We start from the raw sequence: 110,000 nt of genomic DNA, 5'->3' as shown, positions 1-110,000 counted from the left end.
TTTCTATCAATAACTTGCAGAAAGGCGCAAAACGCCCCGATGGAGTCCTATATAGAGGAGCGAAAGCGCCCCTCTATATAGAAGAGAGGTCAAAGCACACCAGACGCCTTGAACGCTGACACCGTCCCCGCATCCAGACCCAGCACCCGCTGGAGAACCTCCAGCGTATGCTCACCCAGCAAAGGAGGCGCATACCGATACTCCACCGGAGTCTCGGACAACCGAATAGGACTGGCCACTTGCGGCACCATGCCAGCCAGCGCATGCGGCAACTCGATGGCCAACCCGCGCGCCTTGACCTGAGGATCGGCAAACATCTGCGCCAGGTCATTGATAGGCCCGCATGGCACGCCAGCCTGTTCCAGCTGCACCACCCATTCAGCGGTAGTCTTGAACACCGTTGCCTGGCGGATCAGCGGAATCAGTACAGCCCTGTTCGCTACCCGCAGCTTGTTGGTCGCAAAACGCGGATCGTCCGCCCACTGTGGCTGCCCGGCCACTTCCGCGAACTTGCGGAACTGTCCATCGTTACCAACGGTAAGAATGAAGTCACCATCCGCCGTAGGAAAATCCTGATAGGGCACGATGTTCGGATGAGCATTACCCAAGCGTTTAGGCGCATTGCCTGTTGTCAGGTAGTTCATTGCCTGGTTAGCCAGACAAGCCACCTGCACGTCCAGCAGTGCCATATCGATATGCTGACCACCGCCGTCGTGATCCCGATGCGCAAGCGCAGCCAGGATCGCGACAGTCGAATACAGCCCGGTCAGGATGTCCGTCAGCGCTACGCCGACCTTCACCGGCCCCGCACCTTCTTCGCCTTCAGGTCGACCCGTCAGGCTCATGAGGCCGCCCAGCCCCTGGATCATGAAGTCATAACCCGCACGCTTGGCGTAAGGACCGGTCTGGCCGAACCCAGTGATCGAGCAATAGATCAGATCCGGGTTGATCGCCTTCAACGACTCATAGTCCAAGCCATAAGCCGCCAGGCCGCCGACCTTGAAGTTCTCGATCAGGATGTCCGACTTGGCCGCCAGCTCACGCACCAGCTTCTGCCCTTCAGGGCGTGTGAAGTCGATGGTGACCGATTGCTTGTTGCGATTGGCCGACAGGTAATAGGCGGCCTCGCTGGTGTTCTCGCCATAAGCGTCTTTCAGGAACGGTGGCCCCCAGGCGCGCGTGTCATCGCCGTTACCCGGGCGCTCGACCTTGATCACTTCGGCACCAAGGTCGGCCAGGATCTGCCCGGACCAAGGCCCGGCCAGCACCCGCGATAAATCCAGTACCCGTAGATGCGATAGCGCGCCCATGGACGTCCTCCTGTTAATAGAACGCCTGGATGCCGGTTTGCGCACGACCAAGGATCAGTGCATGGACGTCGTGCGTACCTTCATAGGTGTTCACAACTTCCAGGTTGACCAAGTGACGCGCTACACCGAACTCATCGGAGATGCCATTGCCGCCCAACATGTCGCGAGCCATGCGCGCGATGTCCAGGGACTTGCCGCAAGAGTTGCGCTTCATCATCGAAGTGATTTCGACCGCCGCAGTCCCCTCATCCTTCATACGACCCAGACGCAGGCAGCCTTGCAGCGCCATGGTGATTTCGGTCTGCATGTCGGCCAGCTTCTTCTGGATCAACTGAGTGGCGGCCAATGGACGACCGAACTGTTGACGATCCAGGGTGTACTGGCGAGCGGTGTGCCAGCAGAACTCGGCCGCACCCAGCGCACCCCAGGAGATGCCGTAACGCGCCGAGTTGAGGCAGGTGAAAGGACCTTTCAGGCCACGGACATCCGGGAAGATGTTCTCTTCCGGAACGAATACGTTGTCCATGACGATTTCACCTGTGATCGATGCCCGCAGGCCAACCTTGCCGTGAATCGCCGGAGCGCTCAGGCCTTTCCAGCCTTTCTCGAGAACGAAGCCGCGGATATCGCCGGCATCGTCCTTGGCCCAGACCACGAACACATCGGCAATCGGGCTGTTGGTGATCCACATCTTGCTGCCAGTGAGGCTGTAGCCACCTTCCACTTTGCGCGCACGACTGATCATCGCGCCCGGGTCGGAACCGTGGTTAGGCTCGGTCAGACCGAAGCAGCCGATCCACTCGCCGGAGGCCAGTTTTGGCAGGTACTTCTGCTTCTGGGCTTCGGTACCGAACTCATTGATTGGCACCATCACCAGCGAGGACTGCACGCTCATCATCGAGCGATAGCCGGAGTCGATACGCTCGACTTCACGGGCAATCAGCCCGTAGCTGACGTAGTTCAGGCCACTGCCGCCGTACTGCTCGGGGATGGTTGCGCCCAACAGACCAACCTCGCCCATTTCGCGGAAGATCGCCGGATCGGTCTTCTCATGGCGGAAAGCTTCAAGAATGCGCGGCGCAAGGCTCTGCTGAGCGAACTGCGCAGCCGTGTCGCGAATCATGCGTTCTTCTTCAGTGAGCTGTTGATCCAGCAGCAGGGGATCGATCCAGTTGAAGCTAGCTTTACCGCCCATGAGTGTGTCCTCTCGAATCGGGTCAAATAACGTGGACTGATCCTAGGCCCGGATCGGCGCTACGGCAAACGAGGATTTCGCATACTGTTGTGCTAATTTCTCACTCCGAAACGTCGCAAAATAGCCTTTATGCGATGTATTAGTGAGGTTGACGTACATGCGCAGGAAGATACCCAGCACCACCGCCCTGATCAGCTTCGAGGCCGCAGCGCGCCACGAGAGCTTCACCAAGGCCGCCCAGGAGCTTTCACTGACCCAAGGAGCGATTTGCCGACAGATCGCCAGCCTTGAAGAGTTCCTCAATGTGGAACTGTTCCGACGCTCGCGGCGCGGGGTCAAGCTGACGGAAGCCGGTCTCTCCTACAGCCGTCGAGTGGCCACTCAACTCGATGCGGTTGAGCGCGACACCTTGTCGGTGATGGGCCAGCAGGGCACCAACGTGATCGAGTTGGCCGTAGTTCCGACCTTCGGCACCCAATGGCTGCTGCCGCGACTCAAGGACTTTCAGCAAAAACACCCGGAAGTGACGGTCAACCTGACCAACCGCACGCGGCCGTTCCTGTTCGCCGATACTGATTTTGATGCCGCAATCTACTTCGGTGATGCGGATTGGTCAGGTACAGAGTCTCACAGGCTGATGGGTGAAAATCCGATGCCCGTTTGCAGCCCCGACCTACTCGGAAGCAAGACCAGTCTGACACCCGGCGAAATCGCCGATTTGCCTCTTCTGCAACAAACCACGCGCCCCTATGCCTGGCGCCAATGGTTCGATTCCCAACACCTGAATGTCCCGCGAGACATGACAGGCCCTCGCTACGAGCTATTCTCCATGCTCGCCCAAGCGGCCATGCACGACATGGGCATTGCCCTGATTCCGCCGTTCCTGATTCAACGGGAGTTGAAAGAAAAACGCCTGGTGATCGCCAACCCGCAAGCACTGTCCAGCATCAAGGCTTATTACCTGATGATTCCCGAGCGAAAGGTCGAATCCGCGTCTTTGAAGGCATTTCGGGACTGGCTGGTAAATCAGGCGCACAGCTACAGCCTAGAGGGATAAAGGCCTTCAATCGATACTTGACCTCGTAGTCAAATAAAAATAAGCCCTACAGATATACGTATTTGTCGCATACCAGCAAACTGTATCGAGAAGTCGTACAAACGTCCCACAAGCGCCTGAGGACGCGGCTTTGCGCCACTATTTCGAAGCGATGCCGCATCATTCATACGGCCGATGTGTAAATTCTTAAATTTCGGCCAGAATCCTTGAAAAGCACGACCTGCAAGGGATTGAGCCAGTTGGTTGCGACATTCGGTCACGGGGTGACTTGTAGTTAATTTTCCGTCACCCGTCATAATCCCTTGAAGGGCACAAAGTTCGCCTGCAAAATGCCGCGCCCCGCCCTGATTTGGCGGGATCGTGCTGATCGGCCGCCCCAGCCGCACCATCCGTAGTGCATGGGTTTACTCAATAAGATCACGCAGGAGATTTGACGTGCACATTGGTGTTCCTCTCGAAACCCAGACCGGTGAAACACGGGTTGCTGCAACCCCGGAAACCATCAAGAAGCTGATCAGCCAGGGTCATAAGGTCACTGTACAAAGCGGCGCCGGCGTAAACGCCAGCGTTGTCGACAGTGCCTATGCAGCGGCAGGCGCAACCATTGGCAGCGCCAATGACGCGTTTGGCGCAGAGCTGATCTTGAAGGTGGTCGCGCCCAGCGACAGCGAGCTGGCGCTGATTAAAAGCGGCACCGTTGTGGTGGGGATGCTCAACCCGTTCAGCAACGAAACCATCGCCAAGCTGGCCGAGTGCGGGATTACCGCCTTTGCCCTGGAGGCGGCGCCTCGCACCTCCCGCGCCCAAAGCCTGGATGTGCTGTCCTCGCAAGCCAACATCGCCGGCTATAAAGCCGTGTTGCTGGCCGCGCACTACTATCCGCGCTTCATGCCCATGCTGATGACCGCTGCGGGCACCGTGAAAGCGGCGCGCGTGCTGATTCTCGGTGCCGGTGTGGCCGGTTTGCAGGCTATCGCTACCGCGAAGCGCCTGGGTGCGGTGATCGAAGCGTCTGACGTGCGTCCGGCGGTAAAAGAGCAGATCGAATCCCTCGGCGCCAAGTTCGTCGACGTGCCTTACGAGACCGACGAAGAGCGTGAATGCGCCGTGGGTGTCGGCGGTTACGCCCGCCCCATGCCGGCCAGCTGGATGCAGCGCCAGGCCGCGGCCGTGCACGAACGCGCCAAGCAGGCTGACATCGTCATCACCACCGCACTGATTCCGGGCCGCAAGGCACCGACGCTACTTAGCGCGGAAACCGTGGCCCAGATGAAACCGGGTTCGGTGGTCATCGACCTCGCGGCAGCCCAGGGCGGTAACTGCCCGCTGACCGTGGCCGATCAGGTGGTCATCGAAAATGGCGTGACCATCGTTGGCCCGACCAACCTGGCTGGCGCCGTGGCGGCCGATGCTTCGGCGCTGTATGCCCGCAACCTGCTGGACTTCATGAAACTGTTGTTCGATAAAGAAGGACAACTGGTGATCAACCTTGAAGACGATATCGTCGCCGCGTGCCTGATGTGCCGCGACGGCCAGATCGTGCGCAAGAACGGCTGAGGATAAAAACAATGGAAGACATGCTGATCTCTCACGGTATCTACAACCTGATCATCTTCGTGCTGGCCATCTACGTCGGCTACCACGTGGTCTGGAACGTTACACCTGCACTGCACACGCCACTGATGGCGGTCACCAACGCCATCTCCGCCATCGTGATCGTCGGCGCGATGCTCGCCGCCGCTCTCACCGTGACGCCGTTGGGCAAGACCATGGGCACCCTGGCTGTGGCCCTGGCCGCGGTCAACGTGTTTGGTGGCTTCCTGGTGACCCGCCGCATGCTGGAAATGTTCAAGAAAAAAGCGGCTCCAGCAAAAGCTCCGGCAGCCAAGGCCGAAGCAATCAAGGCTGAGGTGCAGCAAGCATGAGCATGAACCTGGTAACTTCCCTGTATTTGATCGCCTCGGTCTGCTTCATCCAGGCGCTCAAGGGCCTGTCGCACCCGACCACGTCGCGGCGCGGCAACCTGTTCGGCATGCTCGGCATGGGCCTGGCGATCCTCACCACGGTCGGCCTGATCTATAAATTAGGTGCCGAACTGGCTCACGACGGCATCGTCTACGTGATCGTCGGCCTGCTGATCGGCGGCACTGTCGGCTCGATCATGGCCAAACGCGTCGAAATGACCAAGATGCCCGAGCTGGTCGCCTTCATGCACAGCATGATCGGCCTGGCCGCGGTGTTCATCGCCGTGGCTGCCGTGGTCGAGCCACAGTCGCTGGGCATCGTCCAGCAACTCGGTGACGCGATCCCGGCCGGTAACCGCCTGGAGCTGTTCCTCGGTGCCGCCATCGGTGCAATCACCTTCTCCGGTTCGGTGATCGCGTTCGGCAAGCTTTCCGGCAAGTACAAGTTCCGCCTGTTCCAGGGCGCACCGGTACAGTTCGGCGGACAGCACAAGCTGAACCTGCTGATGGGCCTCGCCACACTGGGCCTGGGCGTGACGTTCATGCTCACCGGCGACCTCACCGCTTTCGGCGTGATGCTGGCGCTGGCCTTCGTGCTCGGCGTGCTGATCATCATCCCGATCGGCGGTGCCGACATGCCGGTGGTGGTGTCGATGCTCAACAGCTACTCCGGCTGGGCAGCGGCGGGCATCGGCTTCTCGCTGAACAACTCGATGCTGATCATCGCCGGCTCGCTGGTCGGTTCGTCCGGTGCGATCCTCTCGTACATCATGTGCAAGGCGATGAACCGCTCCTTCTTTAACGTACTGCTCGGCGGTTTCGGCAATACGGCGGACGCAGGTCCGGCAGGCGCCAAGGAGGCCCGCCCGGTGAAATCCGGTTCGGCCGACGACGCCACCTTCCTGCTGACCAACGCCGATACCGTGATCATCGTTCCAGGCTACGGCCTGGCGGTAGCCCGGGCCCAGCATGCGCTGAAGGAGCTGACCGAGAAGCTGACCCATCGCGGCGTGACCGTGAAGTATGCGATCCACCCGGTGGCCGGGCGTATGCCAGGGCACATGAACGTGTTGCTGGCCGAGGCGGAAGTGCCTTACGACCAGGTGTTCGAGATGGAAGACATCAACTCCGAGTTCGGTCAGGCCGACGTGGTGCTGGTGTTGGGCGCCAACGACGTGGTCAACCCGGCGGCGAAGAACGATCCGAAATCGCCGATTGCCGGCATGCCGATCCTCGAAGCCTTCAAGGCCAAGACCATCATCGTCAACAAGCGCTCGATGGCCAGCGGCTATGCCGGCCTGGACAACGAACTGTTCTACCTGGACAAAACCATGATGGTGTTCGGCGACGCTAAAAAGGTCATCGAAGACATGGTCAAAGCCGTCGACTAACCCCGCGCGGCACCCGGAACGCCCCGACTTGTCGGGGCGTTTTTGTTTGCGCAAATCGTCGGACAAACTATGCTTTTGTTACCGATCCGGTAACGGTGTTTTGCTTCAAAGGCCCGGAATAGACGCCTCGATTGCGACCTTGGTAGCGGGACAGAAGTCGGCGCAATTCACTAGACTGCACGTCCTGCTACCTGTTGCCCGAGATAACAATCCATGTACCGTGACCGTATTCGCCTGTCTTCGTTGTTGGACAAAGTGATGAGCGCTGCCGACGCTGCCGCTCTGATTGAGGACGGCATGACCGTCGGCATGAGTGGCTTTACTCGCGCCGGCGAAGCCAAGGCCGTCCCCCAGGCGCTGGCCGAGCGCGCCAAGGTCACGCCGCTGAAGATCAGCCTGATGACTGGCGCAAGCCTGGGCAACGACCTCGACAAGCAGTTGACGGAAGCCGGCGTGCTGTCGCGACGCATGCCGTTCCAGGTCGACAGCACGCTGCGCAAGGCGATCAATGCCGGTGAAGTCATGTTCATCGACCAGCACTTGTCGGAAACCGTGGAGCAATTGCGCAACCAGCAATTGAAACTGCCGGACATTGCCGTGATTGAAGCCGTAGCGATCACCGAGCAAGGACATATCGTGCCAACCACCTCGGTGGGCAACTCGGCCAGCTTCGCGATCTTCGCCAAGCATGTGATTGTCGAGATCAACATGGCGCACAACCCGAACCTCGAAGGTCTGCACGACATCTATATTCCAACCTATCGCCCGACCCGCACCCCGATTCCATTGGTCAAAGTCGACGACCGCATCGGCAGCACCGCCATCCCGATCCCGGCAGAAAAAATCGTCGCCATCGTGGTCACCAACCAAGCTGATTCACCCTCCACTGTGCTGGCACCGGACGCCGAGACCCAGGCCATTGCCGACCACCTGATCGACTTCTTCAAACAGGAAGTGGCAGCCGGACGCATGACCAACAAGCTCGGCCCATTGCAAGCCGGCATCGGTACCATCGCCAACTCGGTGATGTGTGGCCTGATCGATTCGCCGTTCGAAGACCTGACGATGTATTCCGAGGTACTGCAGGACTCGACCTTCGACCTGATCGACGCAGGGAAGCTGAGCTTTGCTTCGGGCAGCTCGATCACCCTGTCGAGCCGGCGCAACGCCGACGTGTTCGGCAATCTGGAGCGCTACAAGGACAAACTGGTTCTGCGCCCGCAGGAGATCTCCAATCACCCTGAAGTCGTGCGCCGCCTCGGCATCATCGGCATCAACACGGCACTGGAGTTCGACATCTATGGCAACGTCAACTCCACTCACGTCTGCGGCACCCGGATGATGAACGGTATCGGCGGCTCGGGTGACTTCGCGCGCAACGCGCACCTGTCCGTGTTCGTGACCAAGTCGATCGCCAAGGGCGGTGCGATCTCCAGCGTGGTACCGATGGTCAGCCACGTTGACCACACCGAACATGACGTCGACATCCTCGTGACCGAAGTAGGCCTGGCAGACTTGCGAGGCCTCGCGCCTCGGGAGCGTGCCCGGGTGATCATCGACAAATGCGTGCACCCGGATTACCGCCAGGCGCTGAATGATTACTTTACCGCCGCGTGCGCCATCGGCGGGCACACCCCGCATATCCTGCGTGACGCCCTGAGCTGGCACATAAACCTGGAAGAATCCGGGCAAATGCTGAAGAAGTAATTGGTACAGAAAGCAGCTGACGCAAACACAGTTTCGTCAGCTTGCTCTTGCTCTCCTCGCAACATGAAAAAAACTGTACTGCTGTACTGGTAATTTCCTACAGTAAATCCCCACACCACGAAGCAAAAACTGCAATTTTGCACTTAAACAGTGCAGACAGGTACAGTTGCCTCAATTTCGACCAGTACACCCCCTATAAACAGTTAACTGAGCTCTCACAATACAGATGAACTGTATCTACAGAGACTAGGCAAACAAGAGGATCATGGGCACCAGTTAAACCACTACCTAATCCCGCCACAAGCGGAAGGATGACCACCATGGAACGTACACTCAGTTCCGATCTGTTCTTCGAAGACACCGCTGCAAAAACCCAGGCTTCCCTGCCTCTGCGCGTTATCGCCAACCTGATGTTGTGGCAGCGCCGCATCACCAGCCGCCATCAACTGGCTCGCCTGGATTCGCGTTTGCTGGCTGACGCCGGGATTAGCGAAGCACAACGCTACGAAGAGCTGAGCAAGCCGTTCTGGCGCTAAGTTAGCGTCGCTGGCTCTGACCTTAAGGTCCACCGCCAGCAACCCGAATTGAAAAAACAAAACCCGTCGTGGGAAACCACGACGGGTTTTGTCGTTTTGGCCTGTCAAATCCGGTCTTACAGTAGGGAAACCTGAAAACCAGTACAGTTTGCAAAAACCAACAACTGAATGAGTACAATATCGTCGCTGCGTGTCTGTAGTGGATGTTCGGCCGGTGTCAGCATGGAACCTCTACTGATCAGGACAGGGACCGCATCATGAATTCTTTACAGGATGTTTCCAGCACCTCAGTTCGATCGAGACCTTGCCTGAACCGGGTTAGAGATCTGTTAACAGCACTCTAAGCCAGTCTCGAAAGAGCGAGAACACGACGTTTACTGGCTCAACTCGATGATCGTCAGCTAGCAGATCTTGGCATCAGCCACGCCGAGCGCATCAATGAACTGGATAAACCGTTCTGGCGCTGACTTCCCGCTTGCATGCCGGGCTGTTCGAACCGACACACTCAGGCCTAATATCAGACCAGAACGTGGCGAGCGCCAAGCGCCTGGCGTCTGACTTTGCAGACACTGCGCCACTTTTCAATTGGTTTACCCAAAGGAGTTACCCCATGTCCCGTCTTCGCCTGCTCAGTGCTGCGGCCCTGTTTGCCGTGGCTGCCAACGCCAGCGCAACCAGCTTCATCGTGACCACCGACGCTGTTGTCAACGCACTCAAAGCCACGTCCGATGCGACCACCGACGTCGTCTCGTCGTCGTTCAAGGATGACAAGATCGTGCTCGCGGCCCGTGACGACGCTGCCAGCTTCGTCGCCAGCGAAGGTTCCATCCGCGGCGTGAAACTCGAAAGCGCCCTCGACCACATTCGCCATCAGGCGCCACAGCTGAGCGCAAGCGACGCACAACTGGCGCAAGCGATCCTGACAATCTAAACGACTGCACAGGCATGGGGCACGCCCGGCTTGCCCCAATGTTTCGGCGCTGGCTCTAGAACGGGCCTTGCGCTAGCCTTTGGACTCACTTTCAACTGTCGAGTCTCATGCGTCTTCCTTCGAATTTCTTGATCGTTCCAGTCTTTCTTGCCCTTGGTTACTGTGGATCAGCCCACGCCTATGACGCCTTCAACCTGTCCACCCAAGGCATCGTCGCCAGCGGTTACGCCACAAGTTTGGTGACCAGCGCCCCCTTCGACCATAAACTGCTGCTCGCCGCCCAGGATGACGCTGCGGCATTCATTGCCAGTGACGGCCAACTCAGAGGCGCACGACTGGAGTCGGCCCTGCGGTATCTGCACCGAACCCAGGCAAAACTTCATGCCAGCGACCTTGAACTGGCACAAGCAATTCTCGTCCAATAGTTATCCCTGTTTTTCTGGAGTCGTTCCATGCGTAACCCGCTGATTGCTGCCACCTTAGGCCTGCTGCTGTTGGCCGATGTAACCCAGGCACATACTCTGGTTGCCACCAGTAACATGCTGATCCGCGCTACCCAGCGCACCCTCGATTTCACTTCCGACACCACCACGTCCATTCGCGATTCGAAAATCGTGCGCGAAGCCCAGGACGACGCTGCCAGCTTCGTTGCCAGCAATGGCGACATTCGTGGCGCTCACCTGGAGTCCGCTTTCGACTTGCTGCGCACCCGCGTGCCGGAAGCCCGTGACGCCAGTGACCGGGATCTCGCCGAAGCCATCCTCGCACTGTGAGACGTCCAGGCACCTGGCTGCTGGCCGGGGTCCTGTTGCTGCTTGGCAACACGGCCCACGCAGGCCTTCAGTTACATCTAAAGACTGAAGGTCTGACTCCCGCGCAACAGCAAGCCAGCCAGGCGTTGCTTGATGAAGCCATGCAGGCACTGCCGCCACGCTTTATCGAGCAACTCGATCGACGCATCGACGTCGATTGGACCGATGACATGCCGCGCAACGCCTACGGTCAGGCATCACTGGTGTCCGAGCTCGATCTGAATCGCAACCTGCTGGCCGGCCTCACCGATGGCAGCGCCGCGACCAGGAAAACCCATCGTCCTCATGGCACCGTGCGCAAGGAACTGCTGGCCACGGTGTTGCACGAACTGACGCACATCTACGATCGCTCGCGTCTGTGGCCGGATACCGAACGCAAACTGATTCAGCGCTGCACCCGGCACAACAACAGCTCAGGGCTGGTTGGCATTCCCGACCAATGTCGAGGCCAGTCCGATCGGCGCTTTACCCTCAGTGACGATCCGCGCCTGCTCGACCTCGCTGGCTGGCAGCAATACGTAGGCCGTCGCGGAGAACGCGAACAGCACAATCGCCAGATTGCCCGCAGTCCGGATATCTACGAGACCAGCAGTCCAAAGGAGTTCGTCGCGGTCAACATGGAGTATTTCCTCCTCGACCCGAGCTACGCCTGCCGCCGCCCGGCGCTGTACCGCTACTACAAGGATCATTTCGGCTGGGCGCCCGCCGCCAAAGACACCTGCAGCAAAACCCTCGCTTTCCTCAATGCCGGCAACGACTTCGCCAAGACACCTTTGGGCCAGGTCGATCCGGAGCGGGTCTATGCCGTTGACTATCTGCTGGCCGAGGCCAACCAGAACCTGTTCAGCCGCTGGGGCCACAGCATGTTGCGCCTGGTGATCTGTGCGCCGGGGCGACCACGCGGACCGGATTGTCGATTGGACCTGGACCAGCATCTGGTGCTGTCGTACCGCGCCTTCGTCGGCGACGTACAGCTGTCGAGCTGGGATGGCCTGGTCGGCAAATACCCGTCACGGCTGTTTATCCTGCCGCTGTCCCAGGTCATCGACGAATACACCAAGACCGAACTGCGCAGCCTGGCCTCCGTGCCCCTGAACCTGTCGCGCAGAGAGATTGAAGATGTGGTGGAACGTGCCGCCGAGATGCACTGGAGCTACGACGGCAACTACTTCTTCCTGTCAAACAACTGCGCGGTGGAGGAACTGAAATTACTGCGCGGCGGTACCAACAACCCGCAACTGGTGGGACTCGACAACATCATGCCCAACGGCTTGCTGGAGGTACTGAAGGGCCGTGGACTGGCGGACACCAGCGTGCTGGACGATCCGCGAGAGGCCTTGCGCCTCGGTTATCGTTTCGACTCCTTCCGCGATCGCTATCAGGCCATGTTCGAGATACTGAAAAAGCAATTGCCGATCAAACAGGAAACCGTCGAAGACTGGCTGGACTTGAAAGCCCAGGAGCGTCGGCAATGGTTCGAGCAAGCCGATTTGCGCACCAGTGCGGCGTTGCTTCTGCTGGAGCAAGCGAGTTTCCGTCGACAGTTGCTATTGGCCCAGGATGAAGTGAAGCAGCGTTATCTGGGTGCCCGAGAGCTGAAGAATGGCGGCATGGACAAGGCCAACGAGACGCTCAAGGACATTCTCGCCAACAGTGGCTTCCTCAGCCGGCCGGCGGAGCTGCTGGGCACCAACGGTTATGGCTTGCCGCAGCAGAGCGAGTGGCAGCATCTGGAAGCGGAAACCAGCCAGCGCCAGAAGCAGCTCCTGGCGCTGTCCGGGGATCTGGACAGGGAAGTGAGAGCGTTGCTTGAACCGAGCCGTGCCGCCGAAATGGCCGCCAACGAGGCCAATGTGAAGCAGATTGGCGAGCACTTGCGCAAACTGCACAAGGCGTCGGGCGGGATAGAGTTGCCCTGACCCCGCAACCTGTTTGTAGGAGCGAGCTTGCTCGCGAAGGTATATCAGTCAACAAGGATGTTGAAACTGATGGTCTTTTCGCGAGCAAGCTCGCTCCTACAGGGGGTCAGGGTTCAGCCCGATGACCGATCCGTCAGTACAGAACCCCCTGCAGAACCTCATAAACAATCCCGGTACCCGCCGCGATCAGTACAACGTCCGCGCCTGCGCGACGCCATTCGTAGCCCGGGTAATACGGCAACCGGCTCAACGCGCGGTTATCCAGGCGTTCGCCGTAATAGCCCCGAGGCAGCGGCCTGCCACGCACCACGATGACACCCGGTGGTGGCGGAGCACCGCGGACGAAATACACATGATTGTCGTGGATCGCCTGGCGAACAGGAGCGAAATCCCGGGGTGGAGGCCCACCGTGATGGTAGTCCTGCGGGACTCGGCGCTCGTCACCATGATAATCACCATGGTTATCGTAACGGCCGTGATCGTCGTGCTGATCAGCGTTGGCATGCAGGGTCGTGCCGAGCAGCAGCACACCGAGGCCGGCCATCAGGCGTTTCGACATTTTCATCAGGTCTTTCCTCACATCACACACAGCAAAAAGGGCTTCAGAACGCAGTCCTGAAGCCCTCGGTCTTGCTGTTTAGTCTGTGTCGCGAGGCTCTAATTCCTCTGTATCAGGAACTTTACCCTCAGTTGACGCGGGCTTTACGCACGCCGTCGGCCAACGCCGAGCACAGGCTCAGCACGCCATCGATCGCCTGATCCGGCGTCGAGGCATTGGCGATGTGATCGATCAGTGCCGAACCCACGACCACACCGTCCGCCAGACGCGCGATAGACGCGGCTTGCTCCGGCGTGCGAATGCCGAAACCGATGCTGATCGGCAGATCAGTATGGCGACGCAAACGAGCGACCGCCTCTTCAACGTGCTCCAGCGTCGCCGCGCCAGCACCGGTCACACCGGCAACGGACACGTAGTAAACAAACCCGGAGCTGCCGTTAAGCACGGTCGGCAGACGCACATCGTCGGTGGTCGGGGTGGTCAGACGGATGAAGTCCAGGCCGGCAGCCTGTGCCGGATCGCACAACTCGCCGTTATGCTCGGGAGGCATGTCGACCACGATCAGACCATCGACACCGGCCTCTTTCGCTTCGGCGATAAAGCGCGGCACACCATATTTGTGGATCGGGTTGAAGTACCCCATCAGCACCAGTGGCGTTTCATTGTTGTCCTTGCGGAACTCGCGAACCATTTCCAGGGTTTTCGCCAGGTTCTGCTTGGCAGCCAGAGCACGGATGTTGGCGAGCTGGATCGCCGGACCGTCGGCCATCGGATCGGTAAAGGGCATGCCCAGTTCGATCACATCGGCGCCAGCCGCCGGCAAGCCTTTGAGGATCGCCAGGGACGTGTCATAACCCGGGTCGCCAGCGGTCACGAAGGTCACCAGGGCGGCGCGGTTCTGTTCCTTGAGTTCGGCAAAACGCGTTTGCAGGCGGCTCATCAGTGTTTCTCCTGCTTGGATTGCTCTTGTTGAGAGTGTTCCATGTGGTGCATCACGGTCTGCATGTCTTTGTCGCCACGGCCGGACAGGTTGACCACCATCAGGTGATCCTTTGGCAGCTTCGGTGCGCGCTTGAACACTTCAGCCAAGGCATGGGCGCTTTCCAGGGCAGGGATGATCCCTTCCAGGCGGCAGCATTGGTGGAACGCGGCGAGAGCCTCGTCGTCGGTGACCGAGGTGTACTGGACGCGACCGATGTCGTGCAACCAGGCGTGTTCAGGGCCGATGCCTGGATAATCCAGACCCGCGGAGATCGAATGAGCATCAATGATCTGGCCATCGTCATCCTGCAGCAGGAAGGTGCGGTTGCCGTGCAACACACCCGGTACGCCGCCGTTCAGGCTGGCCGCATGCTTGCCGGTCTCGATGCCGTAACCGGCGGCTTCAACGCCGATGATCTCGACGCTCTTGTCGTCGAGGAACGGGTGGAACAGCCCCATGGCGTTGGAGCCGCCACCGATGCACGCCACCAGGCTGTCCGGCAGGCGGCCTTCCTGGGCTTGCAGCTGCTCACGGGTTTCCTTGCCGATCACGGCCTGGAAGTCGCGAACCATTGCCGGGTAAGGGTGCGGACCGGCCACGGTGCCGATCAGGTAGAAGGTGCTGTCGACGTTCGTCACCCAGTCACGCAGGGCTTCGTTCATCGCATCCTTCAGGGTGCCGGTGCCGGCCACCACCGGGATAACCTCGGCGCCCAGCAGTTTCATGCGAAACACGTTGGCCTGCTGACGCTCGATATCAGTGGTGCCCATGTAGATCACGCAATCCAGACCGAAACGCGCAGCGACGGTGGCCGTGGCCACACCGTGCATGCCGGCGCCGGTCTCGGCAATGATGCGCTTCTTGCCCATACGCCGCGCCAGCAGGATCTGGCCGATGCAGTTGTTGATCTTGTGCGCGCCGGTGTGGTTCAGCTCTTCACGCTTGAGGTAGATCTTCGCGCCGCCACAGAACTCGGTCAGACGCTCGGCGAAGTACAGTGGGCTCGGACGGCCGACGTAGTCGCGCTGGAAGTAGGCCAGTTCTTCCTTGAATGCAGGATCTTCCTTGGCCAACTCATATTCACGGGCCAGGTCGAGGATCAACGGCATCAGGGTTTCGGCAACGTAGCGGCCACCGAACGCGCCAAACAGGCCGTTGGCATCAGGGCCGTTGCGCAGATTAGTCTGGGTCATTTGGCGCTCCAGTTGAATGCGTGAAGTGATGCATAAAGAGATAGTGGGCTTAACTCTACCCCTGACGCCCCGGACTGAAAACCGATAAGATCGCCACAACCTGTCAGGAAAACTCACAGATCCCATGAGCCATGACCTTCCTCCGCTGAACGCGCTTCGCGCCTTCGAAGCCACCGCCCGCTTGAACAGCGTCAGTCAGGCGGCGGAGCAGTTGCACGTCACCCATGGGGCCGTCAGCCGGCAATTGAAAGTACTGGAAGAACACTTGGGTGTGAGCCTGTTCATCAAGGACGGGCGCGGCCTGAAACTCACAGATGCCGGGTTACGCCTGCGTGACGCCAGCAGCGAAGCCTTCGAGCGCCTGCGCAGTGTTTGCGCCGAACTCACACAAAGCACAGCCGATGCCCCGTTCGTGCTTGGCTGCTCGGGAAGCCTGCTGGCGCGCTGGTTTATCCCGCGACTGGGCAGACTCAATGCCGACCTGCCGGACTTGCGCCTGCACCTGTCGGCCGGAGAAGGCGATCTCGATCCGCGAAAACCGGGGCTGGATGCCTTGCTGGTCTTTGCCGAGCCACCCTGGCCGGCGGACATGCAGGTTTTTGAGCTTGCCGGCGAACGCATCGGTCCGGTCATGAGCCCTCGATTCAGCGGCTATGAACGGCTCAGGCACGCGCCGGAAACTGCACTGGTGAGCGAACCCTTGTTGCACACCACCTCACGCCCGCAAGCCTGGCCGAGCTGGGCGCAACCACGCGGCCTCGACGCCAGGGCGTTGAAGTACGGTCAGGGATTTGAACATTTGTATTATTTGCTCGAAGCCGCCGTCGCGGGCCTGGGTGTGGCGATTGCCCCCGAACCCCTGGTGGCCGAGGACTTGAAGGCCGGCCGCCTGGTTGCACCATGGGGTTTCAGTGAAACCCCGGCACAACTGGCGTTGTGGCTACCCAAGCGCGCCGCGGACGGGCGCGCCCGGCAACTGGCTCAGTGGCTCAGGAACGAGCTGCATCGAGCGGATTAATCACGTTTGCACAACAGATAAGCGGCCAGCAGGCCCAATGCGCCCACGGCGACGCCGGCTGTTGTCCAGGGGTGTTCCTGGGCATAGTCGCGGGTGGCAATCCCGGTTTCGCGGGTTTTGACCTTGACCTCTTCATAGGCATCGGCAAGCAGATGGCGCGAGTGCCTCAAGGCATTCTCGGCGTTGCTTTTCAGGGTCTTGAGGGTTTTACGCGACTCGTCCGAGGCGTCATCCTTCAGGCTTTCCAAAGACTTGAGCAGACTCTCGATCTCGGCTTCCATGCTCTGCAATGAGGCTTTGCGTAACGAGGTGTTGGCCATGGTGGCTCTCCTGCATTGGTGATGAGTGGCGTGTGTTGGTTGGGACTTCAGGGGTACAAGAAAGTGCAGAAAATCTGAACTTGATCCAGAGAACGACCAACACAAGAAATAGGAAAAATCACTGCTAGGCTGTAATTCACACGCCGAGGAGAACGCCATGTCTGACCATCACACCTACAAGAAAGTCGAGCTGGTCGGCTCGTCCACCAGCAGTATCGAAGATGCGATCAACAACGCGCTGGCCGAGGCCAGCAAAAGCATCAAGTACATGGAATGGTTTGAAGTGACCGAGACCCGTGGGCACATCAGAGACGGCAAGGCTGCGCACTTTCAGGTGACCTTGAAAGTCGGGTTTCGGATTGCCAGCAGCTGACTTTGGGCTAGTCTTCTGAACTTGCACGCCGGCCGAATGCCACAGGGAATGGCAATGCGCGACATGAGTGCGTCCGGCTGACGGCTGGTTACCCCCTATGATCCGACCAGGGAATGCAACCGATGAAGAAGTTTATGTTGGCGGTAGGTTTGTTGAGCCTTGCGGGGACCGCATTGGCGGGCGGCAAGCCATGCGAAGAGCTGAAAGCCGAAATCGCAGCGAAACTTGATGCCAAGGGCGTTTCCGGTTATTCGCTGGAGATTGTCGATAAAGGTGCCGCTGCCGGCGGAAAAGTTGTTGGCAAATGCGAAGCGGGCGCCAAAGTGATCGTCTATAAAAAGTAGGCAGAATTGCGCCTGAAAAAAAGCCGACACCACGGTGTCGGCTTTTTTACGCCTGGCGTTTGAGTATCAGCCTCGCATGACCTGCGCCAGCAGCTCGTAGGAATGCACGCGATCCGAATGTTCGTACAGGTCACAGGTAAAAATCAGCTCGTCAGCCTGGGTCTGTTCAATCAGGACCTCGAGTTTGGCGCGTATTTTCTGCGGGCTGCCGATCATGGCCAGGCCAAGGAAATCGTGCACGGCCTCTCTCTCATGGGGCAGCCACAGGCCGTCCATGGTCTTCACCGGCGGGCGCTGTACCAGACTTTGGCCACGCATCAGGGCAAGAATCCGCTGGAACACCGAAGTCGCCAGGTAATCGGCCTGCTCATCGGTATCGGCCGCCACCAATGGCACACCGAGCATCACGTAGGGTTTATCCAGAACGGCTGACGGCTTGAAGTGATTGCGGTAGACCCGAATCGCTTCATGCATGTAGCGCGGTGCGAAATGCGAAGCGAAGGCGTAGGGCAACCCGCGCTCACCCGCCAGTTGTGCGCTGAACAGGCTCGACCCCAACAACCAGACCGGTACATTGGTCCCGGTTCCCGGCATGGCGATGATGCGTTGATCCGGGGTACGTGGCCCAAGGTAGCGCACCAGTTCCGCCACATCTTCCGGGAAATCGTCGGCGCTGCCGGAGCGTTCGCGGCGTAAAGCGCGTGCGGTCATCTGGTCGGAACCGGGGGCACGCCCCAGGCCCAGGTCAATCCGGCCCGGATAAAGGCTTTCCAGGGTGCCGAACTGCTCGGCAATCACCAGCGGTGCATGGTTGGGCAACATCACTCCGCCCGAACCAACACGAATGGTCGACGTACCACCGGCCAGATAACCGAGCAGCACCGATGTCGCGGAACTGGCGATGCCGTCCATGTTGTGATGCTCAGCCACCCAGAAGCGGTTGTAGCCAAACTTCTCGACGTGCTGCGCCAGGTCCAGCGAATTGCGCAGCGACTGGGCCGCGCTGCCGTTCTCGCGCACCGGCACCAGATCGAGAGTCGAGAACTTGATATCGGACAGTCGTTTCATGAACCTGCTTCTCCAATTGAGGGCGCAGGTTTGTTCTTGCGAACGCAAACCTGCCGAATCCAAAAGCGTGTTCATGCAATGTGGGCATATACCCGAGTTTCAATAGCCAGGTAACAAATCCCGCAAAAAAAGCAGATTGACCGGACGAAATGAATATTCCCAGGGTGACTCAGGTGCAGTTCGAAGAACCCGGCAACAAGGCCAAATAGGGCTGCCCGGTGTCCAGGCTGCTGAATGCGAAGATCAGCCTGGAGGCAACATTGGTTGGCGGGATTTTCATTGAAACGAAAAAGATCGCAGCCTTGCGCAACCTGCCGGGATCATTCGGCAAAAGCTGCTCAAGGCTACGATCTTTTTTGCGTCGTGACAGATTTGCCCGCTAAAACTATGGTCGAATAAATGACAGCAGCGAAACCCCATGAATATGCGTGCTGCCTCAAAGGAGCTTCAACCATGAAACGTTTTGCCCTGGCGGTTATCTGTTGCGCACTGGCCACTTCGGCCCTCGCAGCACCGAAGCCCTGCGAAGAACTCAAGGCCGAGATCGAAGCCAAGATTCAGGCCAGTGGCGTCACTGCCTACACGCTTGAAATCGTCACCAACGACGAAGTACACGACCAGAACATGGTCGTGGGCTCGTGCGAAAACGGCACCAAAAAAATCATCTACCAGAAGAACGACCGCTGACAGCTCACATCAGGCAGTAGGACTCCCGATCTTCAGCGACGATCTCGCGCTTGGCGTTGTACAGCCGGGCCTCGGGTATGAAGGCGATTGAGCGGCCTTGGAGCACATAACGCTGACCGGCTTCGAAATGATCGTAATTGATGGTCAGGTAGCAGATCCGTTCAGAGGGGCCGTTCATCATGCTCAATCCGCCACCACCGGGTACTTCAAAGTCGAAACGGACGATCAGTTCGTGGCTGCCCGGTGTGACCTCAAAGAAGCGCCCGTCGCGCAGGCGCTGCTTATCCAGTCGTTCGGCCATCAGCAACTTGTCGTTAGGGAAGGGCGTAGAGAATTCCACCCAGGCCATCTTCGGATTAGCCGCCGGCATCGGGCTCTGACAACCGGCAACAACACTGGCGGCGAGTAACAGCATCAACCTGCGCATGATGAATGTCCCAAGGGATTATGCATTCAGCATAACGCCGATCAGGTGCCTTGGCAGCCCGCTGGCTTGCCTTGACCAATCACTTTTCGCTGTTGATCGTAAAGTTTCGCCCAAGGCCGAAAACCAATGTTCCCCGCCTGTAGCTCATAACGCTCACCGGCGTTGAAGTCGTTGAATTTCACGTTCAACTGACAATCGCGCCACAACGGCTCGGCGTCGGGACCGATGTTGGTGGGCTGGACCGAAAACTGATAGCGGACCGTCAACTCATGACTACCGGGCTGGACCTCGAAATAGCGTTTATCGTCAGTGGCCTTGTTATCGACCTCCAGCGCCTGCAGCGCCGTATCTTCCTGCTTTGAGTCCAGGTCGATCCAGGCTTGCGCAGGATCAGGGCGGGGTATTCCGAAACCAGCACAGCCGGCCAGAAACAGCAGGCCACCCGTCAGTACCAACATGCGCATAGCGGAGCTCCATTCAAGCGGGATAGTCTTGTGCAAAGACTCTCCAAGGAAGAATTATTGTGTTCAGGCCGCTTCCTAGCCTTGGTTTACTTGATCGCGTTTTTCGCGTTTTGTTTCCGTGCGTGTTGTTTTTGTTGCTCAACGGTTGCGCCAGCGTCAGCTACTACAGCCAATTGGCCAGCGGCCAACTGCAGTTGCTGCGGGCCAGGGAGCCTGTTTCCAGTGTGATCGCCGACCCGGCGAGCGATGAAAAACTGCGTACGCACCTGGAGCAATCGCAGAAAGCCCGAACGTTCGCCAGCCGGCAATTGCACCTGCCGGATAACCAGAGTTACCGCTTGTACGCCGACATTGGGCGTCCTTTCGTCGTCTGGAATGTCTTCGCCACGCCGGAATTTTCCCTCAAGCCCGTAGACCACTGTTTTCCCGTTGCCGGTTGCGTGGCCTACCGCGGTTACTACAGCCAGAGCGCCGCCCGCGGCGAAGCGGCTGTGCAACGCTTACAGGGCATGGACGTATCGATCGGTGGCGTCGAAGCGTATTCGACGCTTGGCTGGTTCAATGACCCGATCATCAGTTCGATGATGGGCTGGGGCGATGAGCGACTGGCCACGCTGATTTTTCACGAGCTGGCCCATCAGCGCTTCTATGTGAAGGACGACACGGAGTTCAACGAATCCTTTGCCACTTTCGTCGAGCAGGAAGGTACTCGCCAATGGCGCGCCTACCGCCACCTGCCACCGGCTGACAATGCGCAGGCGCGCCAGCGCGACCAGTTCACCGAGTTGGTGCTCAATACCCGCACCCGACTGGAACAGCTCTACACCGCGCCGTTGCCAACCGAACAAATGCGCCAGCACAAGGCAGCCGAGTTCGAGCGCTTGCGTAGCGAGTACCGGCAAATGCGCGACCGTCAGTGGGCTGGAGACAAACGCTATGACGCCTGGATCTATGCGCCCATGAACAATGCCCGGCTATTGCCGTTTGGCTTGTACGATCAATGGGTACCAGCCTTTACCGCGCTGTTCCATCAGGTGGATGGCAACTGGCTGCAGTTTTATGCGGCCGTGGAGAAGCTCGGTGCCTTGCCCACGGACCAGCGCAAAGCAGCGTTGAAAACTTTGGCTGACGGCACCCGTCAACCAAAGAACCAGTAGCAAACCCCGATTGAACCCAGCACCCCGGCAAGCTCCGCCAGCAATGCGCAGCCAACCGCATGGCGTGCGCGCTGGATGCCCACGGCGCCGAAGTACACCGCCAGGACATAGAACGTCGTTTCGGTACTGCCCTGGACCGTTGCCGCCACCAGCGCCGGGAAGCTGTCTACGCCCGAGGTCTTCATGGTTTCAATCAACATCGCCCGGGCGGCGCTACCGGAGAAGGGTTTGACCATCGCCGTCGGCAGCGCATCGACGAAGCGCGTGTCCCAACCGGCCCACGCCACCAGATGACGAATCCCGTCCAGACCGAAGTCCAGCGCCCCTGAGGCCCGCAGAACACCTACGGCGCAGAGCATCGCCACCAGGTAGGGCAGCAAGTTCTTGGCGACGTCGAAACCCTCTTTGGCACCTTCAACGAAGGCCTCGTAGACCTTCACTTTGCGCAGCGCACCGATCAGCAGAAACAGCATGATCAGGCCAAACAGCGTCAGGTTGCCGAGGATTGACGACAAGCCGGCCAGCGCGGTCGCCGAAAGGGTCGCCAGCAATGCCATGAAAGCGCCAAGGGCGAGGGCACCGGGGATCAGGTAGGCCAGCACCACGGGGTCCCAGATGCGCAAACGCTGCATGAACGCCACCGCCAGGAAGCCGACAATGGTCGAGCAACTGGTCGCCAGCAGGATCGGCAGGAACACCAGCGTCGGGTCGGGCGCGCCTTGCTGGGCGCGATACATGAAGATGGTCACCGGCAGCAGGGTCAGCGAGGAAGCGTTGAGCACCAGGAACAGAATCTGTGCGTTGCTGGCAACGGTTGCGCTGGGATTGAGCTCTTGCAGCGCCTTCATGGCCTTGAGGCCGATCGGCGTAGCGGCGTTGTCCAGACCCAAGCCATTGGCGGCGAAGTTGAGGGTGATCAGGCCGATGGCCGGATGACCAGGCGGAACTTCGGGCATCAGGCGCAAAAACAGCGGCCCCAAGGCCTTGGCCAACCATTCGACGATCCCGGCTTTCTCGGCAATGCGCAGAAAACCGAGCCAGAGGGTGAGGGTGCCGAACAGCAGCACCATGACTTCGACCGAAAGCTTGGCCATGGCAAAAATGCTTTCCACCATCGCCGCGAATATCCCGGCGTTACCGCCAATCAGCCACTGGGCCAGCGCCGATACGGCGGCCACGATGAAGAAGCCAAGCCACAGGCCATTGAGCATCAGTCAAATCCCCCAAAAGATCCGCGAATGATAGCGGGGTGGCCAGAAACGACAAACCCCGAATTTCTCCGGGGTTTGTCTGTTATTGCCTGTACCGCTCCCACAAGGGGTGTTGCATCAGTTCTTGGAAACTTCACCCATCGGCAGTTGTTCCTTGCTGCGCCAGTGCGGCAGGGAGTTCCAGTAGCGCTGACCCTTGGCGTCGTCGTACATGCCTTCCCAACGAGCGATAACCAGAACGGCCAGGGCGTTGCCGATCACGTTCAGTGCGGTACGGGCCATGTCCATGACGCGGTCGACACCGGCGATGAACGCCAGGCCTTCCAGTGGAATACCGACGCTGCCCAGGGTGGCCAGCAGTACCACGAAGGACACGCCCGGTACGCCGGCGATGCCTTTGGAGGTGACCATCAATGTCAGTACCAGCAGCAATTGCTGGCTGATCGACAGGTCGATGCCGTACAGCTGGGCAATGAAGATCGCCGCAATGCTTTGGTACAGGGTCGAACCGTCGAGGTTGAACGAGTAACCGGTCGGCACCACGAAGCTGCAAATGGCTTTCGGCGCGCCGTAGGCTTCCATCTTCTCGATCACGCGCGGCAGCACGGTTTCGGAGCTGGCGGTGGAATAGGCCAGTACCAGCTCATCCTTGAAGATGCGCATCAGCTTGATCACCGAGAAACCGAACAGGCGAGCGATCAGGCCCAGGATCACGAAAGCGAAGAAGGCGATGGCGACGTAAACCAGGATCACCAGTTTGGCCAGCGGTATCAGCGACGCGAAGCCGAAATTGGCCACAGTCACTGCGATCAGTGCGAACACGCCGATCGGGGCGTAGTTCATGATCATGTGAGTGACCTTGAACATGCTTTCCGATACGCCCTGGAACATCTTCACCAGCGGCTCGCGCAGGTCCGCCTGCAGGCTCGACAAACCGAGACCGAACAATACAGAGAAGAAGATGATTGGCAGCATTTCACCGCGAACCATGGCCGCAAAGATGTTCGACGGGATCAGGTTGAGGATGGTTTCGATGAACGCGTGTTCATGCTGAACCTCGGCCGCCGTGGCCTGGTACTTGGAAATGTCCACAGTGCCCAGGGTGCTCATGTCGATGCCGGCACCCGGATGGAACAGGTTTGCCAGCAGCAGACCGACCACGATGGCGATGGTGGTGACGATCTCGAAGTAGATGATGGTCTTGAAGCCGATACGCCCCAGCTTCTTGGCGTCACCGACGCCTGCGATGCCGACGATCAGGGAGGAGATGACGATCGGAATCACGATCATCTTGATCAGACGGATAAAGATATCGCCTGCCGGTTGCAGGACGTTGCTGATCCACCAGGCTTTTTCGGCACTGAAATGGTTGAGCAGCGCACCGATTGCAATCCCCAATACCAGACCGATGAGGATCTGCCAGGCGAGGCTAAGCTTTGCCTTCTTCATATCTTTACCCTTACTTGTTGTTTGACTCAGGGAGATGCGCGAACTGGAACGCTTATGGCGAAAAAGTCTGGTGCATCTACCCCCGTATAAGGTGCCCCGGAACGCGTATTGACGGCTCTCCGGCAGGCGAAAAAGGCGCAACTATTCCGATGCAAGGGAGCGCCGTCTAATGCCGTAAACGCCTACCCCATGCCAAATCGGCATGGAGTTTTTTTACCGAAAGCGACGTCGCAATCGGTTCGAATGCGACATTTCAGCAGGCATAAGTGCCGTGAACCGGTCATCACAGAGCAGATTGAATGTTTTTTGAGCAGTGGCTGAACGTTGATTTTTCAGCAGAATCCCGCTGGACGAAGCGAAAAATCATTGCCAAAGAAAATGCTTTTTTCTCGATATACGGTCGCTGGCGAAACACCTGGAAAAGTATTTTGCGACGTAACAAGGACAAGGAAGCGATAACACTGGTGAAACCGAGACGAGCGCTCTATTTCAATGTGTTGCGTATTCAAGCCCTTCGCAAGTCCGTCGAGCCATGGCGGTCCGGCGAACTTGCGCAGCAGCTTTTCCTGACCCGGCCCTTGCGCAGGCACTCCCTGTACCCGTAGGTCACTCCGCCCCTGAAACAGGCAGAACATCCCGACCCCTTGGTCATGCGCCAGCCTTCCTCAGGTGACGCAGGTGGAAGGAGGCGCTGTGGCCTCCTCTCATATCAGCCTCGACCGCGACGACCAAAGAAGAAAGAGGCAATGAACATCACCAGGAACACGACAAACAGAATCTTGGCGATACCCGTGGCGGTGCCCGCGATACCACCGAAGCCCAGTACGGCGGCGACGATGGCGATGATCAGGAATGTGATTGCCCAGCTCAACATGGTGATTCTCCTTACGCTTCTGTTTAGAGGTGCTGCGTTTCCCGGCGCATCGGGTGCGGCGGAGGTTTTGCCTAGAACACCCAACGCTCTTGATGACGCATCTCACCCACAGGCCCGGCCTGGTCGACATCCATCATGCGCATCGGGGGGCTATCGGCCTGACCGCTGCCGACAGCACTGAAATGGGTTTGGGTCGGATGCGGAGTCGACAGGAATGGCGCTTCCAGCTGCCGACTCTGCTCCCAGCGCAGAAACTGCTGGCCACCGATCAGGGTGATCAACAGCGCCAGAACAGCAAACAGCCCTTGCTGGATATGCACAGGCGACAGGTGCAGGCGGGCGGCACGTTGACGGTTCATCCTGGAGCTCCTACCACTCGGGTCGGTATTCGATAGCGGGCGTTTGTCTTTGAATGCCCTGGTTAACCAGACAATTGCAGCCCGCATGCCACCTTTTCCTCGAAATATTCTCCTTTTATTTCAATATCTTATGCACACCAAGGAAATCACTTCGCACGCATCCTGCACGATGCCACGGGTGCAGTCGTGCGTATTGCACGATTCACTTGAAGGGAAGGTGTAAATTTTTTGAATTGAGAGAAGGGCGCGGATGTCAGAAATACAGGCTGTCCACTGTCAGGACCTGGGCATCTACTAAAAGACCCGCATAACCGGGTGGCTAACCGATACATCGGATGAAAGCTACTCTGCCATGACAGCATTGGCTCAGAATCAATCATGCAACTTGCCCGATTTTTCCGGGCCTAAATAAAGATCATTCATTAAGGAGCGCAGGAAAATGGAATCAGCCACTGAGCATCAAGGCCGCATTCTGCTGGTGGATGATGAGTCCGCTATCCTGCGTACCTTCCGTTATTGCCTTGAAGACGAAGGCTACAGCGTGGCCACCGCCACCAGCGCCGCGCAGGCAGATACCCTGTTGCAGCGACAGGTCTTCGACCTGTGCTTTCTCGATTTGCGCCTGGGTGAAGACAACGGCCTCGATGTGCTGGCCCAGATGCGTATCCAGGCGCCCTGGATGCGGGTAGTGATCGTCACTGCGCACTCGGCTGTCGACACGGCGGTGGATGCGATTCAGGCCGGTGCCGCCGACTATCTGGTCAAACCGTGCAGCCCCGATCAATTGCGCCTGGCAACCGCCAAGCAACTGGAAGTGCGGCAACTGTCGGCGCGACTGGAAGCCCTGGAAGGTGAAGTACGCAAGCCCATGGATGGCCTGGACTCCCACAGCCCGGCCATGAAAGTGGTACTCGAAACCGCCCGCCAGGTTGCCACGACCGATGCCAATATCCTGATTCTTGGTGAATCCGGTACCGGCAAGGGCGAACTGTCCCAAGCCATTCATGGCTGGAGTAAACGCGCGAAGAAATCCTGCGTCACGATCAACTGCCCGTCGCTGACCGCCGAACTCATGGAAAGCGAACTCTTCGGCCACAGTCGCGGCGCCTTCACCGGCGCCAGCGAAAGCACCCTGGGCCGAGTCAACCAGGCTGACGGCGGGACGCTGTTTCTCGACGAGATCGGTGACTTTCCCCTGACATTGCAGCCCAAGTTGCTGCGTTTTATTCAGGACAAAGAATATGAGCGCGTTGGTGATCCGGTGACCCGACGTGCCGATGTGCGCATCCTTGCGGCCACCAACCTCAACCTTGAGGACATGGTCCGCGACGGTCGCTTCCGTGAAGACCTGCTCTATCGCCTGAATGTCATTACCTTGCACCTGCCACCGCTACGCGAACGCCGCGAAGATATTCTCAACCTGGCCGATCGTTTCCTGGCGCGTTTCGTCAAGGAGTACGCCCGTCCCGCACGCGCCTTCAGCGACGAGGCCCGGGAAGCGCTGCTGAGCTATCGCTGGCCGGGCAACATCCGTGAGCTGCGCAACGTGATCGAGCGGGCGAGCATCATCTGTCCGCAGGAACGGGTCGAGATCAGTCATCTGGGCATGGCCGAAACCCCAGCCAACAATACACCTCGCATCGGCGCGGCATTGAGCCTGGACGAGCTGGAAAAGGCCCACATCGGCGCGGTCCTCGCCACCGCCGACACGCTGGACCAGGCCGCCAAAATCCTGGGCATCGACGCCTCGACGCTGTACCGCAAACGCAAGCAGTACAACTTGTGAGCAATAGCCGATGAAACTGGCGATGAAATTGCGGACCCGGCTTTTCCTGAGCATCTCCGCCCTGATCACCGTCGCCTTGCTCGGGCTCTCGCTCGGGCTGGTCAGCGTGATGCAGATGGCCGGCAGCCAGGAAGCGCTGATACGCAGCAATTTCATCACCCTGGACCTGGGGCTCAAGCTGCGTCAGACCCTGGGCGACCAGTTAATCATCATGCTGAGCGAGAAACCCGACTCTGCGGCCTTCGCGGCCTCGAAGCAGCATTACTTCGAACTGCTCGAACAAGGCATTGCCCAGGAACCGGCAGAAACAGGAAGCGAATACGGTTTCAGAAAAGCCAAGGCCGATTACGAGCGCTTTATCCGGGCTTATGAAGCGTCCCCGGACACCTCGAATGTGCTCAGCAGCCAGGACGACCTCACAGATAAATTCAACGCACTGCGCAATGGCCTGATCGCCGAGCACAAGCGCGCGCTGGATAACATCAACGATACCGAGCGCCAGGCCCGGGAGCAGGCACTGCTGATTGCCGGGTTACTTGGCCTGGTGGGGCTGGCGGTGCTGATCATCGGCTTCGTGACCGCGCAGGCCATGGCCCGGCGTTTCGGCGAGCCCATCGAGGCCTTGGCCAAGGCGGCGGACAATATCGGCCAGGGTAATTTCGATGTCACCCTGCCGATCTCTTCGGCGATGGAACTGAACCAGCTGACCCGGCGTTTCGGGATCATGGCCCAGGCGCTGCGTGAACATCAGGCCACCAATGTCGATGAGTTGCTGGCCGGTCAGCAGCGTTTGCAGGCCGTGCTCGACAGCATCGACGACGGACTGCTGATGATCGACCGTCAGGGCCACCTGGAACACCTTAACCCTGTAGCCCAGCGTCAGTTGGGCTGGGAGTCAGATCGCCTGGGTCAGGGGTTGGGCACGGCGCTGGAGCGCCCCGAACTCGATGATCAGCTGCAACTGGTGCTGCGTGGCGGCACGCTGGAGCGGGCGCCGGAAGACTTGAGTGTCGAAGTCGACGGCGAGTCGCGACTGCTGACCTATAGCCTGACCCCGGTCAGCCATACCCAGGGCCATATTCTCGGTGCCGTGATGGTGCTGCATGACGTTACGGAACAGCGTGCCTTCGAACGGGTTCGCAGCGAATTTGTATTGCGTGCCTCCCATGAATTGCGCACACCGGTCACCGGCATGCACATGGCCTTCGGATTGTTCCGTGAGCGCGCACACTTTGCTGCGGACTCCCGGGAAGCCGACCTGCTTGATACCGTGAATGAAGAAATGCAGCGGCTGATGCAGCTGATCAATGACCTGCTCAATTTCTCCCGTTACCAGAACGGCTTGCAGAAACTCACCCTGGCACCGTGCTCCATCGAAGCGTTGCTGGAACAGGCTCAGTCACGCTTTGCCACATCGGCAGAAGAGAAGGAAATCAGTCTGCTGGTGGAAGTGCAGGGGCCTTTGCCGCGGTTGCAGGCCGACCAGCCACAGCTGGACCGGGTACTCGACAACTTGCTCGACAACGCCTTGCGTCATACCGCTTCCGGCGGGCGGATACGCCTGCAGGCCCGGCGCCACGGCGATCGGGTCATCATCAGTGTCGAGGACAACGGCGAAGGCATTGCCTACGGTCAGCAGGGACGGATCTTCGAGCCGTTCGTGCAAGTCGGGCGCAAGAAGGGCGGGGCCGGGCTCGGCCTGGCCTTGTGCAAGGAAATCGTGCAATTGCATGGCGGGCGGATGGGCGTCTATTCAAGGCCGGGGCAGGGTACCCAGTTCTACATGGCGCTGACCGTTTAGGTCGCGGTCACGCTTCGTCATCCAGGCGCCGGCCAGCCAGGCGTCGCCCCCGGGTTATCAATTCAATGAACTGAACCGCGCTCAACGCGTGGGCGAACAGCCAGCCCTGGCCGAACTTCACGCCCTCACTGCTCAGGAACTCGGCCTGGGCCTCATGTTCGATGCCCTCGGCAATCACCTTCAGGTGCAGCGACTGGGCCATATGAATGATGTGCGGGGCCACACCGCTGCTGGCGGCGTCATGGCCCAACGCATCAATGAATGCTTTGTCGATTTTCAGGCAATCGACCGGCAAGGTTTGCAAATAGGCGAGGCTGCAATAGCCGGTGCCAAAGTCATCGATCAACACCTGGTGCCCGACATCCCGCAAGGACTGCAGGTTTTCCCGGGCCACCACCACATCGACCAGCCCGCGCTCGGTAACCTCAAAGGCAATTTGCCGCGCAGCGACGCGATGCAGGGTCAGCAGCCTCGCCATCACCTGGCCGATCCGCGGCACCATCACATCACACGCCGCGAGATTGACCGAGATGTACAGATGCGGGTTGGCACGCAGCAACTGGCCGAGTTGCTCGAGCAGGCGTTGCAGGACGAAGTCCGTCATCTGGCGAATCTGACCGGTGTTCTCCGCCATCGGAATGAACAGATCGGGACTGGTCAGGGTACCGTCCGGCCTGCGCCAGCGCAGCAACGCTTCAGCCCCGACACAGTTGCGGCTATCGAGGTCGAAGATCGGTTGATACAGCACCTGCAACTCGCCACGGCGAATCGCGCCGGTGAGTTCGGCGTCCAGCGACTGCCGCTGGCGCACCAGCAGAAACACCAGGAACCCAACGCATATGCCCAGCGCCAGGCTGGCCGGCAGCAGCCACCACCAGACCGCGGGGATGTGCATACCGCTACGCGGGCTGATCAACACCAATTGATACTCCGGGTTGTCGGTGGGCATGCGGTATATCAGGCGTGTCTGGGTGATCTGCAACGCATCACGGTTTTTTGGTGGCCAGGACTCGACCGGCGGCCAGGTCTGAGTAGCGCCCAACACCGGAATCGCGCGCGCACCATGGTCCAGGACAACCAGCAGGCTGCTGCCCGGAGAGAGGTCGACCATATCGGTCAAATGCCCGCGAGAGGTCGCGACCCGGAAATTCCCGCGCCCGAGCATCAGCGCGGCGCGGTTTTCATCGGGTTCAGTGGTGGTGTTGAGCCAATAGCTGTAAGTCGGGCCCTTGATGTCTGGCGATCGAATCAGCGACAGCCCTTCCTGGCGAGGTCGATTGGAGCAGATTCGCGAGGAGTCCATGTAGGCAGCTTCGTAGACGAAGCGATAATTGAACGTAACCTGTTGCAAGGTCGCGATCATTTCAGCATCGCAGCCGCGCAACGGTTGCGCTTCAAGGTCGTCAAGGCTTTCACGCAGTTGCCCGAAGAGCTGTTCCAGGCGGGCGAGGAAGCGCTCACCCTGAGCATTCATTTCTTCGCTTTCGTTTTGCTCGACCTGGTGTATGGCGACGAACAGGCTGCCAGCCATCAATAACGTTGCGCTCAAGACAGCAGACATCAGCCCCAGGAACCAGGGGTGACGGAACCAACCAGGGAAGGTCTCTCGAGCAGCTGGCATTGTGCAATATCCGAAGTATTACCAATGAGTTATAGCTGCTGATTGGGAAAAAGCCCTGACCGTCGGGCGGGCGTCATTATTTTGTCTGATTCAACACCAGGAGTAGCGCCGCAGTTTGCGCATCCGGAGTGCCATCGAAGCGCGCCGGGCGGAAATGCATCTGGAATGCCGCTATCACATGCCGCGTTGCGACATCGAGCTCGCCAGTTTGTGGCGAGGCGTAACCCAGGCGGGTCAATTGCGCCTGAAACCAGCTGATGCTCGGCAACTGTTCGGCGAACTGCATTTGCTGGCGCGCCACCAATTGTTCGTTCGGCCAGATACCCAGGCCTTCGGCGGCCAGACGCTTCCAGGGGAACAGCGGCCCCGGGTCCAGCTTGCGCAATGGTGCAATATCACTATGGCCGATAATGTCGCGAGGCCTTATGCCGTGGCGTTTGCTGATGTCCTTGAGCAACACGATCAACGACTGGACCTGATCTTCGGTGAAGGGATACCACACGCGCCCGGTCGGGGTGTCCTTGAAGCCCGGGTTGACGATTTCGATACCGATGGAACTGGAATTCAGCCAGGTCCGGCCATTCCACTCGCTCTCCCCGGCGTGCCAGGCCCGCAGGTTTTCATCCATCAGCTTGTAGATGGTGGCGCCCTTGTCGTCACCGATCAGGTAATGGCTGCTGACTTCACCATGGGTCAGCAGTTGCAACGACCGCTCCAGCGAGGCATTGGTGTAATGCACCACCACAAATTGCACGCGGCTGTCGTGATTGGCCGAAGGGTGGCTAGTGTCGTAACGAGGGCCGCTGGCACAGCCGGCCAGCAGAACCAGTGACACGATCAGAGCAAAATATTTCATGGCGAAAGGCAGTACACACAAGACAATAATGCAACAGTGTAACGTAATGCCTTGCGAGCTGACGGCAATCGCATCGAATTAAACAAAATGGAACAAATGATCGTCAGCCCGGTTCCACCCGGTTGCGACCGGCATTTTTTGCGCGATACAGCGCCTGATCGGCTCTTTTAAGCACTTGATCGCTGTGCTCACCCGACCTGAACGCGGTCATTCCGATAGACACGGTGATGGTCACCGGCTCTCCCTTGAAGTGGAACGGACAGGCCTCAATGGAGGCACGCAAGCTTTCCAGCAGCTTCAGCCCCGCCGCCGGCAGCGTGGATGGCATCAACAGCACAAACTCTTCACCGCCAAACCGGGCAATGAAATCCGTTCCGCGCAGACGTTTGCGCAACACGCTGGCAATGATTTTCAGCACTTTGTCACCGGCCAGGTGCCCGTAGTTATCGTTGATGCGCTTGAAATGATCGAGGTCGAGCATGGCCAGCATCAGCGTGTTGCCATGCTGCTGCCATTGTTTAACTTCATGATCCAGGCGCTCGCTCCAGGCCGCGCGGTTGGGCAGGCCGGTCAATGGGTCGACCAATGCCTTCTGACGTTGCTCTTCAAGGTGCTCGCGATAACCCTGGGCCTCCTGCTCCATATGGGCGACCCGCTCGGCCAGGCTGTGCAGGCGTGCAGCGACCTCTTGCTCACGTTCATCGCGCTGCTTCTGGTGCTGGTCCATGGTGCCCAGCAAGCCTTCGAGATGGTTTTCCAGGACGTGCTTGAGATCTTCCAGGTCCGCGGCTTCCTGCATGCTGCTTTGCAGGCCATCGACCTGCTCGCGGATCTGCGTGTCCATCTGCCGCGCCGCCGAACGGTTGTCGGCGTGTCCTGCGGTGGCGGCCTGCAAGTTGCTCTGGAACGATTCGAGGCGCTCGTTAAGTCGTTGCAGATAGGCTTCGAATTCGTGCTGGCCGCTGTCGGTAATGGCCAGCATCAACGTGGCGAAGTCGTCGAGAATAGGCAGCAATTCGTACCAGTTCAGACCGTTTTTCAGACGATCGCGCATGGATTCGGCTTGCGGGCGATGACGTTCGGGCAATGTCAGGTCTTCAAGCAGACCCAGCAGCGTGTCTTCGATGTGGCTGGCCACCGAGCTGTAGGAGGGCTCGGGGGAATCCGGGAGTGCGTAGAGAATGTCGTGCCCGGATTGCGCCTGATCAGCGGCGACCACGTCCTCCGTTGGAATCGCAGGCAAGGGCACGCTATCCGGCGATGCTTGCGCAGTCAGTTCATCAGGGTTGGCTTCCGGCTCAGGCGGTGTCGTGATGGTTTCCGGAGTCGGTTTCTCGGCCGATTCGATTTCTGCCGCATCTGCGCTGACTGGTTGAGGCTCCACAGCCGGAGGTGCAAAAGCCACGGCTGCCGGCTCGGTGGGCACGGACTCGCCTTCAACTCGCTCAGCAGCAGGTACTTCGAAGATAGCCGGCTCAATGACGAGCGGGGTCGACTCGATATTCGCCGCAGGGCTCTCGGTTACAAGGGCGGCCGGCGCAGGAGAAGTCGCCGTCTCCTCCGCTTCACGACCGCCGAACAACCGCTGCAGCAAGCCCGGCCGACCGGGTTCCGTCGGGGCCTCCAGCTGGCTCAGGGCCTTGCCTTGCAAGCCACTCAGCTCGCTGAGCAACAAGGGTATCTCACGTGCCTGACTGACCCGCGCATCCAGTTGCTTGGCGAAACTCTTGAGTGGTCGGCTCACATCCCGCGGCAGCGGCAATGTTTGCAGCTGAGTGACCAGCGCGGTCAGGGCGGCACTGGTCTGGTTGACCCGGGTTTCCCGACGCTGCTCCGAGTCGAGCACAGCCTTTTCCAGGCGTGGAATCAGTGCGGCCAGGCCGGCGTCCATGTCGTCGGTACGCACGACCTCGCGCATTTCCTTCATGCATAGGTCAACGGCGCGGTCAGTACCTTCGGCCGCCAGGGTGCTGCGCACCAGTCCACGACGCAGCAAGTCGAGCCGCGCATCCCAGCGACGTTCGAGCTTTTCCTGCTGTTCGATGCTTTGGAGGTATTTTTCTTTCCAGCGCTGTGCTTCGTCGCTCATTCATGGGATCCGCGAGGGGCAGGACTCAACGCGGGCAATGCATCGGCCGTGAGCGAACCCGGCAGACGAATCTCTACCGCGACCGGCAGGTGATCGGAAATGGGCTGTGCCAGCACCTCGACCTTTTCCAGGGTCAGGCTCGGGCTCAGCAGGATATGGTCCAGGCAGCGCTGTGGGCGCCAGCTGGGGAACGTCGCTTCCAGTTGCGGCGCGAGCAGACCGAGATCGCGCAACGCGGAGTTGTGCAGCAGGTCACTGGCATGGGTGTTCATGTCGCCCATCAGTACCTGGTGCTTGTAGTCGCCAATCAGGTCGCGGATGTAGGCCAGTTGCAGGCTGCGCGCCCGGGCGCCCAATGCCAGGTGCATCATGACCACCACCAGCGCTTCCGGGCCTTCGCCGAACCGTACCAGAATGGCTCCGCGACCCTTTGGCCCCGGCAACGGATGATCTTCAATGGCCCACGGGCGCAATCGGCTGAGCACGCCATTGCTGTGCTGGGCCAGGCGACCGAGATTGCGATTGAGTTGTTGATACCAGTAGGGAAAGGCGCCGAGTTGGGCCAGGTGTTCAACCTGATTGACGTAGCCTGATCGCAGGCTGCCGCCATCGGCCTCCTGCAAGGCGACCAGATCGAAGTCGCCCAGCAGATTGCCGATTTTCTGCAGATTGTCGGCACGCCCGGTGTGCGGCAGCAGATGCTGCCAGCCCCGGGTCAGGTAATGCCGATAGCGCTCGGTACTGATACCGACCTGGATATTGAAACTGAGCAAGCGCAGACGACTGTCTGCCGGCAAGCCCGCGGACTCCAGATGATGCTCGTTGACCCGTGGATCATGCAGGCCAACGATGCGTTCAGTACCCCATCGGCGCATGGCAGTGACTGCCCTTAGTTGGCGGCAGCCTTGTTAGCCGCTCGCTCTTTGTCGATCAGTTTGTCGGCCAGTTGCAGCGCTTCTTCAGCGCCACCGGCAGAGCCTACGTCAAAGCGGTACTTGCCGTTGACGATCATGGTTGGAACGCCGGTGATTTCATACTTCTTGGCCAGTTCACGCGCCTTGACGATCTGCCCCTTGATGGCGAAAGAGTCGAACGTCGCGAGGAACTTGTCCTTGTCCACGCCTTGGGTGGCGAGGAAGTCGGCCATGTCATCCTTGTCGACCAGTTTCTTGTGTTCTTTCTGAATTGCGTTGAACACCGCGGCGTGAACGTTGTGCTCGACACCCATGGCTTCAAGGGTCAGGAACATCTGACCGTGAGCATCCCACGCGCCACCGAACATGGCTGGAATGCGTACGAAATTCACGTCCGTCGGCAATTTCTCGACCCACGGATTGATCACGGGTTCGAAGGCGTAGCAATGCGGGCAGCCGTACCAGAACAGCTCGACCACTTCGATCTTGCCAGGCACGGCGACCGGAACCGGATTACTCAGTTCGACATAAGGTGCGGCGGGGGCTTCAGCGGCCTGGGCAGTCATGCCGAACAGGCTGGCAGCGGCAAAAACGGCGCTGATGATCAGATTACGCATGCTTCACTCCTGGACAAATTTTTTCGCCTCGCGCGACTTGTCATCAGACAGATCCTGGCGGGCTTGAGTTCTGTAGTGTAACGGCAGCGGCCACAAAAAAGGGCGGCCAAAGCCACCCTTTTTATACTTGCCGGGACGGATTAATCGAGCGTTAACGTTGCAGGTAATAAGCACCCCGTTCAACGCCCGATCCGCCGGCCTTAATGCAGGCCTTGAATGTAGCTGGACACCGCGGCGATGTCTTCGTCGCTCAGCTTTTTGGCAATGGTCTGCATCGGTTTGGTGTCGCCGTCGTTGTTGCGGCCGCCTTCTTCCTTGCGGAAATCGGTCAGTTGCTTGGCGATATACTGAGCGTGCTGGCCGCCCAGGTGCGGGAAACCGGCGGGTGCGTTGCCCGCGCCATTTGGCGAGTGGCAACCGGTGCAGGCTGGCATGCCCTTGGTCAGATCACCGCCGCGGAACAGTGCTTCACCGCGAGCCACGACTTTCGGATCGGCGGCACCGACGCTGCCTTTCTGGCTGGCGAAGTAGGCGGCGATGTCCGCCAGGTCCTGATCGCTCAGGTTGGTCAGCAGGCCGGTCATTTCCAGAACGGTGCGCTTGCCCGACTTGATATCGTGCAATTGCTTGGTCAGGTAGCGTTCACCTTGACCGGCCAGTTTTGGAAAGTTTGGCGCCATGCTGTTGCCATCCGGGCCGTGGCAGGCGCCACATACGGCGGCTTTGGCCTGGCCGACTTTTGCATCACCCGGTTGTACTGCCTCACCTGCAGCATGGGCGAAGCCTGAGATGCCCACGGTCAACAGCAGACTCACGATCAATTTCTTCATCAGCTAATCCAACTACGGCTAAGGGTTAAGAGTTATGGGCCGGGTTTACTCGCTCATCCAGAGGATGATGGCTTGGTAATCCTCGGCACTGCAGTCCATGCACAAACCACGCGGCGGCATCGCCTTGAAACCCTGGGTCACGTGTTGCACCAGCGTCTCCATACCTTTCGCCAACCTCGGCGTCCAAGCTTCCTGATCGCCTTTTTTCGGCGCCATGGGGAGTTGGCCGGAATGACAGGCACCACAAACACGGTTGTACACAGCTTCCGGATCCTGTGTAGCCTGAGCGCTGTAAAGCGGCATCATGACACCGGCAGCTAGCAGCCATTTCGTCATAAAACGACCTTTTCAGGGTTGAGAGCGTGCTGCGTTCTAGTGCGCAATCAAGGTCTGTCGCTCTCGTGAACTTCATCCTACGCTGGGACAAAGCGCACACAAAATCTGCGGCATTATATACTGGCGTCACTGAAACGGAAGCGACACTGCTTGCCGCGCCCATTCCTGGCGCCGCCCACATCGGAAATCCCATGCAACTCAAGAATCCCATCCTCGGTCTGTGCCAACAGTCCACCTTCATGCTCAGCGCCGCCAAAGTCGACCAATGTCCGGATGACGAGGGCTTCGAAGTCGCCTTCGCCGGGCGTTCCAACGCCGGCAAGTCGAGTGCCTTGAACACCCTGACCCACGCCAGCCTGGCGCGCACCTCGAAAACCCCGGGGCGCACGCAACTGTTGAATTTCTTCAAGCTAGACGATGAACGCCGTCTGGTCGACCTGCCGGGCTACGGTTATGCAAAAGTACCGATCCCGCTCAAGCAACACTGGCAGCGTCACCTCGAGGCTTATCTGGGTGGGCGCGAGAGTTTGAAAGGTCTGATCCTGATGATGGACATCCGCCATCCGATGACCGATTTCGACCTGCTGATGCTCGACTGGGCCGTGGCTGCCGGCATGCCGATGCACATTCTGCTGACCAAGGCGGACAAGCTGACCTATGGCGCGGCCAAGAACACGCTGCTCAAGGTTCAGGCGGAAATCCGCAAGGGCTGGGGCGATCTCGTGACGATCCAGCTGTTCTCGGCCCCCAAGCGCATGGGCCTGGAAGAAGCCTACACAGTGCTTGCAGGCTGGATGGAACTGGCGGACAAGGTTGCCGAGGTAGAGATTCAATAAATATCAAAAACTGTTTGTGGTGCGCTCAGGCAAGGCAAAAGCGCGGCTCGAAAGCGGAGTTTAGGGGCCTAAATGAGCATTTCGAGCCGCGCTTTTAACGCAGCATGAGCGCATCACGGACAGTTTTCGCCAGGCAAAAAAAACCCCGGACTTCATATGGGGAGGGAGAAGTTCCGGGGTTCAAGCTCTAGACCGCTAGGGCGGGGTCCAGATATCTGCCAACACTTAACACAACATAGGAGCATCGAAGGGCTTCACCAGCCATTCAGTATCTCTGAGTGGTGGTTCGCAAGATTAGTTCAGATTTTTTTCAAATAGCTTTGGAATAACTCTGATTATCTTCCGGTCTAAACGACCTGCGCCTTCTGCCGCGGCTCTATGCCGCAGCAGAACACGACAGTTTTCTGTAGGAGCGAGCTTGCTTGCGATGGAATTTCAGTCGAAATCGATGTATCTGACGCTCCATCGCGAGCAAGCTCGCTCCTACAAGCCTCAGTGAGCCTCATCCCAGTTATTTCCAATACCCACTTCGACCAGCAACGGGACATCCAGTTTCGCGGCCTCGCTCATGTGCACGCGAATTTCATCGCGGACCTGGTCGACCAGGTCTTCACGCACCTCAAGCACCAGTTCATCGTGCACCTGCAGAATGACTTTGGCGTCGAGACCAGACGCGGTCAGCCAGTTATCCACCGCGACCATGGCTTTCTTGATGATGTCCGCAGCGGTGCCTTGCATTGGCGCGTTGATCGCCGTGCGTTCGGCGGCGGCGCGCTCTTGCGGCTTGTTGGAGTTGATGTCCGGCAGATACAGGCGACGGCCGAAGAACGTCTCGACATAACCTTGCTCGGCGGCCTGGGCACGCGTGCGGTCCATGTACTGGCGAACGCCAGGGTAGCGGGCGAAGTAGGTATCGATGTAGGCCTTGGCGGTCTTGGTGTCGACGCCGATGTCCTTGCCGAGCTTCTGCGCGCCCATGCCGTAGATCAGACCGAAGTTGATCGCCTTGGCACTGCGGCGCTGGTCGGAGGTCACCTCGGCCAACTCGACCTTGAACACTTCGGCGGCGGTCGCGGTGTGCACATCCAGGTTGTGGCGGAAGGCGTTCATCAGCCCTTCATCCCGGGACAGGTGCGCCATGATCCGCAGTTCGATCTGCGAATAGTCCGCCGCCAGCAGCTTGTAACCGGCCGGGGCCACAAAGGCCTGGCGGATGCGACGCCCTTCGGCGGTGCGCACCGGGATGTTCTGCAGGTTCGGATCGCTGGAGGACAATCGCCCGGTGGACGCCACCGCCTGGTGGTACGAGGTATGGATTCGCCCGGTACGCGGGTTGATCTGCTCCGGCAGACGGTCGGTGTAGGTGCTTTTGAGCTTGCTCATGGAGCGGTATTCCATAAGCACTTTCGGCAATCGATAGTCGTCTTCGGCCAGTTTGGCCAGCACTTCTTCGGCGGTGGATGGCTGGCCCTTGGCGGTTTTCTTCAATACCGGCAGGCCGAGCTTCTCGTAAAGGATCACGCCAAGTTGCTTGGGCGAACCGAGGTTGAACTCCTCGCCGGCGATCTCGAAGGCTTCGCGCTCCAGCGCCACCATCTTGTCGCCCAGCTCGATGCTTTGCACACCCAGCAGGGCGGCGTCGACGAATGCGCCCTGGCGCTCGATACGCGCCAGTACCGGCACCAACGGGATTTCGATGTCAGTCAGCACACTGGCCAGGCTCGGAATGGCCGAGAGTTTTTCGAACAGGGTCTGGTGCAGACGCAAGGTGATATCCGCATCTTCGGCGGCGTAAGGTCCGGCCTGCTCCAGGGCGATCTGATCGAACGTCAGCTGTTTCACACCTTTGCCGGCGATGTCCTGGAAACTTACCGTGGTGTGGTCCAGATACTTCTGCGCGAGGCTGTCCATGTCATGGCGCGTGGCCGTGGAATTGAGTACATAGGACTCAAGCATGGTGTCGAAGGCAATGCCGCGTACGGTGATGCCGTTGTCCTGATCGCCGCCGATGGCGCAGTTGGCCAGGATGTTCATGTCGAACTTGGCGTGCTGGCCGACCTTGAGCTTGTTCGGGTCTTCCAGAATCGGCTTGAGCGCGCGCAGAACAGTGTCGCGATCCAGCTGCTGCGGCACGCCGATGTAAGAATGGGTCAACGGGATGTAAGCCGCTTCGTTGGCCTGAACCGCGAACGACAGGCCAACCAGTTTTGCCTGCTGCGCATCGATGCCGGTGGTCTCAGTGTCGAAGGCAAACAGCCTGGCCTTGTTCAGCTTTTCCAGCCAGGCATCGAATCGCGCCTGATCGAGGATGGTTTCATATTGGGCTTCAGCGGCCACAACGGGTGCTTCGGCCTCGACAGCGCTAAACAGATCAACCGCCGGCTCAGGCTCGGCAGCGCTGCTCAGTTCGATACGCTTGGCGTCCCGCTGCAGATCGCTCAGCCAGCTCTTGAACTCCAGCAGGGTGTAGAGCTCGAACAGCTTGTCCGGATCTTCCGCACCCATCTGCAAGTCATCGAGACCGATGTCCAGTGGCACGTCGACCTTGATCGTTGCCAGTTGATAGGAGAGGAATGCCATCTCCTTGTGCTCTTCGAGCTTGGCCGGCAGAGTCTTGGCGCCGCGAATCGGCAGGGTCGGCACGATATCGAGCTGTGCATAGAGCTCGGTCAGGCCGCCATTCACACCGACCAGCAGGCCTGAAGCCGTCTTCGGGCCGATACCCGGAACACCGGGAATGTTGTCGGAAGAATCGCCCATGAGAGCCAGATAATCGATGATCTGCTCCGGAGCGACGCCGAATTTCTCCTTCACGCCCTCCACGTCCATGCTGCTACCGGTCATGGTGTTGACCAAGGTAATGTGGCCGTCGACCAGTTGCGCCATGTCCTTGTCGCCAGTGGAGATAATCACCGGACGATCCGCCGCCGCGCTGCTGCGGGCCAAGGTGCCGATCACGTCATCGGCCTCGACGCCTTCGACGCACAGCAGCGGGAAGCCCAGGGCGATCACGCTCTGGTGCAGCGGCTCGATCTGCACGCGCATATCGTCAGGCATGCTCGGACGGTTGGCCTTGTATTCGGCGTACATGTCATCGCGAAAAGTCCCACCCTTGGCGTCGAACACCACGGCGAACGGACTGTCCGGATACTGCTTGCGCAGGCTCTTGAGCATGTTCAACACGCCCTTGACCGCGCCGGTCGGCAGGCCTTTGGACGTGGTCAGCGGCGGCAGCGCGTGAAAGGCGCGGTAGAGGTAAGAAGAACCGTCCACCAGGACGAGGGGGGCTTGGCTCATGAGCAGGATCAACCTTTTCGGCGGGTCCGGCGCTAGAATAGCGGGACCGTTGACGACAAAGGGACAAGGTTATCATGCGCACACCAAATCGCCTGTTGCTGGCTGGCTTGTTTGCAATCGCCCCATTGGCCGTCATGGCGGCGGACGGTGCGCCGACACCAGAGCCGGATGTCACGATCCGCACGGAAGGGGACAAGCTCATCCAGGAATACCGCCAAAACGGCTTCCTGTATGCAATCAAAGTCACGCCCAAAGGCGGCAAGCCATATTTCCTGGTACGCGCCGACGGATCAGAAGGTAACTTCATCCGCTCGGATTACCCGGATATGCTGATTCCGGCGTGGGAAATATTTAAGTGGTAAGTCGTCCTTAACTTTAATCGGCGCTGGCTCAACAGCGGCGCCCGTACTGGCAGTTTAAACATGTCTGTGTTCACCCCCCTGGCTCGGCCCGAGCTGGAAGCTTTTCTCGCCCCTTATGGCCTCGGCCGCCTGCTTGATTTCCAGGGGATTGCCGCCGGTAGCGAAAATACCAATTTCTTTATCAGCCTGGAGCAGGGCGAATTCGTCCTGACCCTGGTCGAGCGCGGTCCGGTTCAGGAAATGCCGTTCTTTATCGAACTGCTCGACGTGCTGCACGGCGCCGACCTGCCGGTGCCTTACGCCCTGCGCACCACCGACGGCGTGGCCCTGCGCGAACTGGCGGGCAAACCTGCCTTGCTGCAACCGCGCCTGGCCGGCAAGCACATCAAGCAAGCCAACGCGCAACATTGCGCGCAGGTCGGTGAGTTGCTCGGCCATCTGCATCTGGCGACCCAGGGCAACATGATCAAGCGCAAAACCGATCGCGGCCTGGACTGGATGCTGGAAGAGGGCACGCAGTTTCTGTCACACCTCGGTGCCGAACAGAAAGACCTGCTGCAACGGGCGCTGGATGAAATCACCCGGCAGAAGGAAAAAATCCTGGCTCTGCCGCGGGCGAACATTCACGCCGACCTGTTCCGCGACAACGCGATGTTCGAAGGCACGCACCTGACCGGGCTGATCGATTTCTACAACGCCTGCTCCGGGCCGATGCTCTACGACGTGGCGATTGCCCTGAACGACTGGTGCTCGGACGACGACGGCGTGATCGATGGACCGCGAGCGCGGGCCTTGCTGGGCGCTTACGCGGCCTTGCGACCGTTCACCGCTGCCGAAGCCGAGTTGTGGCCGACCATGTTGCGGGTGGCTTGCGTACGGTTCTGGTTGTCGCGGTTGATCGCGGCGGAGTCATTTGCCGGGCAGGATGTGTTGATTCACGATCCGATGGAATTTCAATTGCGATTGGCACAGAGGCAGACAGTCAACACGCCTTTGCCGTTCGCCCTCTAAAAGCTTCGCGAGCAAGCCCGCTCCCACATTTGACCGCATTCCATCTGGAAGAACCCGGTCTAATGTGGGAGCGGGCTTGCTCGCGAATGGGGCACCGCAAATGTTGAGTTACAGTGACTCCAGGCACCCCGCCAGATCATTGCCCAGCTTCTCCAGCACCTGCTCATACCCTTGAGCGGTGGCCGGCGTATACCCGCCCAGCGCATCCAGCTCAGCCAGTTTCACCGGCAACCCGGCTACCAGGGTTTCCGCCAGACGCGGACGCAGCGGTGGCTCGCTGAACACGCAGGTCTTGCCGACTTCCTGCAAGCGCGCACGCATTGTCGCGACGTGCTGGGCACCGGGTTGCACTTCGGCCGCGACACTGAACACACCCGCGTGCTTGAGGCCGTAAGCGTCCTCGAAGTAATCGAAGGCTTCGTGGAACACGAAGTAGGGTTTGCCCTGAATATCGGCCAGGCGCTTCTTCAGGCGCGCATCCAGTGCATCGAGACGCTCGTCGAAGGCTTTCAGGTTGCTCTGATAACGCGCAGCATTGTCAGGATCGGCGGCACTCAGGTCAGCTGCCATTTTCGCGGCAATGACCCGAGCGTTAACCGGCGACAGCCACAAATGCGCATCCAGGCTACCCGGACGGTGATCGTGATCATGTTCGTCGGCTTCTTCGGCGTGGGAGTGGCTATCTTCGGCAAAGCGGCGCAGTTTCATACCCGGCAGGTCCTGCACGGCGACGCTGGGCAATGTACGACCATTGAGCACGCGCGGCAGGAAACCTTCCATGTCCGGGCCGATCCAGTACAGCAAGTCCACCGATTGCACCTTGCGCACGTCGGATGGGCGCAACGCATAGTTATGCGGCGAGGCACCCGGCGGCAGCAAAACCTCAGGAATCGCCACGCCGTCCTGCACGGCCGCGGCGATCAATTGCAGAGGCTTGATGCTGGTAAGAACCTTGACCTCGGCTTGCGCCGAACCGATCAACAGAAAACTTGCGACAAATGCGACAAAGATAGAAAAAAGTCGGGACACGATGACTACTCGAAGAGGCGAGAACGAGTAACATAATAACGTCTCTCACAAAACTCGTCGCCGCTCATGCTAAAAACACCGATTGCCAGCCGCCCCCACGACCACTCACATTGCGTTCACAGCGCTTTGTCCGAGGCCGATGCCCTGTGCGCACGTCAAGGCCTGCGCCTGACCGCCTTGCGCCGGCGAGTGCTGGAACTGGTGTGGCAAAGCCACAAGCCCCTGGGTGCCTACGACATTCTCGCGGTTCTCAGCGAGCAGGACGGCCGCCGCGCCGCGCCGCCGACGGTGTACCGCGCGCTGGACTTCCTGCTGGAAAACGGCCTGGTCCATCGCATTTCCTCGCTCAACGCCTTCATCGGCTGCAATCACCCGGAACATGCTCACCAGGGTCAGTTCCTGATCTGCCGTGAATGCCACGCTGCGATCGAACTTGAGCAAAAGTCCATCAGTGACGCGATCATCGCCAGCGCCAGGGATGTCGGGTTTGTCGTCGAAGGCCAGACCGTCGAAGTGGTCGGTCTCTGCTCGGGCTGCCAGGGGGCTTGATGAGCAACGCACTGATCCGTCTTGAGCAGGTTGCCGTAACGTTCGCCGGGCAACCGGTGCTGGACAACATTGAGCTGAGCGTCGAGCCGGGGCAGATCGTTACCCTGATCGGCCCCAACGGCGCCGGCAAGACCACACTGGTGCGTGCCGTGCTCGGCCTGTTGAAACCGGACAGCGGCAGTGTCTGGCGCAAGCCGAAGCTGCGGGTCGGTTACATGCCGCAAAAACTTCATGTCGATCCGACCCTCCCGCTGTCGGTCCTGCGCTTCTTGCGCCTGGTGCCAGGCGTGGACCGCGCGATGGCCCTGGCGGCACTCAAGGAAGTCGGCGCCGAACAGGTGATCGACAGCCCGGTGCAAAGCGTTTCCGGTGGCGAAATGCAACGCGTGTTGCTGGCCCGGGCCTTGTTGCGCGAACCTGAACTGCTGGTACTCGACGAACCGGTACAGGGTGTCGACGTGGCCGGCCAGGCGGAGCTGTACAGCCTGATTACCCGCCTGCGCGACCGCCACGGTTGCGGCGTGCTGATGGTCTCCCATGATTTGCATCTGGTGATGAGTACCACGGATCAGGTGGTTTGCCTTAATCGTCACGTCTGCTGCTCCGGCCATCCCGAGCAGGTCAGCGGCGATCCGGCTTTCGTCGAGCTGTTCGGAAAAAACGCACAAAGCCTGGCGATTTATCACCACCATCACGACCACGCCCACGACTTGCATGGCTCGGTGGTCAAGGCGCCCGCGTCGGGCCATAACCATGTTCACGGAGATAGCTGCAAGCATGGCTGATTTTCTGCTCTACGCCCTGCTTGCAGGCCTGGCCCTGGCCGTCGTTGCAGGCCCGCTGGGGTCTTTCGTGGTCTGGCGGCGCATGGCCTATTTTGGCGACACCCTGTCCCACGCGGCATTGCTCGGCGTGGCTCTGGGCTTCCTGCTGGATGTCAGCCCGACCGTTGCCGTCACCGTTGGCTGCTTGCTGTTGGCGGTGTTGCTGGTGACATTGCAACAACGCCAGCCTTTGGCATCCGATACGCTTTTGGGGATTCTCGCACCCAGCACGCTCTCTCTGGGCCTGGTGGTACTAAGCTTCATGCACGAAGTGCGGATCGACCTGATGGCCTATCTGTTCGGCGACCTGCTGGCAATCAGTCCAACCGATCTGGCCTGGATTCTCGGCGGGAGCGCTGCGGTACTGGGGTTGCTGGTTGCGTTGTGGCGCCCATTACTGGCGATCACCGTGCATGAAGAACTGGCCAGGGTCGAAGGCTTGCCGGTGGCTGGATTGCGCCTGGCCCTGATGCTGTTGATCGCCGTAGTGATTGCCGTGGCGATGAAAATCGTTGGCGTGTTGCTGATAACTTCGTTGCTGATCATCCCGGCTGCCGCGGCACAACGTCATGCCCGCTCACCGGAGCAGATGGCACTGGGCGCGAGCCTGCTGGGCATACTCGCCGTGTGTGGCGGGCTGGCACTGTCCTGGTTCAAGGACACCCCCGCCGGCCCGTCGATTGTGGTGGCAGCCGCCGTGCTGTTTCTGCTGAGTTTTGTTCTGCCCCGTCGAGGGGTGTAGACTTGCTCGTTTTTTGCGCAAATAGAGAGTCGCAGGAATGAAGTCGTTCGCCTCCCGTTATCTGCTCCTTGTCGCATTTTCTTTGCTGCTGGGCGCCTGCCAAAGCACGCCACCGGCGGCCACCGCGGCCGCGGATGCGCGGGCCACGGCCATCGTACAGCTGGAACAAAACATCGCCAGCGATGAACTGGCGACCGCCGAAGACCAATTGGCAGCCTTGCAGGCCGAATCGCCTACCGATGCTTCCCTTGAGCAGTACCAGCGGCAACTGGCCGAAGCCTATCTGCGCCGCAGCCAGATCGTGTTGCAAAAGGGTGACGTGGATGCCGCCGCGACCGCCCTGAGCCGTGCCCGCGCATTGATGCCCAAGGCTCCGGCGCTGACCGGTGGAGTCAACGGCTCGATTGCCCAGGCGCGCAAGGCCGAGCTGGAAAAAGCCGAAGCCGACCTCAAGGCTGCCGAAGCCAGGCCAAAAGCCAAGGTCATCGATCTAACGGCTGAAAGCACCACGGTCGCGCTGAATATCAACGATATGGGCAAATTGCGTCGCCAACTGGACGCCATCGCCGCCGATGTGGTGAATTTTCAGTGCGACGTGAGCATTCAGGCTCCGCGCACCAATGATTACCCTTGGCTGGCTAATTTGCTGACCAAACGGGTGAAGAAGCTCGATCCTGAGTTTGATCTGAAGCTGGAGCGGCAGATTTTGCGCAGTGTTCCGGCGCAGATAGTGCTGAGTCCGCGCAAACCCTGAAAGCATCGCGAGCAGACTCGCTCCCACACTGGATCTGTGACCGACGCAGAACCATTGTGGGAGAGGGTTTGCTTGTGAAGACGCCCTTCCTCGCAAGAGGATTTCAAGCCGGCATTCCTTTGGCCTTCGCCTCCGCGTTATTGCCAAATGACAGGACAAATGCGAAATAAATGCTAAGAACCTCTATACGGACAGGCTAAAATGCGCGCCCGGCTAACCGCTGACCCTTTTCTAACGCGCCCCACAAGGTTCGCTACGTGATCGAGTTTCAAAACGTCCATAAAACCTACCGCGTCGCCGGTAAGGAAATCCCCGCCCTGCATCCGACCAGTCTGACGATTGAGAACGGGCAGGTTTTCGGCTTGATCGGTCATTCCGGCGCAGGAAAAAGTACCCTGCTGCGTCTGATCAATCGCCTGGAAAACGCCAGTGGCGGCAAGATCATCGTCGACGGCGAAGAAGTCACGGCCCTGGACGCCAACGGCCTGCGCCGCTTCCGTCAGCAGGTCGGGATGATTTTCCAGCACTTCAACCTGTTGGCCTCCAAGACCGTTGCCGACAACGTCGCGCTGCCGCTGACGCTGGCTGGTGAACTGTCCCGCAGCGACATCGACCGTCGCGTCGCCGAATTGCTGGCCCGGGTCGGCTTGTCCGATCACGCCAACAAATACCCGGCGCAATTATCCGGTGGGCAAAAGCAGCGCGTCGGCATTGCACGCGCCCTGGCGACCAAGCCAAAAATTTTGCTGTGCGATGAAGCCACCAGCGCCCTTGATCCGCAAACCACGGCGTCGGTCCTGCAGTTGCTGGCCGAGATCAATCGCGAGTTGAAGCTGACCATCGTGCTGATCACCCATGAAATGGACGTGATCCGCCGGGTCTGCGACCAGGTCGGAGTAATGGATGCAGGCGTGATCGTCGAGCAAGGTTCGGTGGCCGAGGTGTTCCTGCATCCGAAGCACCCGACCACCAAGCGCTTCGTGCAAGAAGACGAGCACATCGACGAAAGCGAACAGCGTGACGACTTTGCCCATGTCCCGGGCCGCATCGTACGTCTGACCTTCCAGGGCGAAGCGACCTACGCACCTTTGCTGGGTACAGTCGCCCGCGAAACGGGCGTGGACTACAGCATCCTTGCCGGTCGAATCGATCGCATCAAAGACGTCCCTTACGGGCAACTGACCCTGGCCGTGACCGGCGGTGACATGGAAGCGGCCTTCGCCAGCTTCACCGCAGCCGACGTCCACATGGAGGTGCTGCGCTAATGGAAGCCCTGACAAGTTTCTTCGCCAATATCGACTGGCTCGAAATCTGGCTGGCCACTGGCGACACCCTGCTGATGCTCGGCGGTTCGCTGTTGTTCACCGTGCTGCTCGGCTTGCCGCTGGGCGTGCTGCTGTTCCTGTGCAGTCCGCGCCAGTTGCTGGAAGCCAAAGGCGTCTATGCGATGTTGTCGCTGGTGGTGAACATTCTGCGTTCGCTGCCGTTCATCATCCTGCTGATCGTGATGATTCCGTTCACCGTGTTGATCACCGGCACGTCCCTCGGTGTTGCCGGTGCGATCCCGCCGCTGGTGGTGGGTGCCACGCCATTCTTTGCCCGCCTGGTGGAAACCGCCCTGCGCGAAGTCGATCGCGGCATCATCGAGGCGACCCAGGCCATGGGCGCGACCACGCGGCAGATCATCACCAATGCCTTGCTACCGGAAGCTCGCCCGGGCATCTTCGCGGCGATTACGGTGACTGCCATTACACTGGTGTCCTACACGGCGATGGCCGGTGTGGTGGGCGCCGGTGGTCTGGGTGACCTGGCGATCCGCTTCGGCTACCAGCGTTTTCAGACCGATGTGATGGTGGTGACAGTGGTGTTGCTGCTGGTACTGGTTCAGGTACTGCAAACCGTTGGCGACAAATTGGTCGTCCACTTTTCCCGTAAGTAAGACATGAGCCGGCCATTCGCTGGCAGGCGCCAAGCGGGCGCCCCACATGGAGTTAGCTGAATGAAAAAACTGATCGTGGCCTTCGCGGCCGTTGCCGCGTTCTCTGCCCACGCTGAAACCCTGACCGTCGCGGCCACCCCGGTACCACACGCCGAGATCCTCGAATTCGTGAAGCCGGCCCTGGCCAAAGAAGGCGTGGACCTGAAGGTCAAGGTCTTCACCGACTACATCCAGCCGAACGTGCAGGTCGCGGAAAAGCGCCTGGACGCCAACTTCTTCCAGCACCAGCCGTACCTCGATGAGTTCAACAAGGCCAAGGGCACCAACCTGGTGTCGGTTGCCGGCGTGCACCTGGAGCCCCTGGGCGCTTACTCCAGCAAGTACAAAACCCTCGCTGAACTACCTGGCGGCGCCAACGTGGTGATCCCGAACGACGCCACCAATGGCGGCCGTGCTCTGTTGCTGCTGGCCAAGGCCGGCGTGATCAAGTTGAAGGATTCGAACAACATCCTGTCGACCGTCAAGGACATCACCGAGAACACCAAGGACCTGAAAATCCGCGAACTGGAAGCCGCGACCATCCCGCGTGTGCTGACTCAGGTCGACCTGGCGCTGATCAACACCAACTACGCGCTGGAAGCCAAGCTCGATCCGGCCAAGGATGCACTGGTCATCGAAGGCAGCGACTCGCCGTACGTGAATATCCTGGTGGCTCGTCCGGACGACAAGGACAGCGAAGCGATGAAGAAACTGGTGGCGGCCCTGCACAGCCCGGAAGTGAAGGCCTTCATTCTCGAGAAGTACAAAGGCGCGGTAGTGCCGGCGTTCTGATAGAACTGCTGCAACGAAAAAGGGGACGCCAAGTGCGTCCCCTTTTTTATGCCTTTGAAATATAGACCCCTGTGGGAGCGGGCTTGCTCGCGAAAGCGGTGTATCAGCCGCTATCAATGTCGGTCGAACCACCGCTTTCGCGAGCAAGCCCGCTCCCACATGGTTTTGTGTTGCTCAATTGCGTTTGAGCATCACCGGCAACTGCGCCACCAGCTTCGCATTGTTCAACGGCGCGCGGATGAAGCCGCGCTGGGTGCCGTCCGGCCCGATCACCGCGAGGTTGCCACTGTGGTCGACGGTGTAGTTCGGCTTGCTGGTGTCCGCCGGAATGTACGGAATGCTCACCGCGTTGGCGACCTTTTGCAGCTCTTCGGTCGACGCCGCGGTCAGGCCGACGAACTGCGGGTCGAAATAACCCAGGTACTGCTTGAGCTGCTTGGGCGTATCGCGATTAGGGTCGACGCTGACCAGCACGACTTGCAGTTTATCCACCGCCTCGGGCGGCAATTCGCTCTTGATCTGTCGCAGTTGGGCGAGAGTGGTCGGGCAGATGTCCGGGCAGAAGGTGTAGCCAAAAAACAGCAGGCTCCACTTGCCCTTCAATTCATTGATCGTGACCGGCTGGCCGTCCTGATTGGTCATCGTCACTTCCGGCAGATTACGGCTCTGCGGCAGCAAAATGATGCCGGCGTCGATCAGCGCGGTCGGATCGCCCTGGTTTTTCCCGGACAGTACCTTGTTGACGGTCAGGCCCAGGATCAGTGCGACCAGGGCGACGAGAATGAAGACGGTTTTCTGGGTTCGAGTCATAGGTTCAACAATAAGTAGTGGTCTACGAGCAGGGCGATAAACAGCAGGAACAGGTAGTAAATAGAGTACTTGAACGTGTTGATCGCCGCGTGCGGCCGAGTGCCACGGTACAGCACCACGGCCCATTGCAGAAACCGCGCACCCAGCCCGAGCGCGCAGACCAGGTAGAGCGTGCCGCTCATGTGGATCACGTAGGGCATCAGGCTGACAGCAAGCAGCGCGAAGGTATAAAGCAGGATATGAATCTTGGTGTAGTGCTCGCCATGGGTGACCGGCAGCATCGGAATATCGGCCTTGGCGTATTCCTCCTTGCGATGGATCGCCAGCGCCCAGAAGTGCGGCGGGGTCCAGGCGAAGATGATCAGCACCAGCAGCAGCGGCTCAGCGCTGACGTGACCGGTGGCAGCGGTCCAGCCGAGCAACGGTGGCGCAGCGCCCGCCAGGCCACCGATGACGATGTTCTGCGGGGTCGCACGCTTGAGGAATCCGGTGTAGATCACCGCATAGCCGAGCAACGAAGCCAGGGTCAGCCACGCGGTCAGCGGGTTGGTAAACGCCAGCAGCATGGCTTGCCCGAGGGCCGCCAATACCAGCGCGAACGTTAGTGCGGCGGTCGGCGAAACCCGGCCTTCGGCCAGCGGCCGTTTATGGGTGCGCGCCATGATCGCGTCGATGCGCCGGTCCACCACATGATTGACCGCTGCCGCGCCACCGGCACACAGGGCAATGCCCAGGTTGCCGAAAATCAGCACCGTCCACGGCACGCCGGCACGGGTCGCGAGGAACATTCCCACCAGTGAAGTGATGAGCATCAGCACCACCACTTTGGGTTTGGTCAGTTCCAGGTAGTCACGCCAGATCGCCTGACTGGGACGTTCGCCGATCAGAATCGCCATGGCGTCTCTCCTTTTGTTGTTATGGGCCCGGCTGAGTGTTTACGCGGGCTGAAGTGCCAGCGCGCTGGTTGCTTGACCCGAACCAGACTGGTTCGGGCGTGGTAATTGACCAGCACCATGGTCAGCAACAGCGCCGCGCCGCCCGCGTTATGCGCGACGGCCACCGGCAGCGGCAGATGGAACAGCACGTTGCTGATGCCCAGGGTGATTTGTGCACCAAGCGCGATCAGCACCAGGCCTGCCAGGCGTGTCATGCCGACCACCTTCAATTGCCAGGCCAGGCCGAGCAATACCAGGGTGACCAGCAATGCACCGATGCGATGGGTCAGGTGGATGGCCGTACGGGCGTCGCTGTCCAGTTGCCCGCCAAGATAATTCGGACCGATGTGTTGAGTAAGGTGAAAGCCGTTGGCGAAGTCGGCCGGTGGCAACCATTGGCCGTGACACGTCGGAAAGTCGATGCAGGCCACGGCGGCGTAATTGGAACTGACCCAACCGCCGAGAGCGATTTGCCCGATCACCAGCAACAGCCCCGCCGTCGCCCAGTACTGCAAGCGTCGAGGCACGGTCAGCGCCGGCAGTACGCCGGACAGGCGCAAGGTCAGCAGAAACAGCAAGCTCAAGGTCGCAAAGCCGCCAAGCAAATGCCCGGTGACCACCTGCGGCCAGAGCTTGAGCGTTACCGTCCACATGCCGAAAGCGGCCTGGCCAACAACCACCGCCAACAGAAACAACGGCAACTTCACCGGTTGCCCGGGATGACGGCGATGCACCCACGCGCGACCGGCCAACACCGCGATCAACATCCCCAGTGTGCCGGCGAAGTAGCGGTGGATCATCTCGTTCCAGCCCTTGTGGGCCTCGACCGGAGCGTCCGGGAAATGCAATTCGGCATGGGCCAGTTGGGCTTCGCTTTTCGGCACGCTGATGAAGCCGTAGCAGCCAGGCCAGTCCGGGCAGCCGAGACCGGCGTGGGTCAGGCGGGTGTAGGCGCCGAGCAACACCACAATCAGTGCCAGCAAGGTGGCAAACAGCGCGAGGCGAAATCCAGGCTTGGCCATGACGATGCCCTTATCCGATGTTCGACAGTTTCAGCAGGTGACGCAGATCGTTCAGCAGGTCCTTGCCCTTCACCGACGGGTCGTAGCGCAGCACCAGATTGCCGTGGGGGTCGATGATCCACAGGTGCGGCGCGTCATCGCTCCGAGCACCTTTGATGTAGGTCGGCAAGTCCAGTGAATAGCGTTGCAACTGCGGGTACTCGCGTTGAAGTTTAGTCTCGTAATCGCTGTTCAACGTCTGCGCGGCGGCCAATGCATGGCTGGCGCGGGACGCGTCGCGACCGAGGCCGATCTGGATCTGTCGCGCCAGGTACACCAGCTGCTGGCAGTCCACCGCGCAATCCTTGGGCGCCGTCACCAGCATCTGCCAGCGATCCTCCTGGGCCGGCACGCCAATATCGGCACGGGTCTGGCCATTGCCGATCAGTTCGCCGTGATAACTGCGGCCCTCGGGCACCCAGAAATTCAGCTTGTACATGCCGGTGGCGAGGATCATCGGACCGATTACCCCGAGCAGGATCAGCAGCAGTTGCAAGCGGCCCTTGCGCCGGTTCACTGACGGTTTCGCCTCAGACATGCTGGGTGGATTCATGGCCGCTCCCATGGTGTTTCTCCTTTGCGTTGTGCCAACCGAGATAGAGATAAAGACCGAACAGGGCAATCGCCATGGCGAACCACTGCACGGCATAAGCGATGTGCTTTTCCGGCCCCGTGGCGACCACCGGCCAGTCGGCCTGATAGGTGGCGGGGCCGGTTTCGGCGCGTAGTTCGTAGGCAAAACCTTCGCGGTTCAGTGCGGTCCAGAGCCTGGTTGGCTCAACGGCCGTAATCAGCTTCGGCCATGTCAACGTTGTGGGGTCTGCGTGCAATTGGAACGTCGCACCGGGGGGGACGTAGACCCACGCGTCGAGGCTTACCGCTTCGGTGGGTGTCTTGAATTGAGGTGGAGCGCGGCGCTCCGGCCATGGCAACCAGCCGCGATTGACCAGCAGCCAAAGCCCGGTGGCCTGATCGTGAAACGGTTGCAACAGTTCGACGCCGACCTTGCCGTTGCGTTGACTGTTGTCCAGCAGCAGGCTGTGTTCGGCATCGAACTGGCCGTGCAGGCGAACCCGGCGAAAGGCAGGGTCAGTGGTGTACTGCAATTCGTTGCTGGCCATCGGCTCGGCGACCCGGCGCTCGGCGTATGTTTGCAGCAGCGCGCTTTTCTCCGCGCCCCGGCTCAATTGCCAGAACCCCAGGGACACCAGTAGCGGCAGCAACAGCGCGACCACCAGCGTCGGCACGATACCCGGCCGAAAGCGCTTCATGGCATCGCCAGAAAGTCGGTCATCGCGATAGCTATACTTAAGTGCATCGCTTCTCCCCCCGGAGTCTTAACCATGCTCAAAGCAGCCATCGTCCTGATGCTGATTGCCACGATTGTCAGCCTGTTCAGCGGCCTGTTTTTTCTGGTCAAGGACGACAGCCGCTCAAACCGGCTCGTCATTGCCTTGAGTGTTCGCGTGACCCTGGCCGCCCTTACCCTTGGCTTGATTGCCTGGGGCTTTTTCAGCGGCCAGCTGGTTTCCCATGTCCCGTGGTAGCTCGCTCCTACAATCTGCTCTAAAGCACATAAACGAAAACGAACAGCCCGATCCACACCACATCCACGAAGTGCCAGTACCAGCTCGCCGCTTCGAAGCCGAACTGGTGCTCGCTGTCAAAGTGCCCGCGCATGATCCGCATCAGCATCACGAACAGGATGATGGTGCCGATGGTCACGTGGGCGCCGTGGAACCCGGTGAGCATGAAGAAAGTCGCGCCGTAGATGCCCGAGCCCAGGGTCAGGCCCAGCTCGTGGTAGGCGTGCATGTACTCTTCGGCCTGGAACGTAAGGAACGCGCAGCCCAACAATACGGTGAGCGCCAACCATAGTTTCAGTGCACCGCGATGGCCCTTTTTCAAGGCATGGTGGGCGATGGTCACGGTCACGCTGGAGCTCACCAGCAACACGGTGTTGAGCAGCGGCAGGCCCCAGGGACTGATGACTTCCTTGGGCGGCGGAAACAGTTTCGAGTCGGGGTTGTCCAGCAGCGGCCAGGTGAACTGGAAGTTCGGCCACAGCATGTGCGCGATGCCTTTGGCGCCTTCACCGCCGAGCGCCGGCCCGGAGATATGACGCACATAAAACAGCGCGCCAAAAAAGGCGATGAAGAACATCACCTCCGAGAAAATGAACCAGCTCATGCCCCAGCGGAACGAGCGATCCATTTGCGGGCTGTACAAGCCGCCGCGACTTTCCTTGATCACCGTGCCGAACCAGCCGAACAGCATGTAGGCCACCAGCAATCCGCCGACGAAAAAGATCAGTGGCCCGTGGGATTCCGGGCGCGCCGCTTTCAGGTCGTTGAACCAGGTGGCCAGGCCGTACACGGTGGTGACCATGCCGAGCGTGGCGATGATCGGCCATTTGCTCTGGGCGGGAACGTAATAATGTTCATGAGTTGCCATTTATTGTTCTCCTTATCGGGCACGCTCAGCCGCCAGTATTTACAGCTACCGGTGGATGTCGGGCGGTGATATCGAACAGCGTGTAAGACAGCGTCAGGTGCTTCACGTCCTTGGGCATGTCACGGTCAACGATGAAACGTACGGGCATCTCGATCCGTTGACCGGGCTGCAGCACTTGCTGGGTAAAGCAGAAACATTCGGTCTTGTGGAAATACGCGGCGGCTGTGCTGGGCGCGATGCTCGGCACGGCCTGGGCACTCATCGGCTTGTCAGTGGGGTTGTGGGCGATGAAGATCATCTCGTTCACCGCCCCCGGATGGGCCACCAGTTCCTCGCCCTTGGGATAGAAGTCCCAGGGCATATCGGCTGTATTGGTCGACAGAAACTGCACACGCACCTGCCGCGAGGTGTCGACCGTTTGCTCACCCTCGTATTGCCCGGCGGTCTTGCCGTTGATGCCAAAGGCCTTGCACATCACGTCGTATATCGGCACCAGGGCAAAGCCGAAGACAAACATCGCCGCCACCACAAGCAATAGCCGGGTGACCAGTTTCTTCATCGAAATCGAGTCAGCCATGATTACCAGCCTCTACGCCAAACCATGTAGGAGCGAGCTCGCTCGCGAAAAACCTGAGAGCACCGCGGGGTGTCAGGCTTCCAGCGTTATCGTTGACACTCATCGCGAGCGAGCTCGCTCCTACAGGGGGCCGTACGTTCATTTCACTTCCGGCGGCGTAGTAAAGGTGTGATACGGCGCCGGCGACGGGATGCTCCACTCCAGGCCTTCAGCCCCATCCCACGGTTTGGCCGGTGCCTGGGGGCCGCCGCGAATGGTCTTGATCACGATGAACAGGAAGAAGATCTGCGTGGCGCCGAACATGAATGCGCCGATCGACGACACCATGTTGAAGTCGGCGAATTGCAGGTTGTAGTCCGGGATTCGCCTCGGCATGCCCGCCAGCCCCACGAAATGCATCGGGAAGAAAGCCATGTTCATGCCGATGAAAGACAGCCAGAAATGCAGCTTGCCCAGGGTTTCGTCATACATGTGGCCGGTCCATTTCGGCATCCAGTAATAGGCCGAGGCGAAGATCCCGAAGATCGCCCCCGGCACCAGCACATAGTGGAAGTGCGCGACCACAAAGTAGGTGTCCTGGTACTGGAAGTCCGCCGGGGCGATGGCCAGCATCAACCCGGAGAAGCCGCCGATGGAGAACAGGATCACGAATGCCACGGCGAACAGCATCGGCGTCTCGAAGGTCAGCGAGCCTTGCCACATGGTGCTGGCCCAGTTGAACACCTTCACGCCAGTTGGCACCGCAATCAGCAGCGTGGCGTACATGAAGAACAGCTCGCCCACCAGCGGAATGCCGACCACGAACATGTGGTGCGCCCACACGATGAACGACAGGAACGCGATACTCGCCGTGGCGTAGACCATCGACGTGTAGCCGAACAACGGCTTGCGCGAAAAGGCCGGAATGATCGAGCTGACGGCACCGAACGCCGGCAGGATCATGATGTACACCTCGGGGTGACCGAAGAACCAGAACACATGCTGGAACAACACCGGGTCCCCGCCACCGGCGGCACTGAAGAAGCTGGTGCCGAAGTGGATGTCCATCAGCATCATGGTCACGCAGCCCGCCAGTACCGGCATCACTGCGATCAACAGGAACGCCGTGATCAGCCAGGTCCAGACAAACAGCGGCATTTTCATCAACGTCATGCCGGGGGCGCGCAGGTTGAGGATGGTCGCGATCACGTTGATCGCCCCCATGATCGAACTGATCCCCATCAAGTGGATGGCGAAGATGAAGAAGGTCACGCTTTCCGGCGCGTAGGTCGTCGACAGCGGCGCATAGAAGGTCCAGCCGAAGTTCGGCCCGCCACCGGCGGTGAACAAGGTCGATACCAGCAGCAGGAACGCTGCCGGCAACAGCCAGAAGCTGAAGTTGTTCATCCGCGGCAGGGCCATGTCCGGCGCGCCGATCATCAGCGGGATCATCCAGTTGGCTAGGCCGACGAAAGCCGGCATTACTGCACCGAAGACCATCACCAGGCCGTGCATGGTGGTCATCTGGTTGAAGAATTCCGGCTGGACGATTTGCAGTCCCGGCTGGAACAGTTCGGCGCGAATCACCATCGCGAACGAACCGCCTAGCAAGAACATGGAGAACGCAAACCACAGGTACAGCGTGCCAATGTCCTTGTGGTTGGTGGTCAGCACCCAGCGCATCAGGCCTTTGACGGGGCCGTGGGCGTGGTCGGTGGCGGTATGAACATGTTCATCGATTACAGCAGTCATGTCCTGTCTCCTGCAAACAGATGGGCTGGGCAAGCCGGGGTACGTAGCCCCGACCGGTTCCGTACGTGCGCAATAGACCGGGTCATTTGCTTTCCGCCTGTTTCAGCTCCAGCACTTCTTTAGGCGTGACCATGTCGCCTTTGTTGTTGCCCCAGGCATTACGTTCATAGGTCACGACCGCCGCGATATCGACTTCCGAGAGTTGCTTGCCGAACGCCGCCATCGCGGTGCCGGGCTTGCCATGGAAGACCAGGCTCAGGTGAGCCTCTTTCGGCCCGGTGGCGATTTTCGAGCCCTTGAGTGCCGGGAACATCGGCGGCAGGCCCTGGCCTTCGGCCTGGTGACAGGCTACGCAGGTGGTGTGATAGACCTTGTCGCCGCGATCCTTGAGTTCGTCGAGCGTCCATTCCTTGCTGGTCAGCTCTTTGAGCTGCGCGACCTCGACCTTGCGATCGGCCAGCCATTTTTCGTAATCGGCCTTTTCCTTGACCTCGACCACGGTCGGCATGAAGCCGTGATCCTTGCCGCACAACTCGGCGCACTGGCCACGGTAGATGCCGGGCTTGTCAATGCGGGTCCAGGCTTCGTTGACGAACCCCGGAATCGCATCGCGCTTGACCGCGAAGGCCGGCACCCACCAGGAGTGGATAACGTCGGCAGATGTCACCAGAAAGCGCACCTTGGTGCCGACCGGCAGCACCAATGGCTTGTCGACTTCGAGCAAATAGTGCTCGCCCTTGGTTTCCTTGTTGTGGATTTGATCTTGGGGGGTGGTCAGGTTGCTGAAGAACTCGACGTCCTGGCCCAGGTACTTGTAGTGCCACTTCCACTGGTAACCGGTGATCTGGATATCGATTTCCGGCTCGCTGGCGTCGTACATCCTGATCAGGGTCGCAGTAGCGGGAATCGCCATGGCCACCAGGATCAGGAAGGGCACAATGGTCCAGAGGATTTCAACAGTGGTGCTTTCATGAAATTTGGCGGCCACCTGCCCGGTCGAGCGGCGGTGGAGAATCATCGACCAGAACATGGCACCAAAAACGATGATGCCGATCACCACACAGATCCAGAAAATGGTCATGTGCAGGTCGAATACTGCGTGACTGATTTCAGTCGCTCCAGGCGCCATATTCACAGTCCAGGCCGCTTGCGCCTGACTGAAAATCGACCACAACAGGAGGCCCATCCAGACATGTGGATGTCGCATCATTGCGGGTTCCCCTTATCGTTCTTGTTATCCCGCCGGCTTTCACCTGCGGCAAGGGAGCGGCTGCATCAGACTACGAACTTGAATCGCCGGGCCTTGCTGCACATGCAGTCGGGCGTCATCAGCTAACTCCATTCCACCCCGAGTATAGACAGCACCTCTGACCTCGCAACGCAAAGGCGTAAATCATCTGAAACAGCATTAACTTGCTTTGCAGGGCACGAATGGAGAAGGATGCAGACGAGTGGTGGCCAATCGATATAACGGCGCCGTCTGAAGGATGAAATAATTATGACAAATGCGTCTTAGCATTTTTCATAAGCCAGCTAAGTTATGTCTTCCCTATTTCATTGCCTTGTTTCCTGGAGTTTTCATGAACACCGCCGCATTGCGCGAGCAGATCCAAAAAGCCCAACAACACGAAGCCGAGACCGGCCTGCTGACGCGTCAGCTGGAAAGCAAACTGCCTCATCTACACCCGGCGATCCAGTTACCGGAAGCGGACGCCAATGGCGTGCTGACGCGTTTTGTCGCCGCTTACATCAATGAAGTTCCTGATCTGCTGGACGCAGCCAATGAAGTCGCCAGGGAAGCGGGCATCGAGTCACAGATCAAACCGGTGCTGACAATCGCCGAGCAGTACTTCCTCCAGCCGCCAGCCATCATGGCCGGTCATGTCGGGCTCGACAGCCTGCTGGATGAAGCCTACCTGGCGCACCGGTTTGTCGAAGAGGTCAACGACCTGTACATCAAGCATTTCGGCCAGCCACTGATCCCTCTGGACATGACTGTCGCCAACCTGATTGCTCACCAATTGATCGGTGAGGAGTTTGCCAACCAACTGGACGAAGTCGTACATCACGCTTTCGAACAAATGTTGACCGAAGAGAGCTTTGCGCTAGAGTTGGTGGAAGCCTACCGCGAGAAGCTCAGCAGCCCGGACACCGGCGCCGCGTGGAAGCGCTGGCCGTGCATGTCCCGCCGTTTGGGCGTAGGTCTGGAACTGGATCAGCCGGCGGCTTGATCCATCGGTAACTCCCCCTGTGGGAGCGGGCTTGCTCGCGAAGGCGGTTAACCATTCAGCAAATAAATTGGCTGATCCACCGCCTTCGCGAGCAAGTCGGATCGCCGCACCGCCGCTCCCACACTGTTATCTACCCGGCCGCGCCTATGCCGGTATTCGTCCGTACCCGCCCCTCCAGTCTTCGCTTCAATCCCCGCGATTCAATCAACAGCTTCGAGCCCTTGGCCGCATTCGCCCGACCCCAATCCTCCAGCAGCTCCAGGCACGAGTGATCGATGTAGCTCAAATTGTTGAGCGGCACATGCACCGTAGTGCCCGGCGCAATGCTGCCCAGCACCTGGGTCAGCGCCGGTACTTTGAGGAAGGTCGCCGCGCCCACCAGGCGCAATTCCATTTCCCCCTCCCGGGGCAGATCGATCAGGCTGATTTTCAAGCGAGAGGCTTTCAGCGCCAGCTTCACCAGCGTCAGGCCGAAACCAATCAACACACCAGTCAGCAGGTCCGTGAAAACGATGGCGAGAGCAGTTGCCGCGTAAGTGAACATCGGCGCCCGACCATACCGGGCCAAACCACGAAAAACCTTGAGATCCACCAGTTTGAAGCCGGTGTACACCAGCACGCCCGCCAGGCTCGCCACCGGAATGCTTTGCAGCACGCTGGACAACAACAACACGAACGCCAGCAGCCACAGGCCGTGGAAAATGGTCGAAAACCGCGTGGATGCTCCGGCCTGAACATTCGCCGAGCTGCGCACGATAACGCCGGTCATTGGCAACGCACCGAGCAGGCCACACAACATGTTGCCGACACCTTGTGCCGACAATTCCCGGTCGAAATCCGAACGCTGGCCGCTGTGCATGCGATCAACCGCCGCGGCCGAGAGCAAGGTTTCGGCGCTGGCGATGAAGGCCACGGCAAACGCGGCGATCAGCAAGGTCGGATCAGCCAGGTTGAGCAGATCCGCCGGCTTCAGCCAGTCGATGGCCTCCGCCAGGTTGGCCGGCACCTCAACCCGTTTGACCGGCAATGCCAACACCAGGCTGGCAAGCGTGGCCAGACCGACACCGAGTAGCGCGCCTGGAATGAAGCGCAGGGATTGCGGACGGCATTTTTCCCACAGCCACATGACGGCAATCGTCGACAAACCGAGCAAACCGGCTTGCCAGCCAAACGTGGGCAACGCCTGAGCCAGCGCCGCCGGGAAGGCTGCCAGGTTATCCAGGCCCGAGGGTTTGGGCACGGCATCCAGCATCACATGCACCTGAGACAGGACGATCAACACGCCAATCCCGGCCAGCATGCCGTACACCACCGCAGGCGCCGTCACCCGAAACCAGCATCCCAGTTTCAAGCGACCGGCCACCAGTTGCAGCAAGCCCGCCAGCAAAAAAATGGGGCCGAGCATGGCGATGCCGTGCTGGCGGACCAGTTCAAATACCAGAACGGCCAGGCCCGCCGCCGGGCCGCTTACCTGTAGCGGCGAGCCGGCCAGCCAGCCAACGACCAGACCACCGATGATGCCGGTGATCAGCCCCTTGGCCGGCGGCAGCCCCGAGGCAATTGCGATACCCATGCATAGGGGCAGGGCAACCAGGAACACAACCACCGAAGCCAACAGCTCCCGTGGCAGAACAGCTTTGAGTCGAGCAGCACGCATGGTGAGTCTCCCGAAGTTTTCTTCAGGCATGGCAAAGCCAGGCTGCCTGAACGGCAGCCTCGGCTGAACCACACAACGATTTAGGAGGATTTAGAAGCGCGCTTTGGGCGTCGCCACGGGAATTGGCAGGCTGCCATTGAGCGGCAGGAAACAACCTTGATCGGCGTCGTACGCTTTGATTTCGCTGGTTTCGATGTTGTAGACCCAGCCGTGGATAAACAGCTGACCGTTGGCCATACGCGAGGCCACCGACGGGTGGGTGCGCAAATGCTGCAATTGGGCGATCACATTCTCTTCGGTGAGGACGTGCATGCTTTCGCTTTCGTTAGAGCAGTTGCAGTTCTCCTGCACCATGGTTTTGGCCACTTCGGCATGTCGCAGCCAGGCTTTGACCGTGGGCATTTTTTCCAGGCTGTCCGGGTTGAGCACCGCGCGCATGGCGCCGCAGTCGGAATGCCCGCAAATGATGATGTGATGCACCCCCAGGGCCAGTACGGCGTACTCGATGGCCGTGGAAACGCCACCGTTCATTTGCCCGTAAGGCGGTACGACGTTACCGACATTGCGGGTCACGAACAGGTCGCCTGGGGAGCTTTGGGTGATCAACTCGGGGACGATGCGCGAATCGGCGCAGGCAATGAACATCGCTCGTGGCCGCTGGGCCGTGGCGAGTTTCTTGAAGAGTTCTTCCTGTTGGGGAAAGATCTCATGATGAAAATGCAAAAAGCCGTCAACGATATGCTGCAACGCTGCATCGGCGGTTTCGGCCTCGGGTAGGGCTGAAGCCGACGCAGCCAACGGCTGTTTATCCTTGTCACTCATGATTCATCCTCATTGGCGGAGTCAGGGAGACATCCCGTGTTGTTCCGTGTGAAGCCAGTGGCTGGTTAAAAAACATCCAGGTCGAACATTTCGACCCATCAGTCACTCGGTGAACAAGGTAGCGGCCAAATCTTAATTCAAACTGAATGAACCGCTCTAGAACGTGTGTTCCAGGTCACAAAAAACGTGACCAGCGTAATCCGTGAGCACGCTCTTCAGTACTCAACCATAGGCCAATTGTCCTCAAATCAACGACATTTGGCGACCCGGCGGACAAAAGGCTTCGCAATCCAGATTGAACCCCTCACGGTGATTGAGTCCCAGCCGCTTGATCGCTTTGGCAAAGCGCTGCGCCAGCAAGTCCGCAAACGGCCCTTCACCGCGCATCCTCGCACCAAAGCGGCTGTCATAAAGCTCGCCACCACGGCTCTGACGGATCAGGCTCAGGACATGCGCCGCCCGTTGAGGGTAGTGGGCCACCAGCCATTCCTCGAACAGGGGCGCCACTTCAAGCGGCAGGCGCAGCATCATGTAAGCGGCGCTCTGTGCCCCGGCGTCGTAGGCCTCGGCAAGCAGGCTTTCGAGTTCGCTGTCGTTGATCATCGGAATCACCGGTGAACACAGCACGCCCACCGGGATGCCTGCATCGCGCATGACCCTGATCGCCCGCAACCGGGCCTTGGGTGCTGCGGCCCGCGGTTCGAGGATGCGTTTGAGTTCGTCGTCCAGGGTGGTCAGGCTGATCATTACCGCCACCAGTCTTTGGCTGGCAAGCTCGGTCAGCAGGTCCAGGTCGCGAAGAATCAGCGATCCCTTGGTGACGATGGTCACCGGATGTCGGTAACGCAGGAGTACCTCGAGGGTCTGCCGGGTGATCTTGTATTCACGCTCGATCGGCTGATACGGGTCGGTGTTGGAGCCGAGATTGATCGGCGCACATTGATAGCCACGCCGGGACAGTTGTTCTTCCAGCATCTGCGCGGCGTTGGTCTTGGCGATCAGCCTGGTTTCGAAATCCAGCCCTGGCGACATGTCCCAATAGGCATGACTTGGCCTTGCGTAGCAGTAGATACAACCATGCTCGCAGCCGCGATAGGGATTGATCGAACGATCGAATGGCAAGTCCGGCGAGGTATTGCGGGTGATGATGGTTTTCGCCGTTTCGATGCGCACCTCGGTGCCTTGGGTGAGCGGTACTTCCTGGTACCAGCCGTCGTCTTCGGCCACCGAATGGCTGGGGGCAAAGCGGTTGTGCGGGTTGGTTGCGGTGCCGCGACCACGTGGGGGCAGAGAGCTAACCATCGACGGATTCCTGTATCTGTATATCCATACAGTACATGACTCACTGCGTATCGACCAGTACCGCTCAGCCCTTCATCTGATGACAGGGCCTCATGAGTTTACTTGTTCAACAAATGAAAGGAAAACTAAGGAAACATATAGTCAGTGGTTGGATTTAATACCTGCCAGTATATTTAACCCACCAAGTCCCCCAAACAAAAGGATTTATGAATGTCGTTTTTTAATCAGCGCGGCATCTTCCTGCAACTTATGCAACCGAGTCATTCGGAGCCAAACACACTGGTTTCACTGCAACTGGCTCGAAAGGAACTCAGTTGGGACGCTGAAAATGAAGCTCAAATTGAAAGTCTGGTAGACTCGGAGTTTTACACTGCTGTTTCCACAGACGGTGGTAACTCGTTCAGTATCAAGACCGTTGGCAAGGATGTCGACGAAGACGGGACCATCGGCGCTGCCGACAAAGCCAAGCTACAGGCGCTGGCCAAGGCCTATGCCAGTATCGTCAATCCATGAGCTCTGACTTTCTGATTACTGGATAGTGTAATTGCCGAATGCATGCGGGCTAGTGCATATATTCGGTAATTCGTTGGAAGATATACAAATAACTATCAAGCCAATTAGATCAGGAAAGTATCCAAACACAACAATTGATCCACGCGCCAATATCTTTTCGGGAGCTCTCTCCGTGACATTCCATATAAAGGACAAGGCAACAATTTAAAGCCTGGATCTTACGCCCACCGTTCATCAACAACAAATAATTGTTCCTCCGGGCATGGAGTATCCTTGTCGTCTTCCCGCTGAACTACCCGAGCTTCGAGTAGATGTTGAAGTGTTTGACTATGGCGCTGCACTGAACGAGCCGCTCAATGCGTTTATCACACTGAAATGTAATCCAGGCCGCGGCTTCACGATTCTTTGACGGTCCACTCACAGGCCTTTGACCGTGCATGCCTGATCCTTGCCACTATCTTTCCGTCCCTTTCTGAACGGTCACTCAAGCATGCCTTTACCACGATTTTTATCTGCGATATGCCTGTCGCTGGTTGCACTCGTTAACCTGACACCGGCACTTGCCGACGACAATATGTCGACTCGTCCAGCTGAGTGGGCTCAATCGGTCGAGAAGCAATACAACCTCTTCCAGATGTCGCCGACGCTTTACCGCAGCGCCTTGCCGGACAAGGGTGCGGTGCCGCTTCTGGAGAAGCTCAAGGTCGGCACGGTGATCAACTTCCTGCCTGAAGCGGACTCCAGTTGGTTGTCCACGCCAGGCATCACGCAGGTACAGCTACCTTATCGCACCAACCATGTAGATGACGCCGATGTGCTCAAGGCCTTGCGCGCCATCAAGTCTGCCGAAGCCAAAGGCCCGGTGCTGATGCATTGCAAACACGGCTCCGACCGTACTGGCCTGATGGCGGCTATGTACCGGGTTGTCATCCAAGGCTGGACCAAGGAGGAGGCCCTGAACGAAATGACCCAGGGCGGCTTTGGCGACAGTACCCATTTCAAGGATGGAATTCGCTACATGATGCAGGCCGATGTCGACAAACTTCGCACGGCACTGGCCAATGGCGATTGCAGCACCAGCCCGTTCGCCGCGTGCTCAATGAAGAGCTGGTTCAAGTCCGCTCATATCGAATAAAAAAAGCCCCCGTTGCATCGCGCAACGGGGGCTTTTTTCACTCAGTGCTGTTCGTCGGGCTTTTTCTTCAGCTTCGGATTCGGGAAGAACTGAACCGCCTGAACCTTGGTGTCGGCTGGTTTGAGTGCGCTGGTGTTAACCCGCGTACCTAACTCCTTGGGTACCGACAGCCCTTGCTCATTGAGTGTGTCAGAGTAACCGCAGGCCACGCACTCACGGTGCGGGACCTGGTCTTCATTCCACATCATCAATTTGTCCGGCTCGCTGCATGCCGGGCAGACCGCCCCGGCGATAAAGCGCTTTTTCGTAATCACAGGTCCCTCACTCATGCTGCTGCGTCCTCACTCAGGCCGCTGTGGCGCAAGAGTGCGTCAATCGATGGCTCACGGCCACGGAAGTCGACGAACAGCACCATCGGCTCCTGGGAACCACCGCGTGCCAGGATCGCTTCACGGAAGGCGCGACCGGTGTTGGCGTTGAGCACGCCTTCTTCTTCAAATTTCGAGAAGGCATCGGCGGACAGCACTTCTGCCCATTTGTAGCTGTAGTAACCCGCGGCATAACCGCCGGCGAAGATGTGTGCAAAGCTGTTGGGGAAGCGGTTGTAGGCCGGCGGACGCATCACCGAAACCTCGTCGCGCACACCTTCGAGTACTTGCAGCACGCCGCGACCATCGCCGTGAGTGGCGTGCAGTTCGAAGTCGAACAGCGAGAACTCCAGTTGGCGGACCATCATCAGGCCGGACTGGAAGTTTTTTGCCGCGAGCATTTTCCCGAGCAGGTCCTGAGGCAGCGGTTCGCCGGTTTCGTAATGACCGGAAATCAGCGCCAGGCCTTCCGGCTCCCAGCACCAGTTTTCCATGAACTGACTTGGCAGCTCGACGGCATCCCAGGCCACGCCGTTAATGCCGGACACGCCAGCATGCTCGACGCGGGTCAGCAGATGATGCAGGCCGTGACCGAATTCATGGAACAAGGTAGTGACTTCATCGTGGGTCAGCAGCGCCGGTTTACCGCTGTCGGCCGGAGTGAAGTTGCACACCAGGTTCGCCACCGGGCTTTGCAGAACCCCGCCAGCCGTGCGACGACGATCACGGGCACCATCCATCCAGGCCCCGCCACGCTTGTTGGCGCGAGCGTAGAGATCGAAGAAGAAGCGGCCGACGTGCTGGCCGTTTTCCTTGATTTCAAACAGGCGGACATCCGGGTGCCAGGTGTCGAAGCCTTTGAGCTCGGCAATCTCGATGCCGTACAAGCGCTGCACGATGGCGAACAGGCCGCTGAGCACCTTGTCGATCGGGAAGTAGGCGCGCAGGGCTTCCTGGGCCACGCTGTAACGCTGCTCACGGAGTTTTTCGCCGTAGAAACCGCTGTCCCAGCTTTGCAGGTCCGGGCAACCTTGCTCGGCAGCGTAGGCCTTGAGCTGTTCCAGATCCTGGGCGGCGAACGGTTTGCTGCGCTTGGCCAGGTCGCGCAGGAAGCTCAGCACCTGATCACTGGATTCAGCCATTTTGGTCGCCAGGCTCAGCTCGGAGAAACTGCTGAAACCCAACAGCTTGGCCAGCTCCTGACGCAGGTCGAGGATTTCTTCCATGACCGGGCCGTTGTCGTTCTGGCCGGCATTCGGCCCCTGGTCCGACGCACGGGTGCAGTAAGCCGCGTAGACCTCTTCACGCAGTGCGCGGTCCTGGGCGTAGGTCATCACCGCGTAATAGCTCGGGAATTCCAGGGTGATCAGCCAGCCGTCCAGGCCCTTGGCCTCGGCCGCAGCAGTCATTTGTGCCTTGGCCGAATCGGTCAGGCCGGCGAGGGCGGCTTCATCGGTGATGTGCTTGGTCCACGCCTGAGTGGCATCGAGCAACTGGTTGGAGAAACGGCTGCCCAGTTCGGAGAGTTTGCTCTGCACTTCGGCGTAACGCTTCTGTTCGGCTTCCGGCAGGTCGATACCCGACAGACGGAAGTCACGCAGGGAATGTTCCAGGATAGTTTTCTGCGCCACCTCGAAACCGCCGGCCTCCGGGCTGCTGGCCAGGGCTTCGAAGGCCTGGAACAGTTCGCGGTTCTGGCCCAGCTCGGTGGAGTAGGCGCTCAAGGCCGGCAGGCACGACTCGTAGGCTTCACGCAGCTCGGCACTGTTGCACACGGCATTGAGGTGGCTGACAGGGCTCCAGGCAGCGCCCAGACGGTCGTTGAGTTCGTCCATCGCCAGCACCAGGCCGGCCCATGTTGGCTGTTTGGCCTGGGTCTTGAGGATCTCGACGATGGCAGCACGGTTGTCAGCCAGGATCTGCTCAATGGCCGGTTGTACGTGTTCGGCGCGGATGGCGGAGAACGGTGGCAGGTCGTAGGACTGCAAAAGAGGGTTGTTCACGCTCACGGTTGATACCTTGGCTGGAGAAACATGTAGCCATCTTAATTACAATCGACACTCACCGCAGCTATCAGCAACAGAGAGAAACCCTATCGTGAACCTTCGCAAGTATCAGGACCACACGCCGCAGCTCGGCAAAGGCGCTTTTGTCGACAGCTCGGCGGTAGTGATCGGCGACGTTGAAATCGGCGAAGACAGCTCGGTCTGGCCGCTGACGGTGATCCGTGGCGACATGCACCGCATCCGCATCGGCGCGCGCACCAGCGTGCAGGATGGCTGCGTGCTGCACATCACCCACGCCGGGCCGTTCAACCCCGATGGCTTCCCGTTGCTGATCGGCGATGACGTGACCATCGCCCACAAGGTCATGCTGCATGGCTGTTCGGTGGGCAGCCGGGTGTTGATCGGCATGGGCAGCATCGTCATGGACGGTGCGGTGGTCGACGATGAGGTGATCATCGGTGCCGGCAGCCTGGTGCCGCCGGGCAAGCATCTGCAAAGCGGCTTCCTGTATGTGGGCAGCCCGGTGAAGCAGATCCGCCCGCTGACTGACAAGGAGCGCGCCTTTTTCACCTACAGCGCGGCGAACTACGTGAAGCTCAAGGACCTGCATCTGGCCGAAGGCTACGACCAGCTTTGACCCGGCCCTCTTATTCAGGATTCAACATGCATTACCAAAGCGTTTTATTCGACCTCGATGGCACCCTGACCGACCCGCGCGAGGGCATCACCCGTTCGATCCAGTTCGCCTTGGGCAAACTGGGTATCGATGAACCGGACCTGGCCAAACTCGAACATTTCATCGGCCCGCCACTGTTGCAAGCGTTCATGCAGTTCTACGACTTCGACGAAGCCAAGGCGTGGGAAGCGGTGAATTTCTACCGCGAGCGATTCAAGGTCACCGGCCTCTACGAAAACCGGGTGTTCGACGGCGTCACGCCGCTGCTGGAAACCCTGAGCGGGCAAGGCCGGCAGCTGTACATCGCGACTTCGAAACCGTGGGTGTTCGCCCGGGAAATCGCCCGGCATTTCGATTTTGCCAAGCACTTCAAGGTGATTTACGGCAGCGAACTGGATGGCACCCGGACCAACAAGGTCGAGCTGATCGCTCACCTGATGGCCGAAGAACACCTGGACCCGGCCAGCACCTTGATGATCGGCGACCGCAAGCACGACCTGATCGGCGCGCGAAGCAACGGCCTGGACGCGGCGGCGGTGGGTTACGGGTTCGGCAGCCACGAAGAACTGAGCGCTGAAGCACCGGCGTATCACTTTGAAACGCTGGAAGCGCTGCATCAGGCGTTTTTACAGCGCTAGTTGAAACACACCAAACCAATGTGGGAGCGGCGGTGCGGCGATCCGACTTGCTCGCGAATGCGGTGCATCAGGCAACATTAATGTCGACTGACACTCCCTCTTCGCGAGCAAGCCCACTCCCACAGGGGACGGTGTACTTGCTCAGGGTTTTGGCGGCGGCGCGAGTCTCTGCCCTTGCTCGACTGTCCAGTTCACCACCTGTGCGGTCAGCTGATCGTTCGCCTGACCAAACCCCGCTACCACCGCCGGGACTTGCACGCTGCTCAACGGCTGGCGCACTTCAAAGCGGCGGCTGGCGAGGATGCGCTGGTCGTAACTGCGCACCAGCAATGCATCCAGACGCACCACCACGCCGGCATTCGTACCCTGGTATTCAGTCTGGAACGCCTGCAGGCTGCCACCCAATTCAAGATCGGTCTGGAAAATACTGTCATCGGTGCTCAACAACGGCACCCGCCCGTCATGCTGGAAACCTTCCAGCAGGCGGTTGCGCACCAGCACCGGCACCGGATCGCTCCAGCGCGAGCCCTTGTAGTGGCTGATCACATCGCCCTGAGGAATCACTGCAATGTTCGGACTGTTCAAGGCTTCGCTGGACTGGAGTTTGGTCAGACGCAACGACCAGCGTTGCGGCGTGCCATGGCTGGCCGATGCATTCTGGACCGAAGGCAATCGATAGACCTCGAAGGGCTCGGGCTTGGGCAGGATCGAGCACGAACTGATCAGCGTGAAGCCAGCGAGGAGGGCGAACCGGATCAGCTTCATGGCGTGAATTCCTTGGTCTTGTCACCGCCCAGCAGGTAACCACTGGGGTTGGCCTCCAGACGTTTGGTAATAACGCGCAACGAAGACAGGGTTTCGCGCATCTCGCGCACGGCCGGACCCAGGCCATTGAGGCCTTGCATGCCGCTGTTGAGCGAATCCTGATTGGCGCTGATCAGAGTGTTGAGGGTAGCGCTGCTCTCCTGCAGCGACTTCATCGCCTGCTCGGCATTGTCGAGCACATCCTTGCCATGCTCATTGAGCAACCCGTTGGCATTGCGCATCAGCGTCGTGGTCTGCTCAAGCATGTTGTTGGCCTGTTTGCCGACCGAGGCCAGTTGCTGCATGGCCTGGCGGATATCGCCGCGCTGCTCGGCAATGGTCCCGGTGGTTTGCTCCAGGTGCTCCAGGGTTTTGCTGATGCGCTCGATGTTTTCCGTGGAGAACATCAGATTGACGTTTTGCATCAGCGTGTTCACACCGGACATCAGGTCGTTGCTGTCGTTGAGCAGGCGGGCGATGGGCGAGGGTGATGCGACGATGGTCGGCAGGTTGCCATCCTTGCCCTTGAGCGTCGGACTCTGTGGCGTGCCGCCGCTGAGCTGGATGATCGAGGTCCCGGTGACGCCGGTCAGGGCCAGTTTGGCATTGGTGTCTTCCTTGACCGGGGTATCACCGGCCAGGCGAATGCGCGCCAGCACTCGCCGCGGGTCCTTCGGGTCCAGGCGCAGCGAAATCACGTCGCCCACCTTGATCCCGCTGTACTGCACCGAACTGCCCTTGGACAAACCGCTGACCGCCTCGTTGAACACGACCTCGTAGTCCTTGAACTCGGTATCGACACTGGACTTGGCCAGCCACAGACCGAACAGCAGCGCGGCTGTCACCACAATCACGGTGAACAGGCCGATCAATACATGATGGGCTCGGGTTTCCATGTCAGACCTCGTTGAGCTGTTGGGCGGCTGTCAATGCCGCGCGGCCGCGAGGGCCATGGAAGTATTCGTGAATCCACGCATCGTTGGTTTCCGACACCTTGTCGATGGCGTCCGCCACCAGCACCTTTTTCTGCGCCAGCACCGCCACCCGGTCGGTGATGGTGTAGAGCGTGTCGAGGTCGTGGGTCACCAGAAAGACACTCAGGCCCAGGGCATCACGCAGGGTCAGGATCAATTGGTCGAACGCGGCGGCGCCAATCGGGTCGAGACCGGCGGTGGGCTCGTCGAGAAAAAGGATGTCCGGGTCCAGCGCCAATGCCCGGGCCAGCGCGGCACGCTTGATCATGCCGCCGGACAGCGAAGAGGGGTACTTCTCTGCGGCCGACAGCGGCAGCCCGGCCAGGGCCATCTTCACCGCCGCCAGGTGCTCGGCGTCATTGCGGCTCAAGCCGGCGTGTTCTATCAGCGGCAGGGCGACGTTCTCTGTCACCGTCAGCGAAGAGAACAGCGCGCCTTTCTGGAACAGCACGCCGAATCGCCGCTCCACCCGCGAGCGCTCGTCCTCGGACAAGGTTGGCAGGTTTTTCCCGAAGACTTTCACCACGCCTTCGCTGGGCTGGCGCAACCCGACAATGCTGCGCAGCAGCACCGACTTGCCGCTGCCGGAGCCGCCGACCACGGCGAGGATTTCGCCCTTGTACAAATCCAGGTCGAGGTTCTCGTGCACGCTCTGGCGGCCAAAGCGATTGCACAACCCACGCACTTCTATCACCGCCTCGGAGGGCGCTCGGGGGATACGACTCACCAGCCCATCTCCATGAAAAACATCGCGGCTATCGCATCAAACACGATCACCACGAAAATCGACTGCACCACACTCGACGTGGTGTGAGCGCCGACGGATTCGGCGCTGCCACTGACCTTGAAACCTTCGAGGCAGCCGATGGCAGCAATCAGGAAAGCGAACACCGGTGCTTTGACGATCCCCACCAGAAAGTGCTGAACACCGATGTCCGTTTGCAGTAGCGATAGGAACATCGCTGGCGAGATATCCAGCGCCACCGCGCAGACCACGCCACCGCCGATAATCCCCGACAGCATCGCCAGAAAAGTCAGCATCGGCAGGGCAATCAGCAACGCCAGGACCCGCGGCACCACCAGCAACTCCACGGGATCGAGGCCCAGCGTGCGGATGGCGTCGATTTCTTCGTTGGCCTTCATCGAACCGATTTGCGCCGTGAACGCACTGGCGGTGCGCCCGGCCATCAGGATCGCGGTCAGCAGCACACCGAATTCGCGCAGAAAGGCAAACCCCACCAGGTCCACGGTAAAGACAGTGGCGCCGAACGTGGCCAGCACCGTCGACCCGAGAAACGCCACCACGGCGCCCACCAGAAAAGTCAGCAATGCAACGATGGGGGCGGCGTCGAGACCGGTCTGTTCGATATGGGCGATCATCGGCGTGACACGCCAGCGCTTGGGACGGAACAGGCCTCGGACAATGGTTTCGATGATCAGGCCAACGAAACCCAGCAGCTGCAGGGTGTCCTGCCAGACGGTGTCCACCGCGCGGCCGATGCGGGTCAGCAACTGAATGGAAACACTGACTTCCGGCTCCTTGATCGGTACGCAGAAATCGGTCAACGAACAGTAGACCGTTTGCAGCAACGCGCGATCGGCGGCGGAAAGCGTGCAATCAGGATGTTCGGCAGAGCGACCAAGGCGCTCGGAGCCGAGCAGTTCTACCAGCAGCGAGGCGCCGGCGGTGTCGAGGGCGCCGAGACCATTGAGGTCGATGGGGGTGTTGGCGTCGTACTGGCCGTGGAGCTTTTCGCACAACAGCTTGAGGTCAGCATAATGGGCAAGCGTCCAGTCGCCCGTCACCCGCAACCGCGCAGGTGTGATCGACGTGTCTAATCGGGCGTTGCCGGCCATCGTGCTGCTGATCATAAGCTCCGTGCTTGTTCTGTGATTTCGCAGCTCTACGTAATAGCACGAACCGTACTACTTTTCTTTGATCGCTGTGCTGTCCGTGACTTCGAAACGCAGCACGCCGATGACCTGGCCATCTTCGGTCAGTACCCGAACCTGCCATTTGCCGGCCGGATTGCCCGGGAAGTTCTGCTTGTGGGTCCAGGCCCGGTAACCTTCCTTGCGCCCGCCGCGAATATCCAGGGGGATGCGGTCGACCTCTTTACCGTTGAACTGCCAGACGTGATAAATCCTCTCGTCCAGGCCACGCGGGGCGTTGATCGCGGTGTACGCGTAGAGCCCGCCATTGCGGATCTGCTCGGCGCTGACTTCGTCGAGGCTGGCGCCAGGCGTGCGGTCCTGCATTTGCGTGCTGATGGCCACGTCGGTCATCCACAGCGTCGCCGGCGGCACCCACGAGCGCAGCTCCCAACCGACGAAGCCAATGCCCAGGGTGATACTCAAAATCGCCAGCGCACTGCGCAGGGTACGAATCGGGAAGATCGACGCCAGGCTCGGGAACGACAGCAGCACCGAGATGCCCAGTGCCCATTTGAAACTTTGCGCGGTGGTCAGGTGCATGATCACCGGCAACGCAGTGAGCAGCGCGGCGAACAGGGTCAGGGTGTGCAGCGCCAGAAACGCCCAGCGCCGTGGCGCCAGCCACTTGTAGTAGAGCGGGTCGACAATCGAAATCAGCGCCGCGATGCCCAGCAGCCCGGTGAAAACCAGCTGGCCGCTGTTCCACGTCGTGGTGATGAAGAAAAACGGCAGGACGAAAAACAGGCTTTCCTGATGGATCATCTGCGTCGCGTAGCGCAGCAACGGTTCCGGGATTTCGCGCTTGAAAATGCGCGTGAACAGCTTGGTCAGGCTGTTTTCCAGCATCAGCCAGATCCAGCTGATCAGCATGATGGTGGTAATCCAGCTCGCCAGGCCTTGCTGGCGATCGACCAGAATGAAACTGCACACCCCGGAGATGAAACCACCGAGCGCAATGACCCCGGGGTAGCGCTTCATCAATTCGAGAATGCGCTGTACGAAAAGGGTCAGGTTTTGCATTTGGCGGGTTCACAGTCGTCGTAGGAAAAAACCTCGACAGGGTACCCGCGAGGGCGCCGCGTGGCGAGGGTTTGCGGTCAGCTACACCGCTCCCACAAGGAATGTTTACCTTGTGCGATGAAAACGCCACGCCACCAGACTTAACACCAGCAACCCCGCCACTGCGACCACCAACCACATCAACTGGTCATAACTGAACAACGGTTTTTCGATCCGCAAATACCCCGGCTGCAACAGCAGTTCACGCACGGCCTTGTTCGCCTCTTCCAGCGTCACCCCTTGCAGCTCCCGGGCCGGGTCGGCGAAGCGGCCGTCCTCGTAATCACCGATGGCGCTCCAGTAGTAATCGGCCAATGCACTGTTACCTTGTACGGCCCAGGCCTGACGGGCAATCGCGGCCTGCTTCAGGCGGTCAAAGGTGTCGACATTGAGGCCGTCCTTGAGCAGTGTGGCCTTCAAGTCATCGAGCACTTGTTCGGCCTCTGGCAGATCGTCGCGCTCAAGGTCGGCATTGAGGCTCATGAAACCCACACCGCCGAACACCTGGCGTTCCGCCCACGGCCCGTAGGATAGACCGTGAGCCAGACGCAGCTGGCGATAAAGCGCCCAATCCAGATAATCCTTGAGCAAATCGAAGGTTTCGTCGTGCCCGTCTTCCAGCACCGGCTCCGGCACCAGCCAGTGCAATTTGACGCCGTTGCCGACCAAACCGTGGGTCAGGGTGCGCTCGTGGGCGGCGCTGGCCTGGATTTGCGGCAGTGGTGGATGCTCGCCGGGGGTAATCGCTTCCAGCGCACCATACGCCCGTTCCAGATAGGCCGGCAGTAATCTGTCGAGGTCGCCGACTACGATCAGGGTCATGTTGTTCGGCGCATACCAGTCCTTGCGCACCCGCTCCAGTTGCTCACGGGTCAGGTCATGGACTTGCGCACGCTCCGGGCATTTGAGGCCCAGCTCCACAGCCAGCTGGTTGCTGGCCGTGTGGCCCAGGTCCTGACGATCGAGCCAGCGCTGCAGGTGCGAGTAGTGGCCACCGTCTTCGCGCTCGACCACTTGCTTGGCTGCGTTGATAGCGTTGTCGTCGAAGTGGGTCTGGGTCAGCAACGCCAGCAGCAAGTCGAGCACTTTGCGCTGGTTTTTCGCCGGGGCTTCGATGACGAAAGTCGTATCGGCATTGCTGGTGAACGCGTTCCACTCACCTCCAAGGGCCTGCATGCGCTCTTCCAGGCCGCCTTCGCCGCTGGCGTCGATGCCGCTGAACAGCAGGTGTTCCAGCAGATGCGGCAATTCCTTTTCTTCGCAATTGAAATCGTCCAGGCCAACGCCGACCACCAGCCGGATCGCCACATGCCCACGGTCAGTGCCGGGTTTGAGCAGCAACTGCAAACCGTTGCGCAGTGTGTAGCCCTCGACCTGGAAGCGATCCAGGGCGAATGACGGGAGTGAACCAAGCAACAGGCAGGCGAACAACAGACAACGCATAACGAGGTTCCGTACGGCTAGCGTAAGTTCAACAGACTTCAGGCAACTGTGGACGTTCAGGGTGAATGCGTAATGTCAGTCAAATCGTCGACCACCAGTGCGCCGGTTTCGGATGTTTCCAGCACCACGTAGGCACTGCTGCAAAACAGCGAATTGAGACGTTTCATGTCGGCGATCAGCTCCAGGTGCAACGAACTGGTTTCGATACTTTGCACGATTTTACGTTGCAAGCGGCTGACATGAGCATGGGCCAGGCGCCGTTCCTGTGCACGGAAACGACGTTTCTCACGCAACAGTTGCCGGGCACTTTCCGGGTCGGCGCTGAGAAACACCGACATCCCGAGCCGCAGGTTGGAAATCAACTGAGTCTGCAGCCCGGTCAACTCGTCCAGCCCGACTTCGGAAAACGACCGGCGCTGCGAGGTTTTCTGCTGCTGGACCTTGCGCAGCATGCGTTCGATCAAGTCGCTGGCGAGTTTCAGGTTAATCGCCAGTTCGATGATTTCCGCCCAGCGTCGGCTGTCCTGATCGCTGAGATCTTCCCGGGGCATTTGCGCCAGATACAATTTGATCGCGCCGTACAGCGCTTCGACATCGTCGGTCAGGCGCCGCATTTCCTGGGTGACGGCAGTTTGCTTGCCACGCAAAACGTCGAGCATGGCTTCGAGCATGCTATCGATCAGGTCGCCAATGCGCAGGGTTTCCCGAGCCGCGTTGGCGAGCGCCAAACCAGGGGTGACCAACGCCGTGGGATCAAGGTGCCGGGGCTTGGCCATGCCGTTGGCCTGCGGGCGCTCTGGCAGCACCCAGGCACAGAACCTGGCCATCGGCCCGACACTGGGCAACAGGATCAGGCAACGCGCGGTGTTGTAGAGCAGGTGAAAGCCAATAACCATTTCCTGAGGGCTGAAATCGAAGCCATCGAGCCAGTGCACCAACGGATCGAGTACGGGAATGATCAATAACAGACCAATCAGTTTGTACAGCAGGCTGCCCAACGCCACTTGGCGCCCGGCGGCGTTCTGCATGCTGGTGCTGAGGAAGGCGAGCACGCCGCTGCCGATATTGGCGCCGATCACCAGCCCGATGGCCACCGGCAGGCTGATCACATTGGCACCCGCCAGGGTCGCGGTCAGCAGCACAGCGGCCAGGCTGGAATAGGACATCATCGCGAACAGCGCGCCAACCAGGGCGTCGAGCAGGATGTCGCCGGTGAGCGAGGCGAAAATCACCTTCACCCCTTTGGCATGGGTAATCGGGTGCGCCGCTTCGACAATCAGTTGCAGCGCCAGAATGATCAAGCCCAGGCCAATGGCGACACGGCCCATTTGCCCGAGTCGGGTCTGCTTGCGCGACAGAAAGAAGATCACCCCGACAAAAATCAGCAGCGGCGACAGCCACGACAGGTCGAACGTCAGCACCCGTGCCATCAGCGCCGTACCGACATCGGCACCGAGCATGGTGACCAGCGCCGGCGTAAGCGCCATCAGGCCCTGGCCGACAAAGGAAGTGACAAGCATGGCGGTGGCGTTGCTGCTCTGGACCATCGCTGTCACGACTATCCCGGAGACGAAAGCCAGCCAGCGGTTGGACATGTTCTGGCCAATGACATGGCGCAGATTGGTGCCGTAGACCCGCAGGATGCCGGTTCGGACGATGTGCGTGCCCCAGATCAGCAGGGCCACGGCAGAAAGCAAATTGAGCAGGGTGAGCATACCGGCCCCCTGTGGTGTAGCGCCCCAAAGGAGCAAATTAACGGTGCCGCGTGACGTTCTACGTTCTGTACATAAGCTGTAGTTGGCTAACGGCCTGCGCGCCAGCATCGCATAGCCAAAGAAGGGATTGAAACAAAACTGTCATGAAATCCGGTTTAAGCAACCCACAAAAACAAAGTGGGAGCGGGCTTGCTCGCGAAGGCGTCGTGTCAGTCGACATTAATGTTGTCTGACACACCGCTTTCGCGAGCAAGCCCGCTCCCACAGGGTGTTGCGTATTACCGGGTTACTGGCCCGGAATGTCCTTGCGCAGCTTTACCGGAGCTTGCTGCGCCTTCTTTTTTGCAATGGTTGTGCGCATCCTGATGTTGATAGCTTCCACTGCCAGCGAGAACGCCATGGCGAAGTAGACGTAGCCTTTTGGCACGTGCACGTCGAAGGCTTCGGCAATCAGCACCGTACCGACGATCAACAGGAACGACAGGGCCAGCATCTTCAGCGATGGGTGCTTGTCGATGAATTCACTGATGGTGCCGGATGCCCACATCATCACCAGCACGGCCACGATGATTGCCGCGACCATGACCGGCACGTGGGAAACCATGCCGACTGCGGTGATCACCGAGTCCAGGGAGAACACGATGTCGATGATCGCGATCTGGATGATGGTGTAGAGGAAGTTGCCGCCCTTGCCCGAAGGCTCGTCGTTGCTCTCATCTTCACCTTCCAGCGCGTGGTACATCTCTTGCGAGCTTTTCCACAGCAGGAACAGACCACCGAAGAACAGGATCAGGTCGCGTCCGGAAATACCCTGGCCGAACAGTTCGAACAGGTCCGCCGTCAGGCGCATGACCCAGGTGATCGACAGCAGAAGCAGAATTCGCGTGACCATGGCCAGCGCCAGCCCGAAAATCCGGGTGCGCGCCTGCATGTGTTTGGGCATGCGGCTGACCAGGATCGAAATCATGATGATGTTATCGATACCCAGGACGATTTCCAGGGCGGTCAGGGTAAAGAAGGCAACCCAGATTTCAGGGTTGGTCAGCCAATCCATGTGTATTCCTTTGAGCGAGTGTTAAACCACAAAGGGCCCGGGCTTCAAACAGCGAAGCCTGGACCCGAAGTGGTGAGTCTTGGGCTTATAGAGTGCTGAACACCGGGAAAGTCCCCAATAGCAAAGCAGCAATCAGTATGCAGGTACAAACCAGCACTGCCCACTTGAGGGTGAAGCGCTGGTGGTCACCGAAATCGATGCCGGCCAGGGCCACCAACAGATAAGTCGATGGAACCAGCGGGCTCAACAGGTGGACGGGCTGACCGACGATCGAGGCACGTGCCATTTCCACCGCGGTTATACCGTAATGGCTCGCGGCTTCGGCAAGTACCGGTAACACGCCGTAATAAAATGCATCGTTCGACATGAAGAATGTGAACGGCATGCTCACCAGCGCCGTGATCACTGCCAGATACGGGCCGAGGAAATCCGGGATCACCGCCAGCAGGCTTTTCGACATCGCATCGACCATCCCGGTGCCGGTCAGGATACCGGTGAAGATACCGGCCGCAAAGATCAGCCCGACCACGGCCAATACGCTACCGGCGTGAGCCGCGACGCGATCCTTCTGCTGTTGCAGGCAAGGATAGTTGACGATCATGGCGATACTGAACGCCACCATGAACAGCACCGGCAATGGCAGCAGGCCGGCGATCAGGGTGCCCATCAGGGCCAGGGTCAGGGCGCCGTTGAACCAGATCAGGTTCGGACGACGGGCATCCGGGAACTGCGAAACGCTGATTTCGCTGTGGTCGATTTCATCACCCACCAGGTGCAGTTCACCCAGGCGTGCACGCTCACGCTTGCCGTAGAAGTAGGCGATGACCAGGATCGCCACTACACCGGCCAGCATCGCAGGGATCATCGGTACGAAGATGTCGGACGGGTCCACATGCAACGCACTGGCGGCACGAGCGGTCGGGCCGCCCCACGGGGTCATGTTCATCACGCCACCGGCGAGGATGATCAGGCCGGCCATGATCCGCGGGCTCATGCCGATACGGCTGTAGAGCGGCAGCATGGCGGCCACGCAGATCATGTAAGTGGTGGCGCCATCACCGTCCATGGACACGATCAGCGCCAGTACGGCGGTACCGACCGAAACTTTCAGCGGGTCGCCCTTGACCAGTTTGAGGATCTTGCGCACGGCCGGGTCGAACAGGCCGGAGTCGATCATCAGGGCGAAGTACAGGATTGCGAACATCAGCATCACGCCGGTTGGCGCAAGCTTGGTGATGCCTTCGAGCATCATCGGGCCTATCTTCGGCGAAAAACCGCCGAACAGGGCAAAGATGATCGGAATGATGATCAGGGCGATCAGCGCGGAAAGGCGCTTGGTCATGATCAGGAACATGAACGTGATGACCATGGCGAAGCCAAGGAAAGTCAGCATGGGAATACTCCAGGCGTAGCGCGACTAGGGAATGGGCGGATCGGGCGGGATCAGCGCAGTACGGGAAGCACGAGACGTACGGACGGAGTTGCAGCGAAGCGGCGGGTAGAAGAGGACATCAGAATCACCATTGTTGTTGTTAAATGGGCTGTGCGAGCGATAAAACGCTGGCATTGGCCAACCGGTCTGTTGCCGGTAGTGGGGGCGATCCTAATCGGGGAAGCTTTCAGCCAGCTTTCGGCGATGAACGCGTTGATCGGAAGTACAACCGGTCGTCGGACTGGGGCATGAAGGTGAACCGGGTTACGGCCTTCGCGAGCAAGCCCGCTCCCACACCGGATCTGTGTCGTACACAAAGCCAATGTGGGTGCGGGCTTGCTCGCGAAGGCGTCGGTAATTACGCATCAGGAGCAATGCCATGAACGAAATTCACACCGGCGGCTGCCACTGCGGGCAACTGCGCTATCAATTCAGCGGGCCACTGCAGGATATCGTCCACTGCCATTGCTCGATTTGCCGACGGGTGAGCGGCGGCATCGTGACCACCTGGATCACCGTGCCGGCATCCGCCTTTCAATGGCTGGCCGGGACGCCGTCGCGGTACGACTCTTCCTCTACCTGCGCGCGATATTTCTGCGGCCACTGTGGGGCGCAATTGGCAGTGGTGACGCACCTGAGCCCGGACAGCATCGACTTGACCATCGCCACCCTCGACCATCCCGAGCAAGCACCGGCCGAGCGACACATCTGGACTGACAGCCGCCTGCCGTGGCTGCATCTGGACGAACACTTGCCCGGTGAGGCTGAAGAAACACTCTGATCAAAAAATAGACAGGTCCAGCGGCCGGATTGCGCCCATCCAGATCGCGTGCTCAGTGTGGTCAAGCAAATCGTCGCCGGTGTCCGGGTGCAGGAACACCACCAGCCCTTTGCGGTTGAGCACCAGCCACGGCAGTACCTCGCCCAGCACCTGTGGCTCGAACGCCAACTGACAGCTCCAGTCCGGGTGCGGACCGACCGGGCGCTCGTGCACGCGACCCATTTTCAGTGGAAACAGTTGCGCCGCCTGCTCACACAAGGCCCGCGCCTGATCGATGGTGCTGGCGTCGAAATAGACATGGGCGTGGTAGCCCGTTATGCGCTGCATTGGAAATCCTCTAAATCCGGTCGGGCAGATCACGCGGCACAGGCTGCGATCTTTTCACGTTTCACACCGCAATCGAAGGCAATGACAACCCCGACAACGACTCCGCACTGCTGGCCTGCTCGGCCATCAACCAGTCCACAAATCGCTGGATCAATGCTCCGCGCCGTTTGCGTTGTGGCAGGACCACGTAGTAGCCCAACCTGGACATCGCGGTTTCGGCAATCGGTCGACACAACAGCCCCTGGGCCAGCAAGTTATCCACAAGGTGGCGCCAGCCAATGGCCACGCCCTGCCCGCCAATCGCCGCCTGAATCAGCAAGGTGTAATTGTCGAAGCGCAGTTGCCCGGGCGCCGGAGCCGAGGTGATGCCCAACTCGCGGAACACACCGCTCCAGTCGAACCAGTTACTGCTGTGTTCCCCACGCAGGTGCAGCAACGGAAACTCCAGCAATGCCTGGGCCGGCAAGGGCAAGGTCCGCTCGCTCAACAACTGCGGGCTGCACACCGGAAACACTTCCTCGCTGAACAGCCAATGGCTTTCACCCTGCTTGAAGCGGCCATCGCCGAACAGCACCGCCACATCGATATCGGTACGTAGCATGTTATGGCTGCGTTCACTGGTGACCAGGCTGACATCCACCTGCGGATTGGCCGCGTGAAAGCGGTGCAATCGCGGCATCAACCAATAGGCGGCGAAGGCAAAATCCGTGGCAACCTGCAGCACTTCATGCTGTTGCTGTGCACTGATTGCGCTCAATCCTGCGTCTATATTCTGCAAACCGAGCTGAACCTGCTCGAAAAGAATCTGCCCGGCCTCGGTCAGTTCGATGCCGCGATAAATGCGGTCGAACAGGCGAGTCGCCAGTTGTTCCTCCAGGCGCTTGATCTGCTGGCTGATGGCCGGTTGCGTGGTACCCAGCTCAACCGCCGCCGCAGTGAAGCTGTGCTGTCGGGCCGCCGCTTCGAAGGCACGAAGCAGGTCCAGTGACAGGTCACCAAGGGTGTCATACATAAGCTGTGCTTATCCTAGTCATTGCCGTGCATGGGCTTTACCGCAAAGTGCGAGGGTTTCATTCTCGAAGCCAGCACTCTCGCATAAACATCCACTATGGAATGCCGCGATCACATGAAGCGCAAGAACATTCTTTTCATCATGGCCGATCAAATGGCCGCGCCAATGTTGCCGTTCTACGGCCCGTCGCCCGTCAAACTCCCCCATCTCAGCCGCCTCGCCGAACAGGGCGTGGTGTTCGACTCCGCTTATTGCAACAGCCCGTTGTGTGCGCCGTCGCGTTTCACCCTGGTCAGTGGCCAGTTGCCGAGCAAGATCGGCGCCTACGACAACGCCGCCGATTTCCCCGCCGACGTACCGACCTACGCCCACTACCTGCGTCGCCTCGGATACCGCACCGCCTTGTCGGGCAAGATGCATTTCTGTGGGCCGGACCAGTTGCATGGCTACGAAGAACGCCTGACCAGTGATATTTACCCCGCCGACTACGGCTGGGCGGTGAACTGGGATGAGCCGGACGTGCGTCCGACCTGGTATCACAACATGTCGTCAGTGCTGCAAGCCGGCCCGTGCGTGCGCACCAATCAGCTGGATTTCGACGAAGAGGTGGTGTTCAAGGCCCGGCAGTACCTGTTCGACCATATCCGCGAAGATGGCGACCAGCCGTTCTGCCTGACCGTTTCGATGACTCACCCGCACGACCCGTACACGATTCCCAAAGCCTTCTGGGATCTGTACGACGACGCCGACATCCCGTTGCCTGCAACGCCGGAGCAGTACGATCTCGATCCGCACTCGCAACGTTTGCTCAAGGTCTATGACCTGTGGGACAAACCTCTGCCTGTGGACAAGATACACGACGCCCGCCGCGCCTATTTCGGCGCGTGCAGCTATATCGACAGCAACGTCGGCAAACTCCTGCAAACCCTCGAAGATACCGGGCTGATCGATGACACCATCATCGTGTTCTCCGGCGACCACGGCGACATGCTCGGCGAGCGCGGGCTCTGGTACAAAATGCACTGGTTCGAAATGGCCGCACGGGTTCCCTTGTTGATCAGCGCGCCGGGGCAATTCGGTGCCGGTCGGGTCAGCGCCAGCGTTTCGACCGCCGACCTGCTACCGACATTCGTCGAACTGGCCGGTGGCTCGCTGGAACCGGGCTTGCCGCTGGATGGCCGTTCGCTGGTTCCGCACCTGCAAGGGCAGGGCGGTCACGACGAGGTATTCGGCGAATACATGGCCGAAGGCACCATCAGCCCGCTGATGATGATCCGCCGAGGTGCCTACAAATTCATCTACAGCGAAGACGACCCCTGCCTGCTCTTCGACGTACACAATGACCCTCACGAACGGGAAGAACTCAGCCATTCGCCACAACATCGTCAGTTGTTCGACGATTTTCTCGCCGAAGCGCGAGCCAAGTGGAATATCCCGACGATTCACCAGCAGGTGCTTGCCAGCCAGCGGCGCCGGCGTTTCGTGGCCGAGGCGCTGACCCTCGGCAAGCTGAAGAGCTGGGATCACCAGCCGCTGGTGGACGCCAGTCAGCAATACATGCGCAACCACATCGACCTCGACGATCTGGAGCGTAAAGCACGTTATCCACAACCCTGCCAAAACCAATAACGTTAAGGGGAAGTCCATGCAAAAGTTATCCACAGTACTGACGGTCGGGCTCCTGGCACTGGGCAGTGCATCGGCGTTTGCCGATCAGAGTTGCGAGACGGTGAAGATGGCCGATCCGGGCTGGAGCGACATCGCCGCGACCAATGCCATCACCGGGTTTCTGCTGGACGGCATGGGCTACAAGGCCAAGGTCGACACCCTCGCGGTGCCGATCACCTTTGGCGGGCTCAAGGATGGCCAGGTCGATGTATTCCTGGGTAACTGGATGCCGGCGCAGCAGGGCTTCTATGACAAATTCGTCGCCAGCGGTGATGTCACGCAATTGGCGAAGAACCTCGACGGCACCGAATTCACCCTCGCCGTGCCGGACTACGTATGGGACGCGGGTGTGCATGACTTCGCCGACCTGAACAAATACGCCGACAAGTTCGACCACAAGATCTACGGCATCGGCTCCGGCGCACCGGCGAACATCTCGCTGCAAGAGATCATCAAGAAAAACGATTTCGACATGGGCCAGTGGAAACTGGTCGAGTCCAGCGAGCAGGCAATGCTGGCGGAAGTGTCCCGCGCGGTGAAAAAACAGAAATTCGTGACTTTCCTCGGCTGGACCCCGCACCCGATGAACGTGCAGCTGAAAATGCATTACCTCAAGGGCGGCGAGAAATACTTCGGTGACACCGGCACCGTCCACACCCTGACCCGCAAAGGTTATGCACAGGCCTGCCCGAACGTCGGCAAACTGCTGACCAACCTGAGCTTCACCCAGGACATGGAGAACAGCATCATGGCCGAGGTGGTGAACAACAAGGTCAGCAATGCCGACGCGGCCAAGGCGTGGATCAAGGCCAACCCGGCTGTGCTGGATAAATGGCTCGATGGTGTGAAGACCGTGGATGGCAAGGATGCGTTGCCGGCGGTCAAAGCCAAGTTGTAACCAATACCTGTGGGAGCGGCGGTGCGGCGATCCGGCTTGCTCGCGAAGGCGGCGGATCAGTCGACATTAATGTTGTCTGACCCACCGCCTTCGCGAGCAAGCCCGCTCCCACAGGTCATGTCCTGATACTCTTTCGCAAAACCCCGACCGAGAGGCCCCATGGCCCTGCCAAGCCGCCATTCACTCTTCCCGTTCCTTACCTGGTTGCCCCGGCAAACCCGCGCCAGTGTCGGGCGCGACCTGATCGTCGGCCTCAGCGGTGCGATTCTCGCGTTGCCGCAGTCCATTGCCTACGCCCTGATTGCCGGTCTCCCACCGGAATACGGCCTGTACGCCGCAATCATCCCGGTGCTGATCGCCTGCCTGTGGGGTTCATCGTGGCATTTGATCTGCGGTCCTACGGCGGCCATCTCGATTGTCCTGTACGCAAGCGTCAGTCCTCTGGCCGTTCCAGTGTCGCAGGACTACGTCATGCTGATCCTGTTACTGACGTTTCTTGCCGGCATCTTTCAGTGGCTGCTGGGTTTGCTGCGGTTTGGCGCGCTGGTGAATTTCGTCTCTCACTCGGTGGTACTCGGCTTCACCCTTGGCGCTGCCGTGGTGATTGCCATCGGTCAACTGCCTAACCTGCTGGGGCTGGACTTGCCCAGCCAGGCCACCGCACTGGACAGTTTCATCACCTTGTTGCGCCATCTCGGCGAAATGGACAAACCTTCGCTGGCGCTGGGGCTGGCGACGGTCGTGGTGGGCGTGATCCTCAAGCTGTGGTTGCCACGCTGGCCGACGCTAATGATCACTCTGGTGCTGGGTGCATTGCTGGTCTGGCTTTGGCCATCGATGTTCGGCCATGTGCAACTGGTCAGCGCCTTCACCGGCAAGCTGCCGCCATTCAGTCCGTTACCGCTGGACCTTGACCTGATCCTGCGCTTGCTGCCCAGCGCCGTGGCAGTGGGCATGCTCGGGCTGGTGACCAGCCTGTCGATTGCCCGCTCGATCTCCGCACGTTCGCAGCAATTGCTCGACGCCAACCAGGAAGTTCGCGCCCAGGGCTTATCGAATATCGTCGGTGCGTTTTTTTCCGGTTCGTTGTCTGCCGGTTCTTTTACCCGCTCCGGACTGAGCTACGAGGCCGGTGCCTGTTCGCCGCTGGCGGGGATTTTTTCCGCACTGTGGGTGGCGCTGTTCGCCATTTTTGGCGCGCGACTGATCGAACACATACCGATTCCGGCCATGGCGGGCAGTATTCTGTTGATTGCCTGGGGACTGGTGGACCATCGCGGCATTCGTGCGTTGTTGCGGGTCAGCCGTGCCGAATTTGTGGTCATGGCGCTGACCTGTGTCGCCACGCTGCTGCTGGAGTTGCAGACGGCGATCTACGCCGGTGTGCTGGCCTCGCTTTTTTTCTACCTCAAACGCACATCGCAACCACGGGTGCAGCACGTGCGAGATGGCGAGGAAGACATTCTGCGGGTAGGGGGCTCGATCTTTTTCGGTGCCAGCCATTACCTGCAAGTACGCCTGCAACGCATGCACGGCGCGCGCGTGGTGATCGAGGCGCAGCAGATCAACTTCATCGACTATTCAGGAGTGGAAATGCTGCATCAGGAAGCGCGGCGCCTGCTGCGCCAGGACCGCAGCCTGACCTTGCGCCGGGCCCGGCCGCAGGTGGTGGAAGAGTTGAGGAAGCTGGAAGGGGCGGAGAAATGCCCGATCCGGTTTGAAGACTGAAACACCGCTCTCTGTAGGAGCGAGCTAGCTCGCGAAGGTCGTGAACGATTACGCGCAAAACCAGATGCTCAACAGCGCCCTCGGGTTTTTCGCGAGCAAGCTCGCTCCTACAGTAGGTTATAGGGCCAGTTGTCGGCGAAGTTCGGCCAACACCGGCGCCGTATCCGGGCGCACTCCGCGCCACAGGAAGAACGCTTCCGCCGCTTGCTCGGCCAGCATCCCCAAGCCATCCATCGCCACCGCGGCCCCGTGTTCGCTGGCCCAGCGGCAGAACGAGGTCGGCTCCTTGCCGTACATCATGTCGTAGCACACCGTTTTGCCGGGTTCGATCAGGCTGGACGCGATTGGCGGCACATCGCCCGTCAGACTCGCGGAGGTCGCATTGATGATCAGGTCCACCGACTCCCGCAACCAGTCGTAACCGCTGGCCGAGACCGGCCCCAGATCGCCGAACAGCTCCGCCAGCAGTTCGGCCTTGTCCAGCGTGCGGTTGGCGACGATCACCGATGCCGGTTGCTCGGCCAGCAGCGGCTCCAGCGCACCACGCACCGCACCACCAGCACCGAGCAACAGGATGCGTTTGCCCTTGAGGCTGAACCCGGCGTTGACCGTCAGGTCCCGCACCAACCCTGCACCGTCGGTGTTGTCGCCCAGCAGACTGCCATCGGCCAGTTTGCTCAAGGTATTGACCGCACCGGCACGCTGCGCCCGCGCAGTCAGGCTGTTCGCCAATCGAAAGGCTTCTTCCTTGAACGGCACCGTCACATTGGCGCCGCGCCCTTCGAGGAAAAAAGTCCGGGCACAAGTGGAAAAGTCGTCGAGTGGTGCCAACAGCGTGTTGTAGTCCAGCTTCTGTGCGGTCTGCTCGGCGAACAGGCGATGGATCAGCGGTGACTTGCTGTGGCCAATCGGGTTACCGAATACGACATAACGGTCCATCAGGTTTCCTCGTTCAGGCTTCGGCCAACCAATCGCGGTCTTGCAGAAAATACTCGGTCAGGCGCGCTTCTTCGCTGTCGGGCTCGGCCTTCCAGTCGTAGCCCCAGCGCACTTGCGGCGGCAGGGACATCAAAATCGACTCGGTGCGACCACCTGACTGCAGGCCGAACAACGTGCCGCGGTCATAGACCAGGTTGAATTCAACGTAGCGACCACGGCGGAATTCCTGGAATTCACGCTGTTTGGCGGTGAACGCATCGTTCTTGCGGCGCTGCACGATCGGCAGGTAGGCGTCGATGTACGCGTCACCGATAGCGCGCATGAAAGCGAAGCTGGTGTCGAAGTCCCACTCGTTCAGGTCGTCGAAAAACAGCCCGCCGATGCCTCGCGGCTCGTGACGATGCTTGATGTGGAAGTAGCTGTCGCACCAGGCCTTGTAGCGCGGGTAAACATCCGGGCCGAATGGCGCACAGGCCTGCTCGGCGACGCGGTGCCAGTGGATGCAATCTTCTTCGTTGCCGTAATACGGGGTCAGGTCGAAGCCGCCGCCAAACCACCAGACCGCTTCTTCACCTTCTTTTTCAGCGATGAAAAAGCGCACATTGGCGTGGGAAGTCGGCACATGCGGGTTGTGCGGATGAATTACCAGCGACACACCGAGAGCTTCGAAACCACGGCCGGCCAGCTCCGGACGATGAGCGCTGGCAGAGGGTGGCAGACCACTGCCGAAGACGTGGGAAAAGTTGACGCCTCCCTTTTCAATCACCGTGCCGTTTTCGATCACGCGGGTACGACCGCCACCGCCGGCCGGCCTGGTCCAGGCGTCTTCGACGAATTGCGTGCCACCGTCTTCGGCTTCCAGGGCGGCGCAAATACGGTTTTGCAGGTCAAGCAGGTAGGCTTTTACGGCCTCGGTGCGGGTCGTCATGTCATCACCTTGAATCGGGCAATACTACGCGGCGCTCCATGGGAGCTCAGCCTGCGCAAATGGGCCCGTAGCATACCATCGCAAGTCGACCCGCCGCAGTTGACGAAGATCAAGCTTAGGAGTCCGATAGGGAGCTTGGTAAAACGACCTATGGAGAGTTCTGATGGCAAAGCGTATCCAGTTCCGCGCCCATGGCGGTCCCGAAGTGCTCGAGTATGTGGATTACCAACCCGCCGAGCCCGGTCCGAAGGAAGTGCGCGTAACCAACAAGGCCATCGGCCTGAACTTCATCGACACCTATTACCGCAGCGGTCTGTACCCGCCGCCATCCCTGCCATCGGGTGTCGGTTCAGAGGGGGCGGGCGTGGTCGAGGCAGTGGGCAGCGACGTGACCCGCTTCAGGATAGGCGATCGTGTGGCCTATGGCAGCGGTCCTCTGGGCGCCTACAGCGAGGTTCACGTCTTGCCCGAGGCCAATCTGGTGAAACTGCCGGACGCCATCAGTTTCGAACAGGCAGCCGGGGTGATGCTCAAGGGCCTGACCGTGCAGTATTTGCTGCGTCAGACTTATGAACTCAAGGGTGGCGAAACCATCCTGTTCCACGCCGCGGCGGGCGGCGTCGGCTCCCTGGCTTGCCAATGGGCCAGGGCCTTGGGCGTGAAGCTGATCGGTACGGTCAGCTCGGCGGAGAAAGCCGCACTGGCCAAAGCAAACGGCGCCTGGGCGACCATCGACTACAGCCACGAAAACGTCGCCCAGCGCGTGCTGGAATTGACCGACGGCAAAAAAGTCCCGGTGGTGTACGACGGCGTTGGCAAGGACACCTGGCTGACCTCACTCGACAGCGTCGCGCCGCGTGGGCTGGTGGTGAGTTTCGGCAATGCGTCCGGCGCGGTCGACGGCGTGAACCTGGGGATCCTGGCGGGGAAAGGCTCGCTGTACGTGACCCGGCCAACCCTCGGCACTTATGCAAACAACGCCGAGAACCTGCAACGCATGGCCGACGAGTTGTTCGAGATGATCATCAGCGGCAAGTTGACCGTGGACATCAGCCAGCGTTATCCACTGGCCGACGCGGCGAAGGCGCAGACCGAGTTGTCGGCGCGGCGCACGACGGGTTCGGTTGTCCTGCTGCCTTAAGGACGACTTCGCTGGCAAGCCAGCTCCTGCAAGGTTCGCAATGAACCTGTAGGAGCTGGCTTGCCAGCGATAAACGATGTCGCGGTCTCAGTCCGGACGCACAACCTTGCCGGTCGCCAGATCGCGAATCACGCTCGGGTTCTTGCGTCCGCCCAGGTTTCCGCCCAGCACCAGATCCACCTGGCCACGGAAATACTGCTCGACGCGAATCCGCGTGCGTGCCGCCGGGCGCCCCTGCGGATTGGCCGACGTCGACACCAACGGCCCGACCAGCGCGCACAAATCCCGCACCAGCGGGTGATCGCTGACCCGCAGCGCCACGGTTTCATGCACGCCGGTAATCCACTCCGGCAGCAGGTTCTGGTGCGGCACCAACCAGGTGTTCGGCCCCGGCCAGGTGCTGGCCATGCGGTCCATCCACAATTCGGGGAAGTCTTCGAAGAGGAAATCGAACTGACGGATGTTGTCGGCGACCAGAATCAGCCCCTTATCCGCAGATCGGCCCTTGATCAGCAGTAGACGCTCCACCGCTTCCTCGTCCCATGGGTCGCAACCCAGACCCCAGACTGCTTCGGTTGGGTAGGCAATCACCGCCCCGGCGCGAATTGCTTGCGCGGCTTGTTGCACACGCCAACTGTTGACCATGAAAAACACTCCAGAATAAGGCTCCGTGCAGTTTACCGATCTTGTTTATAAAACCTAGCTCACCCGCGCAAACCAGCGTCCGCTTTCGCAAACGGCGCGACCGTCCATTTCCAGTTCCGTCAACGCCACCAGCACTTTCGGCAAGGCCCAGCCGCTTGCATTGGCCAGCGCTTCACTGGTGTGAGGCGCGGCATGCAGCAGCTTCAGCAATGGGTGATTCGATGCAGTGGTGCAGGTTTCTGTGGATAACGGCAGTCGTTGCCAGCCGCGCAAGGCTTCGAGGATATGTTCGATGGTTTCGACTAGCACCGCACCGTCACGGATCAACTGATGGCAGCCCCGGGCGCCGGGATGATGGATCGACCCGGGCATCGCAAACACCTCGCGCCCCTGTTCCGCCGCCAGCCTCGCGGTGATCAGTGAACCGCTGGCAACACTGGCTTCGACCACCAGCACCCCGAGTGACAAACCACTGATGATCCGGTTGCGCCGAGGGAAGTTGCCGGCGCTTGGGCCCGCATCCAGCGGAAACTCCGAAAGCACTGCGCTGCCCGAAGCGATCATGGCGTCCGCCAGGCGTCGATTTCGCTGTGGATAAAACTTCTCGAGCCCCGTACCGAGCACACCGACCGTTTGCCCGCCGACGTCCAGCGCGGCCTGGTGCGCGGCGGCGTCAATGCCCATGGCCAGGCCGCTGGTGATGACAAACCCGGCACCGGCCAGGCTGCGGGAAAACGCGGCAGCGGTGTCCATCCCTGGCCGGGACGCGCGACGACTGCCGACCATCGCCAGTTGTGGTTTTTCCAGAATGCCCGGGTTGCCCGCGACAAATAACAGCGGTGGTGCATCGCTGATTTGCGCCAGCAGTGCCGGGTAGTCCGGTTGGTCCCACATCAGTAAATGCTGGGCCGGACGCTCCAGCCAGGCCAATGCATGGCTGGCACCGTCACGAATCTCGGCGCTTCGTCTGGCCTCGGAACAGGCCAGTGGCAAACCCAGCGCGCGCCAGGCACTGGCTGGTGCACTGAGCGCTTTGGATGCCGAGCCGAAGGCGTCGAGCAATTTCTTGAAACGCGCAGGACCGAGTTCCGGCAAACGGTGCAGACGTAATCGAGCTTCCAGTTCCGCGGGGGAAACCGGTGTAACAGTAGGCATCGACATGGATCATCCTTGATCGTTATTAGCATCCGTACAAACGGGAATAAGCTGTGGATAACTCTGTTGGTAACTTGTGAGGCAAACTTACGGATTTCGCACCTTGTCCATCACCGACAGTGAGCGCGATGCATTGAGCACCAGCCCATAACTGAGTTTGTCGTAAGTACGGAAAACCATCAGCAGACCCGCGCGCTCATCGGGAATCTTCAACGGCTGGCCGGTGATCCGGTCACGCACGGTTTCGCCGGTTTTCATCACCGCCAGGACATTGCCTTCGACCAGTCCATCGCGCTGCCCCTTGTTCAGCGTGACCACGTCCAGTGCGCCGATCTGCGTCACCCCACGCGGCACATCGATGATCAAGCCGTTGATCTCGGTTTCCGGCGCGCTGGGCATGAACGTCGAATTGATCGAGCGTTCTTCACCACTGAACAGGCGGTCGCCGAGGCGGACTTCCTGGGTCGTGCGTTGCAACACCAGGGTGGCGACGTCGCCTTCGGTGGCCACGACCTCGCCGCCGCCGATGTCGTCGGCGTTGATTCCCAGGAACTCCTTGCTCTGCGGATCGGTGTAGACCTTGCCTTGGCGGAAGATGCCGTACACCGGCTGTGCCGGGTCGAAATGGCCACGGGCAAAGATCCGGTCACCGGCGCCGCTGAGCACGCGCTCGGCATCACCGGCGACAATGTAGGGCGCCGCTTCGAAATCCTCGGCCTTGTCGACGATACGGTTACTCAGCAGAAAACTGTTGATCGATTTCAGCGCAATGCTGGGGATAGCCTCGGTCACGGGGCTGCTGCGCACCTGAGGCGACAGCTTTATGGTGGGAATATCTTCCCGAAGTTGCACTTGCCCATGTGCCCAACCTGCCGAAGCCAGGAGCAGCAGGGCGAGTAGTGATTTCCTCATGCGGTGAATCCCTTTATTATGTGCGTTCGCGTGAAACGCCAGAGCCCTCGGTGGCTCGCTCCCGGCTTGCCTGTCAAAACTTGCTTGTCAAAAGAAGGGAGCTACGTTTTACAACGGTAGCCTGCATGTCTTCGGACCCGCCAGGCCATCGACCCGACCTTACTTCACACGTGCACTAATCAAGCTTATGGCCATTTTAAACATCCTCGAGTTCCCTGATCCGCGTCTGCGCACTATCGCCAAGCCAGTGGCCGTAGTGGACGACGAAGTGCGTCAGTTGGTCGACGACATGTTTGAAACAATGTATGAAGCGCCTGGCATCGGCCTCGCCGCGACCCAGGTCAACGTGCACAAACGTATCGTCGTGATGGACCTCTCCGAAGACCGCACCGAGCCTCGAGTGTTCATCAACCCAGAGCTCGAAACGCTGACCGACGAGATGGGCCAGTATCAGGAAGGCTGCCTGTCGGTGCCGGGTTTCTACGAAAACGTCGATCGCCCGCAACGGGTCAAGGTCAAGGCGCTGGACCGCGACGGCCAGCCTTACGAACTGATCGCTGAAGATTTGCTCGCCGTGTGCATCCAGCACGAATGCGACCACCTCAACGGCAAATTGTTCGTCGATTACCTGTCCACGCTCAAACGCGACCGCATCAAGAAGAAACTGGAAAAGCTTCATCGCCAGAACGCCTGATGCCCATCTTCAAAGGCTTGCTGCGGCAAGCCTTTTTCTTTTCAAGAGACGTCACCCATGACTGAGCCACTGCGCATTGTCTTTGCCGGCACCCCGGAATTCGCCGCCGAACACCTCAAGGCCCTGCTGAGCAGCCCTTATGAGGTCGTCGCGGTCTACACCCAACCGGATCGTCCGGCCGGTCGCGGGCAAAAACTGATGCCGAGCCCGGTCAAGCAGCTGGCGCTGGAAAACAACATCCCGGTGCTGCAGCCGCCCACCTTGCGCAACGAAGACGCCCAGGCGGAACTGGCTGCGCTGAAACCGGACTTGATGGTGGTGGTCGCCTACGGCCTGATCCTGCCGCAAGTGGTGCTGGATATTCCGCGCCTGGGTTGCATCAACAGCCACGCCTCGCTGCTGCCACGCTGGCGTGGTGCAGCGCCGATCCAGCGCGCCGTGGAAGCGGGCGACGCCGAAAGCGGCGTGACCGTGATGCGCATGGAAGCCGGCCTCGACACCGGGCCGATGCTGCTCAAGGTCACCACCCCGATCAGTGCCGAAGACACTGGTGGCAGCCTGCACGATCGACTCGCCGAAATGGGCCCGCCGGCCGTGGTCCAGGCAATTGCCGGCCTCGCCGCCAGAACCCTCGAGGGCGAAGTCCAGGACGACAGCCTGGCCACCTACGCGCACAAATTGAACAAGGACGAAGCACGCATCGACTGGACTCGCCCGGCAGTTGAGCTGGAGCGCCTGGTCCGCGCCTTCAACCCGTGGCCGATCACCCACAGCACCTTGAATGGCGAAGCCCTGAAAGTGCTGGCCGCGAACCTCGCCGAAGGCAAAGGCGCCCCGGGTGAAATCCTCGGCGCCAGCAAGGACGGTCTGATCGTCGCATGCGGCGAACAGGCCTTGTGCCTGACCCGCCTGCAATTGCCTGGCGGCAAGGCGCTGAACTTCAGCGACTTGTTCAACAGCCGCCGTGAGAAATTCGCCATCGGCACCGTCCTCGGCCAAGCGGCGGACGCTCAATGAATCCGCGTCTGGCCGCCGCCAAGGCACTTGCCGCTGTCCTGAACGGAAAAGCATCGCTCAACAGTTCACTGCCTACACAGATGGACAAGGTCGAGGACCGTGATCGCGGCTTCACCCAGGACCTGGCGTTCGGCACCGCACGCTGGCAGCCACGCTTGTCGGCGCTGGCGGCCAGGCTGCTGCAGAAACCGTTCAAGGCCGCCGACGCCGATGTCGAGGCGCTGTTGCTGGTCGGTCTCTATCAGTTGCTCTATACCCGCGTCCCCGCCCATGCCGCCATCGGTGAAACCGTCGGGTGCGCCGACAAGCTGAAAAAGCCTTGGGCCAAGGCGTTGCTCAACGCTGTGCTGCGCAACGCCCAGCGCGAGAGCGAAACGATTTTCGCCGAGCTGGAACGCGATCCAGTGGTGCGCACCGCGCACCCGCGCTGGTTGCAGAAATCCCTGAAGGCGTTCTGGCCGGAGCAGTGGGAAGCCATTTGCGCGGCGAACAACGCGCATCCGCCGATGATCCTGCGGGTCAACCGTCGCCATCACACCCGGGATGCCTACCTCGGTTTGCTGACGGATGCCGGTATCGCCGCCACGCCGTGCGTCTACAGCCGCGACGGCATTGTGCTCGAAGCGGCCACCGACGTGCGCGGCCTGCCGGGTTTCGCCGATGGCTGGATCAGCGTGCAGGACGAAGCCGCACAACTGGCCGCTGATCTGCTGGATCTGGCACCGGGCCAACGGGTGCTCGACGCCTGCTGCGCACCGGGCGGCAAGACCTGCCATATTCTCGAAGCCGAGCCAGAACTGGCCGGCGTCGTGGCGGTAGACCTGGAAGCCAAGCGCCTGGTGCGGGTGCGGGAAAACCTCGAACGCCTGAAACTGAGCGCCGAGCTGATTGCCGCCGACGGTCGCGACACTCAGGCGTGGTGGGATGGCAAGCCGTTCCAGCGCATCCTGCTGGACGCACCCTGTTCGGCCACCGGCGTGATTCGTCGTCACCCGGACATCAAGCTGACCCGCCAACCCGACGACATCGCCGCGCTGGCGCTGCTGCAAGGCGAGTTGCTCGACGCCATGTGGAGCACGCTGGAGGTCGGCGGCATTCTGTTGTACGCCACCTGTTCCACACTGCCGACCGAGAACACTGAAGTCATCGAAGCCTTCCTTGCCCGCACACCAGGTGCCCGTGAGCTGGACCTTGCCACGGCGGCGGGAATCAAGCAGCCACATGGTCGACAGTTGCTGGCCCAGGAAGGCGGCCACGACGGGTTCTACTACGCCAAGCTGATCAAGATCGCCGCTGCGCGCGGTTAAATGGATTCAATGGAGTGAGTGGATGAAAATCATCATCCTGGGTGCAGGGCAGGTTGGCGGTTCGCTGGCGGAACACCTGGCCAGTGAAGCCAACGACATTACTGTGGTCGACACCGATGGCGAGCGCCTGCGCGACCTTGGCGACCGCCTGGACATTCGCACCGTACAAGGTCGCGGCTCATTCCCGACGGTGTTGCGCCAGGCCGGGGCCGATGACGCCGACATGCTGGTCGCCGTGACCAACAGCGATGAAACCAACATGGTCGCCTGCCAGGTCGCCCACACCCTGTTCCACACCCCGACCAAGATCGCCCGGGTGCGCGAAGCCGCGTACCTGACCCGCGAAGAGCAGTTGTTCCAGAACGAAGCGATTCCGGTGGACGTGCTGATCAGCCCGGAACAAGTGGTTACCAACTACATCAAGCGCCTGATCGAGCATCCGGGCGCCCTGCAGGTGATCGACTTCGCCGAAGGCAAGGCGCAACTGGTGGCGGTGCGGGCGTACTACGGCGGGCCACTGGTGGGTCAGCAACTGCGGCAGTTGCGTGAACACATGCCAAACGTGGAGACCCGCGTTGCGGCGATTTTCCGTCGTGACCGGCCGATCCTGCCGCAAGGCGACACGGTGATCGAGGCCGACGACGAAGTATTTTTCATCGCTGCCAAAGCCAACATTCGCGCGGTCATGAGCGAAATGCGCCGTCTCGACGAAACCTATAAACGCATTGTCATCGCCGGTGGCGGGCAGATCGGCGAGCGTTTGGCCGAGGCCATCGAAAGCCGTTATCAGGTAAAAGTCATCGAGATGAATCCGGCACGCTGCCGTCATCTCTCGGACCACCTCGACAGCACAGTGGTGTTGCAGGGCAGCGCTTCGGACCGCGACCTGCTGCTGGAAGAGAACATCGCCGACGCGGATCTGTTCCTCGCCCTGACCAACGACGACGAAGCCAACATCATGTCGTCGCTGCTGGCCAAGCGCCTGGGTGCGAAGAAGGTGATGAGCATCATCAACAACCCGGCCTACGTCGATCTGATCCAGGGTGGCGACATCGACATCGCCATCAGCCCGCAACTGGCGACCATCGGCACCTTGCTGGCCCACGTGCGCCGGGGCGACATCGTCAGCGTGCACTCACTGCGCCGGGGCGCGGCGGAGGCCATCGAGGCGATTGCCCACGGCGATGCGAAATCGAGCAAGGTGATCGGCAAGGCCATCGAGAACATCGGCCTGCCGCCGGGGACCACCATCGGTGCGATTATCCGCGACGAAGAAGTGATCATCGCCCACGATGACACCGTGATCGAAACGGGCGACCATGTGATTTTGTTCCTTGTGGATAAAAAGCATATTCGCGATGTGGAGAAGCTGTTCCATGTAGGGCTTAGCTTCTTCTGATGCGGATTTAGCGCTGGCCTGCCTTTGTAGGAGCGAGCCCTGCTCGCGATGGTCGTCAACGGTAATGCTGGAAACCAGACACCCCGCGTCGCTCTCAGGTTCATCGCGAGCAAGCTCGCTCCTACAACAAATCAACCCCTGACATGCCTCAGGCAAGGAATCCACCATGATCGAATCCCTGGAAAAAATGCTCGCCAAGGGTGTGGATAACGCTTTGCTGCGCTTCGGCCTGGGCAAGGGTTATCTGGATCTGGGGGAGAACGCCAAGGCTGCGGAGCATTTTCAACGCTGCGTCGAATTCGATCCAAAGTATTCGGCAGCATGGAAATTACTGGGCAAGGCCCATCTGGCGCAGGCGAACTTTGCAGCCGCGCGGCAGGCCTGGGAGCAGGGCCTGGAAGCTGCTCGCGGCCATGGCGACAAGCAGGCCGAGAAGGAAATGACGGTGTTCCTGAAGAAGCTCGAACGCCAGGCGCACTGATCAGAGATAACGCAAACCGATGCCCTCGGCATCGACCAGCACCACTTCCATGCGTACCCGCGGCGCGCCTGTGGGTAAGTCCTGCACCTGTCCGTAGACCACCGCGCCCCGGGGCAGCGCCGACAGTTTCGGATGCTTGACGTACACGCCGGTGGTCGACAGGTTGCGTGTCTGGCCCAGGCAATCGCCGAAGCTTTCGTGACTGATCTTGATGCGAAATGACTTGCGGTGTTCGGACATCTTCTGCGCCCTTTGATGAACGGTTGTGGATACGTGTAGGAGCGAGCTTGCTCGCGATGGATGCCAGGGCGCCGCGTTCAACCTGGCAGCCCACGTCATCGTTAACGTCCATCGCGAGCAAGCTCGCTCCTACAGGTTATCCACAGAGTGTGCCAAGTCAGTCAGTACCAACGCTCTTCACCTGGTGGACGCTTCTTGAAGCGCTTCATGCTCCACATGTACTGGCTCGGGTAGGCCCCGACATAACGCTCGACCACTTTACTCATGGCCGCACAGGACACCGCTGTATCGGTGCTGTACATGGCCTCTGGCGCGGCTTCGAGGATCACTTTGTAACCTGAACCGTCCGGCAGGCGCAGGGCGTGCAGGAACACGCCGACCGCCTTGCCGCCGGCCAGCATGTTCGGCACGAACTTGCTGGTCAGCGCCTGAGTGGCGAAGAACGGCACGAAGATCCCGGCGGATTCGGCCGGTTCCGGGTCAGCAGGAATGCCCACTGCACCACCTTTGCGCACTTCCTTGATGACACTGAGGATGCCTTCCTTGGTGGAAGCAGCGACCTTGTTACCCAACTGCACCCGCTGCTTTTGCAGCAATTCATCCACCGCCTTCAATTTGGGCGGACGGTAAAAAATGATCGGTTTGCACTGGCTGCAGTAGAAGTGATTGAGCACTTCCCAGTTGCCCAGGTGGCTGGTGATGCCGACCACGCCTTTGCCGGAGGCGAGGGCGTCCTTCAGTACGTCGAGGCCTTCGACTTCGCGCACCAGGTCGATGGAGCGCTGGGCCGGCCAGATCCAGGCGCAGGCGCTTTCGGTCAGGGACTTGCCGATGTCTTTCAGGCTCTGCCCGACCAGGCGCTCGCGCTCGGCGGGGTCCATGTCCGGAAAGCACTTGGACAGATTGATCCGTACCACGTCGCGGGAACGGTTCGGGGTTTTCCACATGACCCAGCCAATCGCCGAGCCCACGGCCTGCACGGCCCACCACGGAAGCAGGGCAAACAGCCGCAGAGCGCCTACCAGCAAGGCGCCTTTAAACTTATCCACAGGTCACTCCTGATCTTGTGCTGTGCGCGAGGCGGCCATTCTAACCGCCGTTCGCCAGCTGCGCGTAGCGGTCGCAATCGCGGGTGTGATCCATGACCATTCCCGAGGCCTGCATCAGCGCGTAGCAAATGGTCGGCCCGACGAACGTGAAACCGGCTTTTTTCAGGCCTTTGCTCATTTCCACGGCAGTCGGCGTCACGGCCGGGACTTCGCTGCGATCCTTGAAATGATTGATCACAGGCTTGCCTCCGACGAACGACCAGAGAAATTCCACCGGGTCCTCCAGCGCCAGCCAGGCCTGGGCATTGCGCCGGGCCGCGTTGAGCTTGAGGCGGTTGCGGATGATGCCCGGATCGAGCATCAACCCGTCGATTTCGGCATCGCTCATCTGCGCCACGCGCTGCACATCAAAACCGAACATCACCTGACGATAATGCTCGCGTTTGCGCAGCACGGTGATCCAGGAAAGCCCGGCCTGGAACCCTTCGAGCAAAAGCAACTCGAACAATCCCTGCGCATCGCGTAGCGGCGTGCCCCACTCCTGATCGTGATAAGCCATGTACAACGGATCTTCGGAACACCAAAAGCAGCGTGGCATAAGGCTCCAGGGGGCGTGCGCAGCCATGAATCGGGTATACTCCCGCTCTTTAAATCGCAGCCCAAGAAACAGGTGAATTTCGTGAGCCAGCCTACGCCAGCCGTGCGTACCTTCCAAGACTTGATCCTCGCCCTCCAGCAATACTGGGCCGAGCAAGGTTGCGTGGTACTTCAGCCCTACGATATGGAAGTAGGCGCCGGCACTTTCCACACTGCAACATTCCTGCGCGCCATTGGCCCGGAAACCTGGAACGCCGCCTACGTGCAGCCAAGCCGCCGTCCGACTGACGGCCGCTACGGCGAAAACCCGAACCGTCTGCAGCACTACTACCAGTTCCAGGTCGTCCTGAAGCCGAACCCGGACAACTTCCAGGAACTGTACCTGGGCTCCCTCAAGCACGTTGGCCTGGACCCGCTGGTCCACGACATCCGCTTCGTCGAAGACAACTGGGAATCGCCGACCCTCGGCGCCTGGGGTCTGGGCTGGGAAGTGTGGCTCAACGGCATGGAAGTGACCCAGTTCACCTATTTCCAGCAAGCGGGCGGCATCGAGTGCTACCCGGTGACCGGCGAGATCACTTACGGTCTCGAGCGTCTGGCCATGTACCTGCAAGGCGTGGACTCGGTCTACGACCTGGTCTGGGCTGACGGCCCGTTCGGCAAAGTGACCTACGGCGACGTGTTCCACCAGAACGAAGTGGAGCAGTCCACCTACAACTTCGAACACGCCAACGTCGACAAGCTGTTCGAACTGTTCGATTTCTACGAAAGCGAAGCCAAGCGCCTGATCGAGCTCGACCAGCCGCTGCCGTTGCCGAGCTACGAAATGGTGTTGAAGGCTTCCCATACCTTCAACCTGCTGGATGCGCGCCGGGCGATCTCGGTGACTGCGCGTCAGCAATACATCCTGCGTGTACGCACCCTGGCGCGTTCCGTTGCGCAAGCCTACCTGCTGGCTCGCGCCAAGCTGGGCTTCCCGATGGCAACCCCGGACCTGCGTGATGAAGTACTGGCCAAGCTGGAGGCTGCACAATGAGTGCTCTGGATTTTCTGGTTGAACTGGGCACTGAAGAACTGCCACCCAAAGCCCTGAACACCCTGGCCGAGGCGTTCCTCGCCGGTATCGACAAGGGCCTGCAAGCTGCCGGCCTGAACTACGAAACCAAAACCGTTTACGCCGCCCCGCGCCGCCTGGCCGTGCTGATCACCGCACTGGCCACCCAGCAGCCGGATCGCAGCATCAACCTCGACGGTCCGCCACTCCAGGCGGCTTTCGATGCCGAAGGCAACCCGACCCAGGCGGCCCTGGGTTTTGCCAAGAAGTGCGGCGTCGAGCTGAGCGAAATCGACCAGAGCGGCCCGAAACTGCGCTACAGCCAGAGCATCGCCGGCAAGCCGACCGCGAGCCTGCTGCCGACCATCGTCGAAGATTCCCTGAACGACCTGCCGATCCCGAAACGCATGCGTTGGGGCGCGCGCAAGGAAGAATTCGTGCGTCCGACCCAATGGCTGGTGATGCTGCTCGGTGACCAGGTCATCGACTGCACCATCCTCGCCCAGAAGGCCGGCCGTGATTCCCGTGGTCACCGCTTCCATCACCCGGAAAGCGTGCGCATCGGTTCGCCGTCCAGCTACCTGGCCGACCTGCGTGCCGCCTACGTGCTGGCCGACGCCAACGAACGTCGCGAGATCATCAGCAAGCGCACCGAAGAACTGGCCACCCGCCAGGAAGGTACGGCAATCGTTCCGCCAGCCCTGCTCGATGAAGTGACCGCGTTGGTCGAATGGCCGGTGCCGCTGGTGTGCTCGTTCGAGGAGCGCTTCCTCGACGTACCGCAAGAAGCACTGATCACCACCATGCAGGACAACCAGAAGTACTTTTGCCTGCTGGACGCCGACGGCAAGTTGCTGCCACGTTTCATTACCGTGGCCAACATCGAAAGCAAAGACCCGCAGCAGATCATCGCCGGTAACGAGAAAGTGGTTCGCCCACGCTTGACCGACGCCGAGTTCTTCTTCAAGCAAGACAAGAAGCAGAAACTCGAAGACTTCAACCAACGCCTGCAGAACGTGGTGTTCCAGGAAAAACTCGGCAGCGTCTACGACAAGGCCGAGCGCGTATCCAGGCTGGCCGCGTTCATCGCTCAGCGCATCGGCGGCAACGCTGCGTGGGCAGCCCGTGCGGGCCTGCTGTCGAAGTGCGACCTGGCGACCGAGATGGTCGGCGAGTTCCCGGAGATGCAAGGTGTCGCCGGTTACTACTACGCCCTCAACGACGGCGAGCCGGAAGATGTCGCACTGGCCCTGAACGAGCAGTACATGCCGCGCGGTGCTGGCGCTGAACTGCCCGGCACCCTGACCGGTGCGGCCGTGGCCATCGCCGACAAGCTCGATACCCTCGTGGGTATCTTCGGCATCGGCATGCTGCCAACCGGCAGCAAGGATCCGTATGCCCTGCGCCGTGCCGCACTGGGCGTGCTGCGCATCCTGATCGAGAAACAACTGGACCTGGACCTGACCGACGCCGTGGCTTTCGCCGTGGATGCGTTCGGAACCAAGGTCAAGGCTGCCGGCCTCAATGACTCGGTGCTGGAATTCATCTTCGACCGTCTGCGTGCCCGTTACGAGGACGAAGGCGTCGACGTTGCCACCTACCTGTCGGTGCGTGCCCTCAAGCCTGGCTCGGCCCTGGACTTCGACCAGCGCGTGCAAGCGGTAGAGGCCTTCCGCAAACTGCCGGAAGCCGCTGCCCTGGCCGCCGTGAACAAGCGAGTGTCGAACCTGCTGAGCAAGGTCGAAGGCTCGGTGCCTACCGTCGTGGAAGCCAAGTACTTCGACAATGCCAACGAGTTCTCCCTGTACTCGGCGATCCAGCAGGCTGACCAGGCTGTGCAACCGATGGCCGCCTTGCGTCAGTACAGCGAATCCCTGGCACGCCTGGCTGCACTGCGCGAGCCGGTGGATGCGTTCTTCGAAGCCGTGATGGTCAACGCGGAGGACGCAAAAGTCCGCGCCAACCGTTATGCATTGCTGGCGCGTCTGCGTGGGTTGTTCCTCGGCGTCGCCGACATTTCGCTGCTGGGCTGAGGAGTTGCTGTTGAAACTGCTGATTCTCGATCGGGACGGGGTGATCAATTACGACTCCGACGCTTACATCAAGTCGGTGGAGGAGTGGATCCCACTTCCCGGCTCGATCGAAGCCATCGCGCAGTTGAGCAAGGCCGGCTGGACGGTAGCGGTCGCTACCAACCAGTCGGGCATCGCTCGCGGCTATTACGACCTCGCCACCCTGGATGCCATGCACGAGCGCTTGCGCGCGCTGGTGGCGGAGCAGGGCGGTGAAGTCGGCCTGATCGTCTACTGCCCCCACGGGCCGGACGAAGGCTGCGATTGCCGCAAGCCGAAACCCGGGATGTTGAAAACCATCGCCGCTCATTACAACGTGTCGCTGACCGATCTCTGGTTCGTCGGCGACAGCCTTGGTGACCTGGAAGCAGCCAAAGCCGTCGATTCACAGCCAGTTTTGGTAAAGACCGGGAAAGGCGAAAAGACTTTGGGCAAGACCCTTCCGGTTGGCACATTGATTTTTGACGATCTGGCGGCGATTGCCGCAGAACTTATCCACAAATGCCCTTGAGTAAGTGTGCGCTTCGATTGATCCTGACCATGGATGAAAGGGAAGTGCGCTTTATATAGGACGGGCAACTCCCGCAACGGTAAACGTCACCATGTCGATATTGCAGGCCATCAGAACCTTCCTCTTTTACCTGCTGCTGGGCACCAGCTCCTTGCTGTGGTGCAGCCTGAGCTTTTTTATCGCGCCGTTTCTGCCTTTCAAGGCACGTTATCGCTTCATCAACGTGTATTGGTGCCGCTGCGCCTTGTGGCTGAGCAAAGTGTTTCTGGGTATCCGCTACGAAGTGAAGGGTGCCGAGAACGTACCTGAACAGCCTTGCGTCATTCAGTCGAACCACCAAAGCACGTGGGAGACGTTCTTTCTCTCCGCTTACTTCTCACCGCTAAGCCAGGTGCTCAAGCGTGAGTTGCTCTATGTGCCGTTCTTCGGTTGGGCCATGGCCATGTTGCGACCGATCGCCATCGATCGCGACAACCCGAAAGCCGCGCTCAAGCATGTGGCGCAAAAAGGTGATGAGTTGCTCAAGGACAATGTCTGGGTGCTGATCTTCCCCGAAGGCACGCGCGTTCCTTACGGCACCATCGGAAAATTCTCGCGCGGTGGCAGCGCACTGGCGGTCAACGCCGAATTGCCCGTGCTGCCGATTGCGCACAACGCAGGCAAGTTCTGGCCGAAAACCGGTTGGGCGAAAAAGCAGGGTGTCATCACTGTGATCATTGGCGCACCGATGTATGCCGAAGGCACAGGACCACGAGCCATTGCTGAATTGAACGACCGGGTCCAGGCGTGGAACGAGCAGATGCAACGGGAAATGGGCTCGCTGCCACCGGCTCCGCAAGCGCCGGTATCAAACGATCAGGTGGCTGTCTGAGATTCTGTGGATAACCTGTGTACCGTTTCATTGAAAACCGTCGTTATTTGTACGTAACCTTATGATTTTTTTACATATTTATTTGGATGATAAAAACCATAAAAACGTGCATAAGTATTTTTTGGACGTAAAGAATCCGGCTGATATAGCCGGTTTTTTTATGCCCGGAGCAATTGTTGATTGCCGACATGATCGAGCAACCTGGATCGTTCGCTTTCATTGCATAAACAACGGAAATTGCAGCCTGAATGTCGTGCCCTGACCCACCTCGCTCCGGCACTCGATTCGCCCGCCGTGCCGATCCACAACGGCTTTGACCATCGACAATCCCAACCCCACGCCATCGATACCCTGGGCGGAAGAAAAGCGCCGGTATTGGCTGAACAGTTCAGGTAACTCCTCGGCGGCGATGCCTTTGCCCTGATCGATGAGCTCACAGATCAGCCAGTTGTCGTGTTGACTGACGTGCAAACGGATACGAGTACCGGAAACACTGTACTTGATGGCATTTTCCAGCAGATTGAACAATGCCCGGGTCAGCAGCGACTGATCCGCCAGTACCAGACTTTCCTGTGCCTGCTCTTCCACTTGATGAACCAGTTCGATTTGTTTCAACTGCGCGATGGGCAGCGCCTGATCGAACACATCCAGCACCAGCATCGCAAACAGGCTCGGCTGAAACTGATAAGCCTCGGACTCCGCCCTCGCCAGTTGAACGAAACCGTCAGTCAGTTCCAGGGCCCGGCGTACCTGTAGCTCGATTTGATCAAAGAGCGGCGAATCGCCGCCCACTTGATGACGATGGACATCGAGCAACGCGAGGATGGCCGAGTGAGGCGCCCGCAGGTCGTGAGACAGAAACCGCAACAGGACCGCGCGCTGCTCCTCCGCCTCGCGTTCAACACTCAAATCAGTCAGGTTCCATAGCCAGCCGACCGGAATCTCACCATCTACCGGTAATAGCCCGGCACGCTCCAGACGCAGGCTGCGTTCCTTGAGGTCGCGAAACTCCAGCAGCGGCAGTGTCGATAAGGGCGAACCCGGCCTGCGGTTCATATCCGGATAACCGAGCTGTTTGAGTCGTTCCAGCACATCATCGCCGACCAGATCCCCACCAAACAGGTCACGGGCCTTGCGGTTGCCGAGCAGGATCTGCCCCTGGGGATCGCTGATCAACGTCGCCACCGGCAAGTATTCCAGGCCATCGGCGATGAATCGGTGGGTATCACGGGTCAGGCTCATGGCTTGTTCCAGCGCCACGATTTGTTTCTGCAGACGGTCGCCACCGGAGTACTGGGCACGACGGCGCTCCGGAAACACTTTCGGCTCGCTGTCCAGCCGCGCCAATTCCCAACCGAAATAGGTCAACACCACACTGAGGCGCCGCCAGTTCCAGATCAGATAACCAAATAGCATCCCCAACAGTGCAGGCGTCGGTGACCACCACCATCTCTTGAACTCCGCGAGGCCGGCACTGGTCAGCAACGCACACGCCATCCCCGTAAGCGTCAGCCAGAGCGCCAGGCGCGGACGCCACAGCAACAGCCCGAGTACGCACGTCACCAGACCAAGGGAAAGCAATGCGCTCAAGCCAGGGAATGCATCGTCCAGGTTAACTTGCGCGCGGTAGGACAGCAGTGTCGTCAGCGGCAACAGCACAAGACTTATCCACAACCACTCGCGCACCAATTGCCGAAACAATCGCTGTACCTGGCTTGGCTCCCGGCTTTCATGGCGTTGGTCAAACATGGCCAACAGGGCAGGGCTGAGTGAATGGATTCATGGTTCCTGCGTCTAAGGTGTCGACTCAAGAATCATAGCGGACGCCGCGACCAACGGTGGGCCGCTTGCTTTCACTGTATAGATTGAGCCGCTATCGTCGATAAACAGCAGCCCAAGTGACAAGGAATCACCGTGTATGCGCGTTGCGATTCTGGACGATGAGCCCGCCGAATTACTCCGGGTCGAACAAACCCTGCAACAAATGGCCGAAGCCGGAGAGCAGCCGTGGTCGCTGCACAGCTTCGAACGGACCGAAGAGCTGATGCGTCAACTGCGTCGGGAAACCTTCGACCTGCTGATCCTCGACTGGCAACTGCCCGACCTCACAGGTTTTTCATTGCTGCTATGGACCCGCGAACACATGGAAACGCCGCCTGCGACAATCATGCTCACCAGTCGCGACAGCGAAAGCGATATCGTTCAGGCCCTGAATGCCGGCGCCGATGACTACGTCAGCAAACCGTTCCGCCCCAATGAACTGAAGGCCCGTGTTGGCGCAGTCCTGCGCCGACATGGACAGCAGCGCGCAGCTAGCGAGGGGTTGAGCTTCAATGATCTGGTTTTCGACGACGCCGGGCTGACCGTCACTCGCGACGGCAAACCGATCGTCATGACCGAACGCGAGTACCGCTTGGCGCATTGCCTGTTCAGCAACCTCGGTCGACCGCTGTCGCGAGACTACCTGTACGAACGATTGTGGCCCCATGAAGAAATGTCGTCGTCACGACCGCTGGATACGCACATCTATCGCCTTCGCAACAAGCTGGGGCTGACGGCGGATCGCGGTTGGCAGTTGCTGACGATTTATGGGTATGGGTATCGATTGGAGAGTGTGACGCCGGCGAGTGAGTGAAACGCGGGCAATAAAAAAGGCCAATGCGGATGCATTGGCCTTTTCGTTTGCGTCGACCGGGATCAGAAGTCCAGGTTGGACACCGCCAGGGCGTTGCTTTCGATGAAGTCGCGACGAGGTTCGACCGCATCACCCATCAGGGTGTTGAAGATCTGGTCCGCGCCAATGGCGTCTTCGATGGTCACTTTCAGCATGCGGCGCACGCTTGGGTCCATGGTGGTTTCCCACAGCTGATCCGGGTTCATCTCGCCCAGACCTTTGTATCGCTGGATGGTGTGACGCTTGGTGCTTTCGGCCATCAGCCAGTCCAGGGCTTCCTTGAACTCGGTGACCGATTTACGGCGTTCGCCACGCTGGATGTACGCGCCATCGTCGAGCAGGGTGCTCAGTTGAGCGCCCAGGGAAACAACCGTCTTGTAGTCGTTGCTGCCGAAGAAGTCGCGGTTGAAGGTGACGTAGTTGGACAGGCCGTGGGAGATCAGTTCGACCTCTGGCAGCCACACGCCACGCTCACGGTCTTCACGCAGGCTGGCCTTGTAGACCAGACCCGACTTCTCGACGGTGCGCAGACGCACTTCGTACTGGGCCAGCCAATCCTGCATCGCTGCGTGATCGGACAGTTGCTCCATGCTGACAGCCGGCAGGTAGATGAAGTGCTCGGTCAGTTCCTGTGGATACAGGCGCGACAGGCGCTTGAGGGTCTTCATCACCAGACGGAAGTCATTCACCAGACGCTCAAGGGCTTCGCCGGAGATTCCCGGTGCATCCTCGTTCAGGTGCAGGCTCGCATCTTCCAGGGCCGACTGCGTCATGTACTCTTCCATGGCGTCGTCGTCTTTGATGTATTGCTCTTGCTTGCCTTTCTTCACTTTGTACAGCGGCGGCTGAGCGATGTAGATGTAGCCACGCTCGATCAGCTCCGGCAACTGACGGAAGAAGAAGGTCAGCAGCAGGGTGCGGATGTGCGAACCGTCGACGTCAGCATCGGTCATGATGATGATGTTGTGATAGCGCAACTTGTCGATGTTGTACTCTTCGCGACCGATGCCGCAACCCAGCGCAGTGATCAAGGTGCCCACTTCCTGGGAAGAGATCATCTTGTCGAAGCGTGCCTTCTCGACGTTCAGGATTTTACCCTTGAGGGGCAGAATCGCCTGGGTCTTGCGGTTACGTCCCTGCTTGGCAGAGCCGCCCGCGGAGTCACCTTCCACGAGGTACAGTTCGGACAGGGCAGGGTCCTTTTCCTGGCAGTCGGCCAGTTTGCCCGGCAGGCCGGCGATGTCCAGCGCGCCCTTGCGACGGGTCATCTCGCGGGCCTTACGTGCCGCTTCACGGGCACGGGCCGCATCGATCATCTTGCCGACGACCAGCTTGGCTTCGTTCGGGTTTTCCAGCAGGAAGTCGGAGAAGTACTTGCCCATTTCCTGTTCGACCGCGGTCTTCACTTCGGAAGACACCAGCTTGTCTTTGGTCTGGGAGCTGAACTTCGGATCCGGCACTTTCACCGAAATGATCGCGGTCAGGCCTTCACGGGCGTCGTCACCGGTGGTGGCGACCTTGTGCTTCTTCGCCAGGCCTTCGGCTTCGATGTAGGTGTTCAGGTTACGCGTCAGCGCGGAACGGAAACCTACCAGGTGAGTACCGCCGTCGCGCTGCGGAATGTTGTTGGTAAAGCACAACAGGTTCTCGTTGAAGCTGTCGTTCCACTGCAGGGCGATTTCCACGCCGATGCCGTCTTCACGCTGGATGTTGAAGTGGAACACCTGGTTGACCGGGGTCTTGTTGGTGTTCAGGTATTCAACGAACGCACGCAGGCCGCCTTCGTATTTGAACAGCTCTTCCTTGCCGCTGCGCTCGTCCTTGAGGACGATACCGACACCGGAGTTGAGGAAGGACAGCTCACGAATCCGCTTGGCCAGGATGTCCCAACTGAAGTGGATGTTCTTGAAGGTTTCGCTCGAAGCCTTGAAGTGGATCTGTGTACCGGTGGTTTCGCTGTCGCCAACGATTTTCATCGGTTCTTGCGGAACACCGTGGACGTAAGTCTGTTCCCAGATCTTGCCGCTACGGCGAACGGTCAGGACCAGCTCTTCCGACAGGGCGTTAACTACCGACACACCCACACCGTGCAGACCGCCGGAAACCTTGTAGGAGTTGTCGTCGAATTTACCGCCGGCGTGCAGCACGGTCATGATGACCTCGGCTGCCGAAACGCCTTCTTCTTTGTGTACGTCTACCGGGATGCCACGGCCGTTGTCGCGAACGGTGATGGACTCATCCGGGTGGATGATGATGCTGATGTCGTCGCAGTAGCCGGCGAGCGCTTCGTCGATCGAGTTGTCGACCACCTCGAACACCATGTGGTGCAGGCCGCTGCCATCGTCGGTATCACCAATATACATACCGGGACGTTTGCGTACGGCATCCAGGCCTTTCAGCACTTTAATGCTCGTTGAGTCGTACGTATTTTCTTCGCTCAATGCCTTCACTCCCGATGGTCGTGGGTCTGGGTGATACGGCCCTGTTCCACGTGGAACAGAGCAACTGGCGTTTCCGTCTGCCAGCCTTCCCTCAATAATTCGTGATCTACACAGGTGATAAATACCTGGCAGCGTAAGTCTTCCAACAAGCGGCAAAGCGCGCGACGGTGGTGCTCGTCCAGCTCGGACGGCAAGTCATCCACCAGATAAATACACTGACCGCGTCGAGCCTGGCTGACCAGGTGCCCCTGGGCAATCCGTAATGCGCAAACCACCAACTTCTGCTGGCCACGGGACAAGATGTCCGCGGCGTTGTGCGCGCCCAGTCTGAGACGCAAATCAGCACGTTGTGGTCCGGCCTGGGTATGCCCCATTTGCTGGTCTCGCTGCAGAGACCCGGCAAGCACAGCGCTCAGTTCACGGTCCTTGTCCCAGCCGCGGTAATAGCTGAGCGTCAAGCCTTCAAGCTCAACCAGTTCGCTCAAGGTTTGTTCAAAGACTGGTTTCAAGGCTTTGATATAAGCGCGGCGGTATTCATCAATTTCAGCGCTGGCCTGACACAGTTCCCTGTCCCAAACCGCTTGCGAAACGGCGTCAAGTGTACCATGCCGCAGCCAAGAGTTTCTCTGGCGCAGGGCCTTCTGCAAGCGCTGCCAGGTTGACATGAAGCGCGGTTCCACGTGGAACACGCCCCAGTCGAGAAACTGTCGGCGAATCTTCGGCGCACCTTCCAGCAATCGAAAGCTGTCCGGATTGATCAGTTGCAGTGGCAGGATCTCTGCCAGTTGCGCGGCGCTACGCGCATTCTGCCCATCGATACGGATCTGGAATTCGCCTTGGCGATCCCGGGAAATTCCCAAGGCACTTTGCCCGCCCTCTGCCAGTTCAACCTGGCCAAAGACCGTACAGGCAAGCTGTTCGTATTGAATGACCGGCAACAGGCGGGTGCTGCGAAACGAACGGGCAAGCCCCAGCAGATGGATGGCTTCCAGAACACTGGTTTTGCCGCTGCCGTTGGCGCCGTAAAGAATATTGATGCGGGGGGAGGGGGAGAAGGTCACCGGGTGCAGATTGCGCACCGCGGTGACCGAGACGCGACTTAAGGACATCTAGCTTCTGCTGAGCATGATTACAGACGCATCGGCATGACAACGTAGGCCGAGTCGTCGTTATCCGATTCCTGCACCAGCGCGCTGCTGTTGGAGTCGGACAGGATCAGACGAACCTGCTCGGTGGTCATCACGCCCAGTACGTCGAGCAGGTAGCTCACGTTGAAGCCGATTTCCAGAGAGCCACCGTTGTATTCAACGCCCACTTCTTCTTCCGCTTCTTCCTGCTCCGGGTTGTTCGCCTGGATCTTCAGCTGACCACTGGCCAGTTGCAGACGGATACCACGGTATTTTTCGTTGGACAGAATCGCGGTACGGCTGAACGCTTCGCGCAGAGCCTGGCGATCGCCAAGAACCAGCTTGTCGCCGCCTTTCGGCAGAACGCGTTCGTAGTCCGGGAATTTGCCGTCGACCAGCTTGGAGGTGAAGGTGAATTCACCGGTGGTGGCACGGATGTGGTGCTGACCCAGCACGATGCTGACATTGCCGTCCGGCTCGGTGAGCAGGCGCGCCAGTTCGAGGATACCTTTGCGCGGCACGATGACCTGGTGACGATCCGGCTGGCCGATATCTGCCTGCATCGAGCACATGGCCAGACGGTGACCGTCGGTGGCTACGGCACGGATCACGCCGGCAGAGACTTCCAGCAGCATGCCGTTGAGGTAGTAACGCACGTCCTGCTGGGCCATGGCGAAGCTGGTGCGCTCGATCAGGCGACGCAGTTTGCTTTGCTCCAGGCTGCAGGTCAGCGAACCCGGGCCTTCTTCCACGGTAGGGAAATCGTTGGCCGGCAGAGTCGACAGGGTGAAGCGGCTACGGCCGGCCTTGACCACGAGCTTCTGCTCATCGACCTTGATGTCGATCAGCGCATCGTTCGGCAGGCTTTTGCAGATATCCATCAACTTGCGCGCCGGCACAGTGATGGAACCCGGATCCGCCGGCTCTTCGAGTTGAACACGACCGACCAGCTCGACTTCCAGGTCGGTACCGGTCAGCGACAATTGCTGGCCTTCGACAACCAGCAGCACGTTGGAGAGCACCGGCAAGGTCTGTCGGCGCTCAACGACGCCTGCGACCAGTTGCAGGGGTTTCAACAGGGCTTCGCGTTGAATGGTGAAATGCATGGTCTAGTCCCTTGCCTTAATTAGCTGCGCTGGTGTTCATCAAGTGGTCAGCGTACGCAGCAGGTTCTTGTAGTCCTCGCGGATGTCCGCGTCGGATTCCTTAAGTTCGTTGATCTTGCGGCATGCGTGCAAGACCGTCGTATGGTCGCGACCGCCAAACACATCGCCGATTTCCGGCAGGCTGTGGTTGGTCAGTTCCTTGGACAACGCCATGGCGACCTGTCGCGGACGAGCGACCGAACGCGAACGGCGTTTGGACAGCAAGTCGGAGATCTTGATCTTGTAGTACTCGGCGACGGTGCGCTGAATGTTATCCACAGAGACCAGTTTATCCTGCAACGCCAACAAGTCCTTCAGGGATTCGCGAATCAGCTCGATGGTGATATCGCGGCCCATGAAGTGCGAGTGGGCGATCACGCGTTTGAGCGCGCCTTCCAGCTCACGGACGTTGGAGCGAATACGTTGGGCAATGAAGAACGCGGCGTCGTGAGGCAGCTCGACCTTTGCCTGATCGGCCTTTTTCATCAGGATCGCCACGCGGGTTTCCAGCTCCGGTGGCTCGACCGCTACGGTCAGGCCCCAGCCAAAGCGGGATTTGAGGCGTTCTTCAAGGCCTTCGATTTCCTTCGGGTAGCGGTCACTGGTGAGAATGACCTGCTGGCCACCTTCGAGCAGCGCGTTGAAGGTGTGGAAAAACTCTTCCTGGGAACGCTCCTTGCGGGCGAAGAACTGAATGTCATCGATCAGCAACGCATCCACCGAACGGTAGAAGCGCTTGAACTCGTTGATCGCGTTCAGTTGCAGGGCCTTGACCATGTCCGCCACGAAACGCTCGGAATGCAGGTACACCACCTTGGCATTCGGGTTCTTCTTTAACAGGTGGTTACCCACAGCGTGCATCAAGTGGGTTTTACCCAGGCCGACGCCTCCATAAAGGAAGAGCGGGTTGTAACCATGCTTGGGATTGTCTGCCACCTGCCAGGCGGCGGCGCGCGCCAACTGGTTGGATTTACCTTCAACGAAATTCTCGAAGGTAAAGGTGCGGTTCAGGTAACTGGTGTGCTTGAGCGCACCTTCGACCTGCACGGTACGTTGCTCGGCACGAACCGGAGCCTGTTGCGAACTGGCGCCGGCCATCGGGTCGAAGCTGTCACGGGAAGGTTCTTCCTCGGTGACCTCGGCCACTTTTTGCGTGGCACGCTTGGTCGAAGTCGCAGCAGGTGCTGGCGGTGGCGGACTGGCGGGCGCTTGGGCAGCCTGGGCTTGGGAAGCCGCGGCAGCCAGTGGAGCATTTGGCGCGGCACGAGGTGCCGAACTGCGTTTGCTGCCTATTAATAAGGAAAGCGCAGGCGCCATGCCATTGCCGTGCTCATCGAGCAATTCGAGAACACGCCCCAGGTACTTTTCGTTGACCCAGTCCAGAACAAAACGATTGGGTGCATACACACGCAACTCGTCGCCTTCGGCTTCGACCTGTAGTGGACGGATCCAAGTGTTGAATTGTTGGGCAGGCAGCTCATCGCGCAGAAGCTCCACGCACTGCTGCCAAAGTTCCACTGACAC

General features: G+C 59.7%; 109 protein-coding genes and 2 pseudogenes. 51 read left to right on the top strand and 60 right to left on the bottom strand.

Annotation, left to right across the window (positions count from 1 at the left end):
- Nucleotides 1–89: 89 nt before the first annotated feature.
- Together AC06G5_RS00555 and AC06G5_RS00550 are read right to left on the bottom strand one after the other, a co-directional pair.
- Nucleotides 90–1,310 carry a CaiB/BaiF CoA transferase family protein gene (locus AC06G5_RS00555; protein ID WP_413428868.1) on the bottom strand — a complete coding sequence of 407 codons (1,221 nt, stop codon included), beginning with the start codon at nt 1,308–1,310 and terminating at the stop codon, nt 90–92.
- A 13-nt stretch (nt 1,311–1,323) separates the two neighbouring features.
- Entirely contained in the window at nt 1,324–2,505 is a 1,182-nt protein-coding gene (locus AC06G5_RS00550; RefSeq protein ID WP_008018499.1) for an acyl-CoA dehydrogenase, read from the bottom strand.
- A gap of 157 nt (nt 2,506–2,662) precedes the next feature.
- Here AC06G5_RS00550 and AC06G5_RS00545 point away from each other — a divergent pair, with 157 nt between their 5' ends.
- The 11 genes and pseudogenes from AC06G5_RS00545 (at nt 2,663) to AC06G5_RS00495 (ending at nt 12,822) form a co-directional block, all read left to right on the top strand.
- Nucleotides 2,663–3,562, top strand: a complete 900-nt coding sequence (locus AC06G5_RS00545; protein ID WP_413428867.1) for a LysR family transcriptional regulator — start codon at nt 2,663–2,665, stop codon at nt 3,560–3,562.
- A 435-nt stretch (nt 3,563–3,997) separates the two neighbouring features.
- Nucleotides 3,998–5,119 (top strand): Re/Si-specific NAD(P)(+) transhydrogenase subunit alpha, encoded by a 1,122-nt coding sequence (locus tag AC06G5_RS00540; RefSeq protein ID WP_413428893.1) that lies wholly within the window; start codon nt 3,998–4,000, stop codon nt 5,117–5,119.
- Between the two features lie 11 nt (nt 5,120–5,130).
- Nucleotides 5,131–5,487 (top strand): NAD(P) transhydrogenase subunit alpha part 2, encoded by a 357-nt coding sequence (locus tag AC06G5_RS00535; protein ID WP_008064823.1) that lies wholly within the window; start codon nt 5,131–5,133, stop codon nt 5,485–5,487.
- Nucleotides 5,484–6,917, top strand: a complete 1,434-nt coding sequence (locus tag AC06G5_RS00530; protein ID WP_413428892.1) for an NAD(P)(+) transhydrogenase (Re/Si-specific) subunit beta — start codon at nt 5,484–5,486, stop codon at nt 6,915–6,917. The genes AC06G5_RS00535 and AC06G5_RS00530 overlap by 4 nt, the downstream gene beginning before the upstream one ends.
- A 213-nt stretch (nt 6,918–7,130) precedes the next feature.
- The gene (locus AC06G5_RS00525) at nt 7,131–8,624 is read left to right on the top strand and encodes an acetyl-CoA hydrolase/transferase family protein (protein WP_413703775.1); all 1,494 of its coding nucleotides are present in this window, start codon (nt 7,131–7,133) and stop codon (nt 8,622–8,624) included.
- 320 nt (nt 8,625–8,944) lie between these two features.
- On the top strand, nt 8,945–9,160 hold the full coding sequence (locus AC06G5_RS00520; protein WP_007969750.1) for a DUF1127 domain-containing protein: 216 nt from the start codon (nt 8,945–8,947) through the stop codon (nt 9,158–9,160).
- Between the two features lie 257 nt (nt 9,161–9,417).
- Nucleotides 9,418–9,627 (top strand): annotated as a pseudogene (locus tag AC06G5_RS00515) (DUF1127 domain-containing protein).
- 143 nt (nt 9,628–9,770) lie between these two features.
- Nucleotides 9,771–10,091, top strand: a complete 321-nt coding sequence (locus tag AC06G5_RS00510) for a DUF2388 domain-containing protein (RefSeq protein WP_413426205.1) — start codon at nt 9,771–9,773, stop codon at nt 10,089–10,091.
- A 107-nt stretch (nt 10,092–10,198) separates the two neighbouring features.
- A complete protein-coding gene (locus AC06G5_RS00505; protein WP_413426203.1) occupies nt 10,199–10,516 on the top strand; it encodes a DUF2388 domain-containing protein in 318 nt (105 codons plus the stop codon).
- 27 nt (nt 10,517–10,543) lie between these two features.
- A complete protein-coding gene (locus tag AC06G5_RS00500) occupies nt 10,544–10,864 on the top strand; it encodes a DUF2388 domain-containing protein (RefSeq protein WP_413426201.1) in 321 nt (106 codons plus the stop codon).
- Nucleotides 10,861–12,822, top strand: coding sequence for a DUF7844 domain-containing protein (locus tag AC06G5_RS00495; protein ID WP_413426199.1), 1,962 nt, complete (start codon nt 10,861–10,863; stop codon nt 12,820–12,822). The genes AC06G5_RS00500 and AC06G5_RS00495 overlap by 4 nt, the downstream gene beginning before the upstream one ends.
- A 133-nt stretch (nt 12,823–12,955) precedes the next feature.
- Here the strand turns inward: AC06G5_RS00495 and AC06G5_RS00490 are convergent, their stop codons facing one another.
- From AC06G5_RS00490 to trpB, 3 genes are all read right to left on the bottom strand, one after another.
- Nucleotides 12,956–13,387 (bottom strand): anti-virulence regulator CigR family protein, encoded by a 432-nt coding sequence (locus AC06G5_RS00490; protein ID WP_413426197.1) that lies wholly within the window; start codon nt 13,385–13,387, stop codon nt 12,956–12,958.
- 121 nt (nt 13,388–13,508) lie between these two features.
- Nucleotides 13,509–14,321, bottom strand: coding sequence for a tryptophan synthase subunit alpha (trpA, locus tag AC06G5_RS00485; RefSeq protein ID WP_413426195.1), 813 nt, complete (start codon nt 14,319–14,321; stop codon nt 13,509–13,511).
- Nucleotides 14,321–15,556, bottom strand: coding sequence for a tryptophan synthase subunit beta (gene trpB / locus AC06G5_RS00480; protein WP_008018483.1), 1,236 nt, complete (start codon nt 15,554–15,556; stop codon nt 14,321–14,323). Before trpB ends, trpA begins: the two co-directional genes overlap by 1 nt.
- 124 nt (nt 15,557–15,680) lie before the next feature.
- Between trpB and AC06G5_RS00475 the strand changes: the two genes are divergently transcribed.
- Nucleotides 15,681–16,574 carry a LysR family transcriptional regulator gene (locus AC06G5_RS00475; RefSeq protein ID WP_413426193.1) on the top strand — a complete coding sequence of 298 codons (894 nt, stop codon included), beginning with the start codon at nt 15,681–15,683 and terminating at the stop codon, nt 16,572–16,574.
- Here AC06G5_RS00475 and AC06G5_RS00470 read toward each other — a convergent pair.
- Complete coding sequence (locus AC06G5_RS00470; RefSeq protein WP_008018481.1) at nt 16,571–16,894, bottom strand: ElaB/YgaM/YqjD family protein; 324 nt, start codon at nt 16,892–16,894, stop codon at nt 16,571–16,573. The two genes, AC06G5_RS00475 and AC06G5_RS00470, sit on opposite strands and share 4 nt — an antisense overlap.
- 157 nt (nt 16,895–17,051) lie before the next feature.
- Between AC06G5_RS00470 and AC06G5_RS00465 the strand changes: the two genes are divergently transcribed.
- Together AC06G5_RS00465 and AC06G5_RS00460 are read left to right on the top strand one after the other, a co-directional pair.
- Complete coding sequence (locus AC06G5_RS00465; RefSeq protein ID WP_008002152.1) at nt 17,052–17,267, top strand: dodecin; 216 nt, start codon at nt 17,052–17,054, stop codon at nt 17,265–17,267.
- 122 nt (nt 17,268–17,389) lie between these two features.
- Nucleotides 17,390–17,611 (top strand): DUF1161 domain-containing protein, encoded by a 222-nt coding sequence (locus tag AC06G5_RS00460; RefSeq protein ID WP_085716026.1) that lies wholly within the window; start codon nt 17,390–17,392, stop codon nt 17,609–17,611.
- Between the two features lie 66 nt (nt 17,612–17,677).
- Here the strand turns inward: AC06G5_RS00460 and AC06G5_RS00455 are convergent, their stop codons facing one another.
- Nucleotides 17,678–18,679, bottom strand: coding sequence for an LLM class flavin-dependent oxidoreductase (locus tag AC06G5_RS00455; protein WP_322617780.1), 1,002 nt, complete (start codon nt 18,677–18,679; stop codon nt 17,678–17,680).
- Nucleotides 18,680–18,834: 155 nt separating this feature from the next.
- On the opposite strand from AC06G5_RS00455, the pseudogene AC06G5_RS00450 reads away from it, so the two are divergent.
- Nucleotides 18,835–18,948: pseudogene (locus tag AC06G5_RS00450) on the top strand (OsmC family peroxiredoxin); the annotation flags it as partial.
- A gap of 184 nt (nt 18,949–19,132) precedes the next feature.
- Nucleotides 19,133–19,366, top strand: coding sequence for a DUF1161 domain-containing protein (locus AC06G5_RS00445; RefSeq protein ID WP_008018477.1), 234 nt, complete (start codon nt 19,133–19,135; stop codon nt 19,364–19,366).
- A gap of 4 nt (nt 19,367–19,370) precedes the next feature.
- Here the strand turns inward: AC06G5_RS00445 and AC06G5_RS00440 are convergent, their stop codons facing one another.
- Nucleotides 19,371–19,793, bottom strand: a complete 423-nt coding sequence (locus tag AC06G5_RS00440; RefSeq protein ID WP_413426190.1) for a PA0061/PA0062 family lipoprotein — start codon at nt 19,791–19,793, stop codon at nt 19,371–19,373.
- A 41-nt stretch (nt 19,794–19,834) separates the two neighbouring features.
- On the bottom strand, nt 19,835–20,257 hold the full coding sequence (locus AC06G5_RS00435) for a PA0061/PA0062 family lipoprotein (RefSeq protein WP_413426188.1): 423 nt from the start codon (nt 20,255–20,257) through the stop codon (nt 19,835–19,837).
- Between the two features lie 59 nt (nt 20,258–20,316).
- Between AC06G5_RS00435 and AC06G5_RS00430 the strand changes: the two genes are divergently transcribed.
- Entirely contained in the window at nt 20,317–21,414 is a 1,098-nt protein-coding gene (locus AC06G5_RS00430) for an aminopeptidase (protein WP_413426186.1), read from the top strand.
- On the opposite strand, the gene AC06G5_RS00425 is transcribed toward AC06G5_RS00430, so the two are convergent.
- On the bottom strand, nt 21,396–22,625 hold the full coding sequence (locus AC06G5_RS00425; RefSeq protein WP_008018473.1) for a nucleoside recognition domain-containing protein: 1,230 nt from the start codon (nt 22,623–22,625) through the stop codon (nt 21,396–21,398). The two genes, AC06G5_RS00430 and AC06G5_RS00425, sit on opposite strands and share 19 nt — an antisense overlap.
- A gap of 117 nt (nt 22,626–22,742) precedes the next feature.
- The gene (gene gltP / locus AC06G5_RS00420; protein WP_413426184.1) at nt 22,743–24,074 is read right to left on the bottom strand and encodes a glutamate/aspartate:proton symporter GltP; all 1,332 of its coding nucleotides are present in this window, start codon (nt 24,072–24,074) and stop codon (nt 22,743–22,745) included.
- Nucleotides 24,075–24,373: 299 nt separating this feature from the next.
- On the opposite strand from gltP, the gene AC06G5_RS00415 reads away from it, so the two are divergent.
- Complete coding sequence (locus AC06G5_RS00415) at nt 24,374–24,679, top strand: hypothetical protein (RefSeq protein WP_413703778.1); 306 nt, start codon at nt 24,374–24,376, stop codon at nt 24,677–24,679.
- Between the two features lie 104 nt (nt 24,680–24,783).
- On the opposite strand, the gene AC06G5_RS00410 is transcribed toward AC06G5_RS00415, so the two are convergent.
- Nucleotides 24,784–24,948, bottom strand: a complete 165-nt coding sequence (locus AC06G5_RS00410) for a DUF1328 domain-containing protein (protein ID WP_003170804.1) — start codon at nt 24,946–24,948, stop codon at nt 24,784–24,786.
- Between the two features lie 71 nt (nt 24,949–25,019).
- The gene (locus tag AC06G5_RS00405; protein WP_413426179.1) at nt 25,020–25,307 is read right to left on the bottom strand and encodes a hypothetical protein; all 288 of its coding nucleotides are present in this window, start codon (nt 25,305–25,307) and stop codon (nt 25,020–25,022) included.
- A 439-nt stretch (nt 25,308–25,746) separates the two neighbouring features.
- Between AC06G5_RS00405 and algB the strand changes: the two genes are divergently transcribed.
- Together algB and AC06G5_RS00395 are read left to right on the top strand one after the other, a co-directional pair.
- Complete coding sequence (gene algB, locus AC06G5_RS00400) at nt 25,747–27,093, top strand: sigma-54-dependent response regulator transcription factor AlgB (RefSeq protein WP_413426177.1); 1,347 nt, start codon at nt 25,747–25,749, stop codon at nt 27,091–27,093.
- 10 nt (nt 27,094–27,103) lie between these two features.
- The gene (locus tag AC06G5_RS00395; RefSeq protein ID WP_413426175.1) at nt 27,104–28,894 is read left to right on the top strand and encodes a KinB sensor domain-containing domain; all 1,791 of its coding nucleotides are present in this window, start codon (nt 27,104–27,106) and stop codon (nt 28,892–28,894) included.
- Between the two features lie 7 nt (nt 28,895–28,901).
- On the opposite strand, the gene AC06G5_RS00390 is transcribed toward AC06G5_RS00395, so the two are convergent.
- From AC06G5_RS00390 to AC06G5_RS00360, 7 genes are all read right to left on the bottom strand, one after another.
- Nucleotides 28,902–30,515, bottom strand: a complete 1,614-nt coding sequence (locus tag AC06G5_RS00390; RefSeq protein WP_413426173.1) for an EAL domain-containing protein — start codon at nt 30,513–30,515, stop codon at nt 28,902–28,904.
- Between the two features lie 76 nt (nt 30,516–30,591).
- Complete coding sequence (locus AC06G5_RS00385; protein WP_413426171.1) at nt 30,592–31,371, bottom strand: N-acetylmuramoyl-L-alanine amidase; 780 nt, start codon at nt 31,369–31,371, stop codon at nt 30,592–30,594.
- A 103-nt stretch (nt 31,372–31,474) separates the two neighbouring features.
- Nucleotides 31,475–33,460 carry a GGDEF domain-containing protein gene (locus tag AC06G5_RS00380; RefSeq protein WP_413426169.1) on the bottom strand — a complete coding sequence of 662 codons (1,986 nt, stop codon included), beginning with the start codon at nt 33,458–33,460 and terminating at the stop codon, nt 31,475–31,477.
- Entirely contained in the window at nt 33,457–34,335 is an 879-nt protein-coding gene (locus tag AC06G5_RS00375; RefSeq protein ID WP_413426167.1) for an endonuclease/exonuclease/phosphatase family protein, read from the bottom strand. The genes AC06G5_RS00380 and AC06G5_RS00375 overlap by 4 nt, the downstream gene beginning before the upstream one ends.
- Nucleotides 34,336–34,349: 14 nt before the next feature.
- Nucleotides 34,350–34,991, bottom strand: a complete 642-nt coding sequence (locus AC06G5_RS00370; RefSeq protein WP_480458793.1) for a thiol:disulfide interchange protein DsbA/DsbL — start codon at nt 34,989–34,991, stop codon at nt 34,350–34,352.
- A 200-nt stretch (nt 34,992–35,191) separates the two neighbouring features.
- A complete protein-coding gene (locus tag AC06G5_RS00365) occupies nt 35,192–35,821 on the bottom strand; it encodes a c-type cytochrome (protein ID WP_413426163.1) in 630 nt (209 codons plus the stop codon).
- A gap of 45 nt (nt 35,822–35,866) precedes the next feature.
- Complete coding sequence (locus AC06G5_RS00360; RefSeq protein WP_008018455.1) at nt 35,867–36,157, bottom strand: c-type cytochrome; 291 nt, start codon at nt 36,155–36,157, stop codon at nt 35,867–35,869.
- Nucleotides 36,158–36,348: 191 nt separating this feature from the next.
- Between AC06G5_RS00360 and yihA the strand changes: the two genes are divergently transcribed.
- Nucleotides 36,349–36,993: a ribosome biogenesis GTP-binding protein YihA/YsxC gene (yihA, locus tag AC06G5_RS00355; protein WP_480458790.1), complete on the top strand. Its 645-nt coding sequence runs from the start codon at nt 36,349–36,351 to the stop codon at nt 36,991–36,993.
- A gap of 492 nt (nt 36,994–37,485) precedes the next feature.
- Here the strand turns inward: yihA and polA are convergent, their stop codons facing one another.
- Entirely contained in the window at nt 37,486–40,290 is a 2,805-nt protein-coding gene (polA, locus tag AC06G5_RS00350; protein ID WP_480458788.1) for a DNA polymerase I, read from the bottom strand.
- A 74-nt stretch (nt 40,291–40,364) separates the two neighbouring features.
- On the opposite strand from polA, the gene AC06G5_RS00345 reads away from it, so the two are divergent.
- Both AC06G5_RS00345 and AC06G5_RS00340 read left to right on the top strand, forming a co-directional pair.
- Complete coding sequence (locus AC06G5_RS00345; protein WP_413426157.1) at nt 40,365–40,652, top strand: DUF2782 domain-containing protein; 288 nt, start codon at nt 40,365–40,367, stop codon at nt 40,650–40,652.
- Nucleotides 40,653–40,712: 60 nt separating this feature from the next.
- On the top strand, nt 40,713–41,663 hold the full coding sequence (locus AC06G5_RS00340) for a homoserine kinase (protein WP_413426155.1): 951 nt from the start codon (nt 40,713–40,715) through the stop codon (nt 41,661–41,663).
- Between the two features lie 108 nt (nt 41,664–41,771).
- Here the strand turns inward: AC06G5_RS00340 and znuA are convergent, their stop codons facing one another.
- Nucleotides 41,772–42,692 carry a zinc ABC transporter substrate-binding protein ZnuA gene (znuA, locus tag AC06G5_RS00335; protein WP_413426153.1) on the bottom strand — a complete coding sequence of 307 codons (921 nt, stop codon included), beginning with the start codon at nt 42,690–42,692 and terminating at the stop codon, nt 41,772–41,774.
- Between the two features lie 66 nt (nt 42,693–42,758).
- On the opposite strand from znuA, the gene zur reads away from it, so the two are divergent.
- The 7 genes from zur to AC06G5_RS00300 all read left to right on the top strand — a co-directional run bounded on the left by zur (nt 42,759) and on the right by AC06G5_RS00300 (nt 48,331).
- Nucleotides 42,759–43,241 (top strand): zinc uptake transcriptional repressor Zur, encoded by a 483-nt coding sequence (zur, locus tag AC06G5_RS00330; protein WP_413426151.1) that lies wholly within the window; start codon nt 42,759–42,761, stop codon nt 43,239–43,241.
- Nucleotides 43,241–44,026 carry a zinc ABC transporter ATP-binding protein ZnuC gene (znuC, locus tag AC06G5_RS00325; protein WP_008064713.1) on the top strand — a complete coding sequence of 262 codons (786 nt, stop codon included), beginning with the start codon at nt 43,241–43,243 and terminating at the stop codon, nt 44,024–44,026. Before zur ends, znuC begins: the two co-directional genes overlap by 1 nt.
- A complete protein-coding gene (gene znuB, locus AC06G5_RS00320) occupies nt 44,019–44,807 on the top strand; it encodes a zinc ABC transporter permease subunit ZnuB (RefSeq protein WP_008018446.1) in 789 nt (262 codons plus the stop codon). Before znuC ends, znuB begins: the two co-directional genes overlap by 8 nt.
- A 37-nt stretch (nt 44,808–44,844) precedes the next feature.
- A complete protein-coding gene (locus AC06G5_RS00315) occupies nt 44,845–45,561 on the top strand; it encodes a PA5502 family lipoprotein (RefSeq protein WP_413426148.1) in 717 nt (238 codons plus the stop codon).
- Between the two features lie 257 nt (nt 45,562–45,818).
- Nucleotides 45,819–46,826, top strand: coding sequence for a methionine ABC transporter ATP-binding protein (locus AC06G5_RS00310; protein WP_413426146.1), 1,008 nt, complete (start codon nt 45,819–45,821; stop codon nt 46,824–46,826).
- Complete coding sequence (locus AC06G5_RS00305) at nt 46,826–47,500, top strand: methionine ABC transporter permease (protein ID WP_008018443.1); 675 nt, start codon at nt 46,826–46,828, stop codon at nt 47,498–47,500. The genes AC06G5_RS00310 and AC06G5_RS00305 overlap by 1 nt, the downstream gene beginning before the upstream one ends.
- A 60-nt stretch (nt 47,501–47,560) precedes the next feature.
- Nucleotides 47,561–48,331, top strand: coding sequence for a MetQ/NlpA family ABC transporter substrate-binding protein (locus AC06G5_RS00300; RefSeq protein WP_413426144.1), 771 nt, complete (start codon nt 47,561–47,563; stop codon nt 48,329–48,331).
- A gap of 174 nt (nt 48,332–48,505) precedes the next feature.
- Here the strand turns inward: AC06G5_RS00300 and AC06G5_RS00295 are convergent, their stop codons facing one another.
- Genes AC06G5_RS00295 through AC06G5_RS00275 form a run of 5 tightly spaced genes read right to left on the bottom strand, consistent with a single transcriptional unit; the run spans nt 48,506 to nt 52,408 of the window.
- Nucleotides 48,506–49,141, bottom strand: coding sequence for an SCO family protein (locus AC06G5_RS00295; protein ID WP_413426142.1), 636 nt, complete (start codon nt 49,139–49,141; stop codon nt 48,506–48,508).
- Nucleotides 49,138–50,037 carry a heme o synthase gene (cyoE, locus tag AC06G5_RS00290; protein ID WP_413426140.1) on the bottom strand — a complete coding sequence of 300 codons (900 nt, stop codon included), beginning with the start codon at nt 50,035–50,037 and terminating at the stop codon, nt 49,138–49,140. Before cyoE ends, AC06G5_RS00295 begins: the two co-directional genes overlap by 4 nt.
- The gene (locus tag AC06G5_RS00285) at nt 50,025–51,098 is read right to left on the bottom strand and encodes a COX15/CtaA family protein (protein WP_413426137.1); all 1,074 of its coding nucleotides are present in this window, start codon (nt 51,096–51,098) and stop codon (nt 50,025–50,027) included. The genes cyoE and AC06G5_RS00285 overlap by 13 nt, the downstream gene beginning before the upstream one ends.
- Before the next feature lie 10 nt (nt 51,099–51,108).
- On the bottom strand, nt 51,109–51,702 hold the full coding sequence (locus tag AC06G5_RS00280) for a hypothetical protein (RefSeq protein WP_413426135.1): 594 nt from the start codon (nt 51,700–51,702) through the stop codon (nt 51,109–51,111).
- The gene (locus AC06G5_RS00275; RefSeq protein ID WP_480458782.1) at nt 51,668–52,408 is read right to left on the bottom strand and encodes an SURF1 family protein; all 741 of its coding nucleotides are present in this window, start codon (nt 52,406–52,408) and stop codon (nt 51,668–51,670) included. The genes AC06G5_RS00280 and AC06G5_RS00275 overlap by 35 nt, the downstream gene beginning before the upstream one ends.
- Before the next feature lie 72 nt (nt 52,409–52,480).
- Here AC06G5_RS00275 and AC06G5_RS00270 point away from each other — a divergent pair, with 72 nt between their 5' ends.
- Nucleotides 52,481–52,684, top strand: coding sequence for a twin transmembrane helix small protein (locus AC06G5_RS00270; protein WP_008018435.1), 204 nt, complete (start codon nt 52,481–52,483; stop codon nt 52,682–52,684).
- Between the two features lie 19 nt (nt 52,685–52,703).
- Here AC06G5_RS00270 and AC06G5_RS00265 read toward each other — a convergent pair whose 3' ends face one another.
- From AC06G5_RS00265 to coxB, 4 genes are all read right to left on the bottom strand, one after another.
- Entirely contained in the window at nt 52,704–53,591 is an 888-nt protein-coding gene (locus AC06G5_RS00265) for a cytochrome c oxidase subunit 3 (protein ID WP_413426131.1), read from the bottom strand.
- 25 nt (nt 53,592–53,616) lie between these two features.
- Nucleotides 53,617–54,168, bottom strand: a complete 552-nt coding sequence (locus AC06G5_RS00260) for a cytochrome c oxidase assembly protein (RefSeq protein WP_057397371.1) — start codon at nt 54,166–54,168, stop codon at nt 53,617–53,619.
- 138 nt (nt 54,169–54,306) lie between these two features.
- Complete coding sequence (gene ctaD, locus AC06G5_RS00255) at nt 54,307–55,899, bottom strand: cytochrome c oxidase subunit I (RefSeq protein ID WP_480458779.1); 1,593 nt, start codon at nt 55,897–55,899, stop codon at nt 54,307–54,309.
- A gap of 82 nt (nt 55,900–55,981) precedes the next feature.
- Entirely contained in the window at nt 55,982–57,109 is a 1,128-nt protein-coding gene (coxB, locus tag AC06G5_RS00250; protein WP_111283264.1) for a cytochrome c oxidase subunit II, read from the bottom strand.
- A gap of 370 nt (nt 57,110–57,479) precedes the next feature.
- Here coxB and AC06G5_RS00245 point away from each other — a divergent pair, with 370 nt between their 5' ends.
- Nucleotides 57,480–58,130 (top strand): hypothetical protein, encoded by a 651-nt coding sequence (locus tag AC06G5_RS00245; protein ID WP_413426128.1) that lies wholly within the window; start codon nt 57,480–57,482, stop codon nt 58,128–58,130.
- A 130-nt stretch (nt 58,131–58,260) separates the two neighbouring features.
- Here AC06G5_RS00245 and AC06G5_RS00240 read toward each other — a convergent pair whose 3' ends face one another.
- The 3 genes from AC06G5_RS00240 to AC06G5_RS00230 all read right to left on the bottom strand — a co-directional run bounded on the left by AC06G5_RS00240 (nt 58,261) and on the right by AC06G5_RS00230 (nt 61,911).
- Nucleotides 58,261–59,787 carry a SulP family inorganic anion transporter gene (locus AC06G5_RS00240; RefSeq protein WP_413703786.1) on the bottom strand — a complete coding sequence of 509 codons (1,527 nt, stop codon included), beginning with the start codon at nt 59,785–59,787 and terminating at the stop codon, nt 58,261–58,263.
- Between the two features lie 90 nt (nt 59,788–59,877).
- The gene (locus tag AC06G5_RS00235) at nt 59,878–60,609 is read right to left on the bottom strand and encodes a carbonic anhydrase (RefSeq protein ID WP_413427902.1); all 732 of its coding nucleotides are present in this window, start codon (nt 60,607–60,609) and stop codon (nt 59,878–59,880) included.
- A gap of 243 nt (nt 60,610–60,852) precedes the next feature.
- Entirely contained in the window at nt 60,853–61,911 is a 1,059-nt protein-coding gene (locus AC06G5_RS00230; RefSeq protein WP_413427901.1) for a PA0069 family radical SAM protein, read from the bottom strand.
- 210 nt (nt 61,912–62,121) lie between these two features.
- Here AC06G5_RS00230 and AC06G5_RS00225 point away from each other — a divergent pair, with 210 nt between their 5' ends.
- Both AC06G5_RS00225 and AC06G5_RS00220 read left to right on the top strand, forming a co-directional pair.
- Nucleotides 62,122–62,424 (top strand): hypothetical protein, encoded by a 303-nt coding sequence (locus tag AC06G5_RS00225; protein WP_413427900.1) that lies wholly within the window; start codon nt 62,122–62,124, stop codon nt 62,422–62,424.
- A gap of 490 nt (nt 62,425–62,914) precedes the next feature.
- The gene (locus AC06G5_RS00220; protein ID WP_413427899.1) at nt 62,915–63,559 is read left to right on the top strand and encodes a dual specificity protein phosphatase family protein; all 645 of its coding nucleotides are present in this window, start codon (nt 62,915–62,917) and stop codon (nt 63,557–63,559) included.
- A 41-nt stretch (nt 63,560–63,600) separates the two neighbouring features.
- On the opposite strand, the gene AC06G5_RS00215 is transcribed toward AC06G5_RS00220, so the two are convergent.
- Together AC06G5_RS00215 and prlC are read right to left on the bottom strand one after the other, a co-directional pair.
- Nucleotides 63,601–63,888 carry a YheV family putative zinc ribbon protein gene (locus AC06G5_RS00215; protein WP_008018424.1) on the bottom strand — a complete coding sequence of 96 codons (288 nt, stop codon included), beginning with the start codon at nt 63,886–63,888 and terminating at the stop codon, nt 63,601–63,603.
- On the bottom strand, nt 63,885–65,936 hold the full coding sequence (prlC, locus tag AC06G5_RS00210) for an oligopeptidase A (RefSeq protein ID WP_413427897.1): 2,052 nt from the start codon (nt 65,934–65,936) through the stop codon (nt 63,885–63,887). Before prlC ends, AC06G5_RS00215 begins: the two co-directional genes overlap by 4 nt.
- An 88-nt stretch (nt 65,937–66,024) precedes the next feature.
- On the opposite strand from prlC, the gene AC06G5_RS00205 reads away from it, so the two are divergent.
- Nucleotides 66,025–66,570, top strand: coding sequence for a gamma carbonic anhydrase family protein (locus tag AC06G5_RS00205; RefSeq protein ID WP_413427896.1), 546 nt, complete (start codon nt 66,025–66,027; stop codon nt 66,568–66,570).
- Between the two features lie 26 nt (nt 66,571–66,596).
- Nucleotides 66,597–67,247 (top strand): HAD family hydrolase, encoded by a 651-nt coding sequence (locus tag AC06G5_RS00200; RefSeq protein WP_413427895.1) that lies wholly within the window; start codon nt 66,597–66,599, stop codon nt 67,245–67,247.
- A 141-nt stretch (nt 67,248–67,388) separates the two neighbouring features.
- On the opposite strand, the gene AC06G5_RS00195 is transcribed toward AC06G5_RS00200, so the two are convergent.
- The 9 genes from AC06G5_RS00195 to AC06G5_RS00155 all read right to left on the bottom strand — a co-directional run bounded on the left by AC06G5_RS00195 (nt 67,389) and on the right by AC06G5_RS00155 (nt 77,624).
- Nucleotides 67,389–68,012, bottom strand: a complete 624-nt coding sequence (locus AC06G5_RS00195) for an ABC-type transport auxiliary lipoprotein family protein (protein ID WP_413427894.1) — start codon at nt 68,010–68,012, stop codon at nt 67,389–67,391.
- Entirely contained in the window at nt 68,009–68,947 is a 939-nt protein-coding gene (locus AC06G5_RS00190) for an MlaD family protein (RefSeq protein ID WP_413703787.1), read from the bottom strand. Before AC06G5_RS00190 ends, AC06G5_RS00195 begins: the two co-directional genes overlap by 4 nt.
- A 1-nt stretch (nt 68,948) precedes the next feature.
- Nucleotides 68,949–69,752, bottom strand: coding sequence for an ABC transporter ATP-binding protein (locus tag AC06G5_RS00185; protein ID WP_057397358.1), 804 nt, complete (start codon nt 69,750–69,752; stop codon nt 68,949–68,951).
- Nucleotides 69,749–70,897: an ABC transporter permease gene (locus AC06G5_RS00180; protein WP_413427892.1), complete on the bottom strand. Its 1,149-nt coding sequence runs from the start codon at nt 70,895–70,897 to the stop codon at nt 69,749–69,751. Before AC06G5_RS00180 ends, AC06G5_RS00185 begins: the two co-directional genes overlap by 4 nt.
- A 54-nt stretch (nt 70,898–70,951) precedes the next feature.
- The gene (locus AC06G5_RS00175) at nt 70,952–71,980 is read right to left on the bottom strand and encodes a DUF5924 family protein (protein WP_413427891.1); all 1,029 of its coding nucleotides are present in this window, start codon (nt 71,978–71,980) and stop codon (nt 70,952–70,954) included.
- Between the two features lie 105 nt (nt 71,981–72,085).
- The gene (locus AC06G5_RS00170; protein WP_413703788.1) at nt 72,086–73,462 is read right to left on the bottom strand and encodes a M16 family metallopeptidase; all 1,377 of its coding nucleotides are present in this window, start codon (nt 73,460–73,462) and stop codon (nt 72,086–72,088) included.
- A 56-nt stretch (nt 73,463–73,518) separates the two neighbouring features.
- Nucleotides 73,519–75,177, bottom strand: coding sequence for a Na/Pi cotransporter family protein (locus tag AC06G5_RS00165; RefSeq protein WP_413427889.1), 1,659 nt, complete (start codon nt 75,175–75,177; stop codon nt 73,519–73,521).
- A gap of 286 nt (nt 75,178–75,463) precedes the next feature.
- Nucleotides 75,464–76,231, bottom strand: coding sequence for a TerC family protein (locus AC06G5_RS00160; protein WP_413427888.1), 768 nt, complete (start codon nt 76,229–76,231; stop codon nt 75,464–75,466).
- Between the two features lie 85 nt (nt 76,232–76,316).
- Nucleotides 76,317–77,624 (bottom strand): CitMHS family transporter, encoded by a 1,308-nt coding sequence (locus AC06G5_RS00155; RefSeq protein ID WP_057397352.1) that lies wholly within the window; start codon nt 77,622–77,624, stop codon nt 76,317–76,319.
- Nucleotides 77,625–78,042: 418 nt separating this feature from the next.
- Between AC06G5_RS00155 and AC06G5_RS00150 the strand changes: the two genes are divergently transcribed.
- On the top strand, nt 78,043–78,444 hold the full coding sequence (locus AC06G5_RS00150) for a GFA family protein (RefSeq protein WP_413427887.1): 402 nt from the start codon (nt 78,043–78,045) through the stop codon (nt 78,442–78,444).
- On the opposite strand, the gene AC06G5_RS00145 is transcribed toward AC06G5_RS00150, so the two are convergent.
- Both AC06G5_RS00145 and AC06G5_RS00140 read right to left on the bottom strand, forming a co-directional pair.
- The gene (locus tag AC06G5_RS00145) at nt 78,445–78,771 is read right to left on the bottom strand and encodes a DOPA 4,5-dioxygenase family protein (protein WP_413427886.1); all 327 of its coding nucleotides are present in this window, start codon (nt 78,769–78,771) and stop codon (nt 78,445–78,447) included. It abuts the gene before it with no gap.
- Nucleotides 78,772–78,832: 61 nt separating this feature from the next.
- A complete protein-coding gene (locus AC06G5_RS00140) occupies nt 78,833–79,783 on the bottom strand; it encodes a choline sulfate utilization transcriptional regulator (RefSeq protein WP_413427885.1) in 951 nt (316 codons plus the stop codon).
- 114 nt (nt 79,784–79,897) lie between these two features.
- Here AC06G5_RS00140 and betC point away from each other — a divergent pair, with 114 nt between their 5' ends.
- The 3 genes from betC (at nt 79,898) to AC06G5_RS00125 (ending at nt 84,077) form a co-directional block, all read left to right on the top strand.
- Nucleotides 79,898–81,412, top strand: coding sequence for a choline-sulfatase (betC, locus tag AC06G5_RS00135; RefSeq protein ID WP_413427884.1), 1,515 nt, complete (start codon nt 79,898–79,900; stop codon nt 81,410–81,412).
- Nucleotides 81,413–81,428: 16 nt separating this feature from the next.
- Nucleotides 81,429–82,349, top strand: coding sequence for a choline ABC transporter substrate-binding protein (gene choX, locus AC06G5_RS00130; RefSeq protein WP_413427883.1), 921 nt, complete (start codon nt 81,429–81,431; stop codon nt 82,347–82,349).
- A 159-nt stretch (nt 82,350–82,508) separates the two neighbouring features.
- Nucleotides 82,509–84,077 carry a SulP family inorganic anion transporter gene (locus AC06G5_RS00125; RefSeq protein ID WP_413422990.1) on the top strand — a complete coding sequence of 523 codons (1,569 nt, stop codon included), beginning with the start codon at nt 82,509–82,511 and terminating at the stop codon, nt 84,075–84,077.
- A gap of 117 nt (nt 84,078–84,194) precedes the next feature.
- On the opposite strand, the gene aroE is transcribed toward AC06G5_RS00125, so the two are convergent.
- Together aroE and hemF are read right to left on the bottom strand one after the other, a co-directional pair.
- On the bottom strand, nt 84,195–85,016 hold the full coding sequence (gene aroE, locus AC06G5_RS00120) for a shikimate dehydrogenase (RefSeq protein WP_413422988.1): 822 nt from the start codon (nt 85,014–85,016) through the stop codon (nt 84,195–84,197).
- Between the two features lie 13 nt (nt 85,017–85,029).
- On the bottom strand, nt 85,030–85,944 hold the full coding sequence (hemF, locus tag AC06G5_RS00115) for an oxygen-dependent coproporphyrinogen oxidase (protein WP_413703789.1): 915 nt from the start codon (nt 85,942–85,944) through the stop codon (nt 85,030–85,032).
- Between the two features lie 163 nt (nt 85,945–86,107).
- Here hemF and AC06G5_RS00110 point away from each other — a divergent pair, with 163 nt between their 5' ends.
- The gene (locus AC06G5_RS00110) at nt 86,108–87,085 is read left to right on the top strand and encodes an NADPH:quinone reductase (RefSeq protein WP_413422984.1); all 978 of its coding nucleotides are present in this window, start codon (nt 86,108–86,110) and stop codon (nt 87,083–87,085) included.
- An 87-nt stretch (nt 87,086–87,172) separates the two neighbouring features.
- On the opposite strand, the gene tsaC is transcribed toward AC06G5_RS00110, so the two are convergent.
- The 3 genes from tsaC to AC06G5_RS00095 form a co-directional block, all read right to left on the bottom strand.
- On the bottom strand, nt 87,173–87,730 hold the full coding sequence (tsaC, locus tag AC06G5_RS00105; RefSeq protein WP_413422982.1) for an L-threonylcarbamoyladenylate synthase type 1 TsaC: 558 nt from the start codon (nt 87,728–87,730) through the stop codon (nt 87,173–87,175).
- Nucleotides 87,731–87,784: 54 nt separating this feature from the next.
- Nucleotides 87,785–88,891: a DNA-processing protein DprA gene (gene dprA, locus AC06G5_RS00100; protein ID WP_413422980.1), complete on the bottom strand. Its 1,107-nt coding sequence runs from the start codon at nt 88,889–88,891 to the stop codon at nt 87,785–87,787.
- Between the two features lie 81 nt (nt 88,892–88,972).
- Complete coding sequence (locus AC06G5_RS00095; protein ID WP_413422978.1) at nt 88,973–89,797, bottom strand: peptidoglycan-binding protein; 825 nt, start codon at nt 89,795–89,797, stop codon at nt 88,973–88,975.
- A 187-nt stretch (nt 89,798–89,984) separates the two neighbouring features.
- Here AC06G5_RS00095 and def point away from each other — a divergent pair, with 187 nt between their 5' ends.
- From def to AC06G5_RS00070, 5 genes are all read left to right on the top strand, one after another.
- Nucleotides 89,985–90,491 (top strand): peptide deformylase, encoded by a 507-nt coding sequence (def, locus tag AC06G5_RS00090; protein WP_111283203.1) that lies wholly within the window; start codon nt 89,985–89,987, stop codon nt 90,489–90,491.
- A 57-nt stretch (nt 90,492–90,548) separates the two neighbouring features.
- Nucleotides 90,549–91,508, top strand: a complete 960-nt coding sequence (fmt, locus tag AC06G5_RS00085; RefSeq protein ID WP_413422976.1) for a methionyl-tRNA formyltransferase — start codon at nt 90,549–90,551, stop codon at nt 91,506–91,508.
- Nucleotides 91,505–92,815: a 16S rRNA (cytosine(967)-C(5))-methyltransferase RsmB gene (gene rsmB, locus AC06G5_RS00080; RefSeq protein ID WP_413422974.1), complete on the top strand. Its 1,311-nt coding sequence runs from the start codon at nt 91,505–91,507 to the stop codon at nt 92,813–92,815. Before fmt ends, rsmB begins: the two co-directional genes overlap by 4 nt.
- Before the next feature lie 22 nt (nt 92,816–92,837).
- Nucleotides 92,838–94,214 (top strand): Trk system potassium transporter TrkA, encoded by a 1,377-nt coding sequence (trkA, locus tag AC06G5_RS00075; protein ID WP_413422972.1) that lies wholly within the window; start codon nt 92,838–92,840, stop codon nt 94,212–94,214.
- 166 nt (nt 94,215–94,380) lie between these two features.
- Nucleotides 94,381–94,695, top strand: a complete 315-nt coding sequence (locus AC06G5_RS00070; RefSeq protein WP_413422970.1) for a tetratricopeptide repeat protein — start codon at nt 94,381–94,383, stop codon at nt 94,693–94,695.
- On the opposite strand, the gene AC06G5_RS00065 is transcribed toward AC06G5_RS00070, so the two are convergent.
- The 3 genes from AC06G5_RS00065 to tag all read right to left on the bottom strand — a co-directional run bounded on the left by AC06G5_RS00065 (nt 94,696) and on the right by tag (nt 96,582).
- A complete protein-coding gene (locus AC06G5_RS00065; RefSeq protein ID WP_111283366.1) occupies nt 94,696–94,935 on the bottom strand; it encodes a PilZ domain-containing protein in 240 nt (79 codons plus the stop codon).
- Nucleotides 94,936–95,096: 161 nt separating this feature from the next.
- A complete protein-coding gene (locus AC06G5_RS00060; RefSeq protein ID WP_413422968.1) occupies nt 95,097–95,984 on the bottom strand; it encodes a lysophospholipid acyltransferase in 888 nt (295 codons plus the stop codon).
- 40 nt (nt 95,985–96,024) lie between these two features.
- Nucleotides 96,025–96,582, bottom strand: a complete 558-nt coding sequence (gene tag / locus AC06G5_RS00055; protein ID WP_413422966.1) for a DNA-3-methyladenine glycosylase I — start codon at nt 96,580–96,582, stop codon at nt 96,025–96,027.
- Nucleotides 96,583–96,663: 81 nt separating this feature from the next.
- On the opposite strand from tag, the gene glyQ reads away from it, so the two are divergent.
- From glyQ to AC06G5_RS00035, 4 genes are all read left to right on the top strand, one after another.
- Entirely contained in the window at nt 96,664–97,617 is a 954-nt protein-coding gene (glyQ, locus tag AC06G5_RS00050; RefSeq protein ID WP_003187265.1) for a glycine--tRNA ligase subunit alpha, read from the top strand.
- Nucleotides 97,614–99,668 (top strand): glycine--tRNA ligase subunit beta, encoded by a 2,055-nt coding sequence (glyS, locus tag AC06G5_RS00045; protein ID WP_413422964.1) that lies wholly within the window; start codon nt 97,614–97,616, stop codon nt 99,666–99,668. The genes glyQ and glyS overlap by 4 nt, the downstream gene beginning before the upstream one ends.
- Before the next feature lie 4 nt (nt 99,669–99,672).
- Complete coding sequence (gene gmhB, locus AC06G5_RS00040; protein ID WP_177323565.1) at nt 99,673–100,218, top strand: D-glycero-beta-D-manno-heptose 1,7-bisphosphate 7-phosphatase; 546 nt, start codon at nt 99,673–99,675, stop codon at nt 100,216–100,218.
- A 91-nt stretch (nt 100,219–100,309) separates the two neighbouring features.
- On the top strand, nt 100,310–101,089 hold the full coding sequence (locus tag AC06G5_RS00035; protein ID WP_413422961.1) for a lysophospholipid acyltransferase family protein: 780 nt from the start codon (nt 100,310–100,312) through the stop codon (nt 101,087–101,089).
- Between the two features lie 216 nt (nt 101,090–101,305).
- Here AC06G5_RS00035 and AC06G5_RS00030 read toward each other — a convergent pair whose 3' ends face one another.
- Nucleotides 101,306–102,838, bottom strand: coding sequence for a sensor histidine kinase (locus tag AC06G5_RS00030; RefSeq protein ID WP_413703790.1), 1,533 nt, complete (start codon nt 102,836–102,838; stop codon nt 101,306–101,308).
- Between the two features lie 169 nt (nt 102,839–103,007).
- On the opposite strand from AC06G5_RS00030, the gene AC06G5_RS00025 reads away from it, so the two are divergent.
- Nucleotides 103,008–103,724 carry a response regulator transcription factor gene (locus AC06G5_RS00025; protein WP_413422957.1) on the top strand — a complete coding sequence of 239 codons (717 nt, stop codon included), beginning with the start codon at nt 103,008–103,010 and terminating at the stop codon, nt 103,722–103,724.
- 62 nt (nt 103,725–103,786) lie between these two features.
- On the opposite strand, the gene gyrB is transcribed toward AC06G5_RS00025, so the two are convergent.
- The 4 genes from gyrB to dnaA are packed head-to-tail and all read right to left on the bottom strand — an operon-like array spanning nt 103,787 to nt 110,000.
- A complete protein-coding gene (gene gyrB, locus AC06G5_RS00020) occupies nt 103,787–106,204 on the bottom strand; it encodes a DNA topoisomerase (ATP-hydrolyzing) subunit B (protein WP_111283364.1) in 2,418 nt (805 codons plus the stop codon).
- Nucleotides 106,205–106,209: 5 nt separating this feature from the next.
- Nucleotides 106,210–107,313, bottom strand: a complete 1,104-nt coding sequence (gene recF, locus AC06G5_RS00015) for a DNA replication/repair protein RecF (RefSeq protein ID WP_095943030.1) — start codon at nt 107,311–107,313, stop codon at nt 106,210–106,212.
- Nucleotides 107,314–107,333: 20 nt separating this feature from the next.
- Nucleotides 107,334–108,437, bottom strand: a complete 1,104-nt coding sequence (dnaN, locus tag AC06G5_RS00010; protein WP_007969885.1) for a DNA polymerase III subunit beta — start codon at nt 108,435–108,437, stop codon at nt 107,334–107,336.
- Nucleotides 108,438–108,476: 39 nt separating this feature from the next.
- The gene (gene dnaA / locus AC06G5_RS00005) at nt 108,477–110,000 is read right to left on the bottom strand and encodes a chromosomal replication initiator protein DnaA (protein ID WP_413422954.1); all 1,524 of its coding nucleotides are present in this window, start codon (nt 109,998–110,000) and stop codon (nt 108,477–108,479) included.

This window comes from Pseudomonas sp. WT-JTC (assembly GCF_056711565.1).
Note: the sequence above shows the minus strand (reverse complement) of the source record. Positions and strands in the feature narration are given on the sequence as shown.

Excerpts from the sequence above, each read along its gene's own strand:
- AC06G5_RS00555 (WP_413428868.1), bottom strand. The coding sequence starts at position 1,310 with ATGGGCGCGCTATCGCATCTACGGGTACTGGATTTATCGCGGGTGCTG.
- AC06G5_RS00520 (WP_007969750.1), top strand. The coding sequence starts at position 8,945 with ATGGAACGTACACTCAGTTCCGATCTGTTCTTCGAAGACACCGCTGCA.
- AC06G5_RS00195 (WP_413427894.1), bottom strand. The coding sequence starts at position 68,012 with ATGAAGCTGATCCGGTTCGCCCTCCTCGCTGGCTTCACGCTGATCAGT.
- AC06G5_RS00545 (WP_413428867.1), top strand. The coding sequence starts at position 2,663 with ATGCGCAGGAAGATACCCAGCACCACCGCCCTGATCAGCTTCGAGGCC.
- AC06G5_RS00435 (WP_413426188.1), bottom strand. The coding sequence starts at position 20,257 with ATGCGCATGTTGGTACTGACGGGTGGCCTGCTGTTTCTGGCCGGCTGT.
- tag (WP_413422966.1), bottom strand. The coding sequence starts at position 96,582 with ATGCCACGCTGCTTTTGGTGTTCCGAAGATCCGTTGTACATGGCTTAT.
- AC06G5_RS00375 (WP_413426167.1), bottom strand. The coding sequence starts at position 34,335 with ATGCGCCGATGGGGTACTGAACGCATCGTTGGCCTGCATGATCCACGG.
- rsmB (WP_413422974.1), top strand. The coding sequence starts at position 91,505 with ATGAATCCGCGTCTGGCCGCCGCCAAGGCACTTGCCGCTGTCCTGAAC.
- AC06G5_RS00215 (WP_008018424.1), bottom strand. The coding sequence starts at position 63,888 with ATGAGTGAGGGACCTGTGATTACGAAAAAGCGCTTTATCGCCGGGGCG.
- AC06G5_RS00095 (WP_413422978.1), bottom strand. The coding sequence starts at position 89,797 with ATGAGGAAATCACTACTCGCCCTGCTGCTCCTGGCTTCGGCAGGTTGG.
- AC06G5_RS00370 (WP_480458793.1), bottom strand. The coding sequence starts at position 34,991 with ATGCGTAATCTGATCATCAGCGCCGTTTTTGCCGCTGCCAGCCTGTTC.
- AC06G5_RS00365 (WP_413426163.1), bottom strand. The coding sequence starts at position 35,821 with ATGAAGAAATTGATCGTGAGTCTGCTGTTGACCGTGGGCATCTCAGGC.
- coxB (WP_111283264.1), bottom strand. The coding sequence starts at position 57,109 with ATGATGCGACATCCACATGTCTGGATGGGCCTCCTGTTGTGGTCGATT.
- hemF (WP_413703789.1), bottom strand. The coding sequence starts at position 85,944 with ATGACGACCCGCACCGAGGCCGTAAAAGCCTACCTGCTTGACCTGCAA.
- gltP (WP_413426184.1), bottom strand. The coding sequence starts at position 24,074 with ATGAAGAAGGCAAAGCTTAGCCTCGCCTGGCAGATCCTCATCGGTCTG.
- znuB (WP_008018446.1), top strand. The coding sequence starts at position 44,019 with ATGGCTGATTTTCTGCTCTACGCCCTGCTTGCAGGCCTGGCCCTGGCC.
- AC06G5_RS00225 (WP_413427900.1), top strand. The coding sequence starts at position 62,122 with ATGTCGTTTTTTAATCAGCGCGGCATCTTCCTGCAACTTATGCAACCG.
- algB (WP_413426177.1), top strand. The coding sequence starts at position 25,747 with ATGGAATCAGCCACTGAGCATCAAGGCCGCATTCTGCTGGTGGATGAT.
- AC06G5_RS00200 (WP_413427895.1), top strand. The coding sequence starts at position 66,597 with ATGCATTACCAAAGCGTTTTATTCGACCTCGATGGCACCCTGACCGAC.
- AC06G5_RS00180 (WP_413427892.1), bottom strand. The coding sequence starts at position 70,897 with ATGATCAGCAGCACGATGGCCGGCAACGCCCGATTAGACACGTCGATC.
- AC06G5_RS00345 (WP_413426157.1), top strand. The coding sequence starts at position 40,365 with ATGCGCACACCAAATCGCCTGTTGCTGGCTGGCTTGTTTGCAATCGCC.
- AC06G5_RS00490 (WP_413426197.1), bottom strand. The coding sequence starts at position 13,387 with ATGAAAATGTCGAAACGCCTGATGGCCGGCCTCGGTGTGCTGCTGCTC.
- AC06G5_RS00235 (WP_413427902.1), bottom strand. The coding sequence starts at position 60,609 with ATGAGTGACAAGGATAAACAGCCGTTGGCTGCGTCGGCTTCAGCCCTA.
- AC06G5_RS00410 (WP_003170804.1), bottom strand. The coding sequence starts at position 24,948 with ATGTTGAGCTGGGCAATCACATTCCTGATCATCGCCATCGTCGCCGCC.
- AC06G5_RS00240 (WP_413703786.1), bottom strand. The coding sequence starts at position 59,787 with ATGCGTGCTGCTCGACTCAAAGCTGTTCTGCCACGGGAGCTGTTGGCT.
- AC06G5_RS00305 (WP_008018443.1), top strand. The coding sequence starts at position 46,826 with ATGGAAGCCCTGACAAGTTTCTTCGCCAATATCGACTGGCTCGAAATC.
- AC06G5_RS00465 (WP_008002152.1), top strand. The coding sequence starts at position 17,052 with ATGTCTGACCATCACACCTACAAGAAAGTCGAGCTGGTCGGCTCGTCC.
- AC06G5_RS00070 (WP_413422970.1), top strand. The coding sequence starts at position 94,381 with ATGATCGAATCCCTGGAAAAAATGCTCGCCAAGGGTGTGGATAACGCT.
- AC06G5_RS00510 (WP_413426205.1), top strand. The coding sequence starts at position 9,771 with ATGTCCCGTCTTCGCCTGCTCAGTGCTGCGGCCCTGTTTGCCGTGGCT.
- trkA (WP_413422972.1), top strand. The coding sequence starts at position 92,838 with ATGAAAATCATCATCCTGGGTGCAGGGCAGGTTGGCGGTTCGCTGGCG.
- AC06G5_RS00035 (WP_413422961.1), top strand. The coding sequence starts at position 100,310 with ATGTCGATATTGCAGGCCATCAGAACCTTCCTCTTTTACCTGCTGCTG.
- AC06G5_RS00025 (WP_413422957.1), top strand. The coding sequence starts at position 103,008 with ATGCGCGTTGCGATTCTGGACGATGAGCCCGCCGAATTACTCCGGGTC.
- AC06G5_RS00265 (WP_413426131.1), bottom strand. The coding sequence starts at position 53,591 with ATGGCAACTCATGAACATTATTACGTTCCCGCCCAGAGCAAATGGCCG.
- dprA (WP_413422980.1), bottom strand. The coding sequence starts at position 88,891 with ATGTCGATGCCTACTGTTACACCGGTTTCCCCCGCGGAACTGGAAGCT.
- AC06G5_RS00125 (WP_413422990.1), top strand. The coding sequence starts at position 82,509 with ATGGCCCTGCCAAGCCGCCATTCACTCTTCCCGTTCCTTACCTGGTTG.
- betC (WP_413427884.1), top strand. The coding sequence starts at position 79,898 with ATGAAGCGCAAGAACATTCTTTTCATCATGGCCGATCAAATGGCCGCG.
- AC06G5_RS00505 (WP_413426203.1), top strand. The coding sequence starts at position 10,199 with ATGCGTCTTCCTTCGAATTTCTTGATCGTTCCAGTCTTTCTTGCCCTT.
- AC06G5_RS00525 (WP_413703775.1), top strand. The coding sequence starts at position 7,131 with ATGTACCGTGACCGTATTCGCCTGTCTTCGTTGTTGGACAAAGTGATG.
- glyS (WP_413422964.1), top strand. The coding sequence starts at position 97,614 with ATGAGTGCTCTGGATTTTCTGGTTGAACTGGGCACTGAAGAACTGCCA.
- AC06G5_RS00245 (WP_413426128.1), top strand. The coding sequence starts at position 57,480 with ATGAACACCGCCGCATTGCGCGAGCAGATCCAAAAAGCCCAACAACAC.
- trpB (WP_008018483.1), bottom strand. The coding sequence starts at position 15,556 with ATGACCCAGACTAATCTGCGCAACGGCCCTGATGCCAACGGCCTGTTT.
- AC06G5_RS00315 (WP_413426148.1), top strand. The coding sequence starts at position 44,845 with ATGAAGTCGTTCGCCTCCCGTTATCTGCTCCTTGTCGCATTTTCTTTG.
- trpA (WP_413426195.1), bottom strand. The coding sequence starts at position 14,321 with ATGAGCCGCCTGCAAACGCGTTTTGCCGAACTCAAGGAACAGAACCGC.
- AC06G5_RS00065 (WP_111283366.1), bottom strand. The coding sequence starts at position 94,935 with ATGTCCGAACACCGCAAGTCATTTCGCATCAAGATCAGTCACGAAAGC.
- AC06G5_RS00360 (WP_008018455.1), bottom strand. The coding sequence starts at position 36,157 with ATGACGAAATGGCTGCTAGCTGCCGGTGTCATGATGCCGCTTTACAGC.
- yihA (WP_480458790.1), top strand. The coding sequence starts at position 36,349 with ATGCAACTCAAGAATCCCATCCTCGGTCTGTGCCAACAGTCCACCTTC.
- ctaD (WP_480458779.1), bottom strand. The coding sequence starts at position 55,899 with ATGACTGCTGTAATCGATGAACATGTTCATACCGCCACCGACCACGCC.
- AC06G5_RS00170 (WP_413703788.1), bottom strand. The coding sequence starts at position 73,462 with ATGCGTTGTCTGTTGTTCGCCTGCCTGTTGCTTGGTTCACTCCCGTCA.
- AC06G5_RS00390 (WP_413426173.1), bottom strand. The coding sequence starts at position 30,515 with ATGCCAGCTGCTCGAGAGACCTTCCCTGGTTGGTTCCGTCACCCCTGG.
- AC06G5_RS00300 (WP_413426144.1), top strand. The coding sequence starts at position 47,561 with ATGAAAAAACTGATCGTGGCCTTCGCGGCCGTTGCCGCGTTCTCTGCC.
- AC06G5_RS00455 (WP_322617780.1), bottom strand. The coding sequence starts at position 18,679 with ATGAAACGACTGTCCGATATCAAGTTCTCGACTCTCGATCTGGTGCCG.
- AC06G5_RS00160 (WP_413427888.1), bottom strand. The coding sequence starts at position 76,231 with ATGGATTGGCTGACCAACCCTGAAATCTGGGTTGCCTTCTTTACCCTG.
- AC06G5_RS00165 (WP_413427889.1), bottom strand. The coding sequence starts at position 75,177 with ATGCTCACCCTGCTCAATTTGCTTTCTGCCGTGGCCCTGCTGATCTGG.
- AC06G5_RS00425 (WP_008018473.1), bottom strand. The coding sequence starts at position 22,625 with ATGCTCAATGGCCTGTGGCTTGGCTTCTTCATCGTGGCCGCCGTATCG.
- AC06G5_RS00475 (WP_413426193.1), top strand. The coding sequence starts at position 15,681 with ATGAGCCATGACCTTCCTCCGCTGAACGCGCTTCGCGCCTTCGAAGCC.
- AC06G5_RS00190 (WP_413703787.1), bottom strand. The coding sequence starts at position 68,947 with ATGGAAACCCGAGCCCATCATGTATTGATCGGCCTGTTCACCGTGATT.
- AC06G5_RS00220 (WP_413427899.1), top strand. The coding sequence starts at position 62,915 with ATGCCTTTACCACGATTTTTATCTGCGATATGCCTGTCGCTGGTTGCA.
- AC06G5_RS00440 (WP_413426190.1), bottom strand. The coding sequence starts at position 19,793 with ATGCGCAGGTTGATGCTGTTACTCGCCGCCAGTGTTGTTGCCGGTTGT.
- AC06G5_RS00405 (WP_413426179.1), bottom strand. The coding sequence starts at position 25,307 with ATGAACCGTCAACGTGCCGCCCGCCTGCACCTGTCGCCTGTGCATATC.
- AC06G5_RS00500 (WP_413426201.1), top strand. The coding sequence starts at position 10,544 with ATGCGTAACCCGCTGATTGCTGCCACCTTAGGCCTGCTGCTGTTGGCC.
- choX (WP_413427883.1), top strand. The coding sequence starts at position 81,429 with ATGCAAAAGTTATCCACAGTACTGACGGTCGGGCTCCTGGCACTGGGC.
- AC06G5_RS00550 (WP_008018499.1), bottom strand. The coding sequence starts at position 2,505 with ATGGGCGGTAAAGCTAGCTTCAACTGGATCGATCCCCTGCTGCTGGAT.
- fmt (WP_413422976.1), top strand. The coding sequence starts at position 90,549 with ATGACTGAGCCACTGCGCATTGTCTTTGCCGGCACCCCGGAATTCGCC.
- AC06G5_RS00275 (WP_480458782.1), bottom strand. The coding sequence starts at position 52,408 with ATGAAGCGCTTTCGGCCGGGTATCGTGCCGACGCTGGTGGTCGCGCTG.
- AC06G5_RS00285 (WP_413426137.1), bottom strand. The coding sequence starts at position 51,098 with ATGGCCAAGCCTGGATTTCGCCTCGCGCTGTTTGCCACCTTGCTGGCA.
- AC06G5_RS00385 (WP_413426171.1), bottom strand. The coding sequence starts at position 31,371 with ATGAAATATTTTGCTCTGATCGTGTCACTGGTTCTGCTGGCCGGCTGT.
- recF (WP_095943030.1), bottom strand. The coding sequence starts at position 107,313 with ATGTCCTTAAGTCGCGTCTCGGTCACCGCGGTGCGCAATCTGCACCCG.
- AC06G5_RS00470 (WP_008018481.1), bottom strand. The coding sequence starts at position 16,894 with ATGGCCAACACCTCGTTACGCAAAGCCTCATTGCAGAGCATGGAAGCC.
- AC06G5_RS00230 (WP_413427901.1), bottom strand. The coding sequence starts at position 61,911 with ATGGTTAGCTCTCTGCCCCCACGTGGTCGCGGCACCGCAACCAACCCG.
- def (WP_111283203.1), top strand. The coding sequence starts at position 89,985 with ATGGCCATTTTAAACATCCTCGAGTTCCCTGATCCGCGTCTGCGCACT.
- AC06G5_RS00295 (WP_413426142.1), bottom strand. The coding sequence starts at position 49,141 with ATGACTCGAACCCAGAAAACCGTCTTCATTCTCGTCGCCCTGGTCGCA.
- AC06G5_RS00140 (WP_413427885.1), bottom strand. The coding sequence starts at position 79,783 with ATGTATGACACCCTTGGTGACCTGTCACTGGACCTGCTTCGTGCCTTC.
- cyoE (WP_413426140.1), bottom strand. The coding sequence starts at position 50,037 with ATGGCGATTCTGATCGGCGAACGTCCCAGTCAGGCGATCTGGCGTGAC.
- AC06G5_RS00260 (WP_057397371.1), bottom strand. The coding sequence starts at position 54,168 with ATGGCTGACTCGATTTCGATGAAGAAACTGGTCACCCGGCTATTGCTT.
- znuC (WP_008064713.1), top strand. The coding sequence starts at position 43,241 with ATGAGCAACGCACTGATCCGTCTTGAGCAGGTTGCCGTAACGTTCGCC.
- AC06G5_RS00175 (WP_413427891.1), bottom strand. The coding sequence starts at position 71,980 with ATGCAAAACCTGACCCTTTTCGTACAGCGCATTCTCGAATTGATGAAG.
- aroE (WP_413422988.1), bottom strand. The coding sequence starts at position 85,016 with ATGGACCGTTATGTCGTATTCGGTAACCCGATTGGCCACAGCAAGTCA.
- dnaN (WP_007969885.1), bottom strand. The coding sequence starts at position 108,437 with ATGCATTTCACCATTCAACGCGAAGCCCTGTTGAAACCCCTGCAACTG.
- AC06G5_RS00340 (WP_413426155.1), top strand. The coding sequence starts at position 40,713 with ATGTCTGTGTTCACCCCCCTGGCTCGGCCCGAGCTGGAAGCTTTTCTC.
- AC06G5_RS00110 (WP_413422984.1), top strand. The coding sequence starts at position 86,108 with ATGGCAAAGCGTATCCAGTTCCGCGCCCATGGCGGTCCCGAAGTGCTC.
- AC06G5_RS00535 (WP_008064823.1), top strand. The coding sequence starts at position 5,131 with ATGGAAGACATGCTGATCTCTCACGGTATCTACAACCTGATCATCTTC.
- AC06G5_RS00415 (WP_413703778.1), top strand. The coding sequence starts at position 24,374 with ATGTTTTTTGAGCAGTGGCTGAACGTTGATTTTTCAGCAGAATCCCGC.
- zur (WP_413426151.1), top strand. The coding sequence starts at position 42,759 with ATGCTAAAAACACCGATTGCCAGCCGCCCCCACGACCACTCACATTGC.
- AC06G5_RS00460 (WP_085716026.1), top strand. The coding sequence starts at position 17,390 with ATGAAGAAGTTTATGTTGGCGGTAGGTTTGTTGAGCCTTGCGGGGACC.
- tsaC (WP_413422982.1), bottom strand. The coding sequence starts at position 87,730 with ATGGTCAACAGTTGGCGTGTGCAACAAGCCGCGCAAGCAATTCGCGCC.
- polA (WP_480458788.1), bottom strand. The coding sequence starts at position 40,290 with ATGAGCCAAGCCCCCCTCGTCCTGGTGGACGGTTCTTCTTACCTCTAC.
- AC06G5_RS00270 (WP_008018435.1), top strand. The coding sequence starts at position 52,481 with ATGCTCAAAGCAGCCATCGTCCTGATGCTGATTGCCACGATTGTCAGC.
- AC06G5_RS00145 (WP_413427886.1), bottom strand. The coding sequence starts at position 78,771 with ATGCAGCGCATAACGGGCTACCACGCCCATGTCTATTTCGACGCCAGC.
- AC06G5_RS00445 (WP_008018477.1), top strand. The coding sequence starts at position 19,133 with ATGAAACGTTTTGCCCTGGCGGTTATCTGTTGCGCACTGGCCACTTCG.
- AC06G5_RS00530 (WP_413428892.1), top strand. The coding sequence starts at position 5,484 with ATGAGCATGAACCTGGTAACTTCCCTGTATTTGATCGCCTCGGTCTGC.
- AC06G5_RS00150 (WP_413427887.1), top strand. The coding sequence starts at position 78,043 with ATGAACGAAATTCACACCGGCGGCTGCCACTGCGGGCAACTGCGCTAT.
- AC06G5_RS00030 (WP_413703790.1), bottom strand. The coding sequence starts at position 102,838 with ATGTTTGACCAACGCCATGAAAGCCGGGAGCCAAGCCAGGTACAGCGA.
- AC06G5_RS00155 (WP_057397352.1), bottom strand. The coding sequence starts at position 77,624 with ATGCTGACTTTCCTTGGCTTCGCCATGGTCATCACGTTCATGTTCCTG.
- AC06G5_RS00395 (WP_413426175.1), top strand. The coding sequence starts at position 27,104 with ATGAAACTGGCGATGAAATTGCGGACCCGGCTTTTCCTGAGCATCTCC.
- AC06G5_RS00380 (WP_413426169.1), bottom strand. The coding sequence starts at position 33,460 with ATGAGCGACGAAGCACAGCGCTGGAAAGAAAAATACCTCCAAAGCATC.
- AC06G5_RS00280 (WP_413426135.1), bottom strand. The coding sequence starts at position 51,702 with ATGGGAGCGGCCATGAATCCACCCAGCATGTCTGAGGCGAAACCGTCA.